Genomic DNA, 114,804 nt, shown 5'->3' with positions numbered 1-114,804 from the left:
GTCGCCCGCCGTGAGCATCAGGGCGCCGCGAGTGACGAAAAGCGTGGAAAGCAGCGCCTTCACATCTGCAATACGCGTGGCTCTAATGACGGGATCGTCTGTCAGTCCCTCAAAACCATTGTTCCAGGAATGGTTGTCATTGTGGCCGTCGCGATTGCTCTCGCCGTTTTTCTCATTGTGCTTATGTTCGTGGCTGACGAGATCGTACAGGGTGAAACCGTCATGGGCAGCGAGAAAATTGACGCTGCGGGTGTTCTGGCGGCCATGGCGGGAAAAGATCGGCGAGGAACCGGAAAGCGCATCGGCCAGCGCCCCGGTCGTGCCGGCGTCCTCGCGCCAGAACCGGCGCATGTCATCGCGGGCGCGATCGTTCCATTCGAGGAAGCTTTCCGGAAAATTGCCGAGCTGGTAACCGCCGGGGCCGATATCCCACGGTTCGGCGATTAGCAGGCGGTCATAAAGCGCCGGGTCCGAATGCATGGCCGAGAGCGTTTCGCTTGCCATTTCGAAGCCATTGGCCGTTCGTCCGAGCACTGGGGCCAGATCAAAGCGGAAACCGTCCACGCCGGCACTCAGAACGAAATGTCTGAGAGAATCGATGATGAGCTGGCGGATATAGGGATGGTCGCAGGCGACCGTGTTGCCGGTGCCGGTATCGTTGACCAGAACCCCCGGTTTGCCCGGCGGGTGACGAAAGGCGGTGAGATTATCGAGCCCGCGCAGCGACAGAACCGATCCTTCAATATCGCTTTCACCCGTGTGGTTGAAGACCAGATCGAGAATGACGCCGATGCCCTGCGCATGCAGCGCTGCAACCGTCTCGCGCAGTTCCCGCACGCCACCGGGACAGAGTCGCGGATCAAGCGCCATGAAGCCGACGGGATTATAGCCCCAGGCATTGGAAAGGCCGAGAGGCGGCAGGTGACGCTCGTCGATCCACGCGGTAATCGGCATCAGCTCCACCGCGTCGACGCCGATTTTTTTCAGGTGGGCGAGGATGGCGGGATGGGCGAGCGCGGCGACGGTGCCCCGGATGTCTTCCGGCACCTCGGGATGCAGCTGTGAAAAGGACTTCACGGAAAGTTCGTAAATCAGCCCACCTTCGGTGAAAAGCGGGGGTTGGCGCTTGAGCGGCTCATGGCTGGCAAGAATTGCCTTGGGCACGATGTGGCCCGTTTCCTGACCAAAGGCAAAAAGGGCTGGATCATGCCGGAAGGAACGGTCTATCTCCGTGGCATAGGGGTCGAGCAGCAACTTTGCGGGATCGAACCACAGGCCATGTTCGGGCGAATAAATACCGTGAGCGCGAAAGCCGTAACGCGTACCCGGACCAGCGTCGGAGACGATCAATCCGTGAATGTCGCCTTCGCCGCGCACCATTGGCAGGCGCGCCATCTCTTTTTCCCCGGCCGTATCGAAAAGACAAAGATCGATCTGGGAGGCGTGCCGGGAATAGACCGTGAATTCCGTTCCGTTTTCCGTCTGCAGCGCGCCTTTGGGGAAAACGGAAGGTGTCTGCATTATCTGTCTCCGCTAGATAATATCTCTTCTGAAAGGTATCGGCAGAATAGGAGGGTTGGAAACCCTCCTCCGCCATCCTCGAGCAAGCCCGAGGATGACGCCGAGCAGAGTGGCGGACGTGTCACTCCAACGAGTTGCTTTGTGAACTCATCGTATTGTGCCCGGCGCTCTCAGGAGAAAGCAGCGCCGCAGCCAGCTTACGTGATAACGCTCGGCGCGCTTCGTCCCGTATGGGCCTTGATGCCGGCGATCGTATCGGCAACGGCAATCAGGTCGGCGAGCGCTTCCTGCGTTTCGATGCCGTGACGCGCCGCGTCCGGCTCGTAACGCTCGACATAGAGACGAAGTGTGGCGCCCGCCGTACCGGTGCCGGAAAGGCGCAGCACGATGCGCGAACCGCCTTCGAACAGGATGCGGATACCCTGGTTCTTGCTGACGGACTGATCGACCGGATCGTGATAGGCAAAATCATCTGCCGCGGCGACCTTCAGATTGCCGTAGCTGGTGCCGGGAAGCGTCGCGAGCTTTTCGCGCAGGGTCGCCACCAGCGTGTTGGCGGCGTCCGAATCCACTTCCTCATAGTCGTGGCGGGAGTAATAATTGCGGCCATATTCGGCCCAGTGCTTGGTGACGATGTCCTTCACGCTTTCCTTGCGGGCGGCGACGATGTTCAGCCAGTAGAGCACAGCCCAGAGACCATCTTTCTCGCGTACATGATTGGAGCCTGTGCCGAAGCTTTCTTCGCCGCAGATCGTCACCCTGCCGGCATCCATGAGGTTGCCGAAGAACTTCCAGCCGGTTGGAGTCTCGTACATGCCAAGGCCGAGCTTTTCGGCGACACGGTCAGCTGCCGCACTTGTCGGCATGGAACGGGCGATGCCGGAAATGCCTGCCGCGTAACCGGGCGCCAGTCTGGCATTGGCGGCGATGATCGCCAGGCTGTCTGATGGCGTGACGAACATGCCCTTGCCGACGACCATGTTGCGGTCGCCGTCGCCATCGGAAGCAGCGCCGAAATCGGGGCCTTCCGGGCTCATGACATCGTCATAAAGCTCCTTGGCGTGGACAAGATTAGGGTCGGGGTGATGGCCGCCGAAGTCCGGGAGCGGTGTAGCATTGCGGACCGAGCCCTTCGGAGCGCCAAGCCGCTTTTCGATGATCTCAACGGCATAAGGGCCTGTGACGGCGCTCATGGAATCGACCACGACCTTGAAGCCGCCGGCGATGAGGGCACGGATGGCATCGAAATCGAACAGCTCTTCCATCAGGGCGGCATAATCGGCGACCGGATCGATCACCTCGACCGTCAGATCGTCCACCTTGAAGCTGCCCACCTTGTCGAGGTCGATATCGGCGGCGTCTGAAATTTTGTAGCTGTCGATGACCTTGGAACGGGCGTAGATCGCGTCGGTGATCTTTTCCGGGGCGGGACCGCCATTGCCGATATTGTATTTGATGCCGAAATCTTCGGTGGGGCCGCCGGGATTGTGGCTAGCGGAGAGCACGATACCGCCGAAGGCCTTGTATTTGCGGATGATGTTGGATGCGGCCGGCGTGGAAAGAATGCCGCCCTGACCGACCAGAACCTTGCCAAAGCCGGCAGCGGCGGCCATCTTGATTGCCTTCTGGATGACTTCGCGGTTGTAGTAACGGCCATCGCCGCCGATCACCAGCGTCTGGCCTTCAAAGCCCTCAAGCGCGTCGAAGATCGACTGGATGAAGTTCTCGGCGTAATTTTCCTGGGCGAAGACGGGCACCTTCTTGCGCAGGCCTGAAGTGCCCGGCTTCTGGTCCTGATAGGGCTTCGTCTGAACAGTCTTGATCATTGGTTCAATGGCCTTTCGAAATAAGCTGGCTGTAAAGCGCGGCGTAAAGGCCGGCGCTCTTTTCCCAGGAAACATCGGATTTCATCCCGAGTTTCTGCATTTGTGTCCATAGTTTCGGGTCGTGATAATAACGGATGGTCCGGCGGATCGCCTGTTTGAGTCCATCAAGCGTGACGGGGGAAAATTGCACACCGGTCGCCGACTTGTTGGCGATGGCGGCATGGTTGGCGTCGATCACCGTGTCTGCAAGGCCGCCGGTGCGAGCGACGACCGGAATGCAGCCGTAACGCAACGCATAAAGCTGGGTGAGGCCGCAGGGTTCGAAGCGCGAGGGGATGATGATCGCGTCGCAGCCCGCCTGCATGAGATGTGACAGGGGTTCGTTGTAACCGATGGCAACGCCGACGCGACCATGGTGGCGGGATGCTGCCGCCAGGAGCGCACCTTCCAGCGCCACATCGCCCGCGCCCAGCACCACCAGGCGGCCGCCGAGGGAAACGATCTCGTCCACGGCTTCGGCCATGAGGTCGATGCCCTTCTGCCAGGTGAGGCGGGAGATGACGCAGAACAGCGGGCTGTCATCGTCATCGATGCGAAAATGTTCGGCGACAGACTTCTTGTTCAGGGCCCGGTTTCTGAGATTGGCGGCGGAATAATTGTCATGGATCAGATGATCCGTTGCCGGGTTCCAGACGTCCGCGTCGATGCCGTTGACGATGCCGTGCAGCACATGGGCTCGGCTGCCGATAACGCCGTGCAGGCCCATGCCGAATTGCGGGGTGAGGATTTCCTCGGCATAGGAGGGACTGACGGTGCTGAGCGCCGTCGCCGTCTGCAGCCCGCCCTTGAGGAAACTCACATCGTTATAATATTCCACGCCCTCCATGCCGAAAGCATGGGCTGGTAGCCCAAGCTTGCTGAAGATGTTGGCACCGAACTGCCCCTGGAAGGCAATGTTGTGAATGGTGAGCAGGCTCGGAATTTCAGGCGTTTCGGCATAACGCATGTAGACTGGCGCCATGGCAGCCTGCCAGTCATGAGCGTGCAGGAGATCCGGCCGCCAGTCGGGAAATTCGCCGGCTGCAATGCGGGCCGCCGCCAGCGAAAGCGCCGCAAAGCGCTTCCAGTTGTCGGGATAATCCTTGCCCGTCTGGTCGAGATAGGGCCCGCCGGAGCGCTCGTAATAAGCGGGCGAATCGAGGATGAGGAGATCCAGTCCCTCGTGCCGGCCTTCGAGCAGATCGGCCTTTTCGCCCAGCAGGTCGGTGAATTCGTAACATTTCACCGCGTTCGTCACGGCAGCTTTCACCGCCGGATACCCGGGTATCAGCGTGCGCGTCTTGACGCCATAGGCTTCGAGCGCGATGGGGAGCGCGCCGGCAACATCGGCGAGCCCTCCGGTCTTGATCAGGGGGTAGATTTCGGATGAAACCGAAAGGACATTCATCGGCGCTACAGGTCCAGCTTGTCGATCATCGATTGGGTGATAAGGCAGATGCCGTTTTCGGTACGGCGGAAACGTTTGGCATCCAGTTCTGGGTCTTCTCCTACAATCAGTCCTTCCGGAATGACCACGCCATGGTCGATGACGACATTGCTGAGCTGGGCATGACGCCCGATCTTCACACTCGGCAGTACTACGGCATTCTCAAGGCGGGAGTATGAATTGGCGCGCACGCCTGTGAACAGAAGGCTGCGGTTGAGCGACGCACCCGAAATGATGCAGTCACCGGAAACGACCGAAGACACGGCCGAACCACGGCGGTTCTCGTCGTCATGGACGAATTTTGCCGGCGGTGTGATTTCCGCATAGGTCCAGATCGGCCAGGATTTGTCGTAGATATCGAGGTCAGGCACCACATCCGTCAGGTCGATATTGGCCTGCCAGTAGGCGTCGATGGTGCCGACGTCCCGCCAGTAGGGGCCATGCTCGAAATCCGAACGCACGCAGGAGTCTGCGAAGCGGTGGGCGACGGCTTTGCCGTGTTTCACGATATAGGGGATGATGTCCTTGCCGAAATCGCGGCTGGAGGTGGGGTCTGCGGCGTCGCGGCGCAGCGCTTCCATCAGGAATTTCGTGTGGAAGACGTAGATGCCCATGGAGGCGAGCGCAAAACCCTCATTGCCGGGAATGCCGGGCGGATCGGCTGGCTTTTCAATGAAATCGATGATCTCGTCTTTTTCATTCACATGCATGACGCCGAAGCCGGTTGCTTCCATACGCGGCACTTCAAGGCAGCCGATCGTCACATCCGCACCGGAATCGACATGCTGCTGCAGCATGTATTCGTAGTCCATTTTATAGATATGGTCGCCGGCGAGGATGACCATGTATTCCGGCCCATAGGGCTCGATAATGTCGATGTTCTGGTAAACCGCGTCTGCCGTACCCTCATACCATTGCGTTTCGGAAACGCGCTGGGAGGCGGGCAGGATGTCGAAGCTCTCATTACGTTCGGGGCGGAAGAAGTCCCAGCCGCGCTGCAGGTGCCGAATGAGGGAGTGCGCCTTGTATTGCGTGGCGACGCCGATGCGGCGAATGCCGGAATTAAGCGCGTTGGAGAGCGCAAAATCGATGATGCGCGCCTTGCCGCCGAAATAAACGGCGGGTTTTGCCCGGCGGTCCGTCAGTTCCTTCAGGCGGCTGCCTCTGCCGCCCGCGAGGACATAGGCCATTGCATCACGCGCCAAAGGCTGAACTCTTTTTTCCGACATGGTGTCCTCCCTCTCTGTCTGTCAGTTTTCCGGTTCGAGCATGATCGTGGCGAGCGGCGGCAGGACGAGCATCGCCCCGATATCGCCGCCGGCATCGACCGCCTGAACGCGTCCGCCATTTCCCTTGCCGCTGCCGCCATAAATTTCGGCATCGGTGTTGAGAATCTCCCTCCACCGCCCCGCCTGGGGCAGCGGCACATAATAGTTTTCCCGATAGACCGGGGTGAGGTTGCAGATGACCGCGACCGGCTTTTCGCCGGGCGCCGTGCGCAGCCAGGCGAAGACGGAATTCTCGTGATCATCGACCACAAGCCAGCGGAAGCCGTCGGGTTCGCAGTCCCGGGCATGCAGGGCGGCTTTGGATCGGTAGGTGAGGTTGAGATCACGCACGAGGCGGCGCATGCCCTCATGCATCGGATATTGGCGCAGGTTCCAGTCGAGCGCGCCCTTTTCGCTCCATTCGCTCCACTGCGCAAATTCCTGACCCATGAACAGCAGCTTCTTGCCGGGATAACCCCACATGAAGCCGTAATAGGAGCGGAGATTGGCGAATTTCTGCCAGTCATCGCCGGACATTTTGGCGATCAGCGACCCCTTGCCATGCACGACCTCGTCGTGGGACAGCGGCAGCACGAAATTTTCAGTGAAGGCGTAAAGCAGGCCGAAGGTCAGTTCCTGATGATGGAACTTGCGATGCACAGGCTCCCGCGAGAAATAACTCAGCGTGTCGTGCATGAAGCCCATATTCCACTTGAAACCGAAACCGAGGCCACCCTCATGAACGGGCTGCGACACTTTCGGCCAGGAGGTGGATTCCTCGGCAATCGTCATGACGCCCGGATGGGTGCCATAAACGAGGGAATTCATCTTCTGCAGGAAGCGCACGGATTCGAGATTTTCACGCCCGCCATATTCGTTCGGGATCCACTCGCCTTCCTTGCGGGAATAATCGAGATAGAGCATCGAGGCGACCGCATCGACGCGCAGGCCGTCGAGATGGAATTTTTCAGCCCAGTAAAGCGCGTTGTTGATGAGGTAGGACATGACCTCGACGCGGCCGAAATTATAGATCGCCGTGTTCCAGTCGGGATGGAAACCCTGACGCGGATCGGCGTGCTCATAGAGTGCGGTGCCATCGAACCAGCGAAGTCCATGTTCGTCGGTCGGAAAATGGGCGGGAACCCAGTCCAGCAAAACGCCGATGCCAACCTTGTGTGCGCCATTGACGAAGCGGGCAAACCCTTCGGGATCGCCAAAACGTGCGCTTGGGGCGTAGAGACCCGTCGTCTGATAACCCCAGGAAGGGTCATAGGGATGTTCCGTAATCGGCAGGAACTCGATATGGGTGAAGCCCATATCCGTACAATAGGGAATGAGCTGGGCGGCGAGCTCGTCCCAACTTAGGAAGGTGCCGTCCTCACGACGCTGCCAGGAGCCGGCATGTACTTCATAGATGCTGATCGGCTGGCGGCGCTGGTCCACCTGCGCCCAATGCTCCCTATGGGCCTGATCTTCCCATTTTTGCGTCAGTTCGGACGTAGTGACGGAAGCGTTCTTCGGCCGCAACTCTGCGCGGCGGGCATAGGGGTCGGCCTTCAGCGGCAGCAGCTCGCCGTTTGCACCGAGAATCTCGAATTTGTAGGCGCAGCCGGCATAGACGTCGGGCGCGAAGATTTCCCAGATGCCCGTATCCTTGCGGAAACGCATCACATGCCGGCGGCCGTCCCAATTGTTGAAATCGCCGACGACGGAAACGCGCCGCGCATTCGGCGCCCAGACGGCGAAGTGAAAACCTTCAACGCCTTCGAGCTTCAGCGGGTGCGCGCCCATCTTGTCGAACAGCCGCAGATGCGATCCTTCCCGGACGAAATAATCATCCATGGGGCCGAGAACCGGGCCGAAGCTGTAGGGGTCTGTCACCGCCCATTCGGCATCGTCGCGGCAGGCGCGGTAACGCACCGGCTGGCGTTTCGAAATATCGATCGGGCCTTCAAAAAAGCCGTCCGGGTCCAGCTGCTTCAATTCGCCCACGAAATTTCCGTCCAGCGTCAGGACGGAAACCTCCTCGGCACCCGGAATGAAACAGCGGGCAGAAAACCCTTCCGGCGTTTCGTGAACGCCGAGAAGGGCAAAGGGATTGGAATGCAAACCGCTCTTGATCGCCTCGATTTCAGCCTTCGTGATGTCGCCAGTCTTTTTCTCGTCGGCCGAATTGAGCGGTTTTTTCATCAGGCTCTCCAGATCTCGGTGGCATATTGGCGGATTGTCCTGTCGGACGAGAACCAGCCCATGCGCGCCGTATTGCGCACTGTTTTGGCGTACCAGCTATCCGGATTACTCCAGATCGCATCTACTTCTCGCTGCGCACCGGCATAGGCGTCGAAATCGGCGGCAACCATGAACCAGTCGCTGTTGTAAATACCGTCGATCAGGCCGGCGAATCGTGAGCGGTCATCCGGCGAGAAGACGCCTGATGCGATGGACGAAAGGGCCTGCGACAGTTCCGACGATCCTTCGATGATCGCGCGGGGATTGTGACCCTCTGCACGGGCTCTGGCCACCTCATCGGCCGTCATGCCAAAAATGACGATGTTGTCTTCACCGACATGATCGCGCATTTCAACGTTGGCGCCATCGAGCGTGCCGATGGTCAGTGCGCCGTTGAGGGCGAATTTCATGTTGCCGGTGCCGGAGGCTTCCATGCCAGCCGTCGAGATCTGTTCGGAGAGATCGGCGGCGGGTACCATGATTTCCGCGAGCGAGACGTTATAGTTCGGAACAAATACCACTTTCAGAAGCCCGCGCACGGCCGGATCGTTGTTGATGACCCGGGCAATATCGTTGGCAAGCTTAATGATCAGCTTCGCGTTGTGGTAACTCGGCGCCGCTTTGCCTGCAAAGAACTTAACGCGCGGAACCCAATCCAGTTCCGGGTGAGAACGAATCTGGTCGTAAAGCGCGACGGTTTCCACGAGGTTCAGAAGCTGGCGCTTATATTCATGGATACGTTTGATCTGGATGTCGAACATGGCCGACGGATCGACGCGAATGCCCATGCGCTGCGCCACCGTATTGGCAAGGCGCACCTTGTTCAGACGCTTCACCTCGGCGAATTTCTCGCGGAACGCGGCATCGTCGGCGAAACGGTCGAGCGCTGTCAGCTTTTCCGCATCATCGAGGAAATCGTCGCCGATCGTTTCGCGAAGCAGGCTGGTGAGGCCGGGATTGCACTGCATCAGCCAGCGGCGCGGTGTGATGCCGTTGGTCTTGTTGTTGATACGGTCAGGATAGAGGCCGTGGAGATCGGCAAAGACCGTCTCCTTCATCAGCTCGGTATGGAGGGCAGAAACGCCGTTGATCGAATGAGAGCCGATGAAAGCGAGATTGCCCATGCGCACGCGGCGCTCGCCGCCTTCATCGATGAGCGAGATGGAGCGGATCTGCTGATCCGCCATCTTCTTTTCCTTGCGGGCAAAGAGCAGCGTATTTGCGTTGATGGCGTAGACGATCTGCATGTGCCGGGGCAGAAGACGTTCGAGCAGCGGCACGGGCCAGCTTTCCAGCGCCTCCGGCAGCAGCGTGTGATTGGTGTAGGAGAAGGTACCCTGGGTGATCTTCCAGGCCTCATCAAATTCCAGCCCGTGCACATCGCATAGAAGACGCATCATCTCCGCAATGGATATGGCCGGATGTGTATCGTTTAGCTGGATCGAGACCTTTTCCGGCAGCGAAGTAAAATCCGGATATTGCTGCAGATGGCGGCGCAGAATGTCCTGCAAGGAGGCGGAGGAGAAGAAGAATTCCTGCCGCAGGCGCAGTTCCTGACCGGCAGGCGTCGCGTCAGCAGGATAAAGAACCCGCGTCAGGCTCTCCGCCTTGTTGCTTTCACGCAGCGCGCCGATGTGGTCGCCAGCGTTGAAGGCAGCCAGCAGAATTGGATCGATCGGCTGTGCCGACCAAAGGCGGAGCGTATTGACGCGGGTGCCGCGCCAGCCGACGACCGGCGTGTCATAGGCCATGGCGATGACGCGTTCGGCCGGTTTCCAGACGAAACGCTGCGGATCTTCATAACCGCCGATTGTCTCCACCGATCCGCCGAAGCCGATTTCATAGGAGCTTTCGCGGCGTTCGAATTCCCAGGGGTTACCGTGGGCAAGCCATGTTTCCGGCAGTTCCACCTGCCATCCGTCAGCCATCTGCTGGCGGAAGAGGCCATGCACGTAACGGATGCCATAGCCATAGGCGGGGATATCAACGGTCGCCATGGATTCCATGAAACAGGCGGCGAGACGGCCAAGGCCGCCGTTGCCAAGGGCTGCGTCCGGCTCCAGCCCGGCGATGACGTCAAGATCGACGCCGAGCGATGACAGCGCGTCGCGGATTTCATGCATCAGGCCGATATTGGAGATGGCGTCGCGCATCAGGCGGCCGATCAGGAATTCGAGCGACAGGTAATAAACGCGCTTGGAATTGTTGGCATAGGCCTTGCGGGTGGATTCCATCCACTTGTCGATGATGCGGTCGCGTACGACGAGAATGGTTGCGGTCAGCCAGTCATGCGGCTTGGCAACCTTGACGTCCTTGCCGATACGGTAGGTGAGGCGTTCGATGATTTCCGACGCCATGATTTCCGGGTTGGAACTGCGCGGCGCGGGACGGGGGAGATCGGCGGCGTTGAGATTATTGATCATTGGTCGGTCAGCACCTTGGTGGGAGGAGAGGGTCTGATGAGGTCGATCCGTGTTGCCTTTGCTGATGCCAGTTTATGCATCGATATGGAGGTGTGGCAACAGCAATTTTTTCGGAAAGTTGAACGGCTTAGGGTGATGAAAAATAAGAATTTTTACTCTGCGTTCCGAGGATCGCCGAAGGTATTGCCGGCCCATTACGGGTCGTTCCTGAACGGGTTTGCACGGTCGTCGCGATGGTGGGCAACGTGCAAGAAAGGGAGAGGCTGCAACACTTCTAAATGGTTCACCGGTCCTGAAATCTGTTTCGCTCTAATATTCCGTTTTGCGCGTCGAGCCGAAAATCGTGCTTATTCCGATCCGACGCCATGGACCACACACTAGCCTTCGCGGCTGCAAAAATTCAATGAAAATAAACGAGGCATCGCGGCAGCCGCACCGGTCGACGGAAGCGACGCCGCGAAACCGGGAAAATGCGGCCAGCAAAGCCGGGATTACGGAAGGAAAAAAGCCTGTGTCGTCATTTTTCCGGCGCGGATCGTCACGCTGGAATTTGGTGGAACGGCGCACCAGGGAGCACAATCGAAGGAAAAGGGTTCCGAACTCAACGCAATGCCTTCGTCCAGACCGCGCCAGTAAAGTGTCGGCGGCTTGTCATCGCTTGACCAGCGGAAGGCGTGAACGCAATCACCATCCATCAGAACGGCGCTGAATCGCAATGCGGAAGAGACACCTGCCGCCATCATCTTTTCCTGGCAAAGCCGCAGCGCGGTAGAGATGGCATTGACCGGGTCCACCTCAAGGCCATGGCCGGCGGCAATCAAGAAGATCGCTTCGCTATCGCCCGTGCCGCGTCGGGATGCATAGATGTCATCGGGGATAAGGGAATCGATATCGCGCCTGATCTGCTCATAGCCACCGATCTGGCCGTTATGCATGAAAAGGTATTTCCCATGCGCAAAGGGGTGGCAATTGGCGCGCGAGACTTCGCCCGACGTTGCAGATCGCACATGCGCCATGAACATGCCCGACCGAAGCTGGTGGCAAAGTGCCGCGAGGTTGGCGTCTGACCAGGCCGGCCGCGTGTCGCGAAAGACGCCGGGCGTTCCGCGTTCGCCATACCAGCCAAGGCCGCAACCATCACCATTGACGACGGTCTTGGCTTCCCTTGCTGCCATGGACTGGCTGACCAGCGAGGCTTCCGGCTCGATCAGCAGGCTGTCGAGCCAGACCGGTTTACCGGAATAAGCAAAGAGGCGGCACATTCATGCAGCTCTGTCGAATGCCTTGTCTCCGAGCGCAAAGCCGACGGCGGCCTTCGCGTGAATGGCGGTCGAATCGTAACCCGGCAGCGGCAGGGCGTCGGGATCGATCAGCAGGGAAATTTCGGTGCAACCGAGAATGACGGAATCAACGCCGAGTGCGCGGGCCTTCTCGATGACCGCAAGATAGCGGTCACGCGAGCAGGACTTGATCTCGCCCTGGCACAATTCACCGAAGATGATGTCGTGGATGGCGGCCCTGTCTTCGGCATCCGGCACGACCACGTCGACGCCGTGGCGGCGCATCCGGTCCGTGTAGAAACCGTGTTCCATCGTGTAGCGGGTGGCGAGCAGCAGCGGCTTGCGGCGTCCATCCGTTTTCAGGGCGGCTGCGGTCTCGTCGATGATGTCAATCAGCGCCACGCCGGACATTTTCGCAACGGTATCGGCAACGAGATGCATGGTATTGGTGCAGATCAGTACACAATCGGCGCCGGCATTGGCAAGGCGCGCGCCTGCTGCACCCAGAAGCGCGCCGGCCTCATCCCAGCGGTCTGCCTTCTGAAGGGCGACGACCTCGGAAAAATCGAGCGAATGCATGACGATATCGGCCGAGACCAGGCCGCCGCGGCTGTCGCGAACCGCCTCGTTGATCATGCGGTAATAGGTTGCGGTGGATTCCCAGCTCATGCCGCCGATCAGGCCGATCCGTTTCATAATAGTTCCCTTTTCAACTTTGATTGAAATAAGAATGCCATCGTCGCAACGAAAACGGCATGCGTTTTTGCGCAGTTTTCGTGGCCTAGATGCAAACTCGGCGCGCTTTCTGTCCTGATGTCGCAAATTTATTGCGCGCTTGCATTAACCCGTGCATTGTTCACTGATGATTGATGACCGTGACCGCCGAATCCTTGCGATTCTCCAGGAAAATGCCGAAACCCCGCTCGCCGATATCGCAGAGGAAGTTTCCCTGTCGCTATCGGCCTGTTCGCGCCGCATCACGCGGCTACGAACGGAAGGTTATGTGACAGGCACCATGGCGCTGCTCGACCGGCGGAAGATCAATCTTCCGACCACGGTTTTCCTGCTGGTAAGAACGGGCCTTCATGCGGAGGACTGGCTGGACCGGTTCCATGCCGCAGTCAGCACCATCCCTGAAATCGTCGAGGTTCACCGGCTCACCGGCAATTTTGATTATATTCTGAAGCTCGTCCTGCCGAATGTCGAATATTACGACACGGTCTACAAACAGATTCTGCGCCGCGTGCAGCTTTACGACATGTCCGCCTATATCTCCATGGAGACGGTGAAACTGTCGTCTTCGCTGCCGACGACGCATATCTGAGGGCTATCGAACCGTGATCAGCGTGCTGCCTTGAAACGGACGCCAAAGCGGAAGCTTCGCGTCTCGCCCGGTTGCAGCGTAATTGCATCCGCGAGTTCCGCCTGGTTGAAGGCGTTGGTCGGCGTTTCCACGGGTTCGAGCGCGATGGAGCGCCGCCTGTCGCGTGCGAGCGTATCCCCGGTAAAGACATGCATGTGCCCACGCTCCTGCCAGACCGTCAGGCTTGAACCGTCATGCGGGTTTTCGAGCCTCGTCTCGTAAAGCCCGTTCGCGGAAGCAATCAGATCGGTGAAACAGGCATCGACCACATGCCCGGCCAGCGGGGTATGGAGAAAAAGGGTGTCGTTCCGTTTGACTAACCCGCCCTGTGGGTTTCGCAGGGGGATGAGATACTCGTTTGTTTCAATTGCTGTTCGCGAAGGCAGGGTGAGGAGAAGGTCGTCGATAGACGTGGTGCCGGGCAGGCGGAAATAGGGATGCCAGCCGGCGGCGAAGGGCAGGGGCCGGTCGTCGCGGTTGATGCCGCGTATGTCGATGGTAACGTCATGGCCGACGAAGCGATATTCCACTTCGATGGCGAGACGGTAAGGGTAACCGCTGAAATCCGCAGGCGATATTTCGGCACGGAAGATGAGAGTATGAGCGCCGTTTTCCTCCGATGACTGGGCGAGGACGAAGGGCAGGGCTCTGGCAAATCCGTGGAAGACGAGGGCTTCATGGGCAAGCACCGGCTCAATGCGGTGCGTCTGCCCGGCAAAACTAAACCGACCATCCGGGATGCGGTTGGAGAAGGGCGCGAGAATGCCATTCCTCACGCCATTTTGGGACTGCATTTCGGCGGGCGTCGAATATCCGTCGACAAGATTTTCGCCTCCGCTGCCATCGGCAGAGACCGGCCGCCAGCTCAGAAGCGTCGCCCCTTGATAAGCGATTTCGGCAATGAAACCGGTTCCGGAAACGGTCAGACTGGCAATTCCCGTGCCTGTCGCGGAGGTGGTCATCGGGAAATTGTCCTTTGCATACATGCGTCTGCTGTCATCGGGGCCACTGCCGTGCCGATTCGCCTGATCATCTTCGCTGAAGGACAATTTCGCAATGGCTCGCAGGGACTATATCAACAGGCTCCTGCCATCCCCTGTCTGCCGGTCAATCAGTCAGGAAAGCTTCGCTTTGCGCCGCTGAAAAACTCCATAAGCGCTGCCTGGTCCTCTCCACCGAGCCCTGCTGCCGTGAGCATCCGGTGCACCTCGGCGCAAACAGCCGTCAGCGGCATGGCCGTGTTGGTGCGTCGGGCGAGATCCTGCGCGCCGTTCAGGTCCTTCACCATATTGTCGATCCGGCCGGTGCGGCGGTAATCCCTGGCCACGTAACGCGGCATGTACTCCTGCAGGATGACGCTGTCGGCGCGGCCGCCCCTCAGTGCCTGCGGAATTTTTGCGGCATCGACGCCGGCGTCCAGCGCCAGTTGCGTCGCTTCCGCTACAGCAAGGAAGTTCAGACCGCACAGAACCTGGTTGATGAGTTTCGTGGTCTGCCCTGCGCCGCAGGGTCCCATATGGGTGTAATTGCTGGCCACATGTCGCAGCACGCGATGCGCATCGGCCACATCCTTTTCGCTGCCCCCCGCCATAAGCGTCAGTTGGCCGACAAGCGCCTTGGGCGCGCCGCCCGAAAGCGGGCTGTCCACCCAGCGCAGGCCCTTTTCGGTGGCATCGGCTGCCAGTTCCTTTGTGGCTTCCGGATCGATGGAAGACATGTCGATGATGAGCGTGCCGGGCTTCGCCCCCGCCGCGACGCCATCCTTGCCGAAGACGGCGATGCGAACGATTTTGGGCGAATTGAGGCTGAGAATGACCACATCGGAAATCGACGCTGCTTCCGCCGCTGTGCTCGCGCTCTGCGCGCCGAGGCTCGTCAGTGCCGCCACCTTTTCCGCATCCAGATCGAAAACCGTCAGCTGACTGCCGGTCTCTATGAGCCGTGTCCCGATCGCCCCGCCCATGGCGCCTGCGCCGATCAGTGCAACTTTGTTCTTCTCGGTCATGGTGATCACGGCCTCCTCCCAAAGCGTCGTGGTGTCGTCGTTCAAGCCCGGATGGCGGTGCAGCCGGCCATCGGGGCCTGGGGTGTCAAAGCGAAGCGGTAATGCCGCCGTCGACGTAGAGAATGTGGCCGTTCACGAAGGATGAGGCATCGGACGACAGGAAAATGCAGGCGCCGACGAGCTCTTCGACCTTGCCCCAGCGACCGGCCGGCGTGCGCTTTTCAAGCCATGCCGAAAAGGTCTCGTCCGCAACAAGGGCGGCGTTGAGCGGGGTGTCGAAATAACCGGGCGCAATGGCGTTACACTGCAGTCCATATTTGGCCCAGTCCGTCGCCATGCCTTTTGTCAGGTTGCCAACGGCACCCTTGGTGGCGGTGTAGGGGGCGATGCCGGGGCGGGCAAGGGCGGTCTGCACGCTGGCAATGTTGATGATCTTGCCACGGCCGCGGCCGATCATGTGGCGCGCGGCAGCCTGCCCGGCGTGAAACACCGAGGCGACGTTGGTTTGCAGCAGGCGCTCGAAGGCATCCGCCGGAAAATCCTCCAGCGGCGTTCGGTGTTGCATACCGGCATTGTTGACGAGGATATCGATGGCGCCGACCTCCGCTTCGAAACGGTCGATCGCCTCGCGCACCGCGCCGTGATCGGTAGCATCGAAGGCAAGCGTTCTGGCACCCTTGATGCTGGCTGCCGCCGCCTTCAGCTTCACCTCATCGCGCCCGTTCAGCACCACTTCCGCCCCTGCTTCCGCCAGCCCGTGCGCCAGCGCCAACCCGATGCCCTGGGACGAACCCGTGATCAGGGCGCGGCGGCCGGAAAGATCGAACAAATTAAGGCCCACTGTTTCCTCCAGTCTCTCGACATTGCATTCTTGAAAGTATATGTTACCGATAACATTCATCCGTTTGAGGGCGGATGTCAAGGCTGATGCGCCCGCTTTCGGTACGTATCGGGCGGGTGGCGAACTGACAAGGTGCATCGAGGCGCATCTTGCGGCAGCAATGGGATGAAGAATTTTATGCGCCATAATGGCGCGCGCTTGAACGGGAGTTGTCATGAAAGCGATTATCGCCCACGGGGCAAAGGATGTGCGCATCGAAGACCGGCCGGAGGAAAAGCCGGGACCGGGTGAGGTGCGGCTCCGTCTGGCCAGGGGCGGAATCTGCGGCAGTGATCTGCACTATTACAATCATGGCGGTTTCGGCGCCGTGCGGCTGCGTGAACCGATGGTGCTGGGCCATGAGGTCTCCGCCGTCATTGAGGAACTGGGCGAAGGCGTCGATGGGCTGAAGATCGGCGGTCTGGTTGCGGTTTCGCCATCCCGCCCGTGCCGAACCTGCCGCTTCTGCCAGGAAGGCCTGCACAACCAGTGCCTGAACATGCGGTTTTATGGCAGCGCCATGCCTTTCCCGCATATTCAGGGCGCCTTCCGCGAGGTCCTGGTGGCCGATGCCCTGCAATGCGTGCCGGCCGATGGCCTGAGCGCCGGTGAGGCCGCCATGGCGGAACCGCTGGCGGTAACGCTGCACGCCACCCGCCGCGCCGGTGATATGCTGGGAAAACGTGTGCTGGTCACGGGCTGCGGCCCGATCGGTATCCTCTCCATTCTGGCCGCGCGCCGCGCCGGTGCAGCTGAGATCGTCGCCACCGATCTTTCCGATTTCACGCTTGGCAAGGCGCGTGAGGCGGGTGCGGATCGCGTCATCAATAGCAAGGACGAGCCCGACGCGCTTGCCGCCTACGGTGCGAACAAGGGAACCTTCGATATTCTCTATGAATGCTCAGGCGCCGCCGTGGCGCTTGCCGGCGGTATCGCGGCGCTTCGCCCGCGCGGCATCATTGTCCAGCTTGGCCTTGGCGGCGATATGAGCTTGCCGATGATGGCGATCACCGCCAAGGAACTCGATCTGCGCGGTTCCTTCCGCTTCCATGAGGAATTCGCAACCGGCGTTGAATTGATGCAAAAGGGCCTGATTGATGTCAAACCTTTCATCACCCAGACCGTTGATCTCGCCGATGCCATCTCGGCCTTCGAATTCGCTTCCGACCGCAGCCGCGCCATGAAGGTTCAGATCGCTTTTTCGTAAGCAAGGTTTCTACGCGCGAATACGCCGACGTTTCGATTGGCGGCGGGTCATCTTGCCGCCCATTTTTTCGGCGGGTTCTTGGCCGTGGCGACTCGTAAAGATGTTATCGATATCATCGACTGCTTCGGGGACTTCATTCCGGCCTTGAGCCGGAATCCAGCCGACACGCGTCTGCGCGACGAGAGAGGCCTTGCGGCCCGAGGACTTGGGCTGGCTGGATTCCGGCTCAAGGCCGGAATGACGGAGGGAAAGTGACGGACGCCAGCAAATGCTCCAGCCTGTCATACCCCCCAACGCGACTGCCGCATATTTTGCCCGGACTGCACCCAGGACCGTCTATACCAGCGTCGTCTCTGCCCATTTGCACATTTTGACGCAGGTCAAAAAGGTGATTTGCCGCCAGTCGTTTTTTGCGTTATCGAAATTTCAGAAATTACTGAAAATTCAGAAAGAAGAGAAATGTCTTCCAATCTCTCCCCGCTCGTTCAGTCCTTCGTGCTGCATTTCGGTGAGATGGGCAGCCGCTGGGGCATCAACCGCACTGTCGGCCAAGTCTATGCTCTGCTTTACATATCGCCACAGCCGCTCTGCGCGGACGATATTGTGGAGGCGCTCGGCATTTCGCGGTCCAACGTGTCGATGAGCCTCAAGGAACTGCAAGCCTGGAATCTGGCAATCCTCAAGCACTTCCCCGGAGACAGGCGTGATTTTTTTACGACGCCTGAGGATGTCTGGCACATCCTGCGAACGCTTGCTGAGGAGCGCAAGAAACGCGAAATCGATCCGACCCTCAGCGTGCTTCGGGAAATCCTGATGGAAACGCCGGAAAACGAAGATGAGCGTCATGCGCAGAGGCGTATCGATGAGATGAAGACGCTGATCGAGCAGCTGACGGGTTGGTATGACGATGTGAAAAGGCTGGAGACGGAACGGCTGGCTTCTCTTCTGGCGCTCGGCTCCAAAGTCACCAAGCTTCTGGAGGCCAAGGACAAGATCGTTTCCCTTGGTCGGCCCCGCGTCGCGAAAAAGGACGGCTAAGGCGATCATGACCATGTCAGCCCAGACCCCTCCCTTGGCCGTCAGCCGCGATGACGGCTGTTCCGCGCCGGTTGCACTGTCGCTCGGTGCGCGGCGGGTCTTTTCCATTCCTGGCGGCAAGCCCCTCGCCGATAAAGCGGCCACCCCGCAAAAAATGCACGCACCGGCGGCGGCAAGGTCGGCTTCCCTGCTGCATGTTCTCGTTTCGCTGTTCTGGTTGCCACAGGCGGGTCTGCTTGCCTTTTCCGTCGGAAAAATTGCAGATGGTGCACCAATGATGGCGCTCATGCCGCCGGCTGCCGCCATTTTTCTTCTCGGTGTCCTCAAGGCCCTTCTGGAAAAAACCGCAGCGCGCATGTCATTCCGTATGGCGCGGGCGGCTCTTTCGCAGCGGCGGCTGGAAGCGCTCCACGCCCTCGCCAGGGTCTCCCCGCTCGACCTCTCGCGAACGGCTTCCGGTGAGGTGGCAGCTGTCGTCGCCGAAACGTCGGAGGCACTGGTGCCCTATCTTTCCCGTTTTCAGCCGGCAAGGATGAAGGCAACGATCGTTCCCGTGGCATATGCCCTCGTCATCCTTCCGTTCAGCTGGATCGCGGCGCTGGTGCTTTTGCTTGCCATGCCGACCATTCCGCTGTTCATGGCTTTGATTGGCTGGCAGGCCAAGGCCGCCAGTGAAAAGCAGCTTGCCGAGGCCGGCAATATGAACGCCTTCCTGCTCGACCGGCTGCGCGGGCTGGAAACGATTCGGGCGCTGGAAGCGGTCGATCTAACGGCCACACGCCTGAGCGCCGATGCGCAGAATCTCAAGAAGAGAACGATGGCGGTGCTCAGGATCGCCTTTCTCTCATCGGCAGTGCTTGAGCTTTTCGCGGCGCTCGGCGTCGCCATGACGGCCGTTTACATCGGTTTCCATCTGCTCGGCTTTCTCGATTTCGGCGCGTGGGGTCAGAAACTGACGCTTGCCGAAGGTCTTTTCATCTTGCTTCTCGCGCCGGCATTTTTCGAGCCTCTGCGGGAATTGTCCGCCGTCTGGCACGACCGGGCGGCCGGCGAGGCTGCGCTCGGCGCGCTCGACAATCTGGCGAAGGGTGGGTCGGCTATTGCAGGCACGGGCAAGGACGCGCCGGACGTGACAGCTGCGACGCCGGCAACCGTGGATTTGCATGACCTGACCTTCGCCTATCCCGGTGCATCGCCCGTGCTTCGAAATTTCGATTTCAATGTCCGGGCGGGTGAAACAGTGGCACTTCTCGGGCCCTCCGGTTGCGGCAAATCCACGGTGCTCTCCCTTATTGCCGGGCTCGCCAAAGCACAGGGCGGCACGATAAAAATCGGCGGCACCGTACTCGAAGATGAGACGGCGGACATACTGCGCAAATCCATCGGGTGGATTGGCCAGAAGCCGTTTTTCACAGCCGGCTCGCTTGAGGCGAACATTCGCTTCGGCCGGGCCGGCGTCACGCGGAGCATGGTTGACATGGCGCTTGAAAGCACCGGCCTCGATCAATTGTCGTCTTCCCGCGGGCATCTGCCGGTGGGAGATGGCGGCCATGGCATTTCCGGCGGTGAAGCGGTGCGGCTCGCCATTGCCCGTGCCTTCGCCGACCCCGCCGCACGGCTCATTCTGGCCGATGAGCCGACAGCGCATCTCGACCGCGAGACGGCCGAACTCGTTACGGAAAACCTGCTGCAACTGGCAAAGGGAAGGACGTTGATCGTCGCGACCCACGATCCGGTGCTGGCCGCGCGCATGGACAGGGTCGTGGATATGGCGGCGGTGAGATCGGGAGATCCCTCATGATGTCGCGCTTCGCCATATTGAAACCCGTTATCGCCCTCTTCTGGTCGGCACGGAGCGGCATGTTGCTGGCCGGTGCGGTTCTGGCGGCGACTACAGTGCTGGCAGGCATCGGTCTGCTTGGCATATCCGGCTGGTTTATCACGGCCACCGCCATTGCCGGCCTGCTTCCGGCGACAGCTTATGCTTTCGACGTTTTTGCACCTTCAGCCGCCATTCGCCTTCTCGCGCTGGCCCGCACCGCCGCGCGGTATGGTGAGCGCATGACGACCCACGAGGCCACGCTTTCCATCCTCGTGGCACTTCGGGAAAAGCTGTTTCGCGGTTTTGCCGCGCCGCAGGCGGCGAAAAATCTCCAGGCAAGGCCGGCGCGCCTTTTGAACCGGCTGACAGCGGATATCGATGCGCTGGATTCACTCTACCTGCGTGTGCTGCTTCCCGCGGCCGTCGCGGCCCTTGCGGCGATCGCAACGGGCATCGGGCTTGCTTTCATTGATCCGCTTGCCGGTCTTCTGGCTGCATTGTTTCTTGTCGCTTCCGGCCTCGGTATTGCGGTGCGTGCAGCTTTGCGGGCGGAGAAATTCTCGCGCCGCAGGGCGGTCGGTCTGGAGGCGCTACGCGCTCGCGCGGCGGATCTTGTCGGCGGGCAGGCGGAACTGCTCGTGGCCGGCCGGCTTGCCTCACAGGTCGAGGCGGTGAAACGGGCCGATGATTATCTGCTCGATTGTGATGAAGCTTTGAACCGCATCGAGACGAATGCCGGGTTTTCCTTCGGCGTTGCAACGGCGGTACTTTTGAGCGCGACGCTTCTCGGCGTGGCCTGGCTGGCGGAGCAGGAAAAGCTCGGTGCGCCCGCCGCGGCGCTTGGCCTGCTGGTCTGTCTGGCGGCGCTGGAGCCGTTCACGGCGCTGCGCCGTGGGGCGATGGAACTGGGACGAACGCTTTTTTCCGCACGCCGCATTGCACCACGGCTCGCGCCTGCAGCTGCGTTGCACTGTCCGCCCCTGCCGGCTGGCGGCATTGCGGCCAAGCTTCAGGGCGTGCGCCTCGAACGTGAAGGCAACGTAGTGCTGACGGGTATCGAGCTTGAGATCTGCGCCGGAGAAAGGCTTGCGATCGTCGGTCCAAGCGGCGCGGGCAAGACAAGCCTCATCCAGCTGCTGGCGGGCGAATTGCAGCCATCGGCAGGCACGGTCAGCGCGCTGCCGTCCAGCCCTATGACACAGAGAAGCCAGCTCTTCCGCGACAGCATCGCCGACAATCTAAGGCTGGCAAATCCTGCCGCGACCGAGAGCCAGTTGTGGGACGTCCTCACGGCGGCGGGCCTTGCCGAACACGTCAAGGCCATGCCGGGCCGACTGGAGGCGAGGCTTGGCGAAGCGGGACAGGGGCTTTCCGGCGGCCAGTCGCGCCGGCTTGCGCTGGCCCGCTTCCTGCTCACCGACAAGCCCCTCTGGCTTCTCGACGAGGTGACGGAAGGGCTGGACGGCGAGACCGCCCGCGACGTGCTTGCCCGCCTGTTTGCCTCGGCGGAGGGCAGGACCGTCGTGGTCATCACCCATAATCGCCGCGAGGCGGAATTCGCAGACCGCATCGTCGTGCTGAAAGAGGGGCGTCAATTTGATGAATGTCAAAGCGGCACTCCGGAATACGGCGTAGTGCTGAACACATTGCGCCCGGACTGAGATTTTTTTGAGAGCCGGCGTCGTCTTACAAATGGAAGGCCGGCCTTCCGGAAAAGGTGGATAAGACCATGGAACTCGACATAGTGGCGCTGTCGCGCCTGCAATTTGCGGTGACGGCTCTCTATCACTTTCTGTTCGTTCCCCTGACGATCGGACTGTCGGTGGTGATCGCCATCATGGAAACGGTCTATGTCATGACCGGCCGCACAATCTGGCGGCAGATGACGAAATTCTGGGGCACCCTGTTCGGTATCAATTTCGTTCTGGGCGTCTCCACGGGCATCGTCATGGAATTCCAGTTCGGTATGAACTGGAGTTACTACAGCCATTATGTCGGCGATATCTTCGGTGCGCCGTTGGCGATCGAGGGCATGATGGCCTTCTTCCTGGAAGCCACCTTCGTCGGTCTGTTCTTTTTCGGCTGGGATAAACTGTCGAAGCTCGGCCATCTCGTCGCGACATGGTGTGTGGCGCTCGGCTCCAATTTCTCAGCGCTTTGGATATTGATCGCCAATGGCTGGATGCAGAACCCCACGGGCTCCGCCTTCAATCCCCAGACCATGCGCATGGAAGTAACTGACTTCTTTGAAGTCCTGTTCAACCCGGTGGCGCAGGCGAAGTTCGTTCACACGGTTTCCGCCGGTTATGTCACGGCATCCATCTTCGTGCTCGGCGTTTCCGCCTGGTATGTGCTGAAAGGCCGCCATGTCGATCTTGCCAAACGCTCGATGACGGTAGCTGCCTCATTCGGCCTGGCGTCCGCGCTGTCCGTCGTCGTGCTGGGTGATGAAAGCGGTTATCTTTCGACCGAACACCAGAAGATGAAGCTCGCCTCCATCGAAGCCATGTGGGAGACGGAGCCTGCGCCGGCCCCGTTCACCGCCATCGGCTTTCCGGATCAGGAATCGCGCGAGACACATTTTGCCGTGAAGATCCCGTGGGTCATGGGCCTCATCGGCACGCGCTCGCTCGATACGGAAATTCCCGGTATCAACGATCTCGTGGAGCAGGCCAAAACCCGCATCCGCGACGGCATCAAGGCCTATGATGCCCTGATGCAGATTCGCGCCACCGGCAAGGGCGCCGAATTGCCGGAAGAGGTGCGCGGCACCTTCGCGGAACTCGGCCATGAGCTCGGTTACGCCCTGCTGCTGAAACGCTACGTGGACGATCCTCGTCAGGCGAGCGAAGAGCAGATCGCCAAGGCGGCGGCGGATACCATCCCGCATGTGCCGACGCTCTTCTGGTCGTTCCGCATCATGGTTGGTCTCGGCATGTTCTTCATCCTTCTGACCGCGACCTTCTTCTATCTTTCGGCCCGCCGCCGGCTGGATCATTACCCGTTGCTGCTGAAGGTGGCCGTATTCGCCATTCCGCTGCCCTGGATCGCGGCGGAAATGGGCTGGGTCGTGGCCGAGTTCGGCCGCCAGCCATGGATCATCGAGGGCGTGTTGCCGACCGCAGCCGCGGTCTCCAGTCTCAGCGCGTCCACGGTCCTCATCACGCTCCTGTGCTTCATCGCCATCTACACGGTGCTGTTCATCGTCGAGATGGGCCTGATGTTGAAAGCGATCCGCAAGGGCCCCGATCCGGACCATCAGCCGGAAGCGCCGCTCGTTCCTGAAAAACTCGTCGCTGCGGAGTAAACGATCATGATATTGCACCAACTCATCGACTACGAAATCCTCCGCATCATCTGGTGGCTGCTGCTTGGCGTGGTGCTGATCGGTTTTGCCGTGACCGGCGGTTTCGATCTCGGCACCGGCGCGCTGTTGCCCTTCGTGGCGAAAACGGATGTGGAGCGGCGTGTCGTCATCAATTCCATCGGCCCGGTCTGGGAGGGTAATCAGGTCTGGCTCATCCTCGGTGGCGGAGCGATCTTCGCGGCCTGGCCGCCGCTTTATGCGGTGTCATTCTCGGGGTTCTATCTGGCGATGTTCGCCACCCTGTTTGCACTGATCCTGCGGCCGGTCGGTTTCAAATATCGGTCCAAGCGCGAGAGTACCGCATGGCGCACCGGCTGGGACTGGGCGCTCTTCATCGGCGGCTTCGTACCTTCGCTTATCTTCGGCGTGGCGATCGGCAACGTACTGCAGGGTGTTCCCTTCCACCTCAATGACGATCTCAGGATTTTCTATGACGGGACGACGCTGTTTGAACTTCTGAACCCCTACGCCATTCTCTGCGGGCTTGTATCCGTCGCCATGCTGGTCATGCATGGCGCCGCATGGCTGGTACTGAAAACGGATGGTCCGGTGGCGGCCCGCGCCCGCAGTTTCGGCTCCGTCGCCGCACCTGCCACCACCGTTCTCTTCGCGCTTGGCGGCGTTCTTCTGTGGCTTGGTATCGATGGTTATCGCTTCACCTCGGAAGTCGTGACCGATGGACCGTCCAATCCCTTGTCAAAGACGGTGGAGATTGCAACCGGGGTCTGGTTCTCCAATTATGCAGCGCATCCATGGATGATGCTGGCGCCGGCCCTCGGCCTTGTTTTTCCGCTCGTCGCATTGCTGTTGTTGACGCTGCGCCGGGAGGTGATGGCGCTGCTTGCCAGTTCGCTCGCAATCTTCGGCATCATCTCGACGGTGGGGCTCACGATGTTTCCTTTCATCCTTCCGTCTTCGGTCGATCCGAAATCGAGCCTGACGGTATGGGACGCGTCCTCCAGCCATATGACGCTGTTCATCATGCTGGTCGTCGCCCTCATCTTCATCCCGATCATCGTCGCTTACACCTCGTGGGTCTATCGGGTGCTGTGGGGCAAGGTGGATGAAAAGGCGATCCGCGATGACAGCGGTCATGCTTATTGATCAAGAAAGAAGGAGATCGAACATGTGGTACTTCGCCTGGCTGCTCGGCCTGCCTCTCGCCGCCATCTTCGCCGTCATGAATGCGATGTGGTATGAGTTGATGGAAGAAAACGCGAAAAAGGCCGAAGCCAAGCTGGATAGATAGCGGCTCGATGTGCGCGACACGAAAGGGACGGCATCCAAACCGGATGCCGCCCCTTTTTTAATGCCGGTGCCCGCTAGGCGCTGCTTCAGTGGATAGCAATACCGCGCTTGTCCGCTTCTTCCTTGATAATGTCTTCGACGATGGTTCGCTTCAGACCCGGATCTCCCAAAAGGTAATCGTCGGCGATTTCGAAGATCGATTTCGGGTTCTCCGTTCCCTGCAGGGTGTCGAGATCGCGACCGATCTGCTCCCTCAAGCTGGAATAGTCGTCCATGGCGGCCTCCGTTTATCGGTTCAGTCCAGAAGTTCGGCCGGAACCTTGCCGCCGTTTTCGGAAAGTTTCTTGATGACGGCCTTGTGCAGCCAGATGTTCATGGTGGCCGAATCCGAGGTATCGCCGGTGTAACCGAGTTCGCTGGCGAGTTCCTTTCGGGCGGTCAGGCTGCTGTCGAGGTCGAGGGCCTTGAGAAGGTCGACGATGGAGTGCTTCCAGTCCAGCTTCTGGCCGTTTTTCTTAACCGCCGCATCAAGGATGGACGCTACATCGACGTTGCCGGTAGAAGCCGGTGCCGCCGTTGTCGGTGCAGGTGACGCCGGTGCGGCAGGGGCTGCTGCAGTTGTGCTGGCAGTGCCCGTCGGCGTGCCGGCCGGAGCCGAAGTCTGTGGGGCGGCTTCCGCCTTGCCGAAAATGGCGTTCTTGATCTTGTCGAAAAAGCTCATTCTGTCCTCCCCTTAGCGGCGAAATGCACGCCCGACGGCAATAAGAATGCAGGCGCCGATGAAACCGGCAATGAGATAGCCAATCCAGCCGCCAAGCGAAACGCCCACCAGTCCCAGAAGAAAATTGGCGACGATGGCACCGACAATGCCAAGGATAATGTTCATGAAAACACCCATATTGCTTTTCATGAACTGTTCGGCGAGCCAACCAGCTACGCCGCCAATGATGATTGCTGCAATCCAGCCAACTTGTGCGTCTTCCATAACAGGCCTTTCCTTTCTAAGAGAGGTCAAAAGGCATATGGACCCGCTTTGTGCGCACGTCCCCCCGCCTTGAATCGACCCCAGGCGGGATAATAACGATGGCGCGGAAAATTTGTTCCGTGTCGCGTGGGCTTCAATTTTTGCTCTCGAAATCCAGTCCGATATCCAGAACCGGCGCGCTGTGGGTCAGCCAGCCGATGGAGATGAGGTCGACGCCCGTGGCGGCGATGGCCGCAGCCGTCTGTGGAGTGATGCGCCCGGACGCTTCGGTAATGGCACGACCGGCGACGATTTTCACCGCTTCGCGCAGCTGTTCAGGCGTCATATTGTCGAGAAGAACCGCATCGACACCTTCATCCATCGCCTCGCGCAACTGTGAAAGCGTGTCCACCTCGACTTCTATCTTGACGAGATGGCCGACACCCTTTTTTGCACGGCGGATCGCGTCACGCACGCTGCCCGCCACGGCGATGTGGTTGTCCTTGATGAGAACAGCGTCATAGAGTGCAAAACGGTGGTTCATGCCGCCGCCGGCGCGCACGGCGTATTTTTCCAGTGCCCGGAGGCCTGGTGTGGTCTTGCGGGTGCAAGCGACCGAGGCATTGGTCCCGGCGATGGCCGCGACGATCTTAGCCGTGACGGAGGCGATGCCCGACAGGTGGCCGAGGAAATTCAAAGCCGTACGCTCCGCCGTCAAAAGCCCGCGTGAAGGCCCCCTGATCGTTGCGACGGTGTCGCCTGGTGCGACGGAAGCTCCATCCTGCACGTTCCGCTCTATCGTGATGGCGGGGTCCACGAGCTGGAAGGCCAGTTCCGCAGCATCAAGCCCGGCGACGACACCCTCTTCGCGTGCCGCCATGACGACGACCGACCGGTGATCGGCGGGAATGACGGCGGTAGAAGTGACGTCGCCAGCAAGGCCCAGGTCTTCCAGAAGGGCGTTACGGACCAGCGGTTCGATGATGAGGCGGGGCAGGGGGGCAAGGGTCATGTCAGGCGGTCCGTGCGAAGCTGGAAGAGGAGGGGCTGGTCGAGGAAAGGGCATGGGCAAGGTCAATCACCTCTGCCATGCTCAGGCGACGCCTCGTCGCCGTCGCATCCTTCCCAGGAAAATCATCGCGGAAATGCGCTCCGCGCGATTCCGTCCGCAAGGCGGCAAAAACGGCGATCGCCAGACCCACGAGGGCGGGATCGGATGCCGGGCCCTTTGCCTCCACGAGCGGCAGTAAATCCCGGATCGCCTCGGTTAGACCCGCCGCATGTCTGACGATACCGAGATGTCGGGATATGATGGCGCGGACGGTGGCGGGATCGGCGGCAGGATGGTCCACCGTGCGGGTTGCAGAAGCGGTGGTACTCGGCCGTGCGAACGAGGGCTGGGTGGCGATATCCTGTGCCGCACGCATACCCATTGCGGCAGCTTCCAGCAGGGAATTGCTGGCCAGCCGGTTGGCGCCGTGAAGCCCCGTGCAGGCGGCCTCGCCGGCGACCCACAGGCCCGGCACCGAACTTCGCCCTCTGCCGTCCGTGGCAATGCCGCCCATATGATAGTGCACGGCAGGGCGGACGGGGACCAGTTCACGGGCCGGATCTATTCCAGCCTCCCGGCAGAGCAGGTCGATTGCAGGAAACCGGGCGGAAAAGCCGGAGCCAAGGGCCTTGCGGGCGTCAAGAAACACCCTGCCGCCGCGCAGGATTTCACGATCTATCGCGCGTGCGACGACGTCGCGGGAGGCGAGTTCCGCGCCGGGAACAGGGGCCATGAACCTTTCACCGCTTTCGTTGAGGAGAAGTGCGCCTTCGCCCCGCACCGCCTCGCTGACCAGCGCCAGCGGCCGCCGCGCTGAAGACAGTGCCGTCGGATGGAACTGTACGAATTCCATGTCGGCAAGGATTGCGCCGGCGCGGGCGGCCAGCATGATGCCCTGTCCGAAATTGCCGGAAGGATTGGTCGTGGCCTCGTAGAGGCCGCCGAGGCCGCCGGTGGCGAGAACCACCCGCGTTGCCGGCAGAACGAAGCCGCCTTTCGGTCCGGCGCAGGCGAGGCCAGCGATCGCGCCGTCCTGTGTCAGCAGCCGGCGCACTTCGGTGCCTTCAAGAACCGTGATCGACGGTGTGCGCAGAACGGCGGCGGCGAGAGCCCTGACGATGGCCGCGCCCGAACCGTCGCCCTCGGCGTGCAGGATGCGCCTTCGGCTGTGGGCGGCCTCCAGCCCGAAGACGGGCCTGCCATTGGCGTCCCGGTCGAAGCGCACCCCGGCCTGCTCCAGCGCCTCGATGACAGCAGGGGCGGCGGAAACGATATCGGCGGCCATTTCCGCATCGCAGAGACCGTCTCCCGCGGCGAGCGTATCGGCAAGATGCAGCGCGACGCTGTCATCGGGACCGAGGCTTGCGGCAATGCCGCCCTGCGCCCAGGCGCTCGACGTTTCGCCGCCAAGCGCACCACGTGTCAGAAGCAGCACGGGCTGCGGCGCAAGTGTCAGCGCCGCCATCAGGCCGGCAATGCCGCTGCCGACGATGGCCGTCCAGTCCTGCTGCGGCAAGCGCTCGCTCATACTTCCAGCATCCTTTCCACCGCGCGACGGGCGGCGGCGGCGATGGCCGGATCGACAGTCACTTCGTGGCGGTTTTCCTCAAGGGCTGTGCGGATATTTCCGAGCGTGATGCGTTTCATGTGCGGGCAGAGATTGCACGGGCGGATAAATTCGACGTCCGGGTGATGCACGGCGACATTGTCGCTCATCGAGCACTCCGTCAGAAGCACCACGCGGGCGGGGCGCTCACGACCGACATAGTCGGACATCACGGCGGTAGAGCCGGAAAAATCCGCGGCCTCGACAACCTCAGGCGGACATTCGGGATGCGCCAGTACGATCACGCCGGGATGGCTTTCCCGCAGCTCCCTGATGTCATCGGCGGTGAAAAGCTCGTGCACTTCGCAATGGCCGCGCCAGGCGATCAGTTCGACATTGGTTTCCATGGCCACGTTCTTCGCCAGATATTCATCCGGCAGCATCAAGACGCGCGGCACGCCGAGCGATTCCACCACCTGGCGGGCATTACCCGACGTGCAGCAGATATCGGACGCAGCCTTCACTGCGGCGGACGTGTTCACATAGGTCACAACAGGCACGCCGGGATAGGCCTTTCTCAGGAGGGCGATATCCTCCGGCGTGATGGAATCGGCAAGCGAACAGCCGGCAGCCATATCAGGAATGAGCACGGTTTTTCCCGGATTGAGCAGCTTCGCCGTCTCGGCCATGAAATGCACGCCGGCGAGAACGATGACATCCGCCTCCACCTCCATCGCCTTGCGGGCAAGGGCAAGGCTGTCGCCGACGATATCGGCGACACCGTGGAATATTTCAGGTGTCTGGTAATTATGGGCGAGGATGACGGCATTACGCTTGCGCTTCAACTCAAGGATCGCCTCCACATCGTCCTGGAAACCCATCCATTCGGCCTTGGGAATGACGCGGGCGACGCGGTCGTAAAGGCTTGCGGCGGAAATCTGCTCGTTCACGATGCTCTCCCATTTATGCTCGTTTTGAGTATATCTAGAACGAAGAGATATTCTCATTATGAGCATATGTCAATTGCGGGAGAGCGGCAGTTTCGTTCCGGAAAGGGCGCGTTCATCGAGGACGGTCTGGCGGAAGCGGAAAAGCTTTGCCGGTCGTCCGCCGGTTTCCGTAGCCATGTCGCCGGTTTCTTCCACCAGTTGCTGCTGTTCGATCAGCCGGCGAAAATTCTGCTTGTGCAGCGTCAGCCCGGCCAACGCTTCGACGGCACGCTGCAATTGCAGCAGCGTGAAGGTATCGGCCATCAGTTCGAATACCACCGGCCGGTATTTGATTTTGGCCCTCAACCGGGCAATTCCGGTGGCGAGGATGCGGCGGTGATCGGCGAACATCGGCCTTCCGAAATTGATCCGGGGTTCGGCCTGCGCTTCCTCAACCAGCCCCGCCTCATACAGCAGCTCATAGCGCTGAAGGGTGAGTTCCTCGTTCCAGCCGCCGCCGTCGAGGCCGAAGGTAAAATCGGCCCGCAAGTGGCGCTGGTTTTTACAAGATGGGTCGGAATCCGCCCATGCCCGCAGCTTCTCGATGATGCTGGCGAGAACCGCGGGGCGTCCTTGGCGATGGTCTTCCCACGGGAAGTAATCGTACCACCCGTGCCAGAAAGGACGTTTGCCGTCCATCGCCTCCTGTTCGCGGACAAGTCCCAGATAGCCGATGGAGATGGTTCTGCCGCCCGGAATATCGTTGTTTCGGTCGCGATCGGCGAAGGTGTAGAGCTGCTCGAGATAACCGACGGGATGATGCGTCTGCTCGTGAATCCATTCCCGCAAGCCGCTTTGAAGCGTCCTGTGACCGAATTCGAAGGGTCCCGAAGGAAGCGCCGCCCCCGCCCGAACGGTCATCACGCGCGGTTCATCTCCGGTAATGGCGGTGACGACGGCAATGAGTTCGGCATGGGCAAGCCCGATGGTCACGGCGGCTCCTGTGATCTGTGGCGGCAAGGTCAACCTTCTTTGGCACAGGAAGATCGCTTCGCCAACATGGCGGCCGAAATGGCCTGTCGATAAGCGACCGGCCAAAAAAGATACTATATCAGACAAAAGAATGAATTCTTGTGGTTAGCCGTTTATCGTCCATTATGGTAGAGACCCGCCACAAGCATCTCAGACTGTTGAAGGCCGATGTTGAAGAACATATCTCTCGAAGAGACACTTGTGGGTTACTACACCTGGAACATTGGGCAAAATCTGGTTTATCTGGATGCCGTGGCCGCGCGCCTGCGGGAGGTTCGTCCGGAAAAGGCCGCCCGCGGTATCCCGGTAGAGGATTTTATTGCACAAATCGAAAGCGGCTCCCGGGCGCGTGTGGCTGAAGCGGTCTATAATTCGCTGACGAACGGCGTGTTTTACGATCAGGAATATCGTATCCAGCTCACCTCTGGTGGTTTTCGCTGGCTGCGGACAACAGGACGCGTGATCCTCGACAGCGATCGGCTTCCGATTATGGCCATGGGCACGGTCAGGGATATCAGCGCAGGCAAGCTTCTATTGATGTGATGGGCGGCCGTGGCCTCTCGCAAGGGGACGTCAGGCCGATTTTATTTTGTTCATTTTTTTGATGTTGCGGTGACATGGTCCGGCAGGTCGCAATTTTGCTGTTTCAGATCGCCCTGGTCATAGGCGTCGCCATAGCCGGCATGCGTATTGCCTCGCTCGTCAATGGCGAGACTGCCTCCGCCTTGGCAGGACTTGCGGCCAACACCGAACAGCTGTGGACCACCTCGCCCGTACGGGTTGACCCCACCCGGCAGGAATACGAGCGCGTTCCGACCCCGCCGGATCCCTTCCCGCTGAAGATGCATGCCGACCAGCGCCTTCGCGTCATCTCCAGCAGCCGCTTCACCTTCAAAAACGAGGAGTTCCGCCTCGCAGGCGTGGAGGAGGTGGAGAGAAACCGTGTCTGCACCACCCCGGACGGCCGCCGTTATGCCTGCGGCCTCAATGCCTTCAAAGCGCTGGAGAACCGTTTGCGCGGCAGATATATCGAATGTCGCGTGGTGGGGGAGAGCGGCGCGCTCCGTTCTCTGGAATGCCGTATCAACGGACAGGATGTGCGGGCGTTATTGCGATAGATGGCCGCGTGAGGTGGGACTGAAGGTCGCACAATTCAGATTTTACTGACGTGATGAATTTTATCTTGGGAAATTTGGTGGAGCTAAGCGGGATCGAACCGCTGACCTCTTGCATGCCATGCAAGCGCTCTCCCAGCTGAGCTATAGCCCCATAAGGGTTCCGGCATTTCTTCCGGTTCCGGGAACCGAAGCGGTTGTTGTTCCGTTCGGTGGCGGCTTACTACTGCGGCTTTCCGACGAGTGCAAGCATAAAAAACGGCCCGGCGTCATTTTTTTGTCGTCGGGCCGAATTATCAAATAAAATCAAGCTTCTTCGTCGTCGCCCGATACGCCGATGATGCCGGACATGTCGTCGTCGTCATCTTCGTCGTCGGTTTCCAGGAAGGTGTCGTCGTCGTCGTCGATTTCAACGTCATCGTCGTCACCGAGATCAGGGATATCGTCGCCGCTGTTGTCGCCGTCGGCATCTTCCAGCGACACGAGTTCGACTTCCGTGTTTTCGGTATCGACTTCCGCTACATCCTCTTCTTCAGCCTGCTCGAGCTTTGCCTGAGCTGTGCTTTCCTCGAAGAAGGAGAGCGGCCAGGACTTGCCGGTGTAAGGAGAAACGACCGGATCGCGGTTCAGATCGTAGAACTTCTTGCCGGTATCGGGGTCTGTGCGCTTGGTACCAAGTTCCGCTTTTGCCACTGTCTAAGCCTCAAATTGTCGAATGAGTTTCGGTGTGTACGCCGTAAAACCGGCATAGACGGTAAAATTTATAGCCGGTCCCCTTAATCGTTGCGCTCTTTCGTGTCAAAGACAAACTTCGGGTGCCTCCTGCCTTGGCGCAACCCCTGTTCGGGAATGCTGATATAAATCGTAAGGCGTGTCGCACTCTATTATATGAATAACAGATGCACAGGCGGAAAGCTTAATGACCTTCACGATCGCCATAGACGGGCCGGCTGCGGCGGGCAAGGGAACCCTGTCGCGAAAGATCGCGGAAGCCTACGGTTTTCATCATCTCGATACCGGGCTGACCTACAGGGCGACAGCGAGGGCGCTCCTGGACGCGGGCCTGCCGCTGGATGACGAGGCCGTGGCGGAGAGGGTCGCCCTGGAGGTCGATCTTGCGGGGCTCGACCGCTCCGTCCTGTCCCGGCACGATATTGGCGAAGCCGCGTCGAGGATTGCGGTGATGACGCCGGTGAGGCGGGCGCTCGTGATGGCGCAGCAGCGTTTTGCCTTGAGGGAGCCGGGTACGGTTCTCGATGGCCGCGATATCGGCACGGTAGTATGCCCGGATGCGCCAGTGAAGCTATATGTCACCGCCTCTGCCGACGTGCGGGCGCGCCGGCGCTACGATGAGATTCTGGCCAATGGCGGCACCGCGGATTATGATGCCATTTTCGCCGAGGTGAAAAAACGCGACGAGCGCGACATGGCCCGCGCCGACAGTCCGCTGAAGCCGGCGGAAGACGCACACTTGCTAGATACGTCGGAAATGAGTATAGAGGCGGCGTTTCAGGCCGCGCGCACGATCATCGACGCCGCTCTGAAGAGATAGGTTTTTCGCGGAACGGCTTCCTGCCGTCTGCGTTTAGTCAGGAATTGCCCGAAGACATGTCCTTGCGCCGGAAAGCCTTTTGAAAAGGCGGGCATGGGGTCGGGTATCAACAACACTAGCCCACCGGCGCTTTTGTATTCGCCATTGCGCGGATGCAATCAGGAGATTTCATGTCAGTATCTACCCCCACGCGCGAAGATTTCGCAGCGCTTCTCGAAGAATCCTTTGCCTCCAACGATCTTGCCGAAGGCTATGTTGCCAAGGGTATCGTAACGGCAATCGAGAAGGACGTTGCCATCGTCGACGTCGGCCTCAAGGTTGAAGGCCGCGTACCGTTGAAGGAATTCGGCGCGAAGTCCAAGGACGGCACGCTGAAGGTCGGCGACGAAGTCGAAGTTTACGTCGAGCGCATTGAAAACGCTCTCGGCGAAGCCGTTCTGTCGCGCGAGAAGGCTCGCCGCGAAGAAAGCTGGGTCAAGCTCGAAGCCAAGTTCGAAGCTGGTGAGCGCGTCGAAGGCGTCATCTTCAACCAGGTCAAGGGTGGTTTCACCGTCGATCTGGATGGCGCTGTTGCGTTCCTGCCGCGTTCGCAGGTCGACATTCGTCCGATCCGCGACGTTACCCCGCTGATGCACAACCCGCAGCCCTTCGAAATCCTCAAGATGGACAAGCGTCGCGGCAACATCGTTGTTTCGCGTCGTACGGTTCTCGAAGAGTCGCGTGCCGAGCAGCGTTCTGAAATCGTTCAGAACCTCGAAGAAGGCCAGGTTGTTGACGGCGTCGTCAAGAACATCACCGATTACGGTGCGTTCGTTGACCTCGGCGGCATCGACGGTCTGCTGCACGTCACCGACATGGCATGGCGCCGCGTCAACCATCCTTCGGAAATCCTCAACATTGGCCAGCAGGTCAAGGTTCAGATCATCCGCATCAACCAGGAAACCCACCGTATCTCGCTCGGCATGAAGCAGCTCGAGTCGGATCCGTGGGATGGCATCTCCGCCAAGTACCCGGTTGGCAAGAAGATCTCCGGTACGGTCACGAACATCACCGACTACGGTGCATTCGTTGAACTGGAGCCGGGCATCGAAGGCCTGATCCACATTTCCGAAATGTCCTGGACCAAGAAGAACGTACACCCCGGCAAGATCCTGTCCACGAGCCAGGAAGTTGACGTTGTCGTTCTCGAAGTCGATCCGTCCAAGCGCCGTATCTCGCTCGGTCTCAAGCAGACGCTTGAAAACCCGTGGCAGGCATTCGCTTACAGCCATCCGGCTGGCACGGAAGTCGAAGGCGAAGTCAAGAACAAGACCGAATTCGGCCTGTTCATTGGCCTCGAAGGCGATGTCGACGGCATGGTTCACCTGTCGGACCTCGACTGGAACCGTCCGGGCGAGCAGGTCATCGAAGAGTACAACAAGGGTGACGTCGTTAAGGCTGTCGTTCTCGACGTTGACGTTGAGAAGGAACGCATCTCGCTCGGCATCAAGCAGCTCGGCAAGGACGCTGTCGGCGAAGCCGCTTCTTCCGGCGACCTGCGCAAGAACGCAGTCGTTTCCGCTGAAGTCACCGCGGTCAACGATGGCGGTATCGAAGTGAAGCTCGTCAACCACGAAGACCTCACCTCGTTCATCCGTCGCGCTGATCTTTCCCGTGACCGTGACGAGCAGCGCCCTGAGCGCTTCTCCGTTGGCCAGGTTGTCGACGCCCGCGTCGTCAACTTCTCGAAGAAGGACCGCAAGGTCATGCTTTCGATCAAGGCTCTGGAAATCGCTGAAGAGAAGGAAGCCGTCGCACAGTTCGGTTCGTCCGACTCGGGCGCTTCGCTCGGCGACATCCTCGGCGCGGCTCTGAAGAACCGCGGCGAATAATCGTCTAGATCGTTGAAATGAAGAACCCGCCGGAATTTTCCGGCGGGTTTTTTCTTGGGCGATCGGCCAGCAGGCAATGTGGCGTTCAGAGGACGCCGCTCATCTTGAGGTAATAATTCTCCGCACTGTCGTCGGCGGCCGTCGCCGTCGGACGTTCCTGCGTGTCGATCCCGTCATTGGCGGCAACGCGCTCTTCCAGGCCGTCGTCATCGCCGGAATTTTCAGACTCCGCTCCGCTTTCGCTTTCCGCCTCATCGTCGGAAAAAGGCCCGCCGCCCCGGGGTGGCGCTTCTGATTCGTAATCATCATCGGCAGGGGGATAAGCGACGAGCGGCAGCGGCGTGCCGTCTTTTGCCAGAGCGGCGGCAATCAGCGATTGCGAGGCGGATTGCTCCATCATCGCCATTCTCGCTTCCGTGTCCAGCGGGAGTCGCGAAGAGTAGGGAGCTTCAGGCCGGTGAGCCACCGTCTCCGCTTCTTCCCCTGTTGGGTGGGCAGCGGACGTCATCAGCCCCGACTTTTCGGTTGGCTGATCCTCCGGCGATGGCGGCTCGATGCCCTGCGGCATGGCGGGGGGCTGCTGCGTCGTGCTTGCTCTCGCCGGCAGTTTGTCGGCCGTGGCGGCCAGCACAAGACTGGCCACGTTTTCTGCATCAGTTGCAGGCGGGCCGAAGATTGATGGTGAGGCGGTGCGGACGTCTTTCTGCTCGGTCTTCATCATCTCCCGATGCGGAAGGGCAGGGCGTGTTTCGCCGGTTTGCGCGCGAGGCGAATTGCCTGGACGGGTCTCTGCCGGCGCTTCTTTTGTCATGCTGCCCGTCTGCGGCTGAAGCGGACGCGTCGTGTTTTCCGTCCTGCCTTCCGGTTTTGTCGGCTGGTCTGGCAGGTCGGGCGCATCTACTGGCGCGGCGGAATGCCGGACGGCTCCTTCCGGTTGCGCGGTCAGCGCCGCGGGAGTTGCCTTCATTGCCGCACCGCTGAGGGCGAGTGGGCCGGTGAGCAGCGGCAACAGACGGCCGGTTGTCGTGGAGCCCGGCAATTGCGCTGCCGCGGGTGGATTGGAACGGAACTCCGCATTGGGGCTCGCGGCGGTCGGCTGCTGCCTGGGCTGGGCGGGCGCCGGACTGGCGGAATTATTCTGCTGATAGGAGGAGACCACCGCCCTCGCAGCCAGATCGGCCCCCCTGTAACGCGATAGTTCGATCAGCAGCGCAAGCCGCGCCGCATCCGGTCCCGTCGGCTGTTTCAGGATTTCCGCGAGCATCGAAAGGCTGAGACCCTGCAGTGCTTTGCCAATCTGCTGTTCCAGCGCAAGACGCTGCGCGGGCGGCAGGGCGCGTAAGGCTTCCGTCAGACGCCCGACATAGGTTTCGACGGCTTCGCCGTCCCGTCGCGGCAGGTTCATCAGCTTGCCGAGTGTTTCCGCCAAGACTGCGGTGCTCCGGGCCAGATGGAACTCGCCGGCGAGGGAGGCCACTGCAGCCCGTGAAAAAAGGCTGGCGCTCTGTTCGGGAAGGGCAGCGCTTGGTTGCGGCTGCACGACGCCTTTCGGCTGCGCGCGCTGCGCCGGCGCGAGCGAGGCTCCATAGGTGGCATCGGCTGCGGAAACTTTGGATACAGGCGGTAACATGCTGCGCTCCGTTTCTATCGGTGGCCGGCGCCGGCTGCGAAAGCGCCAATCCCCATTGGCTCTGTGATCCGCATCTGCCTCGAATGTTGAAAATCGCCACGCCGCTGGCATACAGGTGTCATCTCGCCCGCTCATGCGGGAGCGCCATGTGCACCATAGGCTCGAAGGCCGCTCTTTTCAGCGCACACAGAATCATCAAGCCGAATCCTCGCCTGCAGATATTAAGATTTGGCTAACCAAGTGATTGCGCACGGCCGGACCGGCTCAGGGCGAAACGCCTATGAACATGCGATAAAGCCCGTTGTCGTCCGAGTTGACGGAGGAGATACGATCGGGTTCGCTCACCGTGACTTCCAGCGCCTCCGGCGGCATGGCATCCAGCCAGCTCGCTTTCGGAAAGCTTCGCTCCGGCTGGATTTCTGCGGGCGCGATAGTCGCTTCTTCGCCAGCCAGTGGAATGATGGTGGCATCCTCCGGCGCGAGGGGCGGAGCCGCCATGGAAAGAAGGGCCTGGGCCGCGTTCGGTTCGGCATCGTGAATGGCGCCGCCTGACACGCCTGAGATATCGACCATGTCTGAACTCACATCATGTTTCGCTCACGTGACAGTTCCAGACGGCAATCATGCCGCCTTTTTCTTCAGCAATGCATAAAGGCCGTTTTCATCGACCGAAATCGGCAAGATGTCGGCTCCGGCAGCTTCGACAGCGGCCTGTGCATCAAGCAGCTTTTCCGCCTCGTTTTCCGCATCGGCCGGCGTGGTGGCCGCATCCGCTCCCTCAGGCTCGTTATCGCCTTCAGCAGGTGGGGCCTCTTCCGCCGGCGTCGCCGCGAGCACGGAAATCAGGGCGATTTCCGATGACATGTCGGCGGGGTCCTGGCCGGCTGCGCCATCCGCCTTCTCATCGGCGGAGGCGTCAATGTGCTCCTTCACGACGTCCTGAAGTTCCTGCACGTCCTCAAGCTTGCCCTGTGCGTCACGGGTCTGGATATCTTCTTCCCGTTCGGCTGCCACTTCCGCATCGTTGATTTCGCCAATGCGCTTTTCGCCACGTTCGGCCTGCAATTCTTCCTTAGACTTCGGATCTGCCACGTCTTCCAGACGCTGGATGACCTTCAGGGTCTCCCTCGTCATGAAGAGAGTGCCTTGTGCCTCGTCATTGAGCGCATCTTTTACCGCTCGCGCCTGATCTCCGTAAGGATTGGCGATGGCGGCGATCATCGCGCTGGCTGAGATGCCGAGCTCCTCGAGACCGGTCGATTCCTCCAGTTTACTGATGTTCATGGGCAAGGTCGCCCGCGCGGCCATGATGGCCTCCGACATCTGCGCGCCAAAATCCTCCTCCGTTCCGGTGAGGCCGGCACGCTCGGCGATGCGGGCGGCAAGCGCCGCCATGGGATCGGTTTTGGCGTTGACGCCGTTGTTCAGCACATCGACGACCTGCAACTGCGAAACACCGAAGGAGGCGAGGGAAATTGTGGTGGCTTTTCCCCGCGCATCGGTTTTTTCGAAACTCTGGGTCAGGGTCAGCGCATCCTGAAGCCTTTGTGCAAAGGAAAAATTGGATTCATCCACGTCCTGCGTGATGCCGAGGGCGGCGGAAAAGCGGGAAACAAGCGAGGCGAAGGCATCCGGGTCCGGCTTCATGGCACCGAAGAGATAAGCGCTTATCTTCTCATTGGCGACGCGCTGGCTTTCATCCGGCTGCGGGTTCGTTCTGACCGCATCATCCTTCTTGGTGCCGTTGGCCTTTTCCTGCTCCTCGCGCTGGCGTTCCTCGATGGATTCGACCATCGAGCGCATGAGGTCGCTCACTGCAATGCCCGCCGTCTGTTGTAGCGGAGTAATCATCTGGAAAGTCCCCGGCCGCCCAAAGTTACGGCCGAGAATAGGCAAGTCTGGTAAATCAGTGTTTAAACGAAGGCGAAAACGCTCAGCTATGGGCGAAAATGTCGGTTTCGTCCCAGCCGAGCAGGTCTAGCTTTGCACGGGTCGGTAAAAACGCGAAACAGGCATCGGCATGATCAAGGCGGCCGTCGCGAATGAGACGCGCCGTCAGCTTGTCGCGCAGCGCATGCAGATAAAGAACGTCGGAAGCGGCATATTCGAGCTGCGCCGGGGAAAGCGTTTGCGCTGCCCAGTCCGAAGATTGCTGCGCCTTGGAAATATCGACCTCAAGCATTTCCTTGAGGTTGTCCTTCAGCCCGTGCCGGTCCGTATAGGTGCGGGTCAGCCGTGAAGCGATCTTAGTGCAGAAGACAGGCGTGGTCGTCACACCGAACGTATGAAAAAGCACGGCGATATCGAAACGGCCATAGTGAAAGATCTTCTGGTGGGCGGGATCGGCAAGCATGCGCACGAGGTTCGGCGCTTCTTTCTGCCCAGCGGCGATGCGGATGATGTCTGCCGTGCCGTCGCCCGGCGAAAGCTGGACGACGCAGAGGCGGTCGCGACGCGGCACCAGACCCAGCGTTTCCGTATCGATGGCGATGGCGCCGGTATAGCGCGCGGCATCTTCGGCGGAAATATCGCCTTCGTGATAACGGATGGGTGCTGCCATGTCCTGCTCCAGAAATTCCAGTCTACTGCTCCGGCTATAACGGAAAGACCAGCGGGACGATACCGTTTTATCGGTCGGTCCGCCGCGCCACGCCGCACGCCCTTGGCACTTGCCTTTGCGAAAGTCCCCGGGTTAGGGTCGGAAATCTTTTCCTGACAAATTGCATGAATTCCCAATGACAAAGAAAATCTATCTCGCCGGACCGGAAGTGTTCCTCCCGAATGCGCGCGAAATGCTCGACCTCAAGGCAGCACTGGCGCGGGAGGCCGGCTTCATCCCGCTTTCGCCGGGCGATCTGCAGATCCCGCCGGCGGATACCAGGATCGGTCATGGCTGCAACATCAATGAAGTCGACGAAGGAATGATGCTTGAAGCGGATGCCGTGATTGCCAATCTCACACCGTTTCGCGGCATCGCCGCCGACACGGGAACGAGCTACGAGCTGGGCTTCATGTGCGCGCTGGGCAAGCCGGTGTTCGCCTACACCAATGTCGCGGCCAATCACTTCAGCCGCATCAAGGCGCATTACGGCAATGTCGTCACCGTGGATGAAACAGGGCGGTATCGCGGACCGGACGGGTTGTCGATCGAGAATTTCGACATGGTCGACAATCTCATGCTGCACGGCGGGATTTTGCGGCGGGGCGGCAACGTTATTGTCGGCGACGTTTCCGATGAGGACTTGTATACGGATCTCGCCGCCTACCGGCGTTGCCTTGCAGCGGCGGCGGAAAAACTACTGACACCGATTGACCCTGAAAAAACGAATAGAGTGGAGGCATCATCATGAGCGGAACCATCCTCATCACCGGCGCGACGTCGGGCTTCGGAGAGGCTACGGCCCGACGCTTCATCAGAGAAGGCTGGAAGGTCATCGGCACGGGCCGTCGGGCGGAACGACTGCAGGCACTGGCGGCCGAACTCGGATCGGCTTTCTACGGCGCCGCCTTCGACATCACCGATGAGGACGCGGCCGAAAAAGCGCTCGCCGCCTTGCCGGAGGGCTTCCGAGACATCGATGTCCTCGTCAACAATGCCGGTCTGGCACTGGGCACGGCCCCCGCGCCGCAGGTGCCGCTAAAGGACTGGCAGACCATGGTGAACACCAACATCACCGGTCTGCTGAACATCACCCACCATCTCCTGCCGACACTGATCGACCGTAAAGGTATCGTCGTCAACCTTTCGTCTGTTGCTGCGCATTATCCCTATACGGGCGGCAATGTATACGGCGGCACCAAAGCCTTCCTGCGGCAGTTTTCGCTTGGTCTGCGCTCCGATCTGCACGGCAAGGGCGTCAGGGTAACCTCAATCGAACCGGGCATGTGCGAAACGGAATTTACGCTGGTGCGCACTGGGGGCAATCGGGAAGCTTCGGACAATCTCTACAAGGGCGTCAATCCGATCACGGCCGATGATATCGCCAACACCATCTATTGGGTCGCCTCGCAGCCCAAACATATCAACATCAACAGTCTTGAGCTCATGCCAGTCAACCAGTCCTTCGCCGGTTTCCAGGTCTACCGTGAGAGCTGACGTCCCGCGGTAGGGTAGGTTGTGCCGAAAAACCGGGCAGTCATTCCGGAGCTATGCAGAAATGCAATGCTGCATTGCGAGACTTGCTCTGTTAAAAATCACAGATACCGCTATATTCAAATCATCGAAGCGACGCACTCCTCCTCCCAGCGTCGCTCGATGTGGATCGGTGGTACTCCTCCTCCCAATCACCGATCAAGTTTGAAGCCTGCCGCACCTCCTCCCGCGGCAGGCTTTTTCCTTTTCTGGGCTCTTTTTTACGTGGTGGATCGGCGTCCGTTTCCCGGCTGCACGCGACGCGTGGATAAGGGGCCGGTTTCTCCCTTGGATTTCCGGGGGATTTTTGATTTCCGCGTCAAGGCAACGACTCCTGAAATCAGGCTCGCGTCGATCACGATTTCGTTATGTCTAGATAAATATGCACAGTTTTGTGGCGGTGCGTCCTCCCGCCCCATTGCTTAGCCTTCCCCCTGTGGTTAAGCATGGGCAAAAGAACGCTTGGGAGGTGCCGGCACGCCAGTGTCCGTGCGCCCGAAGGCGGCGGGGAGAGAATGGCAGACTTTCAAGAGGCGCTGAAGCAGTTTCAGCCGATCGCGGTTTCATCGATCGCTGAAGACGAGCTCAGGTTGCGGTTGCGTGGCCTGCAGGCGCGAATGACCCAGCAGAACATCAAGGCGGTCTGGCTCGACGCTTCGTCGTCGCTGACTTATTATACCGGTCTGTCGCTTGGCCTTTCCGAGCGTATTCACGGTGCTCTGGTGCCGGCCGAGGGCGAGCCGATCTATATAAGCCCGACCTTCGAGGAACCGAAACTCCAGACCCTGATCCGTATCCCCGGCGCAGTCGCCACCTGGGAAGAGGATGAAAGCCCGTTCGACCTGATGGCAAGGCGTATCGGTGCGCTGGCCTGTGCAGGTCACTTCGTCGCCATCGATCCCGCCACGCCCTTTGTTTTCGCATCCGCGCTCATGCAGCGTCTGGAAGGCCGCATCATTTCCGCTCAGCCCTTGATCGTCGCCCAGCGGCAGGTCAAGTCTGCAGCGGAGATCGCCCTCATTCAGACCGCGATGGACGCGAGCTATAATGTGCAGAAGGCCGTGTTCGAAGGCCTGCGTCCCGGCATCTCCACCACGGAAGTCGCGGATTTCGTTAATGCCGCCCATATTGCCCTTGGCATGAAGCCGCTTTTTGTGGCGGTGCAGTTCGGCGAGGCGACGGCCTATCCGCATGGCGTGCCCCATGCGCAGACGCTGAACCAGGGCGACATGGTACTGGTCGACCTCGGTGGTATTCTTCATGGCTATCGTTCCGATATCACCCGTACCTATGTCTTTGGCAAGCCAACGGAACGGCAGCGTTTTATCTGGAATGCCGAACGTGACGCACAGGCCGCGGCCTTCGCTGCCGCCCGCGTTGGCGCCGCCTGTTTCGAGGTGGACAAGGCCGCCCGGGACAGTCTGAAGGCGGCCGGATTTGGTCCGGATTATCAGCTTCCCGGTCTGCCGCACCGCACGGGTCACGGGCTTGGGCTGGATATTCACGAAGAACCCTATATCGTTGCAGGAAATGCCACGGCGCTTGAGCCCGGCATGTGTTTTTCCATCGAGCCGATGCTGTGCGTTTATGGGGAATGCGGCGTTCGTCTCGAAGATATCGCTTACATGACGGAGGCAGGGCCGCGCTGGTTCTGCCCACCGGAAACGAACCTCGACCGGTTGTTTCAGCCGGTCGCCGGGTAATTGGTCGGGAGGCAAAGACCGAACGGCGAGACGGGCATCCCCGTGCCGCCGCTGACCAGAAGAGGTAGGCCCCTGGAGGGGGCCGCAGGAACTCAGAAAAAGAGGGAAAGGACCATCAGATGAAAATGCTGACCCGCAGTTTGCTTATCGCTTCTGCACTTGCGATGACTTCCGCCATGCCAGCCATGGCGAAGACCTTCGTTTACTGCTCCGAGGCATCGCCGGAAGGCTTTGATCCGTCGCCTTACACCGCCGGCGGCACCTTCGACGCTTCCGCGCATCCGGTCTACAACCGTCTGACGGAGTTCAAAAAGGGCACGACAGAAGTAGAGCCGGGCCTTGCGGAAAAGTGGGACGTTTCCAAGGATGGTCTCGAGTACACTTTCCACCTGCGCAAGGGCGTCAAGTGGCACTCCAACGACAAGTTCACGCCGAGCCGCGAATTCAACGCTGACGACGTGATCTTCAGCTACAACCGCCAAGGCGACGCGAAGAACCCGTGGAACCAGTATATCGCAGGCATCACCTACGAATATTACAACTCCATGGAAATGCCGTCCCTGATCAAGGAAATCGTCAAGGTCGACGATTATACGGTCAAGTTCGTGCTGACCCGCCCGGAAGCGCCGTTCCTCGCCAACATCGCCATGCCTTTCGCCTCCATCGTGTCGAAGGAATATGCCGATACGCTTGAGAAGGCCGGCACCAAGGAAGACTTCAACAACCTGCCGATCGGCACCGGTCCGTTCAAGTTCGTCGCCTATCAGAAGGACGCGGTCATCCGCTTCCAGAAGAACGCCGACTACTGGGGTGAAGCCCCGAAGATCGACGACCTGATCTTCGCGATCACGCCTGACGCCGCGGTTCGCCTGCAGAAGCTGAAGGCTGGCGAATGCCACCTGATGCCATACCCCGCTCCGGCTGATCTCGCGACCATCCGCGCCGACAAGAACCTCAAGCTCGATGAACAGCCGGGCCTGAACGTCGCTTACTTCGCCTACAACACGACCGTTGCACCTTTCGACAAGCCTGAAGTCCGCAAGGCGCTGAACATGGCGATGAACAAGCAGGCGATCATCGACGCCGTGTTCCAGGGTGCAGGCCAGGTTGCCAAGAACCCGATCCCGCCGACAATGTGGTCCTACAACGACAGCATCAAGGACGATGCTTACGATCCGGAAGCTGCCAAGAAGGCTCTCGAAGCCGCTGGCGTCAAGGATCTGTCGATGAAGATCTGGGCGATGCCGGTGCAGCGTCCTTACATGCCGAACGCCCGTCGTACCGCCGAGCTGATCCAGTCGGATTTTGCTAAGGTCGGCGTCAAGGCCGAGATCGTCTCCTTCGAGTGGGGTGAATATCTCAAGAAGTCCACCGAAACGAAGCGCGACGGTGCCGTCATCCTCGGCTGGACCGGCGACAACGGTGACCCGGACAACTTCCTTAGCGTTCTCCTGTCCTGCGCCGCAACCGGTGAAGGCGGTGCGAACCGTGCACAGTGGTGCAACAAGGAGTTCTCGGACCTCTTGGCCAAGGCAAAGCAGACCACCGACGTTGCCGAGCGCACCAAGCTTTATGAGCAGGCACAGGTGATCTTCAAGGAACAGGCTCCGTGGGCGACGCTTGCGCACTCCACGCAGTTCGTTCCCATGTCCGCCAAGGTTTCCGGCTTCACCATGAGCCCGCTTGGCGACTTCACCTTCGAAAACGTCGACATCGCGGAGTAATCCCCGAACAACCGGACGCGCGGAAGAACCCTGTTCTTCCGCGCGTCTTTTCAGGAAAAAGCCATGATCCGGTTCATTCTCGGCAAACTTCTCTATCTCGTTCCGACCTTCCTCGGGATCACCATCGTTGCCTTCGCCTTCGTGCGCGTCCTGCCGGGCGATCCCGTGCTGCTGATGGCGGGCGAGCGTGGCATTTCGCCCGAACGGCATGCGCAGCTTGCCGAACAGCTCGGCTTTGCCCAGCCCGTGTGGCAGCAATATCTTCATTTCCTGGGACGGCTGCTTCAGGGCGATCTCGGTAATTCGCTGGTCACCAAGAAGCCGGTTCTCACCGAGTTCCTGTCGCTCTTTCCCGCGACGGTCGAGCTTGGTCTCGTCGCCATCATCATCGCAACGCTCATCGGCGTGCCGGTCGGTGTCATCGCCGCCATCAGACGTGGTTCCTGGTTCGACCAGATTTCCATGACGACGGCTCTGGTCGGTTTTTCCATGCCGATCTTCTGGTGGGGGCTGCTGCTCATCATCATGTTCTCCGGTATCCTGCAATGGACGCCGGTTTCGGGCCGCATCTCGCTGATGTATTTCTTCCCCTCCGTCACCGGTTTCATGCTGATCGACAGCCTGATTTCGGGACAGAAGGGCGCCTTCGCCTCGGCCTTTTCGCATCTCATCCTGCCCTCCGTGGTGCTTGCCACCATTCCGCTTGCCGTCATTGCGCGCCAGACGCGCTCGGCCATGCTGGAGGTTCTGGGCGAGGATTATGTGCGCACGGCCCGCGCCAAGGGCATGTCGCCTTCCCGTGTCGTCGGCATTCATGCGCTGCGCAACGCCATGATCCCCGTCATCACCACCATCGGTCTGCAGATCGGCGTGCTGATGGCTGGCGCCATCCTGACCGAAACCATCTTTTCCTGGCCGGGTATCGGCAAGTGGATGATTGATTCCATCTCGCGCCGCGACTATCCGGTCGTGCAGAGCGGCCTGCTGTTGATTGCGGGTCTGGTGATGATCGTCAACCTGCTCGTCGACCTGACCTACGGCCTCATCAATCCAAGGATCCGTCACAAATGAGCGATGTGACCACAGCTCCGGTCGTCAGGCTTTCTGACGCCGCCATCCGCCGCCGGATGATCGCCGATTTCTGGTTCTATTTCCGTCAGAACCGTGGTGCCGTCATCGGCCTTGCCGTGTTTATTCTCCTCGTGCTGGTCGCGGTTTTTGCGCCGCTCATCGCACCGCATGATCCAACCCAGCAATATCGTGATGCGCTGCTGGTGCCGCCGGTCTGGCAGGAAGGCGGCCGTGCCGGCTTCTTCTTCGGCACCGACGCCGTCGGGCGTGACATGTTGTCCCGTCTGATATACGGCGCGCAATATTCGCTGTTCATCGGCATCGTTGTCGTTTCCATCGCGCTCATTGGCGGCATTGTCATCGGTCTCATCGCAGGCTTCTTCGGCGGCTGGGTCGATACCGTCATCATGCGTGTGATGGACGTCATCCTGGCGTTCCCATCGCTGCTTCTGGCGCTGGTGCTGGTCGCGATCCTTGGGCCGGGGCTCACCAACGCGATGATCGCCATTGCCATCGTCTATCAGCCGCATTTTGCGCGTCTGACGCGAGCGGCGGTGATGAGCGAGCTTCGGCGTGAATATGTCACGGCCGCGCGCGTGGCCGGTGCCGGCAATCTCCGGCTGATGTTCAAGACCATCCTGCCGAACTGCCTTGCACCACTGATCGTACAGGCAACGCTTTCGTTCTCGTCTGCGGTTCTCGATGCGGCCGCACTCGGCTTCCTCGGCATGGGCGCTCAGCCGCCTGCCTCCGAATGGGGCACGATGCTGGCGGAAGCGCGTGAGTTCATTCTACGCGCCTGGTGGGTTGTTACCCTTCCCGGCCTGACGATCCTGATCTCGGTGCTTGCCATCAACCTGATGGGTGACGGGCTGCGTGATGCGCTCGATCCCAAACTGAAGCGGAGCTGAGATATGAGCCTGCTGAAAATCAAGAACCTGACGGTGAAATTCGCCACCGCCACCGGTGCCTTCACCGCCGTCGACGGCATTGATGTGTCCGTGGACAAACACGAAGTGCTGGCCATCGTCGGTGAATCCGGTTCGGGCAAATCGGTATCGATGCTCGCCGTCATGGGCCTGCTACCCGATACGGCGACGATTACCGCCGATGAGATGGTCTTTGACGGCATCAATCTGCTGGCCATGTCGCCGCAGGAGCGCCGCAAGCTGATCGGCCGTGAGATCACCATGATCTTCCAAGAGCCGGTCGCCTCGCTTAATCCGTCCTTCACGGTCGGTTTCCAGATCGAGGAAGTGCTTCGCCTCAATCTCGGCATGAGCGGCGCTGCCGCCCGCGCCCGCGCGCTGGAGCTATTCCGTGCTGTCGGTATTCCCGATCCGGAATCCAAGCTCAAAGCCTATCCGCACCAGATGTCGGGCGGGCAGTGCCAGCGCGTGATGATCGCGATTGCGATCGCCTCCAAGCCGCGTCTCCTGATCGCCGACGAGCCGACGACTGCGCTCGACGTGACGATACAGAAGCAGATTCTCGACCTGCTGATGAAGCTGCAGGAAGAATATGGCATGGCGCTGATCCTCATCACCCACGATATGGGCGTGGTTGCCGAGACCGCCGATCGTGTCGTCGTGCAATATAAGGGCCGCAAGATGGAGGAGGCGGATGTGCTGAGCCTCTTCGAAGCCCCGCAGCATCCCTACACCAAGGCATTGCTTTCGGCCCTGCCGGAAAATGCCACCGGCGACCGTCTGCCCACCGTCTCCGATTTCTTCGGCAAGGAGGGCGTTCGATGAGTATCGTGGTTGAAGGCAAGGGCATTACCCGCGACTATCACGTTCCCGGCGGCCTGTTCGGCGGTGCGAGGATGGTGCAGGCCCTGAAGGGCATCGATTTCGCCGTCGAGCGCGGCAAGACGCTCGCTATTGTCGGTGAATCCGGCTCGGGCAAGTCGACGCTGGCTCGCATCATTGCCCTCATCGATCCGGCTTCCGGCGGTGAATTGAAGATCGATGGCCAGCCGGTCGATATCGCCAGGCGCCGTCCCGGCACGGAAATGCGCTCCAAGGTGCAGATGGTGTTCCAGAACCCCTATGGCAGCCTCAATCCGCGCCAGAAGGTGGGTGACGTGCTGATGGAACCACTCATCATCAACACGAAAATTCCTGCTTCCGAGCGCCGCGAGCGGGCTGAAGCCATGCTGGTCAAGGTCGGCCTTGGTCCTGAGCATTTCAACCGTTATCCGCACATGTTCTCCGGCGGCCAGCGCCAGCGCATCGCCATTGCGCGTGCACTGATGCTGAACCCGGCGCTGCTGGTGCTGGACGAGCCGGTCTCGGCACTCGATCTTTCGGTGCAGGCACAGGTCTTGAACCTGCTGCGCGATCTGCAGGAGGAATTCGAACTGACCTATGTCTTCGTCAGCCACGATCTTTCCGTTGTACGTTACATTGCTGATGACGTGATGGTCATTTCCAAGGGCGAGGCGGTGGAGCAGGGCACGCGCGAGGAACTTTTCGCCGATCCGAAGCACCCCTATACCCGTCAGCTCTTCGCCGCGACCCCGATCACGGATGTCGATGCCATTCGCGCCCGCGTGGAGCGCCGCAAGGCGGCGAGACAGGCGGCGACAGCCTGACGGTTGACGAAAGGTTGGGAGCAGGCCGGATTTCCGGCCTGTTCTTTTTTCAGGACTTCAGGAAACGCCCAATTGCCGCCAGGGCGCCCTGCTCGCGAATGTTGCGATAGGCGGCTTTCAGGGCTAGGACAAAGGTTTCGTTGGCGGGCAGGTCGCTGCCAAAGGTGCGTTTGAAAGCGAGGAAGCGGTCGACCACCGCATCCGGAGCCATCGCCAGTTGATCCGGCGCATCCCACTCCCTGAAGGCGGGGTCGAGAATGGTGATCGGCTGCCCCTTTTCATCTTCCTCTGCGCAGGACCTGATCCACAGCGCGACGGCAAAAATGACCGCTCCGCACTCAGCCTTTTCCGCCAGCAGTTCTCGTAGTGGTGAAAGTATCCGCAGCGGCACTTTCTGCGACGCATCGGAGGCGATCTGCATGGTCTTGTGCTGCAATGAGGGATTGGCGAAACGCTGCCGCAGGCCGGCTGCGAATTCAGAACCATTGACGGCAGGATCCAGCGTCCGTCCGACCTCACGCCAATAGACGTCGATGAAGTCGCGCACGGTCTTTTCAGCCCAGGCATCGGCCACCGTCGCAAGGCCGGCAATCTGGCCGATGGCCGCGATGGCGCTGTGGGAGCCGTTCAGCATCCTCAGCTTCATATGCTCGTAAGGTTCGACATCATCGACGAATTCCACGCCTGATTTCTCAAGCGCCGGCCTGCCATGGGGAAAACGGTCTTCGATGACGAAACGGAAATAAGGTTCCGCAACGACCGGCCATGCATCGCTGAGGCCGAGTGTGGCCGAAATCGCATCCCGGTCCGCATCCGTGGTGGCGGGAACGATACGGTCCACCATCGAGCAGGGGCAGGCAATATTGGCTTCGATGAAGGAGGCCAGTTCCTGATCCGCAAGGCTCGCGAATTCCAGCAGCAGCTTTCGCAGCATGTGGCCGTTGGCGGGCAGGTTGTCGCAGGACAGCAGCGTCAGCGGCAGGGAGCCTTCGGCACGTCTGCGCCGGGTCGCTGCAAGGATGAAGCCGAAGATCGAGCGCGGCCGCTCCGGGTTTTCGAGATCGTGGACGATATCGGGATGGTCGCGCAGCAGGCTGCGGGAGGCGAGATTGGTCAGGTAACCCTTCTCCGTCACGGTAAGGGCCGCGATGAGAACGCGGGGGTCGGCCATCCGCTCCACCAGTCGCTCCGGGTTTTCCCGGGCGACGACGGTTTCAAGAATCGAGCCGACGATGCGCAGGCGCTCGCTTTGGCCATCGCGAAGGCAGAAGGTGTAGAGATTATCTTGCGGTTCGATGGCGTCGCGGGTGTCCGGGCTGCGCAGCGATGCGGCGACGATGCCCCATCCTGTTTCGCCGCGATTGAGGCAATCGTCGATGAAAACCGCCTGATGCGCCCGGTGAAAGGCGCCGACGCCGAGATGCACGATGCCGGGCGTGATTTTCATGCGCTCATAGGCAGGGGTCGTGACCGTGTGCGGCAGGCGGGGCAGGGTTCTAGCGGAAAGCCGGTCCATCATCAGCACAAAATCCCCCTGTGGAATGAGATGGTTTCGGCTCGCGCTGATCGAATTGCGACCCCGGGGTTTTCGCGCATGCAGTCCTCCACTTGTCTTTTAAATGATCAGGCGCCGGCCTCTTTGAGCAATCGGACCTGACGCAGCGTGTTCTGGCGGCTGCGCTCCAGGTGCCGCCACAGCGCATCGATGATCTGGGCCTTGCTGCCGGCGGCAATGGCATCGGCAATATTCTGGTGCTCCTCGACCGAGCGGGCGTAATCACCGAGGATCGAGACGAAGACCGTGTGGGTCTGGTCTAGAATGCGCTCATGCGAACCGGAAATGACCGGAATGCGCGCCGCTGCGACCAGGGTCGCGTGGAAACTGCGGTCGTAAAAAAGCGCTTTCGACAATTCATCCAGCGTCGAGCCTTTGGCGAAGGCGCGGTGTTTGTCGAGGCTTTCCAGCAGTGCCACGTGCAGCGTTCCGTCCAGCTGCCCGGCATCGAAGGCCACTTCCACCGCACCTTTTTCAAGCAGCATCCTGGCCGCGTATAGTTCCTCCACATCCTCGACCGTGAAGTCGCGCACCACCATCCCGCGCCGGGACGAATTGACCACCAGCCCATCCGCCTCGAGTTTCAGGCAGGCTTCCTTGACCGGCGTCGGGCTGATGCCGAGATCGGCGGCAAGTTCATTTGGCAGCAGACGTTCGCCGCCGCGCAATTTGCCGCTGACGATGCGTGCGCGCAGTTCCCGGTGCGCCTGTTCGGCGAGCGTGACTTTGACGAGTGTGTTCATGCCCACATCATCGCCCAGCTTTGCTAAGCAGGCAATGATCGAATATTAAAAATAAAAAATTTTTTATTTTACAAAATCCGTTTTTCCGTTACCTCTATCTGCCATCGGAAGCCGGCTGCCGGAGGAGGGCGGTTCGGCAATCCCCTGACGGTTTGACTCCTGCAACCATTGGATGCGGGAGATGACGCGATTTCACCCGCCCGGTCGGCAAAGCGTGTCTCAGAAAGGGACTTCCGCCTTTCCTCCCCAGAAGCGTTCAAGCATCGAGGAATGACCGATCATGAAAATTACCGCCGTCGAACCCTTCATCCTGCACCTGCCGCTGACATCGGACTCCATTTCCGATTCCACCCACAGCATCACCCATTGGGGTGTTGTCGGCGCAAAGATCACCACCTGTGACGGCCTCGAGGGCTATGGTTTCACCGGCACCCATGCGCATCTGGCGTCGGACAGGCTGATCACATCCTGCATCAGCGATTGTTACGCGCCCTTGCTCGTCGGCGAGGATGCGTCGGAGCATTCACGGCTTTGGATGAAGCTCGCCCGTTATCCCTCGCTCCAATGGGTCGGCAGGGCCGGCATCACCCATCTGGCGTTAGCTGCGATCGATGTGGCTCTCTGGGACCTGAAAGCGAAAAAGGCAGGCGTGCCGCTGTGGCACTATCTCGGCGGCGCACGCACGGCGGCAGTGGAAGCTTATAATACCGATATCGGCTGGCTTTCCTTCTCGTTGGACGATTTGCTTGCAGGCAGCTCAAGGGCGGTGGAGGAAGACGGTTTCACCCGGTTGAAGATCAAGGTCGGGCATGACGACCCGAATATCGATATCGCCCGGCTTGCTGCCGTCCGCAAACGCGTCGGCTCATCCATCCGCATCGCCATCGATGGCAACGGCAAATGGGATTTGCCCACATGCCAGCGCTTCTGTGCGGCAGCGAGGGATCTGGACATCTACTGGTTCGAGGAGCCGCTGTGGTATGACGATGTGACAAGCCATGCCCGACTGGCGCGCAATACCACTATCCCGATTGCGCTCGGCGAGCAGCTTTATACGGTGGATGCGTTCCGTTCCTTCATCGATGCCGGCGCCGTCGCTTATGTCCAGCCGGATGTAACACGGCTTGGCGGCGTCACCGAATATATCCAGGTTGCCGATCTGGCACTCGCCCATCGCCTGCCTGTCGTGCCGCATGCCGGCGAGATGAGCCAGGTGCATGTGCATCTAAGCTACTGGCATCCGGCGTCGACCATTCTCGAATATATTCCGTGGATCAAGGATCATTTCGAAGAACCGATCCAGGTGCAGGATGGTGTCTACAAACGGCCTGAGCAGCCGGGTGCGAGCACGACACCACTGGCGGAAAGCTTCGTGCGTTACGGCAAGGCGCTGAACTAGAGCAGCGGTATACAGCCCGGATTTTAACGGAGGGAAAGCACGTCCTCCGTCATGCCGGACTAGATCCGGCATACAGCCACGGCGCGTCTACGCCGTGACAAGACTCTTTCGCGATCAGAGACTTGATCGCGCTGGACCCCGGATCAAGTCCGGGGTGACGGCGTGTGGGTGATACGATTTTTCCAGATTTAGCGCCAGCCAAGCGCCGGCGCTACCTGCTTCAGGATGGTCTCGATCACATGGGCGTTGTAATCGACGCCCAACTGGTTCGGCACGGTCAGCAGCAGCGTGTCAGCTTCGGCGATGGCTTCGTCGGCCTTCAGCTGTTCGATCAGCTTTTCCGGTTCGGCGGCATAGCTGCGTCCGAAGATCGCACGCGTCTTGTCGTCGATATAGCCGATCTTGTCGTCGCCTTCGTTGCCGTAACCGAAATAGGCGCGGTCGCGATCATTGACGAGCGCGAATATGCTGCGGCTGACGGAGACGCGCGGTTCGCGGGCATGTCCGGCCTCCTTCCAGGCTTCCCGGAAGGTGCGGATCTGCTGCGCCTGCTGGACGTGGAAAGGCTCACCGGTTTCGTCGGTCTTCAGCGTGGAGCTTTGCAGGTTCATGCCCAGCTTTGCCGCCCACACTGCCGTTGCATTGGAGCTCGAGCCCCACCAGATGCGCTCGCGCAAGCCTTCGGAATGCGGCTCCAGCCGCAGAAGACCCGGCGGGTTGGGGAACATCGGCCGCGGGTTCGGCTCGGCAAAGCCTTCGCCCTTCAAAAGCTCGAGGAAGACCTCGGTGTGCTGACGCGCCATATCTTCTTCGCTCTGGCCCTCGGCCGGGCGATAACCGAAATAACGCCAGCCATCGATGACCTGCTCCGGCGAGCCGCGGCTGATGCCGAGCTGCAGGCGACCACCGGCGATGAGGTCGGCCGAACCGGCGTCCTCCACCATGTAGAACGGGTTTTCGTAACGCATATCGATGACGCCGGTGCCGATCTCGATCTTTTTCGTGCGGGCGCCGACGGCGGCCAGAAGCGGGAAGGGCGAGGCCAGCTGACGGGCGAAATGGTGCACACGGAAATAGGCGCCGTCAGCCCCCAGTTCTTCCGCGGCCACGGCGAGGTCTATCGACTGCAGCAGCGTATCGGCCGCCGAGCGGGTCTGCGACTGGGGGGAGGGCGTCCAGTGGCCGAAGGATAGGAATCCGATCTTTTTCATAATGACCTTCCAGATTTGGAGGATGTCCGCTAGTGCAGCGACATCGTTGTTGTCCCTCATATAAGCAACGGCGCAGATCCTCCAACCTGCGAGACGAAGACAGGGTGTCGCCGAAATGTGAACGATCGCGACTTCAGACCATGAGGCCGCGCTTGAGAATAAAGAGCTTTTCGTGGGCGCGCGCGGTGGTGAGGATGAAATCCATCAAGGAGCGCACCCGTGGCACATTGGCAAAGTCCTGATGGCTGGTGAGCCAGTAACCTCGCCGCAGCTCGACCTCACCCGGAAGCACCATCTGCAAATCCGGAAAGCGCGCGGCGATGAAATTCGGCAGGATGCAAAGCCCTCGGCCACCAAGCGTGGCGGTCAGTTGCGCAAAAATGCTCGAAGACTGGAAATTTGGCCGCAGGCCCGGAAGCACATCGCGCATGTAATCGAGGCCGGGTGAAAAGATCAGATCCTGCACGTAGCCGATGAAGAAGTGGTCGAGCAGGTCTTCCCGCTTCGTGATTTTCGGCTGTCCGGCGAGATAGGACCGTGAGGCGTAAATATGCAGCGTGTAATCGATGATCTGTTCATTGATATAGGGACCGGCCTTCGGCGGATCGAGCGTGACAGCCACATCCGCCTCCTTTCGGGAAAGCGCCATGATCTGCTGGATCGTCACCATTTCCACCATGATGTGGGGATGGGTGGCGGCGAAGTCCTTCAGCCTCTCGACGAAGAAAAAATTGGAAAAACCTTCAGGAGCGCTCAGGCGCACAACGCCGCGCAGCAGGCTGCCGCTTTCGGAAATATCCGATTGCAGCCGTTCAGCCTCTGCCTCTATGCGCTCGACGGTATCGACCAGTCGCCGCCCCACCGTCGTCAGCTCATAACCGCGCGGGTTCCGCTCGAAGAGCTTGGTTTTAAGCGAAAATTCCAGCCGGTCGATATGACGGGAGACGGTGGCGTGGCTGGTGCGCAGGCTTCTGGCGGCGGATGAGAGCTGGCCGGTGCGGGCCACGGCCAGGAAATATTGCAGGTCGTCCCAGGTGAAAGGGGTGGCCATAATTGTCTCCCATCAAGAGTTCTGTTCAAAAATGAACAGTTCCTGTTCGCAATTTGATGATGACACGCTCTTGTGTCAACGGCCGAATTCGAGAAGTCTACGCTCAGGATGCGCCGCTTTGAGGAGGGCGGTGCGGCCATTCATGTGCAGGGTTTCGGTTCACCGCTGCACAGACAATCTGAGGCTCGCAATCATCTCTGGGAGGAGAAGTCATGCGCAAGAGTATCGTTTTATCCACGGCCATGGCACTGGCCGCCGGCACCGCCGCTTATGCCGCCGAGATTTCGGACGGCAAGGTCAAGATCGGTATCCTGAACGACCAGTCCGGCGTTTACGCCAATTTCGGCGGCAAATACTCCTATGAAGCCGCGAAGATGGCGGTTGAGGATTTTGGCGGCAAGGTGCTCGGTGCGCCCGTGGAAGTGGTAACGGCTGACCACCAGAACAAGGCGGATGTCGCCTCCAACATTGCCCGCCAATGGTACGACACCGAACAGGTCGATTCGATCATGGAACTGACCTCGTCGTCTGTCGGCCTTGCCGTGCAGGCACTCTCGAAGGACAAGAAGAAGATCACCGTCAACACCGGTGCTGCCACCACCGAGCTGACCGGCAAGCAGTGCAGCCCTTATGGTTTTCATTGGGCCTATGACACCTATTCGCTGGCTGTCGGCACCGGTGGCGCACTCGTCAAACAGGGCGGCGACAGCTGGTTCTTCCTGACAGCCGACTATGCCTTCGGTTATTCGCTGGAAGAAAATACGTCCAATTTCGTCAAGGCAAATGGCGGCAAGGTGCTGGGCTCCGTACGCCATCCGCTCGCCACCACCGACTATTCGTCCTTCCTGCTGCAGGCTCAGTCTTCGGGCGCGAAGGTTATCGGTCTTGCCAATGCCGGTCTCGACACCTCCAACGCCATCAAACAGGCTGCGGAATTCGGTATCGTTGCAGGTGGCCAGCGCCTTGCAGCGCTTCTCTTCACGCTTGCAGAAGTCCATGGCCTCGGCCTTGAGGCAGCTCAAGGGCTGACACTGACGGAAGGTTTTTATTGGGACCGCGACGATGAATCGCGCAAGTTTGGTGAGCGCTTCAAGGAACGCACCGGGGCCATGCCGAACATGGTTCACACCGGCACCTATTCCGCTGTCTTGCATTATCTGAAGGCGATCGAAAAGGCCGGCACCGACGATGCAGACGCCGTCGCCAAGGCCATGAAGGAAATGCCTGTCAACGACGTCTTCGCCAAGGACGGCCATGTGGCCGCCAATGGTCGGATGATCCACGACATGTACCTCATGGAAGTGAAGAAGCCTGACGAAAGCAAGCAGCCCTGGGATTATTACAAGGTTCTCGCCACCATCCCCGGCAAGGAATCCTTCATGGACCCCGCAAAGAGCGGTTGCCCGCTGGTGACGCAATAAAAGACTGACGCAATAAAGGGGAAAGTTTCATGACGATCGCTCCCGCCCCCGCCGGGCAGGCAGAACCTCGCGTCGTTCTTTCGGCGCGTGGTCTCACCAAGACCTTCGGCGCATTCGCAGCCGTGAAAAACGTCGATCTCGACGTGCATCACGCCCGCGTCCATGCGCTGATCGGCCCAAACGGCGCCGGCAAGACAACGGTTTTCAACCTGTTGACCAAGTTTCTCCAGCCGACAGGCGGGGCGATCACCTTCATGGGAACGGATATAACAAAGACGCCACCGGACAAGGTGGCGCGTCTCGGCCTCGTCAGGTCTTTCCAGATATCGGCGGTGTTTCCGCATCTGACGGTTCTGGAAAACGTGCGGGTGGCATTGCAGCGGCCCAACAGCCTTGCAACGCAGTTCTGGCTGCCGCTCTCTTCGCTGGACAGGCTGAATGCCCGCGCCGAGGAGCTGATCTCCATGGTGGGCCTCACGCGGGAAAAACACGCGCTTGCGGCCGATCTGTCTTACGGCCGCAAGCGGGTTCTCGAAATCGCGACTACGCTGGCGCTTGATCCCAAAGTTCTGCTGCTGGACGAGCCGATGGCGGGCATGGGTGGAGAAGATGTCTCGCATGTGGCCGAGCTTATTCGTGAGGTGGCAAAGACCCGCGCGGTGTTGATGGTCGAACATAATCTGAAGGTCGTGGCCGATATCTGCCATCACGTTAGTGTTCTGCAGCGTGGAGAAATTCTGGCTGAGGGCGATTATGCCACGGTTTCTGCCGATCCGCGCGTGCGCACGGCCTATATGGGCACGGAGGAGGCTTGATATGGCGGCGATGCTCGAAGTCTCCAACCTGAAATCCTGGTATGGCGAAAGCCAGGCGCTGCACGGCGTCGATCTGACGGTCGGCGAGGGCGAAACCATCACCATTCTCGGCCGCAATGGCGTGGGCAAGACCACGACGTTGCGAACCATCATGGGCATCATCCGCAACCGCAAGGGCGTCATCAAGCTCGGCGGCAAGGATCTTATGCCGGTGCCGCTGCATCGTACGGCGAAATACGGCCTCGGTTTCGTACCGGAGGAGCGCGGCATCTTCGCGACCCTGAGTGTTGAGGAAAACCTGAAGCTGCCGCCCGTCGTCGCGTCCGGCGGCATGACGCTCGATGAAATCTACGAGCTGTTTCCCAATCTTTACGAACGCCGCACCAGCTCCGGCACGAAGCTCTCCGGCGGCGAGCAGCAGATGCTGGCCATGGCGCGCATCCTGCGCACCGGCGTCAAGGTGCTGCTGCTGGATGAGCCGACCGAAGGGCTTGCCCCCGTCATCGTACAGCGCATTGGAGAGGTTTTGCAGAAGCTGAAGAGCCGCGGCATGACCGTGGTTCTGGTGGAGCAGAATTTCCGGTTTGCGAGCCGTATCGCCGATCGCTTCTACCTCATGGACCACGGCCAGATGGTCGGCGATTTTCCGGTGGGGGAGCTTTCCGCCCGCATGGGCGAGCTTAACAAGGTGCTGGGGGTTTAACCATGACGATGATCTTCGGCGTTCCAATTCAGGCGCTCCTCGGGCAATTGCTGGTCGGCCTTATCAACGGCTCATTCTATGCGCTGCTGTCACTTGGGCTTGCTGTCATCTTCGGGCTGCTGCGCGTCATCAATTTTGCCCATGGCGCGCAATATATGCTCGGCGCTTTCGTCGCCTTTCTCGGCCTGCAATATTTCGGCATCAATTTCTGGGTGGCGCTCATCGTCACGCCGCTCGTTGTCGCGCTGTTTGGGGCGATCATCGAACGTTTCCTTCTGTCGCGGCTTTATGATCTCGATCCACTCTATGGTCTGCTCTTCACGTTCGGCCTGGCGCTGGTGGTGGAAGGCACGTTCCGGTGGCTTTACGGCGCGGCGGGCCAACCCTATTCGGTGCCGCGCGAACTCGCAGGCGGCACCAATCTCGGCTTCATGTTCCTGCCGAACTACCGCGCCTTCGTCGTCGTGATCTCGCTGATTGTGTGCATCGCCACCTGGGCCTTGATCGAAAAGACGCGTCTTGGCTCCTATCTGCGCGCCGCGACGGAAAACCCGACCCTTGTGCAGGCTTTCGGCATCAATGTGCCTGTTCTGTTGACGCTCACCTACGCGCTCGGCGCCGGCCTTGCGGGTTTCACCGGCGTTCTCGCCGCCCCCATCTATCAGGTCTCGCCGCTGATGGGCACAAACCTCATCATCGTCGTCTTTGCGGTGGTGGTCGTCGGCGGCATGGGCTCGATCATGGGCGCCATCGTCACCGGCTACATGCTCGGTATCGCCGAGGGCCTCACCAAGGTGTTCTACCCTGAGGCCTCCAATATCGTCATCTTCGTCATCATGGCCTTTGTGCTGCTCATCCGCCCCGCCGGACTTTTCGGAAAGGACGCCTGATATGTCCAAAGCCACCCATAGCCCGACAGCCGGCGCAATGCCGCGGACGGAAGTATCGACGACGGCAGCAACCATCAAGACGGTGCTCATTCTGGCCGGGCTTGCCATTCTCATCGCCGCGCCGATGTTCGTTTATCCGATCTTCCTGATGAAGCTTCTCTGCTTTGCGCTCTTTGCCTGCGCCTTCAATCTGCTGATCGGTTATACCGGGCTGCTTTCCTTCGGCCATGCGGCATTCTTTGGCGGCGCTGCCTATTTCACCGCCTATTCGGTGAAGGAATGGGGTGTCACACCGGAAATCGGCCTTGTCATCGGCATGGCGGGGGCAGCTCTTCTCGGCCTCGTCATCGGCTTTTTCGCCATTCGCCGCCAGGGCATCTATTTCGCCATGATCACGCTCGCCTTGTCGCAGATGTTCTATTTCTTCTGCCTGCAAGCGCCGTTCACTCATGGAGAGGACGGCCTGCAGGGCGTGCCGCGCGGCCATCTCTTCGGTATTCTCGATCTCAATGGTCCGCTCAATATCTATTACACGGTGCTTGCCGCCTTCGTGTTGGCGCTGCTGGTCATCTGGCGTTTCGTCAATTCGCCGTTCGGCATGATCCTGAAGTCGATCCGTGAAAACGAGCAACGCGCCATTTCGCTCGGTTATAGCGTGCAGCGCTACAAGCTCGGCGCCTTCGTCATGTCGGCGGCGCTCGCCGGGCTTGCTGGCGGGCTGAAGGCGCTGGTGTTCCAATTCGCGACGCTGACCGACGTGACATGGCAGATGTCCGGTGAAGTGATCCTGATGACGCTGCTCGGCGGCATCGGCACCATGATCGGCCCGATTTTCGGCGCGGGCCTTGTCGTGACCCTGCAGAACTATCTCGCGACCTCGGACTTCCCGGTCACCATCATCACCGGCCTCGTCTTCATGGCCTGCGTTCTGGTGTTCCGTCGCGGTCTGATCGGTGAATTTTATGCTTCCCGGCTGGGGCGGAAACTCGGCTTTCAGCACCGCAGCTAGCCAATTTGAAAAACCTGAAAAGCCTCCCCGCGTTCGGGACGACGCGGCAAGGATGGCGTGTGGAGAAGAGAATGGGCGAATATGACTATATCGTCATCGGAGCGGGGAGCGCCGGATGCGTTCTCGCCAACCGCCTTTCGAAAGACCCGAACAACCGCGTGCTGCTTCTGGAAGCGGGCGGCAACGACAACTACCACTGGATCCATATTCCGGTCGGTTATCTCTATTGCATCAACAATCCACGCACGGACTGGTGTTTCAAGACGGCGGAAGAGCCTGGCCTGAATGGACGCGCGCTGATCTATCCGCGCGGCAAGGTGCTGGGCGGCTGCTCCTCCATCAACGGCATGATCTACATGCGCGGGCAGGCGCGGGACTATGACGTCTGGCGGCAGCTTGGCTGCGAAGGCTGGGGCTGGAACGACATCCTGCCCTATTTCCTGAAGTCTGAAGATTTTTATCGCGGCAAGAGTGACCTGCATTCCAGCGGGGGCGAGTGGCGTGTGGAAAAGGCCCGCGTGCGCTGGGATGTGCTTGATGCCTTCCAGAAGGCGGCAGGAGAAGCGGGTATTCCCGCGACTGACGATTTCAACCGCGGAGACAATGAAGGGGCCGGTTATTTCGATGTCAACCAGCGGGCGGGCTGGCGCTGGAACACGGCGAAAGCATTCCTGAAACCGGTGCTTGGCCGCAAGAACCTCACCGTTTTGACCAAGGCCCATGTCAAACGGCTCATCATCGAAGAAGACCGGGTGACGGGTGTCGAATTCCATCATGACGGCGTCCTGAAAAAAATGCGGGCGCGGCGCGAAACCGTGCTGTCCGCCGGCGCAATCGGCTCGCCGCATGTTCTGGAGCTTTCCGGGGTCGGCCGTGGGGATGTGTTGCAGGCTGCCGGTATCGATACGGTGGCGGAGGTCCAGGGTGTGGGCGAGAACCTGCAGGACCATCTGCAGCTGCGCATGGTCTACAAGGTCTCCGGTGTTCTGACGCTCAATGAGCGGGCCTCGTCGCTCTTCGGCAAGGCGCGGATCGGCCTGGAATATGCGCTGACGCGCTCCGGGCCGATGTCCATGGCGCCGAGCCAGCTCGGTGTCTTCACCCGCTCTTCGCCGGAAAAGGAAACCGCTGATCTGGAATATCATGTGCAGCCGGTTTCGCTCGACAAGTTCGGGGATCCGGTTCACACTTTTCCCGCCATAACGGCAAGCGTCTGCAATCTGCGGCCGGAAAGCCGTGGCTCAGTGCATGTGAAAGGACCGGATTTCGCCATGCAACCGGAAATCCGCCCGAACTATCTTTCCACCGAAGGCGACCGGAAGGTGGCCATAGATGCCATGCGGCTGACGCGCCGCATCGTCGCCCAGCCGGCCTTTTCCCGCTTCAGGCCGGAGGAATACCGGCCCGGCCCCGCCTTTGAAAACGACAATGATCTTGCCAAGGCGGCAGGTGATATCGGCACCACCATCTTCCACCCTGTCGGCACGCTGCGCATGGGGTCGGATATGGAAAGTGTCGTTGATGCGCGCCTGAAGTTCCGCCGGCTCGCCGGGCTGCGCGTCGCCGATGCCTCGGTGATGCCGCGCATTACATCCGGAAATACCAATTCGCCGACGATCATGATTGCCGAAAAGGCCGCCGACATGATCCTTGCGGATAATCGCTGAAAGGAACCTACCGATGAAGACCATCGCTTTTCTGGGGCTGGGACATATGGGCCTGCCGATGGCCGCCAATCTCGTCAAGGCGGGATATGCCGTCAGGGGATACGATCTTGCCGAAGCCTGCCGTGCAGCGGCAAAGGAGGCGGGCATTCCGGTTGCCGCGAATTCTGCCGAAGCAGTCAACGCGGCTGATGTGGTCGTCACCATGCTGCCCAAGGGCGAACATGTCGTTTCGGCCTATGACGATCTGACTAGTAAAATCTCTGCCGGAACGCTCCTTATCGACTGCTCGACCGTGGATATGGCAAGCGCATTGAAGGCGCATGAACTGGCCGCTTCCGCCGGCTGCTCTTCGGTCGACGCCCCCGTTTCCGGCGGCACGGGCGGTGCGGCCGCCGGCACCCTGACCTTCATGTGCGGTGGTGAGGCGGAGGCTTTTTCGGCGGCGAAGCCGCTGCTGGAAGCCATGGGCAAAAAGATCGTGCATTGCGGCAAGGGCGGCAACGGGCAGGCGGCCAAGATCTGCAACAACATGATCCTCGGCATTTCCATGATCGCGGTTTCCGAGGCTTTTGTGCTCGGCGAAAAACTCGGGCTTTCGCACCAGGCGCTGTTCGATGTCGCCTCCACATCTTCCGGGCAATGCTGGTCGCTCACCACTTATTGCCCGGTGCCGGGTCCGGTGCCGACATCACCCGCCAACAAGGATTACCAGCCCGGATTTGCCGCAGCCTTGATGCTCAAGGACCTGAAGCTTTCTCAGGAGGCGGCCAATGGTGCTGACGCCTCCACACCGCTCGGTGCTGCTGCGGCAGCGCTTTATGAGAGCTTCGTTGACGACGGGCAGGGCGGGCGTGATTTTTCCGCCATCGTTGAGATGCTGCGCGGGAGCAGAGCATGACAGCAGCCGCGCCATCTGACATTCTGTGGGTGCCGCCGGAAGAGAGGGTGAAGCGCTCGGCGCTCTTCGCCTTCGCGACAAGAACCGCAAAGATACACGGGCAGGCCGCCGATGATTATGCCGGCCTGCTGCGCTGGTCCATCGACGCGCCAGAAGAGTTTTACATCGGGCTGTGGGACGAGCTCGGCATTATCGGCACGCGCGGCGATGTCGCGTTCAAGCCGGGCGCGACGATGCGGGAGGCCGAATTTTATCCGGGCGCGCGGTTGAATTACGCCGAAAACCTGCTGCGCGATACCGATGAGCGGTTGGCCATCATCGCCCATCGCGACGATGGTACGCGGCGAGAGATAAGCCGAAAGGCGCTTTATGACGAAGTGTCGCGCATGGTGCAGGCGCTCGTTCATGCTGGCGTGCGGGAAGGTGACCGCGTCGGCGCGATCGTCACCCATGATATCGAGGCGATCGTGGGATATCTGGCGGTAAGCGCAATCGGTGCCATCTGGTCGTCCTGCTCTCCGGATTTCGGCCCGGCAGGTGCCTCGGATCGCCTTTCCCAAATCGATCCCAAGGTTCTCATCGCCGTGCCGGAATATGGTTATGCCGGTAAACGCATCGACGTCGGCCCGACCATCCGCGCCGTGGCGGAAAGTGCGGCCCCTGAAAAGATCGTTCTGATCGGTGAAACCGTTCCCGAAAGCCTTACTGATCTCGGCTGCGTCACGCTTGCGGCTTTCGTTGCGCCTTATGCGGCGGGCGAGATTGTCTTCAACCGTCTGCCCGTCAAGGCGCCGCTGGTGATCCTTTATTCCTCCGGCACGACAGGCAAGCCGAAATGCATCACCCATTCCGGCGGCGGCCTGCTTCTTCAGCACATGAAGGAGCTGAAACTGCAATGCGATATCAAGGAGGGTGAGCGCTTTTTCTATTTCACCACCTGCGGCTGGATGATGTGGAACTGGCAGGTCTCCGGTCTCGCGCTCGGTACCACCCTCGTCACCTATGATGGCAATCCCGGCTATCCGACGCCCGGCCGGCTGATCGATCTCATCGACGCCGAAGGGATCGCCACGTTCGGCACGTCTGCGAAATTTATCGATGCATGCCTGAAGGCGGGACTGAAACCGCGGGAAAGCCATGATCTTTCATCGCTGCGAACAATTCTCTCCACTGGTTCGCCGCTCATCCCGCAATCCTTCGATTATATCTATCGCGACTGGAAGGCGGATGTGCATCTCGCCTCCATTTCCGGCGGCACTGACATCTGCGCCTGTTTCCTCGGCGGCAATCCCCTACAGCCGGTTCATCGCGGTGAATTGCAGGGCGCGATGCTCGGCATGGATATCGATACGCTTGACGATGAGGGCCGTTCCGTTCGCGGCGTCCCCGGTGAACTCGTCTGCCGGAATGCGCATCTGTCCATGCCGGTGAAATTCTGGGGCGATGAGGATGGTTCGCGCTATCAGGCCGCCTACTTCGATCGTTTCCCCGGCGTCTGGGCGCATGGCGATTTCGCCGAACTGCGGCCCTCCGGCGGTTATGTGATCCATGGACGCTCGGACACGACGCTTAATCCAGGTGGGGTGCGCATCGGGACTGCGGAAATCTACCGGCAGGTGGAAACCGTGCCCGAAGTAGAGGAGGCCATTGCCGTTGGGCAGGATATCGACGGGGACCAGCGGGTCATCCTCTTCCTGCGCATGAAGGGTGGTGCTGCCTTGACGGAAGAGCTGGAAAAGACCATCCGCAGCCGCATCCGTTCGGGGGCGACGCCGCGGCATGTGCCGGCAAGGATCATTGCTGTCAGCGCTATCCCACGCACACGCTCCGGCAAGATTTCCGAAATCGCGGTGCGCGACACCATCCATGGTCGGCCGGTGAAGAATGCCGATGCGCTCGCCAATCCCGAAGCGCTCGAACTTTTCCGCAACCTGCCGCAGCTGAAGGACTAGGCCCATGGAGGATCAACCGAAAACCGTGCTTGTCACCGGTTCCACCAGCGGCATCGGACTTGCCATCGCCAGGCGTTTCGCCGAGGCGGGCTATCTGGTCGCTGTGCATGGCATAGAAACGGTGGAGGAGGCGACGCAGGCGCTGGAGGCTGTAGGGAAAGTGGCGCGGCAAAGGCCGGCCTATTTCTCCGCCAACCTCGCGAACTATGAAGAAAGCGCGCATCTGCCTGAAAAGGTCATTGCGGAATTCGGCCATGTCGATGTCCTCGTCAACAATGCCGGCATTCAGAAGGTCGCGCCGATCGATGAGTTCGACTTCGCGGATTTTTCCCGCATCGTTGCCATTTCTCTCGACAGCGCCTTTCACACCATCCGCGCTGCTTTGCCGGGCATGAAGGAAAGAGGCTGGGGCCGCATCGTCAACATCGCTTCCGCGCATGGTTTGCGCGCGTCTCCCTTCAAGGCGCCCTATGTGGCAACCAAACATGCGGTGGTGGGACTTACGAAAAGCGTTGCGCTGGAGGTTGCCGAACTCGGCATCACCTGTAACGCCATCTGCCCCGGCTATGTCTGGACCCCGCTTGTGGCCGCACAGGTCGCGGATCAGGCGAGGGTACACGGCATGAGTGAGGAAGATGTGGTGAAAAAGGTGATGCTTGCGCCGCAGCCGACAAGACGCTTCATCCAGCCGGAGGAAATCGCCGAAATGGCACTTTATCTCGCTGGCGATATGGCCCGTTCCATCACCGGCACCACCATTTCCATCGATGGCGGCTGGACCGCGAAATAACCGAGAGGCCCGGACGCCCTCTTCCGGTAAGAGCCAGATTGCGCCATGTCGAATGCGCCGGCCCCTCGCGGGAACAAAACCTCTCCCTGTGGATTAGATTGACAGAGTTTAGGGAGTGAAAGACATGGCCAGAGAAAATACCAGCTATCTCGACGGTCGGGATGCTCCGAAAAAGGAGACGGCCACACGGGCACGGCAAGGATCGACAGGACGTCCGGTTCTTGTCATTCTGATCGTCAGCGTGTTGTTAGCGCTGGTGGTCTGGGCTGTCGTGGAATACGCGGTTTTCGAACCGGACGAGAACCTGCCGCAAAATCCGCAGACGGAGAACGCCCCCGTCCCGCAGCAGCCCTCGGGTTCGGAAAGCTTCGACAACAATCCCGCGAACGGCCGTGCTTCGCCGCCGGCTTCAACGGAGCGAAACCCTTCCCCGCAGGACTCCACGGGGGCGCCGCAGAACCCGTGACGCAGATGCCATGATTTTTCGTGGCGTTTGAATGGAACCATATTGCTCCCGATTTCATTTCACACAAAGTGACAGGAATCGGGGGTTTCATTCATGGCAGTCACCGTCACTGCAGTTTTTCTCACGCTCATCGGCCTTGCGCTGTTCGGTTTCGGCTCCCAGCTTGTGATGCTTGGGGGCAGTTTTTATTATGTGCTTTCCGGACTGGCCTTTCTGTTGACGGCCGTTCTGCTCTTCAAGCGCAATCGCGCAGCACTTCACGTCTATGCCGTGTTCATTGTCGCAACACTTGCGTGGGCCGTCTGGGAAGTCGGTTTTGACTGGTGGCAGCTTGGCCCGCGCGGCGGTTTTATTATTGTGATAGGCCTCTGGCTCCTGGTGCCCTGGGTGAGGAAGCCACTCGGTTTTGCAAGCCCGACGGGGCTAAGCTATGGGCCGAATGCATGGCCGCTGGCGCTTTCCGTTCTCGCTTCCATCGCCGTTGCCGGATATTCGATGGCACAGGACCCGCATGATCAGCCAGGGTCCTTGCCGCAGGAAACGGCGTCCGCGACGCCGGCCTATGGCGGCAACGTGCCTGATGGTGACTGGCATCAATATGGCCGCACGCCCTATGGGCAGCGTTATTCGCCGCTGACCCAGGTCAATGTCGACAATGTTTCGCAATTGAAGGAGGCGTGGCGTTACCAGACCGGCGACGTGAAGCTGCCGGACGATGTGGGCGAAACCACCTATCAGGTGACGCCGCTCAAGATCGGCAATACGCTTTTCATCTGCACGCCGCATAATTGGGCCATCGCCATCGATGCCGCGACAGGCAAGGAAAAATGGAAATACGATCCGAATGTCGGCCTCAATCCGGATCGCCAGCACCAGACGTGCCGCGGCGTGTCCTATTATGCCGAACCGGGTGCCGCGCCGGGAACGGCCTGCGCCGAGCGGGTCTATCTGCCCACGTCGGATGCACGGTTGATCGCGCTCGATGCCGCCACCGGCCAGGTTTGCACCTCCTTTGCCGATCAGGGTGTGCTGCATCTCGAGCAGGGCATGAAATATAATCCCGCCGGCTATTATTATTCGACATCGCCGCCCGTGATTGCTGCGGGCAAGATCATCATCGGCGGCGCGGTGAATGACAATTACTCCACGCAGGAACAGTCCGGCGTGATCCGCGCTTTCGATGTGAACAGCGGTGCGCTCATCTGGAACTGGGATTCCGGGAACCCGCAAAAGACCGAGCCGATTGCGGCCGGTGAGACCTACACGACCAACTCGCCGAACAGCTGGTCCGTCTTCAGTTATGACGAAGGCCTCGGGCTCGTTTATGTCCCGCTCGGTAATCAGGTTCCGGACCAGCTCGGCATGGGCCGCAGCGAGAATGTGGAGAAATATTCTTCCTCCATCGTCGCGCTCGATATCAATACGGGCAAGGATCGCTGGGTGCGCCAGACGGTTCATCACGATCTCTGGGACATGGATGTGCCGGCCCAGCCGGTGTTGCTCGACATAACCAAGGATGGTCAGACCGTTCCTGCGCTCGTCGGGCCAACGAAGCAGGGGGATATCTACGTTCTTGACCGGCGCACCGGCGAGCCGCTTCTGCCGATCACGGAGGAGCCAGCCCCGGGCGGTGCGATCCCCGAGGACTTCACCTCGCCGACGCAGCCGACAACGGCCCTCTCGTTCAAGCCGGAGCCATTGCAGGAAAAGGACATGTGGGGCGTCTCCATGTTCGACCAGCTCGCCTGCCGCATCCGCTTCCACCAGCTGAACTACAAAGGCCGCTACACCCCGCCGTCACTGACCGGCTCGATCATCTATCCCGGCAATTTCGGCACCTTCAACTGGGGCAGTGTGGCTGTGGATCCTGAAAGGCAGGTCATGTTCGGTATGCCGACCTATCTCGCCTTCACCTCCCAGCTCGTCCCGCGCGATCAGATTCCGCCCAAGGGTCAGGACGAAAAGGGCAGCGAGCAGGGTCTGAACCGTAATGACGGTGCGCCCTATGGCGTTTTCATGGGACCGTTCCTCGGCCCGCTGCAGATTCCCTGCCAGGCGCCGCCGTGGGGTTATGTCGCCGGCGCGGACCTGCGCACCGGGGATGTGGCCTACAAGCACAAGAACGGGACGGTCTATGACATGACCCCGCTGCCGCTCCCCTTCAAGGTGGGCGTGCCGGGAATTGGCGGACCGATGATCACCAAGGGCGGCGTAGCCTTCCTGGGTGCCGCAGTGGATAATTATCTGCGGGCCTATGACCTCACCACCGGCAAGCAGCTCTGGGAAGCGCGCCTGCCCGCTGGCGGTCAGGCAACGCCGATGACCTATGCACTGGAAAACGGCAAGCAATATGTGGTGATGGTTGCGGGCGGTCACGGTTCCGTCGGGACCAAACCGGGCGACTACGTCATCGCCTACACCCTGCCGTAACCTTCAGGCTACGACGACAAAAAAAAACCGGAATGGCTGACCATTCCGGTTTTTCTTTGAGCCGATGCGGATGGCGTCAGGCGGCCTTCTTCTCGGCCGCGGCGTTCACCGAAGTCTTGGCAAGCGCGGTCAGCGCGTCGTCGGTCTTCGACTCTTCCTTAAGAGTGGCATCGAGCAGCGATACCGCCTTGGTATGGCCGAGCTTTTCCGCCCAGGCCTTCAGCGTGCCGTAGCGGGCGATTTCATAGTGTTCGACCGCCTGGGCGGATGAGACGAGACCGGCGTCGAGGGCGGCGGTGCCCTTGAAATCCTCCATGATTTCCTCGCCCTCGGCGATAATGCCCTGGATGGCTTCGCAGGTCTTGCCCTGGGCGCGCTTGCCAATGATCTCGAATACTTCCTGCAGGCGCTCTACGTGGCCCTGCGTTTCTTCCTTGTGCTTTTCGAAAGCCTGCTTCAGCTTCGGGTCGGTCGCCGCCCGCGCCATTTTCGGCAGGGCTTTCAGGATCTGCCTTTCGGCGTAGTAGATGTCCTTCAGCGTGTCGTAAAACAGGTCGTCGAGTTTCTTCTCGGCCATTGGTCCTTCTCCCATGAAGTGGAAATGCACGATGTGCGCTCATGCGCACGGGAAACAAACTTTCAGCTGCTCCTATGGTTCCGGTTCGGTTGTACGCAACGTTTATATTGCTGTGCGGAACCATCGCGCCTTTTCGAACTTAGTGTGGAGAAATTTCCGGGAGGAGACGCGACAGTGCCCCAAAGCCTTGCAGAAGAATTTTCCATGAATATTTCCATTCCGTTCGAGGTGCTGGTGGTGCGCGTGTTCGGCGCGGTCATCCTGTGCGGCCTGATCGGTCTGGAGCGCGAATTCCACAAAAACACCGCTGGTCTGCGCACCAATATGCTCATCGGCCTTGCCGCCGTCACTTTCTGCGTCATCACCATCCATATGATGGAAACGATGGCGGAAGGGCATGAGGCAGCCCGGCTCGATCCCATCCGACTGGTGGAAGCCGTAACCGCCGGTATCGCCTTTCTCGCCGCAGGTGTGGTCGTTTACACCAAGGGCGACGTCAAGGGGCTGACGACGGGCGCAAGCATGTGGCTTTCGGCGGCGATCGGCCTCTCGGCCGGTCTCGGCATGTGGCCGCTCGCTCTGCTCGCCGCAGCAATGGGCATCGTCGTATTGTGGACGCTTCGCCGTATCCAGGTGGTAACCGGTATCAAGGATGAATGAACGGCATCAGCGGAAGTTAAAAAGATCGGCGTCGGGGTCGGTACCGCCATTGATGGCGGCGGCCACGATTTCGGCGGCGATCTGGCTGAAAGTGATGCCGTTGCCGCCGAACCCCATCACCGCATAGACATTCTTCATGCCCGGAACGAGGCCGATCAGCGGCAGGCCCGTGGTGGTCGTACCAAAGGCTCCCGCCCAGCGATAATCGGGTTCACCGATATCCACGCCCAGCAGTTTTTCAATCTTGCGGCGGATCGTTCGTGTCTTGCCCGCCAGCTTGCTCTTCGACTGATAGGAGACAGGATTTTCCTCGTCCTCGCCGCCGGCAATCACTCGTCCCTCACGGTCGGTTCGCAGATAGAGATAGGGGTCTGCCGCCTCCCATACGATGTGGCTTTGCAGCCAGTCCGGCAGATCCAGCCCTTTTCTGCTGGCCAGCGCCCAGGTGGAAATGATCCGGTGCGTCGGGCTTTCAAGGGCTTTCAAGAACTCATACCCGGTGCAAAATACGATGTTGCCGGCGGAGAGGATTTTCCCGTTGGCAGTGGCGACGATTACTTCGTCGCCAACGTTTCTGAGATCGGTGATTTCCAGAGGAGCGACGATTTCCGCTCCAGCGCTCGCGGTATGGCGCAGCAGACCCGCTGTCAACTGGGCGGGATTGGCGGAGGCCGATATGTCGCTGACGATGGCGGCGGTCCGTTCCAACCCATAATGCTCTCTCAGTTGCGCGGCGCCGAGAAACTCAGCCTCGATGCCGGCTTCTGCGCGGGCATCCGCCTCTGCCTTCAGAGCGCGCGAACCCATGTCGTCACCGGCGAGGTACAGTGCCTGTTTTCGTCTCATGCCGCAGGAAATATTGAGCGAGGTGACGATTTCCTCCAGACGAAGAACCGCGCGCGCCGAGCGCTGCCAAGCCCTGTCTGCGGCCTCCCTGCCGATCATCGTCCGGAGTTTCGTCAGCGGCGTGTCGATCTCGTGCTGTATCATTGCGGTGCTCGCCATGCTGCTGCCTTTGACGGGTTCGCGTCGGTCAACGATCAGCATGGATCGTCCCGGGCGATGCAGCGAGTGGGCCACCAGCGCGCCGCTGATACCGGTCCCGACAACGATTGTGTCGTAGTGGTTGTCTTTCGGCGTCTTGCCGCTTCTGACACCGATCCGCGGCGTATCGGCCCAGAGCGGGGTTGACTCCCTGAGGTCGCGTTCCTTCGTCAGGTCTGATGCGGTCATGAAATGGTCCTGAAAACTGTCACGGTTCGGTATAGCCGGCGACGTTGATGATAAGCCTCCCGCCTGCGGGATCGTTGCGGAAGAAAAGCGTTCCGCTGTCGCGCGATTCCGAGGCAACGTAATCGAATGTCACGTCCGCGCTTTCCTGCGTGCCGCCGTCCTGCTGCAGATCTCCGCGCACCTGCACCTGCGCCGCCGTCGTCATGGAGAGATTGCGGATATCGAATTTCACCCGATATTGCCCCGGCTCACCGTTAACGTCTGTCACGGCGATCTCGAAGCGGGCGTCGTCCGGTTCGTAGCGATAGATGTCGTATAGGATCCAGCCGAGCATGGCGGCGACGAGCAGGGTGCAGATGGCGCCCGTGACCCATTCGATCCAGTGCGGATCGGAACTTTCCGTGTGTTTTCCATCCTTGGAGATTGTCATGATGTCCTCACAGGATCAGCCGGGCCGAGGCGGCGCCGATCGAGGCGGGAACGCCGAGAATGACTGCGGCATTCAATATCTGCGACAGGGAGGTGTGGTCGAGGCGTTCGAAAGTCCAGAGCGTGTAGATGCTGATGCCGATGGCGATGACGTAGCCCGGCAGGGTGAAGCGGATGAAGGATTGCCACCATTTCTGTCCCTCGTGGAGCCGATGCGAGCCCTTGAAATGAAGCGCGTAGACGAAACCATGCATGATGGCGATCGACAGCAGGCACAGGGCGAGAATGTGATAGGGGGTCACCTTATAGGCGATGAGGATCATTTCTTCCGTCGGCGCGACGTTGAGGTTCAGAAAGAGCGCACCCACCACCATCATGAAAAGCTCGTGCAGATATCCGGTCTCGCCCGAATATTCGCCTTTCTCTTCATCCTGCTCATCGGAATGCTGTCCAAGCTGGCTGCGGCCAAGCAGGGCGCCTATGCTCGCGGGAACGGATTGTAACGCAACCTTTGTGACGATGTTGGAGGCGGTGATCTGGTCGTTGAGGACACCGAACAGCAGAAGTGCGGCCGCGCTCACCGCGACGCCCAGCCCGTAGGCGGTTATTGCGTCTCGCGCCGCCTGGCTCCAGGAGTGAATATTCTCGAACCCGATCCGACGGGCGAGAAGTAGGAGGAGCGGCAGGTTGAGGACGCAAAGCAGCAGGAGCCGCCATGGGCTGATGTAAAGGCCCAGAAACCACATCTCCATGGTCATCAGCATGGGCAGGGCAAACAGCAATGCGCCCGCCGTTCCTCGCGCCAGACCTGTCAGAAACTGTCTGACCTCGTCGTCGCCTTCACCGTCCCCATCGATTGTCGCCGCCATGCCATCCCCCGTGTGAAGAGATAACGCAATGGCGTTTTTCCGGTTCCGCGGGATTATTTCGCGGGGTCGATGAGGGCTATGCCGAAGTCACTGATATAGCTGCGTCGCAGTTCTGCGGGTGTTTCGCGGATAACCACCTCCAGTGTCGGTCGTACCACGCCTTTCAGAAAGTGCCCGCCCCTGGTCGAGCCATCGGCAAAGCCCAGAACGACATGCAGGTGCGGGTTCGGCGTATCGTTTTCGTCAAGGGTAATATCGCCGAGCAGGCTCAGGGCCTCGCTCTGTTCCGTCACGGGTATTTCTTTGTATTCTCGCGATAAAAGGTCGAAAAACGCAAGCGTCGCGGTGGAGAAGGCACCGATCGCCGTCACCGACGCCGCGTTGATGTTTTCGGTCGGCGCAAAGCGGCGGATCGCGTCGAATGCCTCTTCTTCCGGCTCGATCACGAGAATGAAGGTACGTTCGGCGGCGCTCGCCAGCAATCTGCTTTTCATGACTTCCTCCCAAAAAAAGTGCCGCCGGAAGCCGGCGGCACAAAGGAATGCGGAGCTTATCAGGCGGCACGGCGCTCGTGGCGACCTTCCTCCACCTCTTCGACGATCTTGGCCACAAAGGCATCAAGGTCATCGGGGCTGCGGGAGGTGATGATCCCCTTGTCGGTAACCACCTTTTCATCCTTCCAGTTGGCGCCGGCGTTTTTCAGGTCGGTCTTGATCGACCAATAGGATGTGGCGTCACGGCCACGAAGGGCGTCGGCTTCGACCAGAAGCCAGGGCGCGTGGCAGATGGCCGCTACCACCTTGCCGGATTTCAGAAAATCGCGGACCACCCGCATGGCGTCTTCGTCATGGCGCAGCACGTCCGGATTGATCTGGCCGCCGGGAAGCACCAGCGCATCGAAATCATCCGGGCGAACGCTTTTCGCGAGGAGATCGACGGCAATACTGTCGCCCCAGTCCTTTTCATCCCAGCTTTTGATCTCTCCTTCCTTGATAGAGGCGATCTTTACATCCGCGCCTTTGGCCTTGAGCTGATCGTAGGGCACCCTGAGCTCCGAGCGTTCATAGCCGTCGGTTGCCAGGATAAGGATTTTTGCGGCGTTAATAGCAGTCATATCTGTCTCCTTTGGGTTCAATCTTCCTTGTCCGAATTCACGGAGGGGAGGAAAAATTCCACGTCCTTGCGGCGTTCCGCGTCGAGCGGTTCGATGTGCGTCTGCCAGAATGTCTCGGCTGCAGCTGGTTCGTGCTCCCATTGGCGCACAAATGTCTTGTTGTCGTCGATCATCACCTGACGCGTGCCGCCGAGCCGCAGATATTCTTCCGCAAGTTTGCGCGTTTCGGTTTTTTCCATGTCGCGGCTCCTAGTGTGTGGAATCGGGAACGGAGGGACGCCGGATGGGTAAGAAGCTCGACTGCCGTTTCGTTGGCCACCGGGAGAAAACGGAAAAACCCCGATGTTCTTCAGCGCCATCATGTCCGTTTGACACGGCGGCCCTCCTGCCAGAACAACGTGAGCTTTCCGGTATGGTTCCGCAGTTTTTTGACGGCGCATGCGTGCTGCGGCCCAATAAATCGCGCGCAATTTTTGCCGGAACAAACGGGCCGCTTGTGCTGTTCTACTTCTGATGCAGGGGAGGCAGCATGGTAGCCAGACACAGCGACGGCAAGGATGAAAATACGGGCTTCTGGACGATCGGGTTTGGCAATTCGCCGGTTATCGGCACGGCCATCCATGACGGCCACCGCATACGGCCCGATATAGCAGGGCTGATGGCGCTTTCGGGCGACCAACGCCTGAGAGAGGAAGATCCGTTCACTGGCGACATGATTGCGGGATTGACCAACCGCATCATTGTGCACCACTCACGTTTCGAAATCGACCTCAACCGCGCCGCCGATCAGGCCATCTATCTGAAGCCGGAACAATCCTGGGGGCTTGAGGTATGGAAACAGGAGCCTGCGCCGGCAGCGGTCCGGCAATCTCTGGATTTCCACGCGGATTATTACGCGATGCTGGAAAATACGCTGGCCGCGCTCGAACGGCGGCACGGCGCTTTTGTCGTGCTCGACGTGCACACCTACAACCATCGCCGGCAGGGTCCGGCTGCGCCGCCGACCACGCCTGCGGAAGCACCCGATATCAATATCGGCACCTTTTCCATGGACCGCAGCCGCTGGAACGATATCGTCAGCGCCGTCGGTCATCATTTCGCTTCAGCGACCATTGCCGGACGCCGTCTTGATGTCCGCGAGAACGTGGCGTTTCAGGGCAAGGGGGAACAGACCCGTTTCATCCACGAGCGTTTCGCGGAAAACGGCTGTGCCATCGCTATCGAGTTCAAGAAATTCTTTATGGACGAATGGACAGGAAAGCCGGACAGGCGCGTAGTGTCGGAAATACGGGACATGATCACGGCACTTCAGCCCGTTGTCGAGGAATGTCTGAGGTCGCGGCGATGAATGTTTCTGCCGCCCGTGATGTCCCTTCTCCCACTGCCGAGCTGGTGGATGACGTGACATCCTGCCTCCAGGCAGGCAAGGCAATACGTCGCGATATCGGCAAAGACGGCCGGCTTCATATCGACCGGCCACTACCTTTCCTGTGCCTGCATCTGACCGGCGGCACGAAAGATCTTGCCGCGCGCGACATTGCCGCCGCTCACGCTTCCTATCTCATTGCTTCGACCGTTCAGGAGGCCGCGCCGTTGATCGAGGCCGTGGGTACGGCCATGCGGGAGCGTTTCGGCGCCTTCATCGTGCTCGATATCGGTGAGTTGGAGCACGACATCCTGCTTGCCGACGATTCACCCTTCTTACCGCATTATGAGGTCTCCGTCTCGGCGACAGCCGAACCGGAAACACAAAAGGCCCGTCGGGTATTCATCAAGGCTGTGTGTGACGCCGAGGTGCGGTTTCGTACACCGCGCATCACCCGGCCCGAGCCGGAAGGCGACCCGATCCTCCGGTTTCAGAATGCAGGACTGGACTTTCCCTGTATCAGTGTTCGTTTCGCGCCGATCTATAGACAGCCGGAATCCGGTGCCGATTATCCGGGCCTGCGCGAGACGATGATCGCCGATCTTTTCGACGCGGGCCTGCAAGCCTTCTCGTCATTCTCTGCAGGGATGGACGCGCTCAAGGTGACCAGCCACAGGGCGCTCGGCCGCAAGGCCTTCGTCGATGCGGTCAGGCGCGCAGACAGGTCCATCGACGATATCGTATCGTCCTTCGATTTCCTTCTCTCCGTCACGCCAATCAATGCCCGCCGGGCCTTCGAGGAATTTCGGGACGGCAGCTTCCAGTTCGCGCCGCGTCTTCTCTACCGGCCGTTGGGCGTCGATGTCGAGGAGCAGAAGCGAAAGCTCTATTCGGTGGTTTTCGATCATCTGGAAGATCCGGTGCTTTACCATCTCTATCGGGAGAAACAGCAGGAGATCGATCTGCAACTGACGATGCTGGCCAATCTGCACCGGCGCACTTTCACGGATTTTTCCCGCGCCCTCTATGGCGCCGTCGAACCTGCGCTGCTGACGCTGGCGCTGCGGGTGCTGGAGGATTGTCCCCGCCGTGAGGAGGGCGGCGAAATCGCGATGGTAGATTGTTACGCCGTCGCACGGAAGTCGCGCGAGATGGTCGAGTCCTACTTGGCCGAGGAGCCGGGCTTCAAGGCACGGGTGGAAATCCGCGACGACCTGCCGCCGGGTCTGATGGTGACGGGCGAGAAACTTCTGATTTCCCGGCACACCGTTATGGAACAGCGCCGTGTCGAAGCGCTCCTGTCGCATGAGATCGGCGTGCATCTCCTCACCTATTTCAATGGGTCGTTTCAGGGGCTCAGGCTCTTTCGCACCGGCCTCTCCGGCTATGAGGGCGTGCAGGAAGGGCTGGCGGTGCTCGCGGAGCATCTGGCTGGCGGAATGACGCGCGAGCGCCTGCGGCTGATTGCGGCCCGCGTCGTCGGCTGTGCCGCCATGCTGGATGGCGCCAGCTTTGTGGAGACGTTCCGGCTCATGACCCGCGACCATGGTTTTGATGAGGCTGGCGCCTTCAACATGACGTTGCGCATCTATCGCGGCGGCGGCCTCTCGAAGGACGCGATCTATTTGCGCGGGCTGGCGGAGGTGCTGGACCATCTGCGCAAGGGCGGTGCGCTCGATCCGTTCTGGATGGGCAAGATCGCCGCCCAGCATTTCCCGGTCATGCAGGAGCTTGCCCTGCGCGGCCTTTTGCGCCCGCCAGGCGTCAGGCCCGCATTCCTGCTGCCGGCCAGGGCCAACGAGCGTCTGGAAAAAATCCGGGCGGGAATATCCATTGCCGAACTCGCGACATTATAGGAGGGGCTTCATGCGTATCGCATTTTTCGTCAATTCGATTGAAACCGAGGGGCCGAATTTTGCAACCGGCCTGCTGGCCATGGCGGCGCTCAATCGCGGCCATGAGGTTATCTATCTGACGCCGGGTGACTTTACCCTGCGTTCGGATGACAGCCTGACGATCCATGCCACGGTGCTGCCGAAGGCGAAATACAAGAAATCCGAAGCGTTTCATGCTGCTCTTCAGGACAAGACGCTGGAACGGCGGACCATGGATGTCGAGGAGGTCGATGCTCTGATGCTGCGCAACGATCCCTCGCTCGACCAGACCACACGGCCCTGGGCGGTCCATGCCGGCATCCTGTTCGGTCGGCTCGCCGAACAGCGCGGTGTCGTCGTACTGAACGATCCCGAAGGTCTGGCGCTGGCGCAGAACAAGCTCTATTTCCAGAGCTTTCCCGAAATCGTCCGCCCGACCACGATTATTTCGCGCAATGTGGATGAAATCCGAGCCTTCGCCGATGCCCATCCAAAAGGCGTCATCGTCAAGCCGCTGCAGGGCTCCGGCGGCAAGAACGTCTTCAAGATCGGCTCCAGCAAGGAAACCAATCTCAACCAGATTTTCGAAGCCGTCAGCCTCGAGGGTTATCTGATCGCGCAGGCCTATCTGCCGGCTGCTAAGGACGGCGATATCCGCTTCTTCATGATGAATGGCCGGCCGCTGATGCGCGACGGCAAATATGCCGCCCTTCGCCGTGTGCCTGCAAAAGGCGATCTGCGTTCCAACATCCACGCCCGCGGTACGGCGGAGGCCGTGAAGGTGACAGACGACATCGTGGCGCTTGCCGAAATGGTGCGGCCGAAGCTGGTGGAGGACGGCATGTTCCTTGTCGGACTTGATATCGTCGGTGACAAGATACTGGAGGTGAACGTGTTTTCGCCGGGCGGACTTTCCAATATCCGCGACCTCACGGATATGGATTTCAGCGACACGATCATAGAGGCAGTGGAAACCAAGATCGCCATGCAGAGCGCGTCCGGCGGCACCATCTCCAATCGCCTGCTGGCAACGCTGTAGTTATTCCTGCAGCGAGGAGGATTGCATCTGCCGATACCAGGCGACGAGGGCCTTGATGCCCTCTTCGACCGACGTCTGAGGCACGTAGCCGGTAAGGGCTCTCAAAAGATCGGGCGAGGCGAAAGTGCGGGGAACGTCACCCTGCTGCATCGGCAGCATGTTGCGGACCGCCGGTTTCCCAACCGCTTTTTCGACCGTCTCGACGAAATGCATCAATTCCACCGGCTGGCCGCCGCCAATATTGACCACGCGGAACGGTGCATGGTGGGAGAGCGTGTCGGTGACGCCTTCTTGTGTGACGCGGTTTTCCTCGGAAGGGATGACCGCGCTCAGTCGGACGATGCCCTCCACCAGGTCGTCGATATAGGTGAAGTCGCGGCTCATTTTGCCTTGACCGTAGATATCGATCGGGCGGCCGTTCGAGATGGCGTCGACGAATTTGATCGGTGCCATGTCCGGCCGCCCCCAAGGACCGTAGACTGTAAAGAAACGAAAGGCGGTGGTGGGCAGCTTGTGCAGATGGGCATAACTGTGCGCCATCAGTTCCATCGACTTCTTGGTGGCGGCGTAAAGCGTCATCGGCTCATCGGCCTTGTCGCTTTCCGCAAACGGGATTTTCTCATTGGCGCCGTAGATGGAGGAGGTCGATGCCAGCATCAGGTGCTTGACATCAAGGCTTCTGGCAAGCTCCAGCATGTTGAACGAGCCAAGGAGATTGGAATCGACATAGGCGCGGGGATTTTCAAGGCTGTAACGCACACCCGCCTGGGCGGCGAGATGAATGATGATTTCAGGCTCGGCGGCGTCGGCCGCGCGATTCAGCGCATCCTTATCCTCGAGCATGCCGATCTCCGCCCGGAAGCCGTTGGAGCGGGAAAGAATGGCGTGACGCTTTTCCTTGAGGCTGACATCGTAATATTTCGTCATGCCGTCGAAGCCGGTGACGAAATGACCAGCATCGAGCAGACGCTTGGCGACGTAAAAGCCGATAAAGCCTGCTGTGCCGGTGACCAGATAACGCATGATGATTTCCCGAATCCATTGGTGCGTCTGCGGTTAAACCGAAACGCAGAAAACCTTTTGATGAAACTGCGATGGCGGCGCCTTCAAGCGTCGTTATCCGACCCGCCTTCCTGCGGGCGACCGACGGCGGCATAGATGAAGCCATGGGCGGCGACTTCGTCGGTGCGGTAAATATTGCGTAAATCCACCAGCACCGGGCTTTTCATGATCGCCTTGAGGCGCGGCAGGTCGAGGGCGCGGAACTGGTTCCACTCCGTCACGATGACCACCGCGTCGGCGCCTTCCGCAGCCTCATAAGGCCCGGTTGCGTAATCGATGTCTTCCATCAGATGGCGGGCATTCGCCATGCCTTCCGGATCGTAACCCACCACCTTCGCGCCGCCATCCTGCAGGGTCTGGATGATGGCGATCGCCGGGCTGTCGCGCATGTCGTCGGTATTCGGCTTGAAGGTGAGGCCGAGCACGGCGATCTTCTTGCCGCGCACGTCACCACCCACGGCGTTGATGACCTTGCGGCCCATGGCGCGCTTGCGGTTGTCGTTGATGGCGATGGTGGTTTCGATCAGCCGCACCGGCGCATCATAATCCTGCGCGGTCTTGGCGAGCGCCAGCGTATCCTTCGGAAAACAGGAGCCGCCATAACCGGGGCCGGCATGCAGGAATTTCGGGCCGATACGGCCATCGAGGCCAATACCGCGCGAGACATCCTGCACATTGGCGCCAACCTTTTCGCACAGATCGGCCATTTCGTTGATGAAGGTGATCTTCATGGCCAGAAAGGCGTTGGCGGCGTATTTGATGAGTTCGGAAGCGCGTCTTGTGGTGAAGAGCAGCGGCGACTGGTTGAGATAGAGCGGACGGTAAACCTCGGTCATGACCGGCCGGGCACGTTCATCCGACAGGCCGACGACGATACGGTCCGGCCGCTTGAAATCCTCTATCGCCGCACCTTCGCGCAGAAATTCCGGGTTGGAAACCACGGCGAAATCGGCCGAGGGGTTTTCCTCATGGATAATTCGTTCCACTTCGTCGCCGGTGCCGACGGGAACGGTGGATTTGGTGACGATTACGGTAAAACCATCCAGCGCATGGGCAATTTCCTTTGCCGCTGCATAGACATAACCGAGATCGGCATGGCCGTCCCCGCGCCGTGAAGGCGTGCCGACCGCGATGAAGACCACGTCGGCCTTGGCAACGGCGGCGGAGAGATCGGTGGTGAAGCTCAACCGCCCGGCTTTGGCATTGTTGGCGACGATGGTCTCCAGACCCGGCTCGAAGATCGGGATATGGCCATTTTTCAAGGCTTCGATCTTTTCCGGCATCTTGTCGACGCAAACCACGTCATGGCCGAAATCTGCAAAACACGCGCCGGACACAAGGCCGACATAACCCGAACCGATCATCACAATCCGCATTCTTTTTCCTTTCGGTTAGCGAGGCCATGGTAACGCAGCAATATCAGCCGGGGAAATCATCGGGTGAAAATCGCAGGATAATATTTAGCCGCCTTCATGCCCGCCGCCAAGCGCCGCGATCAACACCGGCTAACGTCTTTCCATGACGGGGATGTGATGGCGGTGACGGGACAAATTTGCCGCACCTTGCAGCCATTTGCACTGGTCGCGTTCAATCGGATCATTTTACGATTTTTCCGGCTTGCACTCATAGGTAGCCGGGTCTAGCCATAGGGAGAGGATCAAAATCTGCCAGACTGTCTGTCCCCCGGAGTGGGGGCGTCCGGGCCGCGTTCCACGCGGCTGGGAGAAGCTTTGCGTTGCGGTCGATTTTCGGGGACGTTTAAATGCAAAAGGGTTTTCTGCTCGGTCTGTTCGCCTACGCGACCTTTTCCATGGGCGATGCCACCATCAAGTCGCTTGGATCGCAGATCAGCGTTTTCGAAATCGGCTTTTTCAGCATCCTGTTCTCCGGCATCTTCATCTTCTTCAGCAAACCGCGCGAGGAAAGGTGGCGTGAGTTCTGGCGCATGAGCCGGCCGTTCGCGGTGCACGGTCGCGCCATTTCCGGCCTGTTCGCGGGTATTTTCGGTATCTATGCCTTCACCACCATTCCGCTGGCGGAAGCCTATGCGCTGATCTTCCTGTCACCGCTCTTCGTAACCGTCCTTTCCGCCGTCGTGCTGAAGGAGAATATCGGCCCATGGCGCTGGGCTGCGGTTCTGGCGGGCATCGTGGGCGTTATCCTTGTCGTGCGGCCAGGTTTCAAGACGCTGGAACTTGGGCATATCGCCGCAATCGGCGTCGCCTTCCTGGCGGCCATGACCATCGTGCTTTTGCGCTCGCTTGCGGGCAAGGAAAAGCGCACCTCGATCATGGGTGTGCTGCTGGTCTACGGCCTCACCTTCAACGGCATTGCCTCCATTCCCGATTTTGTCATGCCCAACCTGCACCAGCTGCTGGCCTTTGCCTTTATCGGGCTTTGCACGGCGACGGGGCAGATCACGCTTCTGGTGGCAACCCGCATTGCACCGGCAAGCCAGATAGCCCCTTCGCATTATTCGCAAATCCTCTGGGCAGTCGCGATGGGCATGGTCTTCTTCCACGAATATCCTGACGCCATTGCGGTACTCGGGCTTGCCGTCATCGCCGCATCCGGGCTGCTGACAATGATCCGCGAAAAGGTCAGGCTCGGCACGGTGCGCTGGAACCCGTTTTTCCGCAATCGCCTCTAATGCGCACAGCTATAACGGCTTGCCGACCTGATCCAGCAGCCAGGCCTGAAAGGCACGGGCGAGCGCGTTGTCCTGCCGCCCTTCCGGCAGGGCGACATAATAGCTCTTGTCGGTCTGCAACGGCATATCGAAAACGATTTCGAGGCGGCCGGAGGAAAGTTCGGCCTCGATGAGGTATTTCGGCAGAAGGGCGAAACCGATACCGCTCGCGGCGGCTTCGATGATCATGGAGAACTGGTCGAAACGGCTGCCCTGATAGGCATTTTCGGCCATCACCCCGTTCATTTCCAGCCACTCCGTCCACAGTTTCGGGCGCGTGGTGACGTGCAGCAATGGCTGCCGCGTCAGGTCTTCAGGCCGCGTCACCGCCGCATGGCGCAGCAGGGCAGGGCTGGCGACGGGTACGATCACCTCATCGCACAGGAATGTGCAGGTGCCATGTGCCCAGACCGGCTGGCCGTAGTGAATGGCCAGATCGAAGCCCTCCTCGTCGAAATCGAAGGGATGGGAGCGCGAGCCGATTGTGATCGTCATATCCGGGTTGGCGTCGATGAAGCGGTGCAGGCGCGGCATCAGCCAGCGGCTGCCGAAGGTCGGCAGCGTCGCGACGGACAGCGATGCATGCGATGTTCCCGCCGAAACCGCACGCACCATCAGCTGCTCGGATTGCTGCAACAGGCGCCGCACATCGGGCAGGAATTTGCGCCCCGCCTCTGAAAGGACCACCCGTCTGCGGATACGCTCGAAAAGCTGCATCCCCGTCTGCGCTTCGAGTTCGCCGATCTGTCGGCTGACAGCGCTCTGCGTGAGGTTGAGTTCTTCGGCAGCGCGGGTAAAATTGCCATGCCGTGCGGCGCATTCGAACGCCTGCAGGGTGACGATGTCAGGGACCAGTCTTCTACGCGGATCCATTCCATTCTCGCATCAACTTACCCGATTTCCTCATTGGAAAAGGGTCATAATGCCCATATATGATTACGGGAAAGAATGGAACGGGGTTTTGCCAAGTTTGACGGAGCGAGTTCCCAGAACATATAACGAATTCCGGGGAAAGAAGAGCGACGGGAGTTGAAAGCGCCGTATCAAGGCGGCCTTCCTCCCTCTCAGCCAAAAGGACAATTGATATGGATGCAACCACGAAGCTCGACGTGAAACAGGAAGCCGCCGCCCTGCTCGAGAGGATGGGCGTTGCCCGCGATCTCTACACTGGTGGCGACATGGCCTCTTTCAGCCCGGTGACAGGCGAGCGAATTGCAAGTCTGAAGACCGTTTCGGTCGAGGGCGTAGCGGCCGTGATCGACAGGGCGGACGCTGCCTTCAAGGCATGGCGTAATGTTCCCGCGCCGCGCCGTGGTGAGCTGATCCGGCTGCTTGGCGAAGAACTGCGCGCTTTCAAGGCCGATCTCGGCCGTCTCGTATCGCTGGAAGCGGGCAAAATCCCGTCCGAAGGTCTCGGCGAAGTGCAGGAGATGATCGATATCTGCGATTTCGCGGTCGGTCTTTCCCGCCAGCTTTATGGCCTCACCATCGCCACCGAACGCCCCGGCCACCGGATGATGGAAACCTGGCATCCGCTCGGCGTCGTCGGCGTCATCTCCGCCTTCAACTTCCCCGTCGCCGTCTGGTCGTGGAATGCCGCACTTGCCCTCGTCTGCGGTAATTCGGTCGTCTGGAAGCCGTCCGAAAAGACGCCGCTGACGGCGCTTGCCGTTCAGGGCATTTTCGAACGCGCTGCCGCCCGCTTCGGCGACGCGCCGGAAGGTCTGTCCCAACTGCTGATCGGCGATCGCGCGGTCGGCGAGGCATTGGTGGATAATCCCAAGGTGCCGCTGGTTTCGGCCACCGGCTCCACCCGCATGGGCCGTGATGTCGGGCCGCGTCTGGCGAAACGCTTCGCCCGTGCCATTCTTGAACTCGGTGGCAACAATGCCGGCATCGTCTGCCCCTCCGCCGATCTCGATATGGCGTTGCGCGCCATCGCCTTCGGTGCGATGGGCACGGCCGGCCAGCGCTGCACCACGCTTCGCCGCCTTTTCGTGCATGACAGCGTTTATGATGAACTCGTGCCACGCCTGAAAAAGGCCTATGCTTCCGTCTCCGTCGGCAACCCGCTGGAAACCTCCGCACTCGTAGGCCCGCTGGTCGACAAGGCGGCATTCGAGGCCATGCAGAAAGCCCTCGAAGCGGCCAAGGCGGCTGGCGGCGTGGTGAATGGGGGCGGGCGCGTGGATACGGGTGCGGCAGATGCCTATTATGTGAAACCGGCGCTGGTCGAAATGCCGAAGCAGGTTGGCCCCGTTCTGGAAGAGACTTTCGCCCCGATCCTGTACGTCATGAAGTACAGCGATCTCGATCAGGCGATTGAAGCGCACAACGCCGTCGCAGCCGGTCTTTCGTCGTCGATTTTCACCCGCGACATACAGGAATCGGAACGTTTCCTGTCGTCGGAAGGCTCCGATTGCGGTATCGCCAACGTCAATATCGGCACGTCGGGTGCGGAAATCGGCGGTGCCTTCGGCGGTGAGAAGGAAACTGGCGGCGGCCGTGAATCCGGTTCGGATGCGTGGAAGGCGTATATGCGCCGCGCCACCAACACGATCAACTACTCCAAGGCGCTACCGCTGGCGCAGGGGGTTTCCTTCGATATCGAGTAATCGACTTTTCGATCGCGTTGTCGGAAGAGAAATTGATCCATCATGCCGGTGCGGCTTCCTCCGCGCCGGCATTTCTGTTCGATGGGTCTGACAAGGGCCTCCGCGATGATTTGCGGAAAACATGTGGTTGCGCGAAATTTTATTCCCGCAACATTGCCGATATTGAATTATCGTCTCTCTATCGTTTTAATGGAAAACCATAGCATTGCTCCATATCGTGATCCGGCCAGAGGGGCTGGTGATAAGGAGATGAAATGCCAGCCATCACCCGACGCGCGCTTTCCGCCAGCCTTTTTGCCGTCGCCGCATTCTCCGTCCTGCCGCTGCAGGCAGGGGCGGCGGAAGAGTTGAAGATCGGTTATCAGAAAACCGGACTGCCTGTTATCGCCCGCCAGCAGGGTGTCATCGAAAAGGCGCTTGAAGCCAAGGGCGTGAAGGTTTCATGGGTCGAATTCACCGCAGGCCCGCCGCTGGTGGAAGCCCTGAATGTCGGCTCCATCAATGTCGGCTGGACGGGTGATGCGCCGCCGATCTTCGGCCAGGCAGCGGGTTCGGCCATCGTTTATGTGGCGGCGCTTCCCTCGAACGGTAAGGGCGAGGCGATCTTCACCAAACCCGAAAGCGGCATCAAGTCGGTTGCCGATCTGAAGGGCAAGAAGGTTGGCGTCGGCAAAGGCACCAGTGCACATAACCTGCTCGTTGCGGCTCTGGAAAAGAATGGCCTGAAATTCAGCGATATCGAGGTGACCTATCTCAGTCCTGCTGATGCCGCGGCAGCCTTCGCTAGCGACAAGATCGACGCCTGGGCCGTCTGGGATCCTTTCTATGCGATTGCCGAAACCCGATACAAGCCGGTGACGCTGGCCCGCACCAGCGATGTGCTTGCTGTAAGCACCTATTTCCTCGCCAATCGCGACTACGCCAAATCGCATGGCGACACCATCAACACGACGATCGATGCGCTCGGTGAGGCTGCGAAGTGGTCCGCCGCCAATCGCGACAAGGTCGCTGCGGCGCTGCATGAGGTGACGGGCGTGCCGCTGGAGGCACAGACGCTTGCCGCGAACCGTTCGGAATTCGGCATTACCAAGATCGATGACAAGATCATCGCCAGCCAGCAGGAAACGGCGGATCGCTTTTATCGTCTCGGCCTGATCCCGAAACAGATCAGCATCAAGGATGCCGTCTGGTCGGGCGCCACCAACTGAGCCGGAGGGACATGCCGTGAGCAGCAGTAAGCGCATCGAGTTCGGCGGCATCATCGGCTGGCTGCTTCCCGCACTCATCCTTGCAGGATGGGAGGTGGCGGCGCGCGCGGGGGTGATTTCCGCCAATGTGCTGCCCGCCCCCTCCGCAGTCGCCGAAGCCTTCTGGCGGCTTCTGCTCTCGGGGGAGCTCCTCGCCAATATCGGTGTCAGTTCCGCCCGCGCACTCGTCGGTTTCGCCATCGGCGGCTCCATCGGCTTCATCTTCGGGCTGGCGAACGGTCTGTCGAAGTTCTCCCGCAGTTTCACCGATACGACGCTGCAGATGGTCCGCAACATTCCGCATCTGGCGCTCATTCCGCTCGTCATCCTGTGGTTCGGCATCGATGAGGAAGCGAAGCTCTTTCTGGTCGCGCTCGGCGTATTTTTCCCGATCTACATCAACACGCTGCTCGGCATCCAGGGCGTCGATCCGCAACTGGTGGAAATGGGCCGTACCTACGGCATGTCGCCCTTCACGCTGTTCCGGCGGGTCATTTTACCCGGTGCACTGCCCGCCATTTTCACCGGATTGCGTTATGCGCTGGGCATCATGTGGCTGACACTGATCGTGGCGGAAACCATTTCCTCCTCGTCGGGCCTTGGCTACATGGCCATGCAGGCGCGCGAGTTCCTGCTGATCGACGTCGTCGTGCTGTCGATCCTTATCTATGCGCTTCTCGGCAAGCTGGCCGACAGTTTTGCCCGCTTCCTCGAAAGCATCTTCCTGCAATGGCATCCAGCCTTCAAGAAAGTCTGAGGTAACCCATGTCGACCGGTAATGTGACGACGTTGAGACGCCCTGATGCCCAGCCATCCCCGCCGCCAGGAGCGGAGGCAAAGATCGAACCCGGCCCGAAATCGACCGAAGCTAAGGTTGCCTTCAGCTTCCGCAACGTCACGAAGAGCTTCGGCGACAAGCCGGTTCTGCGTGGCATTGATCTCGATGTGCGGGAAGGCGAGTTTCTGGCCATTATCGGCAAAAGCGGCTGTGGCAAGAGTACGCTTTTGCGTATTCTGGCCGGCCTCGACACGCCGACGACCGGAACCGTCTCTAAGGATGCCTCAAGCCGCACCCGCATGATGTTTCAGGAGCCGCGTCTTCTGCCGTGGGAGCGTATCGCGAATAACGTTTCCGTGGGGTTGACCGGCATCGCCAGGGGCGAGGCGGCGCAGGAACAGGCGCTTGCCATCCTTGATGAGGTGGGCCTGAGGGACCGGGCGGGTGAGTGGCCCTATGTGCTTTCCGGCGGCCAGAAGCAGCGTGTTGCGCTGGCGCGGGCGCTCGTCGCCCATCCGCAGATCCTGGCGCTGGATGAGCCGCTCGGCGCGCTCGACGCGCTCACGCGCATCGAAATGCAGCTTTTGCTGGAGCGCATCTGGCGCAAGCAGAAATTCACCGCCGTGCTCGTCACGCATGATGTTTCCGAGGCCGTGGCGCTCGCCGATCGCATCGTCGTCATCGATGAGGGCCGCATCGCACTCGACCTCGATGTGAAGCTGCCACGTCCGCGCCGCCATGGCACGGCGGAGTTTGCGAGACTGGAAGAGCAGGTTCTGAACCAGCTCTTCGGCCGGGGAGAGGTTACAGGGTAATAATGGGTGTCGCGGCAGGGCCAAGACCCTGCCGCCCCATGTTTTAGCCAATGCTCATCAGGCTGGCATTGCCGCCAGCGGCGGTGGTGTTGACGCTGACGGAGACCTCTTCCACCAGCCAGTCCAGCGTATAGGGCTGGCTTTCCCCGGAAAGCGCTTCCGTGGTAGCGGCCTGAACGAGAACCAGCGGACCGGAAAGAGCCGAGATTTTCCTGTTGATCTCAATCACACGCTCCGCATCGCCTTCAACCAGCGCACCGGCAAAGGGGCCTGACTTTGCCCAGTCATCCGCCCAGACGATGCGTGAGGTGACGGTTGCCGGCAAGCCATAGATCGACTTTTCAAGCCCCGACGCGTTGTCAATGACAACCGCATTTCCAGTCGCAAGCGCTGCCGCGAGCTGGCGGTAAAGCCCCTGTTCGGTTGCCGGGACCAGCAAAACCTTTCCGCGCGGATGCAGCGCATAGACATTTCTCTCACCGACAGGGCCTGCCAGTTCTGTCTCGAAGCCAAGGCCGGAAAGCGCCGCGGCCTGCCTTGCGGCTTCCGCTGCGACCGTCTCACCGTTTTCGTCAAGCCAGCGTGCGAGATCGACGGCGGCCTGATCCTGCTGGCTGGCGATGCGGTCGATCTTCGGGGCGGTCTGCGTCATGCGGCCGAGATAGAGCGGCCCGCCCGCCTTGGGACCGGTGCCGGAAAGGCCGCGCCCGCCGAAGGGCTGCACGCCAACCACCGCGCCGATGATGTTGCGGTTCACATAAAGATTGCCAGCCGCGACGCGCGACAGAACGTGCTGGATCGTATCGTCGAGGCGGGTATGCAGGCCGAAGGTCAGGCCATAGCCGGTAGCGTTGATCTCGTCGATCAGCCGGTCGAGATTGTCGCGCTTGAAGCGGATGACGTGCAGCACCGGACCAAAAACTTCGCGTTTCAGATCCGCAAGGGACTTCATCTCGATGATGGTCGGCGGCACGAACGTGCCCTTGCCGGTTTCGCCCGCAAGTGTGATCTGCTCGATGCGGTGACCGAGCGAACGCATGTCCTCGATGTGTTTTTCGATGATTCCCTTGGCCTCGGCGGTGATGACCGGGCCGACATCAACCGAGAGTCGATCGGTGCGGCCGATGCGCAGCTCATGCAGCGCGCCTTTCAGCATGGTCAGTGTGCGGTCCGCAACATCTTCCTGCAGGCAGAGAATGCGCAGCGCCGAGCAGCGCTGACCGGCACTGTCGAAGGCGGAAGCAATGACATCGGCGACGACCTGTTCGGCAAGAGCAGAGGAATCGACGATCATGGCGTTCTGGCCGCCGGTTTCGGCAATCAGCGGCACCGGCTGGCCATTGGCGAGAACCCGGCCGGCAAGCTGGCCCTGAATGAGCCGCGCCACTTCCGTCGAGCCCGTAAACATCACGCCGGCTGTAAGGGGTGAGCCAACAAGTGCGGCACCCGTCTTGCCGTCGCCCGGCAGAAGCTGCACAGCGTCTTGCGGAACGCCCGCCTCATGCAGCAGGCGCACGCCCTGGGCGGCGATAAGCGGCGTTTCTTCGGCGGGCTTTGCCAGAACCGGATTGCCGGCAACCAGCGCCGCCGTCACCTGACCGATGAAGATGGCGAGCGGGAAGTTCCACGGGCTGATGCAGACGACCGGGCCGAGCGGCGTTTCGCCGGCCGTGAAATTCCTGCGCGCTTCCGCTGCGTAATAACGTAGGAAGTCGATGGCCTCGCGCACCTCGGCAATGGCGTTCGGCATGGATTTTCCCGCCTCGCGCATGACAAGGCCGAGCAGATCGGGCATTTCGGCCTGCATGGCGTCGGCGGCGCGCTCCAGGCAGGCGGCGCGCTCTTCCACAGGGGTGGACGGCCAGTTCGAGGACGCCGCGCGCTGCATGGCCGCTTCCACATCAGCTTCAGTCGGTTCGGTGACGTATCCGACGATATCATTGTGGTCGCCCGGGTTGAGAACCGGCCGCGTTGCGCCGCCCGCTTGCGGCGCGGCCGCTTTCCACTCGGCCGATGCCCCCGCCTTCAGGACCTTGTCGAGAGCAGCGAGTGTCGTTTCGCTGGAGAGATCCAGGCCGGCGGAATTTTTACGTTGCGGCCCGAACAGGTCGGCAGGGGCGGCGATGCGGTCGTGACGTGCGCCGGGAACGTTATGGGCCTTGACGACGGCGACCGGGTCTTCCAGCAGGGAATCCACCGGCACCGCGGGGTCGGCAATGCGGTTGACGAAAGAGGAGTTGGCACCGTTCTCCAGCAAGCGGCGGACGAGGTAGGCCAGCAACGTTTCATGGGTGCCGACCGGGGCGTAGAAGCGGCACGGCCGGTCGAGCTTCCTCTTGCCGACAACCTCGCTGTAAAGCGGTTCGCCCATGCCATGCAGGCACTGGAACTCGTAGTCGCCAAGTTTGAAGTCTGGACCGGCAAGATGATAGATCGTCGCCATGGACTGCGCATTATGGGTCGCAAATTGCGGGAATATCACATCGCGCGCGGCGAGCAGCTTGCGGGCGCAGGCAATGTAGGAGACATCGGTGTGCACCTTGCGGGTAAAGACCGGGAAGTCTTCCAGCCCCTCCACCTGCGCGCGCTTGATTTCGGCGTCCCAGTAGGCGCCCTTGACAAGACGCACCATGATGCGGCGGTTCGAACGGCGGGCAAGGTCGATAATGTAATCCAGAACGAACGGGCAGCGGCGGCCATAGGCCTGCACCACGAAACCGAGGCCGTTCCATCCGGCAAGGTCCTTGTCCAGCGCCAGTTCTTCCAGAAGATCAAGCGACAATTCCAGCCGGTCCGCTTCTTCAGCGTCGATATTCAGGCCGATATCGTATTTTTTGCTAAGCAGCATCAGTGATCTCACGCGGGGCAGAAGCTCTGCCATGACGCGTTCGGCCTGCGCGCGCGCATAACGTGGGTGCAGCGCTGAAAGCTTGATGGAAATGCCCGGACCGCCATAGATACCGCGCCCGGCAGAGGCCTTGCCGATGGCGTGGATGGCGTTTTCATAATCCTTGTAATAACGCTCCGCATCCTTTGCGGTGGTCGCGGCTTCGCCCAGCATGTCGTAGGAGTACTGAAAGCCCTGTTCTTCCAGCGGCCTGGAACGCTTGATCGCTTCCCCAATCGTCTCGCCGGTCACGAACTGCTCGCCCATCATGCGCATCGCCATATCGACGCCGCGGCGGATGACGGGTTCGCCAGCCCGGGCGATCAACTTGGTCAGCGCCGCCGAGAGGCCGCTATCGTTCACCGTCGAGGTAAGCTTGCCGGTGATGACGAGACCCCAGGTGGCCGCATTGACGAAGAGCGAGCGGCCGCCGCCAATATGGGATTTCCAGTCGCCGCGAGCGATCTTGTCGCGGATCAGCGCATCGCGGGTGGCAGTGTCGGGGATGCGCAGCAGTGCCTCGGCGAGGCACATCAAGGCAACACCCTCGTGGCTGGAGAGCGAATATTCCTGGACCAGCCCTTCGACGCCGGTGCCCTTGGTCTTGGCGCGCAATGCTTCGATCAGTTTGCGAGCGGTCTCGCGAATGGCTTTCGCCTGTTCTGCCGTCATCGTCGCCGCCTCGATCAACGGCGCCATGCATTCTTCTTCGGTACGGCGATAGGCGGCAGTGATCGCCTTGCGCAGCAGGGTCTGCTCACGCACCGGCGGCGCAAAATTCTGGAAAATACCACTCGTCACTACACCGGCGTTGCTTGCACCATCGGCCATTCTGAAAATCCTGAAAACGCTGTTGAAGACAGACTGCCGGCGGCAGCGTGTCCTCAGCCCGCCGCTCGTCATCCTTACGCTCACAATATCATTGCCGCGAAAATTGCTATGGCCTTATTTTTAGCATAAAACAGGCAATACGAACTTTTATTGTCCCAATTTGGCGTGAAAATGAATGGCAAATAGTCAGAAAACAGACGGTTTGGATGACTTCGACCTCAAGATTCTCGAGGCGCTCAGCGAGGATGGGCGCATGTCCGTGCTGCAGCTGTCGAAAAAGGTAGGTCTTTCCAAGACACCCTGCCAGACGCGGCTGAAGCGACTGGTGGATGAGGGCTATATTCTCGGCTTCCGCGCCATGCTCAATCCGCAGAAACTCGGCGTCGACCATATCGCCTTTGCCGAGGTCAAGCTGTCCGACACACGGGAAAAGGCACTGGAGGAGTTCAACACTGCGGTACGCAAGATCAAGGAAGTAGAAGAGTGCCACATGATCGCCGGCGCCTTCGATTATCTCCTGAAGGTCCGCACCAGCGACATACGCAAATACAGAAGAGTATTGGGCGAAAAAATCTCGAGCCTGCCGTCTGTCGCTAACACGTCGACCTTTGTGGTCATGCAGTCCGTCAAGGAAACCGGCATCTAAAAAGAAGACGAAAAAACGGGCAGACTCGCGTCTGCCCGTTCGTTACCTTCTGCGTCCAGTCCTCTCAGCGCGCCGTTGCAGCGGCGGTGACGGCTGTCATCTGCGCGTCGGGACCGAACTCGTTTTCATTCTCGATGCCCAGCAGTTCCTGCAGTCGCAACCTTGCACGGCTGACGCGGCTCTTGATCGTGCCCACAGGGCATCCGCAGATTTCCGCCGCCTCTTCATAGGCGAAGCCGGAAGCGCCAATCAGCAGTATGGCTTCACGCTGGTCGTCGGGCAATTTCGCGAGCGCTGCGCGGAAATCCTGAAGGTCCACCGAGCCATGCTGTTCCGGTGGGACCGACATGCGGGACGTATAGACACCATCCGTGTCCTGCACCTCGCGGCCGGATTTGCGGATCTGGCTGTAAAACTCGTTGCGCAGAATCGTTACCAGCCAGGCGCGCATATTGGTGCCGGGTTGATAACTGTCCTGTTTCGCCCAGGCCTTCATGATCGTGTCCTGCACGAGGTCGTCGGCCCGGTCCCTCGAACGGATCAGCGAAATTGCGAAGGCGCGAAGGTTGGGCAGTGCTGCCAGCATCTCGCGCTTGAAGTTGTATTCTGTCTGCTCCGGCTCTTTCGCCATCATTCCTCCAAAGCCTTGATTTTGGCTCTGCTTTCCGCTTCATCGAGTTTTTCGAGAAGGTCGAGGAATTTGTCAGGGATGCCTTCGTCTTGAACGGCATCATAAAGCTCCCTGAGCTTACGGGAAATCACCGCCCGCCCTGAGTGCGGGACCTGGGGGGCGGCCGGATTATCCGGCTGATCTTGGTCCGATTGAAATATGCTCATAACGTCCGGTATTCCTTTTTTGTCATGGCAAAGAATGCACGGCGAAAAAAATAGTTCCGGTGGTTCGGAACTTTTTTTGCGATGTGCACGTTGCTATCTTGGGTTTGCGTTGCAGACCGCATGAAAGGGGAGAATTCCATGTCAGTTTCTACACGCATCGCACCGCACCTGCCATATCTGCGCAGGTTCGCGCGTGCCGTTTGCGGCTCACAATCAACGGGCGATGCCTATGTTGCGGCTACACTCGAAGCGCTGATCGCCGACATCAGCATCTTTCCGCAGACAAGCAGCGATCGTGTTTCGCTCTATCAATTGTTCGTATCGATCTTTAGTTCCGTCACGATCAATATTAAGGCCGACGAAAACCTGTCTGGATGGGAAAAACGCGCTTCCGCCAATTTGTCCGCCGTGCCGCCACTTGCCCGCCAGGCTTTCCTCCTGACAACCGTCGAGGAGTTCTCGCCGTCGGAGACGGCGGAGGTTCTGCGGGTATCCGAAGACCAGGTTGGTAAGCTCATCGACGAGGCAGCGTCTGAAATCGCCCGACAGGTGGCGACCGATATCATGATCATCGAGGATGAACCGCTGATCGCCATGGATATCGAACAGATGGTCACCGATCTCGGCCATCGTGTGACGGGCATCGCCCGCACGCACACGGAAGCGCTCGATCTTTTCCATCGTACCCAGCCGAAGATGATCCTGGCCGACATCCAGCTCGCCGACGGCAGCTCCGGTCTCGATGCGATGAAGGACATCCTTCAGATGACCACCCTTCCAGTAATCTTCATCACGGCTTTCCCGGAGCGTCTTTTGACGGGTGAACGGCCCGAGCCGACATTCCTCGTAACGAAGCCCTTCAACCCGGACATGGTGAAAGCACTCATCAGCCAGGCCCTGTTTTTCAACGAAAGCTCGCGCGTAGCGGCGTGAGATTTTGCCGAAACCGCACGCTGACCGGGAACCTCTGTGGTGCCCGGGCGTTGGCGGTTACGGTCGTGGGGCTGCCCCGCGACTTTCTGCAAGGAGATGAATTTGCATCGGCTGGCGTGGCATAACGCGGAGAGGGACGAAAGCGAACTTCACGATTCGCTCGTCCTTGCCTTGCTCGATTCGGGTGAGACAGTCATGCTCCAGGACCGCAACCGTGACTACATATTCGTGGCCAATCTTCCGGATGTCTGGAAGCTGCCGGCTGAATCCCCTCCAACTGATGAAAATCTGTTCGGGAAGGATTTGTCCGGGCGGTTGGCCGAGCTCAAGAAAGACATGGGCGCGGCGGGCAGTCGCGGCATGCTGGAAGTGGGAGCGGGCAATGATCGAGTCTTCCAGTTCCACGTGCACTCAACTTTGAATCAGATGAACCAGATGGTGATGAAAACCACCATCCGGGAAGTGACGGCGGAACGGCGACGCGAGCAACTTCTGCGTTCGTTGCTGCGCGAAGTCAGTCACCGTTCCAAGAATTTGCTGGCGATCATCCAGAGCCTTGCGGGCCAGACGGCCCGTTTCAGTCTCACCAAGGACGATTTCCTGCGCAAATTCCGGGGGCGCCTGCATGCGCTTGCCCAAAGCCAGGATCTCATCACCGATTCCGATTGGCGGGGGGCACGTATATTCGAGCTGCTGCGCCAGCAATTCGATCTCTATGTGCCTGAATATCCGAACCTCATCCATATGGAAGGCGAGAACCTGCTGCTCAATCCGAACGGCGCGCTCTATATCGGGCTCGCCTTTCACGAACTTGTTGTCAACACTGTCAGCCACAGTGGCAATCTCGCCTATCACCCGCCAATATCCCTGCAATGCCGGCAGGAGGGGGAGTTCTATATAGTCGAATGGAACGAGCCGATGACGCCGTCGAAGGAACCCGTGGAGGCAAGGCGCGGCAGTTTTGGCAGCGTCGTGCTGGAAAAGGTGGTTCCCTCCGCTCTGGGAGGAAGTGCCGAATATGAGCTTACTCCGGAGCGCATTGTTTATCGGTTGAAATTCCCCTCGGGCGACGTCGCAGATATGTAAGAGACGCACGCGGCCGGACGGCCGTCTCGGCCGCCTTTCACTACAGAAGACATTAAAAAAGCACGGCTCAGAGAGAGCCGTGCTATTTCAAAGACGGGTTTTCAGGGGCGAAACCCGTTTATACTGGGCCAAGCTTCAGGCGGGGACGGGGGAATTGCTTGGCCTGCATTAAAAACACACTTGGCGAGATTCGGTTCCAGCAAAATGTATATTTTTTGCGGCTCACGAATTATAGTCACTTTTGCGGGTCCGATTAGTTAGTGGGAGCCCGCCTGATCGGATCGTTTGGGCGTGAAGTAACGCATCGGCGCCTCCAGCGCCCATTCGAAACCGCTTTCACGATATTCCGTTGTCACATTCCCCCCGAAAGCGCCTTCCGCGTGCCTCTTGATGACCGTAGTCCCGAAACCCTTGCGGCTGGGCTCCTGCGCCGGGGGGCCACCCGTTTCGGTCCATACAAGATGAAGCATCTGCCGCCCGTCTTTTTCAACCGGTTTCCAACGGACAGTAATTTTGCCTGAGGGAGCGGACAAAGCGCCGTATTTTATGGAATTTGTGGTAAGCTCATGCACGACGAGGCCAAAATTCTGCGCGGCCTCGGGCGAGAGCATGAAATCGTCTCCCGCCAGAACAAAACGCTCTGCCACCGTGCCAAAAACATCGAGGTGGGTCTCGATCAGTTTCCGGATTGGCAAGCCCTGCCACTGAACTTCCGCCAAGGCCCGGATCGACATGCCGAGGCCGCGCAGGCGATGGTCCACCTCTTTCTGGAATTCCGGAATGCTTTTATTCTCGCGGCCCAGTTGCCGTATCATCGCCTGAACAAGCGTGAGAATGTTCTTGGAGCGGTGCACCAGCTCATGCAGCAGCAATTGCAGCCTTTCTTCTGACTGGCTTCTGTCGAAGGAGGCGTTTGAAAGCGCGATGGCCACCTGATTGGCCTCTTTTATCTTGGTGTCCACCGGCGCGACGATCTCACCTTCACCAATGCGCTCGGCCATGAGGGTCAGGTCGCGGATCGAGCTGCGCAATTGCCGCCCCACCAGATAGGCGCCTCCTATAGCAATCAAAACGAGTACCAGGCTGCCGATCATCATCTGCCGCCAGGTATCGACCAGCGCAGCCTGACTTGCGGCAAGCGGCCCCCACATGACGGTTTTCCACTGCCAGCCAGGCAATTGCGCATAGGCGTAAAGATTGCCCTTGCCGTCGAAAAAATTGCCGCTGAAGGCCTGCATTTCGGAGAGTATGGCCGGGGTGACGAACGGTTTGCCAATCGCCGCCTCGTCAGGAGCGGTGGATACAACGACACGATTGGTGCCGTCGATGATAGCGACCGCCCAGTTTCGCGGCAGGTTCTCGGTGGAGATGAGCCGGCTCAGGTCACTGGCATTCTGCGTCAGGATGAGGGCGTCTCCGGCAGACCCGAGTTCCGGATCGAGCGGCATGGTAACGTTGAACACCCATTCCTTGCTGGTTGAGCCGAAAAAAATGTTCGATACCGTTATACGGCGGGATTCTATCGCTTTGGCGAGATCGGCCTCGGCCGGCACCTTGCCGAGAGGCTTGCCGAAGGGCACACGGGTGTTGAGATGCTGCTGGCCATCCTTGGTGGCAAGAATGGCATAAAGACCCTCCCGTTTCAGGCTGTCTGCTACGCGTCCCTGAAAGGCGGCGAGATTGCCGCTCTCGAGTTCGGGAAATTGCGACAGCAGATTAAGCGAGGTGGCGATTTCCTGCAGACGGCGATCGATGTTGCGGCTGACGACCCGTACATCCTCGATCGTCTCGCGCTGCAGGTCGTCGCGTTTTTCCGCTTCCAGGCGGAGCATCAAGTAGCCGACGAAAAGGATCAGCGGCAAAGTGATAACGGTCGCCATCACCACCAGATAGGTGCCGATGGAGGCGGTCGGGAAAAAATTCGCGCTACGCCGACGCAAAGCCGAGATCATGTTCTTCAGTCTGTTGCCGGGTCGAGGCATATAAAAACTCCGGCATTTATCCCTTTGTTACGACATGGATAATACCGCGCCATACCCCATTGGCAATGGCTGATTTCTTACCTTTGGTTGTTGTGGTTCACGACATCTCCCAAAGCCGTGATTGAAAAAATCGGAACTATTTGGACAACCATGCCGTTTGCCAGTCGAACCGGTCGAAGAGCGGAAAAATGTTTCCGCCGGCCAGTTGAGAACGATGAAAGGAAGGTACGAAATGGCAAAGAAACTTACGATCCTCGTCACCGCCGCCCTCATGGGCACGACGGCTTTCGCGCCGCTTGCCATCGCTCAGGGCACGACGCAGCCCGCGCCGGCAAATCCCAGCGCACAGACTGAACCGGCGACGCCGCCAGCGACGCCCATGGCTCCTGCAGCACCCTCGGCCAATGACAGCGCAGCCACGACCACCGGCGGAGCCTATCTGACGGAGCAGGGCGAAACGCAAATCAGCGCCAACGACTATATCGGCAAGTCTGTCTATACAGCGGCCGATGAGAGCATCGGCAATGTGACGAACCTCATCATGGAACAGGACGGGGGTCTGGTTGCAGCGGTGATCGGTGTTGGCGGCTTCCTGGGTATCGGCGCCAAGGACGTGGCCGTTCCTATGGACAAGGTGACGATGACGCGCAACGCGCAAGACGGCACCATTCGCCTGACGACGACCGAAACCGCGGAAACGCTGAAGGCAGCGCCGGAATTCAAGACGCTGGAGCAGAAGACCAGCGAGCAGAACGCGGCAACCCCGGCGGCACCCGACAGCACCACCACTTCGGCGACAAAGCCGTAAATCCCATACCTGGGAGGCAGGAGCGGGAACAGGCGCCATCCGCCGTCCCGCGGGAGACACCGGCCATCGGCCGGTGTCTTTTTGGTTTATTCACCCGCGTTCCGCGACGAATGCCATGCCCAGGCGGATTTGATGATATCGGAAAGAGAATAGCGCGGTTCCCAGCCCAGAACCTCTTTCGCCTTTTCGTTATTTGCCACCAGTGTTGTCGAATCGCCATCCCGACGCCCGGCATATTCGACGGGGAAGGGCCGACCGGAGACTTCCGAAATCGCTGCCAGCAATTCTTTGACCGTGGTGCCCGTGCCGGTGCCGAGGTTGAGTTCCACGGTTTCCCCGCCCGCCAGCAGATAATCCACTGCACGCACATGGGCGTCGGCGAGATCGAGAATGTGGATGTAGTCGCGCACGCAGGTTCCATCGCGCGTGTCGTAATCCGTGCCGAATACCTTGAAACCCTGACGCCGGCCGAGTGCGGCCTCGATGGCCAGCGGGATCGCATGGGTTTCCGGTTTGTGCCATTCGCCGATGCGGCCTTCGAAATCAGCTCCTGCGGCATTGAAGTAGCGCAGCATTACCGAGCGTAGCCCCTTATAGGCGCTGTAATCCTTCAGCGCCTGCTCGACCACCCATTTGGTGCGGCCATAGGGGTTGATCGGCGCCTGCCGGTGCGTTTCGTCGATCGGGACCTGTTCCGGCAGACCATAGGTGGCGCAGGTGGAGGAGAATACGAAGGCATTGACACCGGCATCGATGGCGGACGAAAGCAGGTTGAGCGAGCCGATGACGTTGTTGTCATAGAAAGCCACGGGCTGCTTGACCGATTCACCGACCTCGATCAGTGCCGCGAAATGCAGAACCGCCTCCGGCCGGTGTTTGGCGAAGACTTCGTCCAGCCGCGCCCGGTCGCGAATATCGCCCTGTTCGAAAGGCCCCCAGCGGACGAATTCCTCATGCCCGTTGGAGAGATTGTCAAAAACGACGGGTTCATACCCTCTTTCAGAGAGGAGAAGGCACGTGTGCGAACCGATATAGCCGGCACCACCGACGACAAGGACTTTCTTCTTCATCAATTGCCTTTCAAAAAATTACGGATACGCCGAGACTGTATGTTACTTTGTTTAAATAAGGGCGGCGTGACGCAGTGCGCCATCAACCAATCTATCCTTCGCGGGTAACATAAAAAAAACCGCGCATCCATGGGCCGGATGCGCGGTTGGTGTCGCTGGCGAGCCAAGAAGTTACTTGGTCTTTTTTGTACCTGCTCTCGTGGCGAGAAACCCGGCTGCGACGGCGACGGCAAGTGTCGCATAGGGGCGCGCCTGTATCGCGAGTGAAAGCAACGACTGAAGAGCAAGCGGCGCCGCCGTGAGCGGCGCTGCGGCAGCGAGCGGCGTGACCGGCCTTGTTGCATAGACCCTTGGACGCTTCAGGATGGCGAGTGCCACAAGCATGATAACTCCAAGCAGAAACGCGGATCCGGCGACGACCAGCGCTGCAGGGCCTGCGCCGACGTGCCGGGCGAGGTAAATCGATCCGGCTACAACCGCCGCCACGAAGGCTATCAGGAAAAATATTCCCGCCAGCACCGATAATATGATGACAGAGCGCAGTCGTCTCGTGACGACACGCCCTTCACGCTGGGTCTCCCCCAGATAGACCAGCAATGCCTCAAGCATGAGCTTATCGACGTGTCAGGAGGGCAAGAACGAAACCGACGCCGACCGCAATGCCGAGCGACTGGAGCGGGTTTCGCTGGACCTGGTCCGTCAGATTGTCATTCAGCGTTGAAATCTCGTTGCGCACGGTATCCGCCATGTCGCTCGATGCGGAGATGGCATCGTCCGCAACACGCGCGGCCTGAGCTTTCAGCTCATGCGAAGCACCGACGCCAAGCGCCTTCACGCTCTTGGCAAGATTTGCCAGATCTTCGCGAAGCTGGGCGAGCTGCGCGGCCACATCGGCTGCATCACCGCTTTCGAGGGATTGCTGGATCTTGTCATTAACGCTGCTACGCACGCTTGCCATGAGTGAAGTCCTTCTTGAACATCGTTGATGGAGATGGCGACATGTCCATGACTGACGCCGCTTGACTTTCATTACGGCGGCAGAAACTACCCGCCTGTCCGTGATTGAAACGCAGCGACACCGACTTGGTTCCGCAACGTCATGTCTTTTCTTCGTCCCGCTCGATGCGCCTCATTTTTAAGGAATTAGTCCCCGGACATTTGTTTTCCTGTAACAAGCATCATATAAGGCCCATCATCCAAGACCGACCTTGACTTCAATCAATATGTGAAACGAGATGCTGCAGACGCCATATTACCTCATCGACAAGACAAAACTTCTTCGCAACATGGAGAAGATTGCCTATGTGCGGGAAAAATCCGGTGCCAAGGCGCTGTTGGCGTTGAAATGCTTCGCCACCTGGTCGGTGTTCGACTTCATGTCGCAATATATGGATGGCACCACTTCCTCCTCGCTTTATGAAGTCCGTCTTGGCCGCGAGAAATTCGGCGGTGAAACCCATGCCTACTCCGTTGCCTATGCCGATTACGAGATCGACGAGGTGATTGCGAATGCCGACAAGATTATCTTCAATTCCATCGGCCAGCTGGAGCGCTTTGCCGACAAGGCATCCGGCATCACGCGCGGTCTGCGCCTCAATCCGCAGGTCAGTTCATCGAGCTTCGATCTTGCAGATCCCGCACGTCCGTTCAGCCGCCTTGGCGAATGGGATGTCGCCAAGGTCGACAAGGTCATGGATTGCATTTCCGGTTTCATGATCCACAATAACTGCGAAAACAGCGATTTTGCCCTGTTCGACCGCATGCTGACGCAGATCGAGGAAAAATTCGGATCGCTGCTGTCGCGTGCCGAATGGGTCAGCCTCGGCGGCGGCATTCATTTCACTGGCGACGATTACCCGCTCGACCAGTTCTGCGACCGTCTGCGTGCCTTCTCAGAAAAATACGGTGTGCAGGTGTATCTCGAGCCGGGCGAAGCCTCGATCACGAAGAGCACGACGCTCGAAGTGACGGTTCTCGACACGCTGTTCAACGGCAAGAACCTCGCTATCGTCGACAGCTCCATCGAAGCGCACATGCTCGATCTTCTGATCTATCGTGAGAGCGCCAAGGTATCGCCGAACGAGGGCGAACATCCCTATATGGTTTGCGGCAAGTCCTGCCTCGCCGGCGATATTTTCGGCGATTTCCGTTTCGACAACGAGCTGAAAGTGGGTGACCGCATCTCCTTCCAGGACGCAGCCGGTTACACCATGGTCAAGAAAAACTGGTTCAACGGCGTGAAGATGCCGACGATCGCCATCAAGGAACTCGACGGCTCGGTTCGCGCCGTCCGTGAATTCGACTTTGCCGATTTCGAGCAAAGCCTGTCTTAAACCCTGTTTCAACATCCAACGAAGCTCATCCCTGCGGGGAAAAGGAGGCATCACCTGAAATGAAGAAGAACGTTCTGATCATCGGCGCCGGTGGCGTAGCACAGGTCGTGGCGCATAAATGCGCCCAGAACAGCGATGTATTGGGAGACATTCATATTGCGTCACGGACTTTGGAAAAGTGCCGCAAGATTGTCGAGTCCGTACGCGAAAAGAAGAGCCTCAAGACAGATGTGAAACTTGAGGCCCATGCGCTTGACGCGATGGATATCGAGGCGACGAAAGCCTTGATCAACAAGACCGGCGTACAGATCGTCATCAATGTCGGTTCGGCTTTCGTCAACATGTCCGTTCTTCGTGCCTGCATGGACACGGGTGTTGCCTATATGGATACGGCGATCCACGAGGATCCCACCAAGATCTGCGAGACGCCGCCGTGGTATGGAAACTACGAGTGGAAGCGTGCTGAAGAATGCAAGGAGAAGGGCATTACTGCCATTCTCGGTGTCGGTTTTGACCCGGGTGTCGTCAACGCCTATGCGCGTCTTGCCAAGGATGAGTATTTCGACAAGGTCACCTCGGTCGATATCGTCGACATCAATGCCGGCAGCCATGGCCGCTGGTTCTCCACCAACTTCGATCCGGAAATCAACTTCCGTGAGTTCACCGGGGTCGTCTATTCCTGGCAGAATGGCCAGTGGCAGACCAACCAGATGTTCGAAGTCGGCCAGGAATTCGATCTGCCTGTCGTCGGCAAGCAGAAGGCCTATATGACCGGCCATGACGAAGTGCATTCGCTGTCCAAGAACATGGACGGCGCCGATGTCCGCTTCTGGATGGGGTTCGGCGATCACTATATCAATGTCTTCACCGTGCTGAAGAACCTCGGGCTGCTCTCCGAAAAGCCGGTCAAGACGGCTGAAGGTCTGGAAGTCGTGCCGCTGAAGGTGGTCAAGGCCGTGCTGCCCGATCCGTCTTCGCTGGCGCCCGATTATGTCGGCAAGACCTGCATTGGTGATATCGTCAAGGGTATCAAGGACGGCAAGGAACGCGAAGTCTTCATCTACAACGTGGCTGACCATAAGGAAGCCTATGAAGAAGTCGGCTCGCAGGGCATTTCCTACACAGCTGGCGTTCCGCCGGTTGCTGCCGCCATGTTGATAGCGACAGGCGAATGGGATGTGAAGCAGATGGCAAACGTTGAAGAACTGCCACCGAAGCCGTTCCTGAACCTTCTGAACAAGATCGGTCTTCCGAACCGCATCAAGGACGAAAACGGCGACCGCGCGCTGGAATTCTGAGCACAGGCGTTTTGAGAATTGAGACAAAATAAAAGCCCCGCGAGAGCGGGGCTTTTTGTTGAATCTGTCGACCTGAATCGATTGCAAAGTTTTCGCATCCCCACTCCGTCACCCCGGACTTGATCCGGGGTCTAGCGCGATCAAGTCTTTGATCGCAAAAGGGTCTTCTCACGACGCAGACGCGTCGTGGCTGGATGCCGGATCAGGTCCGGCATGACGGAGGAGGTCGTCGACCGGCTTGAGTCCCACAAAAAGGGACTCATTTTCTTGCAAGAGCTAAAAACGAAGGGCGTCCTCAGCCCTTTGTCGGCTTTGGCCCACGCTTTTCGAATGGCTTGTCCTTCTTGCCATCATATTTCGGCTTGTCGCCAAAGGGCTTTTTCTTTTTCCAGGGCTTGTCTTCGCCCTTGCGATCATCGCGGGGGGCGCTCGCGTTGTCGGACTTGCTGAACTTCCGCTGGGCCTTGGCCGGCCGCGTGTCTTCGCGGAAGCCGCCAGTCATCTCGGGTTTGCCCTCAAGCGCCTTGAGGCGAATGCCCTTTTCCAGTGTCATGTCCTTGCCGATGGCGGAAGTGAAACGGTCGACGGCATCGGCTGCCAGTTCCACGAAGGTCTCCGTTTGCTGCATGCGGATGGCGCCGATATCCTGGCGGGTGATCTTGCCGAAACGGCACAGCATCGGGATAAGCCAGCGCGGCTCGGCGCTCTGCTTGCGGCCAACGGACAGCGAGAACCAGGCGCTGTCGGAGAAGTCGGACCTGTCGCGGCGCGGAGCGTTGTTTTCGACCGTTTCGAAACTGTCGCGGCGCGGCTTGCGGGTGTTATCAAGCGCGACTTCAAAAATGTCTTCCGGTGCCGAACGTCCCGCATGATAAAGGCGCACGAAGGCCGCGGCGACTTTTTCCGCGCCATGCTGTTCCAGCAGCTTGGTCACGAAATCGCGTTCGTCATCCGCCACTGCTTCGCTGAGCGTAGGATCGGCCAGAAGCCGGGCGCCGTCGCGCTCGACGATCTCTTCAACGGAGGGTGGGTGTACCCATGCGGCACTGACCTTGGCGCCTTCGAGCAGGCGCTCGGCCTTGCGGCGCTGGCTGACCGGTACCACGATGGCGCTGACGCCCTTCTGACCGGCGCGGCCGGTGCGGCCCGAGCGGTGCAGAAGTGTTTCGGAATTGGTCGGCAGGTCGGCATGGATGACGAGTTCGAGGCCGGGCAGGTCGATGCCGCGGGCGGCAACGTCTGTCGCCACGCAAACGCGGGCGCGGCCGTCACGCATGGCCTGCAGGGCATGTGTACGCTCGTTCTGCGTCAGTTCGCCGGAGAGAGCCACGACGGAGAAGCCACGATTGTTCAGGCGGGCCGTCAGGTGGTTCACCGCGGCGCGGGTGGAGCAGAACACGATGGCGTTGCGGGCTTCGTAAAAGCGCAGCGCATTGATGATGGCGTTCTCGCGATCGGAAGGCGAAACCAGAAGCGCGCGATATTCGATATCCACATGCTGCTTCTGTTCGGAAGCGGTGGCGATGCGCACGGCGTTCTTCTGGTAGCTTTCGGCCAGCTTGGCGATGCTGCGCGGCACGGTGGCCGAGAACATCAGCGTGCGGCGATCTTCGGGCGATTCCTCCAGAATGAATTCCAGATCTTCACGGAAGCCGAGGTCGAGCATTTCGTCGGCTTCGTCGAGCACGACAGCGCGGATCGATGAGAGATCGAGTGCATTGCGCTTGATGTGGTCGCAGAGACGGCCGGGCGTGCCGACGACGATATGAGCACCGCGCTCCAGCGCCCGGCGCTCATTGCGGATATCCATGCCGCCGACGCAGGAGGCGATGGAGACACCGGCAAATTCGTAAAGCCATTCTAGCTCGCGCTTGACCTGCATGGCCAGTTCGCGTGTGGGGGCGATGGCAAGCGCCAGAGGGGCAGCGGCCTGGCCGAAACGGGTGTTGTCACGCAGCAGCGTGGTCGCAAGCGCGATGCCGAAGGCAACGGTCTTGCCGGAACCGGTCTGCGCGGAAACCAGCGCGTCCTTGTCGGCAAGTTCCGGCGCAAGCATGGCCTGCTGCACGGGGGTCAAATCTTTATAGCCGCGTTTTTCCAACGCCTGCGCGATCGCCGGGGCGATACCCTGGGTGTCTGTCATCTACCGTCTTTCGGATATGAAGCTGCCCGCATCCGCCCGAAACCAATAGATCCTAAAGTCTCCGGGGCAGCCGATACAGGCCATTTCGGCCAGCTGGCCGGTTGCATTGCCGCGCTCATACTGCGAATGGGCCGATTTGTACAGTGCACGGCGGTACGCTCTTTTGCGGGTGCTTTATCCCGCCGGCGCGTCAGTCCGCCATTGTTGCATGTTCACGCTCCCGAAAAAGGCGTACCGCATGGTTCATAAACGGCATTGCGTGGCCCCCGCCTTTTCGCTAAGAGACCCGCAACTTGAGGCTCTTTGTCAGGAAGAGCCGACTGGGTTTGTTCTTGTCCGTCCGTCTTGTGAAAGAGCCGGCGGGAAAATGGGATGGTACTGGTCAAGGCTATGGCTCGCATTGTCATGAAATTCGGCGGCACGTCCGTCGCGAACCTCGAACGCATTCACAATGTCGCCCGGCATGTGAAACGCGAAGTGGATGCCGGCCATGAAGTGGCCGTGGTCGTTTCCGCCATGTCCGGTAAAACCAACGAACTGGTTGACTGGGTGCAGAACGCAGCAAAGATTACGGGGAGCAATGCCGCCTCCTTTTATGATGCGCGCGAATATGACGCGGTTGTCGCATCCGGCGAGCAGGTGACGTCAGGTCTTCTGGCGATCACGCTGCAATCCATGGGCATCAATGCGCGCTCCTGGCAGGGCTGGCAGATCCCGATCCGCACCGATAATGCGCATGGCGCCGCCCGCATTCTCGAGATTGACGGTTCCGATATCGTCAAGCGCATGGGCGAGGGCCAGGTTGCCGTTGTTGCCGGCTTCCAGGGCATCGGTCCCGATAACCGCATTGCAACGCTTGGCCGCGGCGGCTCCGACACCTCGGCCGTTGCCATTGCCGCTGCCGTGAAGGCGGATCGTTGCGACATCTATACGGATGTCGATGGCGTCTACACGACCGATCCGCGCATCGAGCCCAAGGCTCGCCGCATGAAAAAGATCGCCTTCGAGGAAATGCTCGAAATGGCGTCGCTCGGTGCCAAGGTCCTGCAGGTCCGCTCGGTCGAGCTTGCCATGGTACACAAGGTGCGCACCTTCGTTCGCTCCAGTTTCGAGGATCCCGATGCGCCGGGCATGGGCGACCTCATCAACCCGCCCGGTACTTTGATTTGTGACGAGGATGAAATCGTGGAACAGGAAGTCGTAACCGGCATCGCCTATGCCAAGGATGAAGCACAGATCTCGCTGCGCCGCGTGGCCGACCGTCCGGGCGTCTCCGCCGCGATCTTCGGGCCTCTGGCGGAAGCGCACATCAATGTCGACATGATCGTGCAGAACATTTCCGAAGACGGTTCGCGCACCGACATGACCTTTACTGTTCCTTCGGGCGACGTTGCCAAGGCGCTTAAGGTTCTCGATGACAACAAGGCCCAGATCGGCTTCGACGTTGCCCAGAACGAAACCGGCCTCGCCAAGGTTTCGGTTATCGGCATTGGCATGCGCAGCCACGCGGGCGTTGCCGCCAGCGCGTTCAAGGCACTGGCCGAGAAGAACATCAACATCAAGGCGATCACCACGTCGGAGATCAAGATTTCGATCCTGATCGATGGCGCCTATGCCGAACTTGCGGTTCGCACTTTGCATTCTGCTTACGGCCTCGATAAGAGCTAAGCCGAGACATCGGTTCCCGATGCTCCGATTCTTCGGAGTTGCGTTCTTCCGATGTGGCGTTTCATGAAAGCGTGTCCCTTGCGGGACGCGCTTCTCGCGCTATAAATTTTTAAATGACGTTTTGATTCCCGAATATTATGACATTCGGATCGGAAGCGTCGGGGAGCAAACGCGATGAGAGACCTTTCCGCAGGTCCGCGCGTCCTGCTCAAGCGGCTGCGCGAAATGATGGCGGAGCACCTTGAACCGCAGGACCGCCTTGACCAGATCGTCCGTCAGATCGCCGGCAACATGGTGGCGGAGGTTTGCTCGGTCTATGTGCTGCGTTCCGACAGCGTGCTTGAGCTTTATGCGACGGAAGGTCTCAACAAGGATGCCGTGCATCTTGCGCAGCTGAAAATGGGGCAGGGTCTTGTCGGCACCATTGCCGCTTCCGCCCAACCGCTCAATCTTTCCGATGCGCAGGCGCATCCCGCATTCCGCTATCTTCCTGAAACCGGTGAGGAAATTTATCATTCCTTCCTCGGCGTGCCAATTTTGCGCTCCGGTCGCACTCTTGGCGTTCTTGTGGTCCAGAACAAGGCCAGCCGAACGTACCGGGAGGATGAAATTGAAGCGCTCGAGACAACCGCGATGCTTATCGCTGAAATAGTGGCGAGCGGCGAGTTGAAGAAGATCACACGCCCCGGTGTCGAGCTGGACCTGACGCGTGCCGTCTCCATCGACGGCGACGCCTATGGCGAAGGCATCGGTCTTGGCCATGTGGTGCTGCACGATCCGCGCATTGTCGTTACCAACCTGCTGAACGAAGATGCGGATACGGAAATCCGTCGCCTTGCCGATGCTATCGGCTCGCTGCGGCTCTCCATCGATGACATGCTGCAGCGCCGTGACGTACCGACCGAAGGCGAGCACCGCGAGGTTCTCGAGACCTACCGCATGTTCGCCCACGATCAGGGCTGGGTGCGACGCATGGAAGAAGCGATCCGCAACGGCCTGACGGCGGAAGCGGCGGTCGAAAAGGTGCAGAGCGATACCAAGGCGCGTATGATGCGTCTCACCGATCCTTATCTGCGCGAACGCATGCATGATTTCGACGATCTCGCCAACCGGCTGCTTCGGCAGCTCATCGGTTTTGGCGGTCGTGGTCCGGAGCAGGATTTCCCGCTCGATGCCATCGTGCTGGCCCGCGCCATGGGGGCGGCCGAACTCCTGGATTATCCGCGCGAAAAACTGCGTGGTCTGGTGCTGGAAGATGGCGCGGTGACCAGCCATGTCGTCATCGTGGCCCGCGCCATGGGCATTCCGGTTATCGGGCAGGCGACGGGCATTGTCGCGCTTGCCGAAAACAACGATCCCATCATCATCGATGGCGATGACGGCCAGGTGCATTTGCGTCCGATGTCGGATCTGCAACGCGCCTATGAGGAAAAAGTGCGTCTGCGTGCCCGCCGGCAGGAGCAGTTCCGCGCACTTCGCAATGTCGAACCGATCACCAAAGATGGCCAGAAGGTCAACCTCAAGATGAATGCTGGTCTTTTGGTGGATCTGCCGCAGCTGGATGAATCGGGTGCCGATGGCATTGGACTGTTCCGTACCGAGCTGCAATTCATGATCGCTTCCAACATGCCGAAGGGTGAGGAACAGGAGGCCTTCTACCGCTCCGTCCTGCGGCAGGCGAAGGGCAAGAGCGTTACCTTCCGCACGCTCGATATTGGCGGCGACAAGGTCGTTTCATATATGCGCGGCCAGGAGGAGGAAAATCCGGCGCTTGGCTGGCGGGCGATTCGCCTGTCGCTCGACCGGCCGGGGCTGATGCGCACGCAGATGCGCGCGCTTCTGCGCGCTGCTTCCGGTGCCGAACTGCGCATGATGTTGCCGATGGTGACGGAAGTGTCCGAAATCCGCGCTGCACGCGACCTGCTGCAGAAGGAGGTACAGCATCTTTCGAAATTCAGCCATGCGCTGCCGAAAAAGCTGCAGTTCGGCGCCATGCTGGAGGTGCCGGCGCTGATGTGGCAGCTCGATGAGCTGATGCAGGAGGTGGATTTCGTCTCCGTGGGTTCGAATGATCTCTTCCAGTTCTCGATGGCTGTGGATCGCGGCAACGCCCGTGTTTCGGATCGCTTCGACAATCTCGGCAAGCCGTTCCTGCGCATGCTTCGCGATATCGTGCGGGCGGGCGAAAGGCATCAGACTTCGGTTACGCTGTGCGGTGAAATGGCGAGCAAGCCACTTTCGGCAATGGCTCTTATCGGACTTGGATTCCGTTCGATTTCCATGTCGCCGACGGCGATCGGCCCCGTGAAGGCCATGCTGCTCGGGCTCGATGCCGCAAGTCTTGCCGAAGAGTTGAATGCGGCGCTGGATGATCATAATTCGCTGGAAAGCGCGCGCGAGGTGTTGTTACGCTTTGCGGCGACGCATTCCATTCCCATTTAAAAAGAACTGTTTCATAATTGGAGTGACTGGTGGCGAAGCTTCCCGTCGAAAAAATGCGCGAGTTGGAAAGACGTTTCGGCGAGATCGAAGCGCGTATGTCGGCCGGGCCTGCTGCGGATGTCTATGTGAAGCTCGCTTCGGAATATTCCGAGCTCGAGCCGGTGGTGAAGAAAATTCGCGAATACGAGAAGGCGATCTCTGAGGCCGCCGATCTCGAAGCGCTGCTTGCCGACAAGACGACCGACAAGGATATGCGCGAACTGGCGGAAATGGAGCTTCCGGAGATCGAGAGCCGTATCGAAGAGCTCGAGAAGGACATGCAGGTCCTGCTGCTGCCGAAGGATGCTGCGGACGAAAAAAGTGCGATCCTCGAAATACGCGCCGGGACCGGCGGTTCCGAGGCGGCACTGTTTGCCGGCGATCTGTTCCGCATGTATGAGCGTTTTGCTGCTTCCAAGGGCTGGAAGGTGGAAGTGCTCTCTGCAAGCGAGGGTGAAGCCGGCGGTTATAAGGAAATCATCGCCACGATCAGTGGGCGAGGGGTGTTCTCCAAGCTGAAATTCGAGTCCGGCGTTCACCGGGTGCAGCGCGTGCCGGAAACGGAAGCAAGCGGCCGCATCCACACGTCTGCGGCCACCGTCGCGGTGCTACCGGAAGCGGAAGAAATCGATATCGAAATCCGCCCGGAAGATATCCGCATCGATACGATGCGTGCGTCGGGCGCCGGCGGCCAGCACGTCAACACCACCGATTCCGCCGTTCGCATCACCCATTTGCCGACAGGGCTGATCGTGACGAGCTCGGAGAAATCGCAGCATCAGAACCGCGCCAAAGCCATGCAGGTTCTTCGTTCACGACTTTACGATATTGAGCGCCAGAAGGTGGACAGTGAACGTTCGGCCGACCGCAAGAGCCAGGTGGGCTCTGGCGACCGCTCCGAGCGCATCCGCACCTATAATTTTCCTCAGGGCCGTGTCACCGATCACCGTATCAATCTCACGCTCTACAAGCTGGACCGGATGATCGAAGGCGAGATTGATGAGCTCGTGGATGCGCTGATCGCCGATTATCAGGCGGGGCAGCTGGCGCAACTCGGCGAGCAGCATTGAGCGCGCCGGCCGGGGCCACTGTCGCAAGTGAACTTGCCGCGGCCCGCAAGCGGCTGCGGGCGGCGGGGATCGCCGATCCACTTCTCGATGCGCGTCTCCTGATTGCCGAAGTCGTCGGTTTTTCGTTGACCGACTTCGTGATGAAGCCGGACCGGTCGCTCACGACCGAGGAGCAAGCCCGAATTGATGCGATGATCGAAAGACGCGCCGCCGGCGAGCCTGTTCACCGCATCCTGGGCCATCGGGAGTTTCATGGCCTGGATCTTCTTTTGTCGAGGGAAACGCTCGAGCCGCGCCCTGATACGGAGGTTCTGGTAGACACGCTGCTGCCTGCCTTGAAGGCTGCCGTTTCAGCCAGGGGCAGCGCGCGTATTCTCGATCTGGGCACAGGCACGGGGGCGATCTGTCTCGCGCTTTTGAAGGAATGCCCGGAGGCGACCGGTGTTGGCAGCGATATCTCCGCCGACGCGCTGGAGACAGCCTCGAGAAACGCATTCCGAAATGATCTCGGCGGTCGTTTCGAACCCGTGCAAAGCGACTGGTTCGAAAAAATCTCTGGCCGCTTTGACATAATTGTGTCGAATCCGCCTTATATAAGAAGCGATATCGTCGCAACGCTTGACCGAGAGGTTCGTCATCATGATCCTCTGGCGGCGCTGGATGGAGGTCAGGACGGCCTTGCACCGTACCGCCTCATCGCTGCCGAAGCAGGCCGCTTTCTTGTGGAAAACGGGATTGTCGGTGTGGAGATCGGTTTCGATCAAAGGCTTGATGTTTCCGCTATATTTTCTTCCCACGGCTTCTCTCTTCTGGACGCCGTCAAGGATTATGGCGGTAATGATAGAGTTTTGACCTTCCGGAGATAGTTGACGGCGATATGTCTGCGGAATTTTTTGCAAGGATATTTTGCACAGCAAAAGAAAAGGCTTGGATTTCCGCGGGAAGCGGGATAGTTTGCGGCCACATGCCGGGTGGCTGAGGACGAACTGAGATTCGTCAGGGTATGGGTCAGTCCCGAAGCGGGTTCTTTAAAGAGCCCTGAAAGGCTGGGCGTTTCCGGCATGTGAATCAGTAAACTTTGTTCGCAGACGGCTCGGTGCAGCATTTGCGCGACCGGTCGTCTTACGCGAGGTCTTGTCCGGAGGTATCTCGGCAGGGCGCGTGATGGAGCAATTTCAGGAAAAATTTCCAGCGGTTTTCCGCCCGGAATTGCATGAAAACAACCAGATTATCAGCAAAACAGAATTCAGGTGAGCAATTGATGAGGCCAGGACAGCAAAACAAGCGCGGCCGGGGGCGTGGAAACAACAACAATAATAATGGTGGCGGTAACAACAACTTCAACCGCAAGGGCGGTAACCCGCTGACCAGGACTTATGACAGTTCCGGCCCCGATGTTAAAATCCGTGGCACAGCCCAGCACATAGCGGAAAAATACGCGGCTCTGGCGCGCGACGCACAGAGTTCCGGCGACCGCGTGATGGCTGAAAACTATCTGCAGCACGCTGAACATTATAACCGCATCATCGCGTCGGCTCAGGCGCAGATGCAGGAACGCTTCCAGCGCGACGACCGCGGCGAGTATAACGCCGCCGACGCCGACGAGATGGATGTGAACGATGGTGACGAAGGCGCCATTGCACCGCAGCATCAGGCCGAACAGGCCGAGCGCGCGCAGCAGCCCGAACGCCAGGAGCGCGCCGAACGGAACGAGCAGCGCCAGGAGCGCCGTGAACGTCCCGACCGCCGTGAGCGGCAGGAGCGTCAGCCACGCCAGCAGGTGAGCACAGACCAGCAGCCTCCGGTTTATGACGCCAGTCAGGCGCCGCAGCCCGTCATCGAGGGTACGCCGATGGAGGTGGCCGTCGAAGAGGAACAGCAGCAGGCGGAAGCTCCAGCCGAACGCGCACCGAAGACGCGCCGGGCGACCGGTCCGCGCCAGCGCCGTCCACGTCGCACTGCGGCTGCCGAAGGTGCCGAAGGTGAAGATGCAGGAGCCGGTGAAGGGGCCGCTCCCGCCACGCTTGAAAACGCCGCGGAATAAACAGCGAAGGCAGACATGCCCCAGACTGAAAAACTCCGGCTCGCCGGAGTTTTTTTATTTTGGCGCGCCAAGCTCTATGACTGCGCGCGCCGGCATGGCTAGCAGGGTGAAGCTGACGCCCGTCAACTTCCTGGGAAAATTTCTCGACGGCCGGATTTCTTCCCCTTTAAACCGATGAAAATGCCTCCCATATTCGAGCAGGATGGAAGGTTGCCGACACTGCTGGCGACCGACCATCGAGAGGCGGCGATCGTGAAATCCTTAAACACGGCTGTCGTAGCGGGGCTTGCCTTTTGAGGGAGCCCCAACCCTAACACCCGGAGCCGTGCCGAAAGCGGGCGGGCCGGTCTATGGAGGTTCGACTATGAATATTGAAAAATACTCCGAGCGCGTTCGCGGTTTTCTGCAATCGGCGCAGACCTTTGCGCTGGCCGAAAACCATCAGCAGTTTTCGCCCGAGCATGTTCTCAAGGTGCTGCTCGATGACGAGCAGGGTATGGCGGCATCGCTGATCGAGCGGGCTGGCGGCGACGCGAAAGAAGCGCGTCTTGCCAATGATGCCGCACTGGCAAAATTACCGAAGGTATCCGGTGGCAATGGCGGCCTTTCGCTGACGGCTCCCCTTGCAAAGGTGTTTTCCACCGCCGAAGACCTGGCCAAAAAGGCTGGCGATAGTTTCGTGACCGTCGAGCGTCTTCTGCAGGCGCTTGCGATTGAAAGCTCTGCTTCCACTTCGGCTTCCCTGAAGAAGGCCGGCGTGACGGCGCAGGCGCTCAATCAGGTCATCAATGATATCCGCAAGGGCCGCACGGCTGACAGCGCCAATGCCGAACAGGGCTTTGACGCGCTGAAGAAGTTCGCGCGCGACCTGACGGAAGAGGCCCGCGAAGGCAAGCTGGACCCTGTTATTGGCCGCGACGATGAAATTCGCCGTACCATTCAGGTGCTGTCTCGCCGTACAAAGAACAATCCCGTGCTGATCGGTGAACCTGGCGTCGGTAAGACGGCGATTGCCGAAGGCCTCGCCCTGCGCATCGTCAATGGCGATGTGCCCGAAAGCCTCAAAGACAAGAAGCTGATGGCGCTCGATATGGGCGCGCTGATCGCAGGTGCGAAATATCGCGGTGAGTTCGAAGAGCGCCTGAAGGCTGTCCTCAACGAGGTGCAGTCTGAAAATGGCGGCATCATCCTCTTCATCGACGAAATGCATACACTGGTCGGCGCCGGTAAGGCGGATGGGGCGATGGATGCCTCCAATCTGCTGAAGCCCGCGCTTGCCCGCGGTGAGCTGCACTGCGTTGGCGCCACCACGCTCGACGAATATCGCAAGCATGTGGAGAAGGATCCGGCCCTTGCCCGCCGTTTCCAGCCCGTGCTGGTGGATGAACCGACCGTTGAGGACACGATCTCGATCCTGCGCGGGTTGAAGGAAAAATACGAACAGCACCACAAGGTCCGTATCTCGGATTCGGCCCTGGTTGCGGCTGCGACGCTTTCCAATCGCTATATCACCGACCGTTTCCTGCCGGATAAGGCAATCGACCTGATGGACGAAGCCGCGTCGCGTCTTCGCATGCAGGTGGATTCCAAGCCGGAAGAACTGGACGAACTGGATCGCCGCATCATCCAGCTCAAGATCGAGCGCGAAGCCCTGAAGCAGGAGACGGACCAGTCTTCTGTCGACCGGCTCAAGAAGCTCGAGGGTGAACTGGCGGATACGGAAGAGAAGGCCGATGCGCTGACGGCCCGCTGGCAGGCGGAAAAGCAGAAGCTCGGCCACGCCGCCGATCTCAAGAAACGGCTGGACGAAGCCCGCAACGAACTGGCGATCGCGCAGCGCAACGGTCAGTTCCAGCGCGCCGGTGAATTGACCTACGGCATCATTCCGGGGATCGAAAAGGAACTGGCTGCGGCGGAAGCGCGGGACAGCAGCGGTGCCGGCTCGATGGTTCAGGAAGTGGTGACGGCGGACAACATCGCGCATGTCGTTTCCCGCTGGACCGGCATTCCGGTTGACAAGATGCTCGAAGGCCAGCGCGAAAAGCTGTTGCGCATGGAAGACGAACTTGCCAAGTCCGTTGTCGGGCAGGGTGAGGCCGTTCAGGCCGTGTCCAAGGCGGTTCGCCGTTCGCGTGCCGGCCTGCAGGATCCCAACCGGCCGATCGGTTCGTTCATCTTCCTCGGCCCGACGGGCGTGGGCAAGACCGAGCTGACCAAGTCGCTGGCCCGCTTCCTGTTCGACGACGAAACCGCGATGGTTCGCCTCGACATGTCGGAATATATGGAGAAACACTCCGTTGCCCGGCTCATCGGTGCGCCTCCCGGCTATGTCGGTTACGAGGAGGGCGGGGCGCTCACGGAAGCGGTTCGCCGCCGGCCTTATCAGGTCGTGCTGTTCGACGAGATCGAAAAAGCGCATCCGGATGTCTTCAACGTCCTGCTGCAGGTGCTGGATGATGGCCGCCTGACGGATGGCCAGGGCCGCACCGTCGATTTCAAGAACACCATCATCATCATGACCTCGAACCTCGGTTCGGAATTCATGACGCAGATGGGTGACAATGACGACGTGGATTCGGTTCGCGAACTGGTGATGGAGCGTGTCCGGTCGCATTTCCGGCCGGAGTTCCTCAATCGTATCGATGATATCATCCTCTTCCATCGCCTGCGGCGGGACGAGATGGGTGCCATCGTGGAAATCCAGTTGAAGCGGCTCGTTTCGCTGCTGGGAGATCGCAAGATTTCGCTCGAACTGGATGAGGATGCCCGTAACTGGCTTGCCAACAAAGGCTACGATCCCGCCTATGGCGCTCGTCCGCTGAAGCGGGTGATCCAGAAGGCGGTTCAGGACAGGCTTGCGGAAATGATCCTTGGCGGGGAAATCCCCGATGGTTCGCGGGTGAAGGTGACCTCTGGAACCGACCGGCTGCTGTTCAAGGTCAAGCCGCCAAAAGCCGAGGCCGACACTGAGGCCGCCGACGCTGCATAAAAAAAGGGCTCCGGAAACGGGGCCCTTTTCCTATAAGCGGACCCTGTTGATCTGAAATCCGCTGCCGATCAGCGGCTTGCCACCTGATTGGACTTTTCTTCGATATTCAGCAGATTGTCGATGCGTTTTCTCTCGTCGGAGAAACGCGCCAGCGCCTCGCCGGAAAGCGACTTGCCGCCCGGCAGACGCACCTTCATCGCGTCCACCTTGGTGCCGTTGACGATCAGCTCGTAGTGCAGATGCGCGCCGGTCGAAAGACCGGTCGACCCCACATAGCCGATGACCTGACCCTGCCGGACCTTTGCCCCCTCGGTGACCCCCTTGGCGATCGCGCTCTGGTGGTTATAGGAAGAGACATAGCCATTGGCATGGCGGATCAGGGTCTGGTTGCCGTAACCGGAAGCCCATCCGGCCTTCTCGACAGTGCCGTTACCCGTTGCGATAATCGGCGTGCCCCGGGCGGCGGCCCAGTCTGTTCCCGTATGCATGCGGCTGAATTTCAGCACGGGATGGCGGCGCATCCCGAAACCGGAGGTCATGCGGCCGTTTGGAACCGGGTTGCGCAACAGGAACTGCCGGATGCTTTTGCCGTTTTCATCGAAATAATCGATGCTGTTGTCTTCCGGATTCTGGAACCGGTAAAAGCGTGTCTCGTTGTCGCCGAACTTGGCATTGACATAGAGCAGCTCCGACTTGTCCGTCGCCTTGCCATCCGCATCTTCCACGGAGAAGAAGGCTTCGAGCGTGTCCGCGGGCTTGAGCTGCGCCTGGAAATCGACGCTGCTGGCCAGAAGCTTGATCAACTGCGAGACCATGCCCTGGTTCATGCCGTAAGCAAGCGCGGCGCGGTACACCCCGTCATAGACGCTTGGCAGATCGCGCCCCGCCGCAGGTGCGGGTGTGCTGTCAAAGGCGGTCGCCACCGCGTCCAGTTTCGGTGGTTCGCTGGCCTTGATGAAGCGCTTGCGGTCATCGACGGCCATGGTGACCATGTGGCGGCCCTTGCGGTAAAGGCTCACGCGCACGATATCGCTTTTCTCGTCTTCCTGAAGGATGCCGACGCGCAGCACATCGCCGCTTTCCACATTGTTCGACTGGATTTGCGGTGCCAGCAGGCCGGCAATCTCCGAAGACTGTGCCTTCGAATAACCTGCGCCGAAAAGCGCGGCCTCGATGGTTTCGGTCTGGCGGGCAGGGATCACGTCATCGGCATATTCCTTGACGGGAACGGAGGCCGATTGTGGTGTCGAGACCGACATGTTCTGTTCGACGACGCGGGCGGCCAGGCCGGCGGTGATGTCGACGTCGCCTTCGTCATTATCGAAACGGCGTGGATCGATGTAATAAAGCGCGGCAAGCTGTTCGTTGCCGTCCGTCAGGATCGAGCCGTTGGAACGCACGGCTTCCTCCACCTCATCGAAGCTCAGCGAGCCGGCGAAGGGGAATTTGGAATGCTGCACGGGAAAGGCAACGGTCTTCAGGCTGACTTCGGATTCGACCTCGGAACCGTAAATCGTTCCCGTCCTGCTCGGTGCAGGTGCCGACGCGTCCTTGTCGTCATTGCTGGCGAAGATATTAAGGGGATCGAAGGCTGGATAGTCGTCCTGCTTGGCGTAATTTGCCGCAAGCGGAATTTTCACGTGGGAGAATGGCACCTTTCGGACCACTTCCTTGTCGCCTTCGTTGATGACCGTCGAGACTTCCATGATCGAGCGGTCGGACGGTCGCGCGGCAATATTCGGTGCCACGAGGCGCGTGCCGCGACGGGCTGCCTCCGTCACGTTGTTGCCCATATCCGCCTTGGCGAAGGCTTCGGCGGGGATGGCAAGCTGCTGACGTCCGTCGAGAGCGGCGAACAGGGCCACACCCATCAATATGGAAGAGGTAATACCAGTGAGGAACGTGCCGGAAAGCCATCGAAGCGAAATTTCGCGGCGATCGGGTGCACGTCGCCCTTCCGCCAGAATTGGCGGTTCCGTGCCTAGCGACCGGATCACGTTGCGATCCGCAGTCATACTGGCTGTGCCCCGTCGGTCATGCGCTCTCCAGAAACTTCAGGCGAAGATGTGCAACTTTCAAAGCCGCGAGTCAAATCCATCGACACCATGGCTAAAGGTTTGCAGCGCGCTTTATAGGATATGCGCAGGCATGCCCCATGTTAACGCTTCGTTGACAAACCAATTAGTGAGGAACCGGGCCAAAAGAAGGCACGCCCCGGTTCTTGCGGGCCTTCGGGATCTTCTCCTGTGCAAAATCGCTGCGTTTAACAGGGGCCCGTCGGCCGGCATTCCCAGGAAACCGAAATAACATATTAAATTCAGATGCTTGTCGAATTTTCTGAGTTTTTCGAATTTGGCCTGTTGACTTGTTCGGTGGGGTTCTCTTATAAGTCCGCTCACTGAACGAGGGCGGCGGCGCTGCTGGCGACGAAGTCTTTCGTTCTAAATAAATC

At 59.8% G+C, this 114,804-nt stretch carries 101 protein-coding genes and 1 tRNA gene (1 of these 102 only partly in view); 54 read left to right on the top strand and 48 right to left on the bottom strand.

All coding sequences use genetic code 11. The features are described 5' to 3' along the window. From glgX to FHW77_RS20940, 8 genes are all read right to left on the bottom strand, one after another. Positions 1-1,521: the 5' portion of a glycogen debranching protein GlgX gene (gene glgX, locus FHW77_RS20975; protein ID WP_044459462.1), read on the bottom strand. The gene continues 435 nt to the left of window position 1, outside the view; the window shows 1,521 of its 1,956 coding nt (coding positions 1-1,521); its start codon is at positions 1,519-1,521; its stop codon lies off the left edge, out of view. A gap of 197 nt (positions 1,522-1,718) precedes the next feature. Then, entirely contained in the window at positions 1,719-3,347 is a 1,629-nt protein-coding gene (locus FHW77_RS20970; protein WP_006698100.1) for an alpha-D-glucose phosphate-specific phosphoglucomutase, read from the bottom strand. Between the two features lie 4 nt (positions 3,348-3,351). After that, positions 3,352-4,794, bottom strand: coding sequence for a glycogen synthase GlgA (glgA, locus tag FHW77_RS20965; RefSeq protein ID WP_044459461.1), 1,443 nt, complete (start codon positions 4,792-4,794; stop codon positions 3,352-3,354). Positions 4,795-4,799: 5 nt separating this feature from the next. After that, positions 4,800-6,062: a glucose-1-phosphate adenylyltransferase gene (gene glgC, locus FHW77_RS20960; RefSeq protein WP_004437759.1), complete on the bottom strand. Its 1,263-nt coding sequence runs from the start codon at positions 6,060-6,062 to the stop codon at positions 4,800-4,802. A 21-nt stretch (positions 6,063-6,083) separates the two neighbouring features. Next, positions 6,084-8,291, bottom strand: a complete 2,208-nt coding sequence (gene glgB, locus FHW77_RS20955; protein ID WP_004437762.1) for a 1,4-alpha-glucan branching protein GlgB — start codon at positions 8,289-8,291, stop codon at positions 6,084-6,086. Beyond that, positions 8,291-10,753 carry a glycogen/starch/alpha-glucan phosphorylase gene (locus FHW77_RS20950; RefSeq protein ID WP_022563443.1) on the bottom strand — a complete coding sequence of 821 codons (2,463 nt, stop codon included), beginning with the start codon at positions 10,751-10,753 and terminating at the stop codon, positions 8,291-8,293. Before FHW77_RS20950 ends, glgB begins: the two co-directional genes overlap by 1 nt. Positions 10,754-11,244: 491 nt before the next feature. Beyond that, positions 11,245-12,015 (bottom strand): class II glutamine amidotransferase, encoded by a 771-nt coding sequence (locus tag FHW77_RS20945; RefSeq protein WP_044459460.1) that lies wholly within the window; start codon positions 12,013-12,015, stop codon positions 11,245-11,247. Then, positions 12,016-12,729 (bottom strand): aspartate/glutamate racemase family protein, encoded by a 714-nt coding sequence (locus tag FHW77_RS20940; protein WP_006698095.1) that lies wholly within the window; start codon positions 12,727-12,729, stop codon positions 12,016-12,018. 166 nt (positions 12,730-12,895) lie between these two features. On the opposite strand from FHW77_RS20940, the gene FHW77_RS20935 reads away from it, so the two are divergent. After that, complete coding sequence (locus tag FHW77_RS20935) at positions 12,896-13,357, top strand: Lrp/AsnC family transcriptional regulator (protein ID WP_003508584.1); 462 nt, start codon at positions 12,896-12,898, stop codon at positions 13,355-13,357. A 17-nt stretch (positions 13,358-13,374) separates the two neighbouring features. Here the strand turns inward: FHW77_RS20935 and FHW77_RS20930 are convergent, their stop codons facing one another. From FHW77_RS20930 to FHW77_RS20920, 3 genes are all read right to left on the bottom strand, one after another. After that, the gene (locus FHW77_RS20930; protein ID WP_111814156.1) at positions 13,375-14,358 is read right to left on the bottom strand and encodes an aldose 1-epimerase; all 984 of its coding nucleotides are present in this window, start codon (positions 14,356-14,358) and stop codon (positions 13,375-13,377) included. A 149-nt stretch (positions 14,359-14,507) separates the two neighbouring features. Next, a complete protein-coding gene (locus FHW77_RS20925; RefSeq protein ID WP_044459602.1) occupies positions 14,508-15,401 on the bottom strand; it encodes an NAD(P)-dependent oxidoreductase in 894 nt (297 codons plus the stop codon). Between the two features lie 85 nt (positions 15,402-15,486). Continuing rightward, positions 15,487-16,242: an SDR family oxidoreductase gene (locus FHW77_RS20920; protein WP_044459459.1), complete on the bottom strand. Its 756-nt coding sequence runs from the start codon at positions 16,240-16,242 to the stop codon at positions 15,487-15,489. 214 nt (positions 16,243-16,456) lie between these two features. Between FHW77_RS20920 and FHW77_RS20915 the strand changes: the two genes are divergently transcribed. The 7 genes from FHW77_RS20915 to cydX all read left to right on the top strand — a co-directional run bounded on the left by FHW77_RS20915 (position 16,457) and on the right by cydX (position 24,964). After that, positions 16,457-17,488: an L-idonate 5-dehydrogenase gene (locus FHW77_RS20915; RefSeq protein ID WP_044459458.1), complete on the top strand. Its 1,032-nt coding sequence runs from the start codon at positions 16,457-16,459 to the stop codon at positions 17,486-17,488. 459 nt (positions 17,489-17,947) lie between these two features. After that, a complete protein-coding gene (locus tag FHW77_RS20910) occupies positions 17,948-18,526 on the top strand; it encodes a GbsR/MarR family transcriptional regulator (protein WP_004437788.1) in 579 nt (192 codons plus the stop codon). Positions 18,527-18,539: 13 nt separating this feature from the next. Further along, positions 18,540-20,327, top strand: a complete 1,788-nt coding sequence (cydD, locus tag FHW77_RS20905; protein WP_044459601.1) for a thiol reductant ABC exporter subunit CydD — start codon at positions 18,540-18,542, stop codon at positions 20,325-20,327. Continuing rightward, the gene (locus FHW77_RS20900; RefSeq protein ID WP_044459456.1) at positions 20,324-22,009 is read left to right on the top strand and encodes an amino acid ABC transporter ATP-binding/permease protein; all 1,686 of its coding nucleotides are present in this window, start codon (positions 20,324-20,326) and stop codon (positions 22,007-22,009) included. Before cydD ends, FHW77_RS20900 begins: the two co-directional genes overlap by 4 nt. 68 nt (positions 22,010-22,077) lie before the next feature. Continuing rightward, the gene (locus FHW77_RS20895; RefSeq protein WP_006698090.1) at positions 22,078-23,655 is read left to right on the top strand and encodes a cytochrome ubiquinol oxidase subunit I; all 1,578 of its coding nucleotides are present in this window, start codon (positions 22,078-22,080) and stop codon (positions 23,653-23,655) included. Between the two features lie 6 nt (positions 23,656-23,661). Next, positions 23,662-24,819: a cytochrome d ubiquinol oxidase subunit II gene (cydB, locus tag FHW77_RS20890; RefSeq protein WP_044459455.1), complete on the top strand. Its 1,158-nt coding sequence runs from the start codon at positions 23,662-23,664 to the stop codon at positions 24,817-24,819. Positions 24,820-24,841: 22 nt separating this feature from the next. After that, positions 24,842-24,964, top strand: a complete 123-nt coding sequence (gene cydX, locus FHW77_RS20885) for a cytochrome bd-I oxidase subunit CydX (RefSeq protein WP_006698088.1) — start codon at positions 24,842-24,844, stop codon at positions 24,962-24,964. A gap of 85 nt (positions 24,965-25,049) precedes the next feature. On the opposite strand, the gene FHW77_RS20880 is transcribed toward cydX, so the two are convergent. From FHW77_RS20880 to FHW77_RS20850, 7 genes are all read right to left on the bottom strand, one after another. Next, a complete protein-coding gene (locus tag FHW77_RS20880; protein ID WP_004437805.1) occupies positions 25,050-25,238 on the bottom strand; it encodes a hypothetical protein in 189 nt (62 codons plus the stop codon). 20 nt (positions 25,239-25,258) lie between these two features. Beyond that, positions 25,259-25,684: a DUF3597 domain-containing protein gene (locus FHW77_RS20875; protein WP_004437809.1), complete on the bottom strand. Its 426-nt coding sequence runs from the start codon at positions 25,682-25,684 to the stop codon at positions 25,259-25,261. A gap of 12 nt (positions 25,685-25,696) precedes the next feature. Further along, positions 25,697-25,948: a GlsB/YeaQ/YmgE family stress response membrane protein gene (locus FHW77_RS20870; protein ID WP_004437812.1), complete on the bottom strand. Its 252-nt coding sequence runs from the start codon at positions 25,946-25,948 to the stop codon at positions 25,697-25,699. A gap of 133 nt (positions 25,949-26,081) precedes the next feature. Continuing rightward, positions 26,082-26,939, bottom strand: a complete 858-nt coding sequence (nadC, locus tag FHW77_RS20865; RefSeq protein ID WP_044459454.1) for a carboxylating nicotinate-nucleotide diphosphorylase — start codon at positions 26,937-26,939, stop codon at positions 26,082-26,084. A gap of 1 nt (position 26,940) precedes the next feature. Continuing rightward, positions 26,941-28,506, bottom strand: coding sequence for an L-aspartate oxidase (locus tag FHW77_RS20860; protein WP_044459453.1), 1,566 nt, complete (start codon positions 28,504-28,506; stop codon positions 26,941-26,943). After that, positions 28,503-29,474, bottom strand: a complete 972-nt coding sequence (gene nadA, locus FHW77_RS20855) for a quinolinate synthase NadA (RefSeq protein ID WP_044459452.1) — start codon at positions 29,472-29,474, stop codon at positions 28,503-28,505. The genes FHW77_RS20860 and nadA overlap by 4 nt, the downstream gene beginning before the upstream one ends. Positions 29,475-29,543: 69 nt before the next feature. Next, entirely contained in the window at positions 29,544-30,446 is a 903-nt protein-coding gene (locus tag FHW77_RS20850; RefSeq protein ID WP_042935995.1) for an NUDIX hydrolase, read from the bottom strand. 207 nt (positions 30,447-30,653) lie between these two features. Between FHW77_RS20850 and FHW77_RS20845 the strand changes: the two genes are divergently transcribed. Together FHW77_RS20845 and FHW77_RS20840 are read left to right on the top strand one after the other, a co-directional pair. Then, complete coding sequence (locus FHW77_RS20845; RefSeq protein WP_006698082.1) at positions 30,654-31,028, top strand: PAS domain-containing protein; 375 nt, start codon at positions 30,654-30,656, stop codon at positions 31,026-31,028. 74 nt (positions 31,029-31,102) lie between these two features. Next, on the top strand, positions 31,103-31,603 hold the full coding sequence (locus tag FHW77_RS20840; RefSeq protein ID WP_044459451.1) for a hypothetical protein: 501 nt from the start codon (positions 31,103-31,105) through the stop codon (positions 31,601-31,603). Positions 31,604-31,678: 75 nt separating this feature from the next. Here the strand turns inward: FHW77_RS20840 and FHW77_RS20835 are convergent. After that, positions 31,679-31,754 (bottom strand) — tRNA-Ala (locus tag FHW77_RS20835). Between the two features lie 152 nt (positions 31,755-31,906). Continuing rightward, a complete protein-coding gene (locus tag FHW77_RS20830; protein WP_004437826.1) occupies positions 31,907-32,293 on the bottom strand; it encodes a TIGR02300 family protein in 387 nt (128 codons plus the stop codon). Between the two features lie 226 nt (positions 32,294-32,519). On the opposite strand from FHW77_RS20830, the gene cmk reads away from it, so the two are divergent. Next, a complete protein-coding gene (cmk, locus tag FHW77_RS20825) occupies positions 32,520-33,152 on the top strand; it encodes a (d)CMP kinase (protein WP_182590681.1) in 633 nt (210 codons plus the stop codon). A 170-nt stretch (positions 33,153-33,322) separates the two neighbouring features. Then, a complete protein-coding gene (rpsA, locus tag FHW77_RS20820; RefSeq protein WP_004437832.1) occupies positions 33,323-35,023 on the top strand; it encodes a 30S ribosomal protein S1 in 1,701 nt (566 codons plus the stop codon). Positions 35,024-35,108: 85 nt separating this feature from the next. On the opposite strand, the gene FHW77_RS20815 is transcribed toward rpsA, so the two are convergent. The 4 genes from FHW77_RS20815 to FHW77_RS20800 all read right to left on the bottom strand — a co-directional run bounded on the left by FHW77_RS20815 (position 35,109) and on the right by FHW77_RS20800 (position 39,213). After that, a complete protein-coding gene (locus FHW77_RS20815; RefSeq protein WP_182590680.1) occupies positions 35,109-36,653 on the bottom strand; it encodes a hypothetical protein in 1,545 nt (514 codons plus the stop codon). A gap of 264 nt (positions 36,654-36,917) precedes the next feature. Further along, positions 36,918-37,226 carry a hypothetical protein gene (locus FHW77_RS20810; protein ID WP_004437838.1) on the bottom strand — a complete coding sequence of 103 codons (309 nt, stop codon included), beginning with the start codon at positions 37,224-37,226 and terminating at the stop codon, positions 36,918-36,920. 48 nt (positions 37,227-37,274) lie between these two features. Then, positions 37,275-38,504, bottom strand: coding sequence for a hypothetical protein (locus tag FHW77_RS20805; RefSeq protein WP_182590679.1), 1,230 nt, complete (start codon positions 38,502-38,504; stop codon positions 37,275-37,277). Positions 38,505-38,586: 82 nt separating this feature from the next. Further along, the gene (locus FHW77_RS20800; RefSeq protein WP_006698074.1) at positions 38,587-39,213 is read right to left on the bottom strand and encodes a ribonuclease D; all 627 of its coding nucleotides are present in this window, start codon (positions 39,211-39,213) and stop codon (positions 38,587-38,589) included. 175 nt (positions 39,214-39,388) lie between these two features. On the opposite strand from FHW77_RS20800, the gene FHW77_RS20795 reads away from it, so the two are divergent. The 8 genes from FHW77_RS20795 to FHW77_RS20760 all read left to right on the top strand — a co-directional run bounded on the left by FHW77_RS20795 (position 39,389) and on the right by FHW77_RS20760 (position 47,879). Next, positions 39,389-40,003 carry a nucleoside 2-deoxyribosyltransferase gene (locus FHW77_RS20795; RefSeq protein WP_037090633.1) on the top strand — a complete coding sequence of 205 codons (615 nt, stop codon included), beginning with the start codon at positions 39,389-39,391 and terminating at the stop codon, positions 40,001-40,003. Beyond that, positions 40,000-40,749 (top strand): SDR family oxidoreductase, encoded by a 750-nt coding sequence (locus FHW77_RS20790; RefSeq protein ID WP_108081691.1) that lies wholly within the window; start codon positions 40,000-40,002, stop codon positions 40,747-40,749. The genes FHW77_RS20795 and FHW77_RS20790 overlap by 4 nt, the downstream gene beginning before the upstream one ends. A gap of 551 nt (positions 40,750-41,300) precedes the next feature. Then, positions 41,301-42,488, top strand: a complete 1,188-nt coding sequence (locus FHW77_RS20785) for a M24 family metallopeptidase (protein WP_108081690.1) — start codon at positions 41,301-41,303, stop codon at positions 42,486-42,488. Positions 42,489-42,607: 119 nt separating this feature from the next. After that, positions 42,608-44,212, top strand: coding sequence for an ABC transporter substrate-binding protein (locus tag FHW77_RS20780; RefSeq protein WP_004437852.1), 1,605 nt, complete (start codon positions 42,608-42,610; stop codon positions 44,210-44,212). A gap of 63 nt (positions 44,213-44,275) precedes the next feature. Beyond that, positions 44,276-45,283, top strand: a complete 1,008-nt coding sequence (locus FHW77_RS20775; RefSeq protein WP_004437854.1) for an ABC transporter permease subunit — start codon at positions 44,276-44,278, stop codon at positions 45,281-45,283. Continuing rightward, positions 45,280-46,194, top strand: coding sequence for an ABC transporter permease subunit (locus FHW77_RS20770; RefSeq protein ID WP_004437857.1), 915 nt, complete (start codon positions 45,280-45,282; stop codon positions 46,192-46,194). Before FHW77_RS20775 ends, FHW77_RS20770 begins: the two co-directional genes overlap by 4 nt. Before the next feature lie 3 nt (positions 46,195-46,197). Next, the gene (locus FHW77_RS20765) at positions 46,198-47,037 is read left to right on the top strand and encodes an ABC transporter ATP-binding protein (RefSeq protein ID WP_022563464.1); all 840 of its coding nucleotides are present in this window, start codon (positions 46,198-46,200) and stop codon (positions 47,035-47,037) included. Continuing rightward, entirely contained in the window at positions 47,034-47,879 is an 846-nt protein-coding gene (locus tag FHW77_RS20760) for an ATP-binding cassette domain-containing protein (protein WP_004437861.1), read from the top strand. Before FHW77_RS20765 ends, FHW77_RS20760 begins: the two co-directional genes overlap by 4 nt. A 49-nt stretch (positions 47,880-47,928) precedes the next feature. Here FHW77_RS20760 and FHW77_RS20755 read toward each other — a convergent pair whose 3' ends face one another. Together FHW77_RS20755 and FHW77_RS20750 are read right to left on the bottom strand one after the other, a co-directional pair. Beyond that, complete coding sequence (locus FHW77_RS20755) at positions 47,929-49,398, bottom strand: mannitol dehydrogenase family protein (protein ID WP_108081689.1); 1,470 nt, start codon at positions 49,396-49,398, stop codon at positions 47,929-47,931. Between the two features lie 104 nt (positions 49,399-49,502). After that, positions 49,503-50,177, bottom strand: a complete 675-nt coding sequence (locus FHW77_RS20750) for a GntR family transcriptional regulator (RefSeq protein WP_108081688.1) — start codon at positions 50,175-50,177, stop codon at positions 49,503-49,505. Between the two features lie 280 nt (positions 50,178-50,457). On the opposite strand from FHW77_RS20750, the gene FHW77_RS20745 reads away from it, so the two are divergent. Then, positions 50,458-51,576, top strand: coding sequence for a mandelate racemase/muconate lactonizing enzyme family protein (locus tag FHW77_RS20745; protein ID WP_108081687.1), 1,119 nt, complete (start codon positions 50,458-50,460; stop codon positions 51,574-51,576). Positions 51,577-51,764: 188 nt separating this feature from the next. Here the strand turns inward: FHW77_RS20745 and FHW77_RS20740 are convergent, their stop codons facing one another. Continuing rightward, complete coding sequence (locus tag FHW77_RS20740) at positions 51,765-52,787, bottom strand: LLM class flavin-dependent oxidoreductase (RefSeq protein ID WP_044459600.1); 1,023 nt, start codon at positions 52,785-52,787, stop codon at positions 51,765-51,767. A gap of 133 nt (positions 52,788-52,920) precedes the next feature. Further along, the gene (locus FHW77_RS20735; RefSeq protein WP_006698065.1) at positions 52,921-53,838 is read right to left on the bottom strand and encodes a LysR family transcriptional regulator; all 918 of its coding nucleotides are present in this window, start codon (positions 53,836-53,838) and stop codon (positions 52,921-52,923) included. A 212-nt stretch (positions 53,839-54,050) separates the two neighbouring features. Here FHW77_RS20735 and FHW77_RS20730 point away from each other — a divergent pair, with 212 nt between their 5' ends. From FHW77_RS20730 to FHW77_RS20680, 11 genes are all read left to right on the top strand, one after another. After that, positions 54,051-55,259 (top strand): ABC transporter substrate-binding protein, encoded by a 1,209-nt coding sequence (locus FHW77_RS20730; RefSeq protein WP_182590678.1) that lies wholly within the window; start codon positions 54,051-54,053, stop codon positions 55,257-55,259. 29 nt (positions 55,260-55,288) lie between these two features. Continuing rightward, a complete protein-coding gene (locus FHW77_RS20725) occupies positions 55,289-56,074 on the top strand; it encodes an ABC transporter ATP-binding protein (protein ID WP_108081686.1) in 786 nt (261 codons plus the stop codon). Between the two features lies 1 nt (position 56,075). Next, the gene (locus FHW77_RS20720) at positions 56,076-56,777 is read left to right on the top strand and encodes an ABC transporter ATP-binding protein (RefSeq protein ID WP_060942198.1); all 702 of its coding nucleotides are present in this window, start codon (positions 56,076-56,078) and stop codon (positions 56,775-56,777) included. A 2-nt stretch (positions 56,778-56,779) separates the two neighbouring features. Continuing rightward, positions 56,780-57,667: a branched-chain amino acid ABC transporter permease gene (locus FHW77_RS20715; protein ID WP_004437878.1), complete on the top strand. Its 888-nt coding sequence runs from the start codon at positions 56,780-56,782 to the stop codon at positions 57,665-57,667. Between the two features lies 1 nt (position 57,668). Continuing rightward, complete coding sequence (locus FHW77_RS20710) at positions 57,669-58,676, top strand: branched-chain amino acid ABC transporter permease (protein ID WP_006698062.1); 1,008 nt, start codon at positions 57,669-57,671, stop codon at positions 58,674-58,676. Positions 58,677-58,747: 71 nt separating this feature from the next. Continuing rightward, positions 58,748-60,343: a GMC family oxidoreductase gene (locus tag FHW77_RS20705; protein ID WP_108081684.1), complete on the top strand. Its 1,596-nt coding sequence runs from the start codon at positions 58,748-58,750 to the stop codon at positions 60,341-60,343. Between the two features lie 13 nt (positions 60,344-60,356). Then, on the top strand, positions 60,357-61,241 hold the full coding sequence (mmsB, locus tag FHW77_RS20700) for a 3-hydroxyisobutyrate dehydrogenase (RefSeq protein ID WP_182590677.1): 885 nt from the start codon (positions 60,357-60,359) through the stop codon (positions 61,239-61,241). Continuing rightward, entirely contained in the window at positions 61,238-63,193 is a 1,956-nt protein-coding gene (locus FHW77_RS20695; RefSeq protein WP_182590676.1) for an acetoacetate--CoA ligase, read from the top strand. Before mmsB ends, FHW77_RS20695 begins: the two co-directional genes overlap by 4 nt. Positions 63,194-63,197: 4 nt before the next feature. Further along, positions 63,198-63,983: a 3-hydroxybutyrate dehydrogenase gene (locus FHW77_RS20690; protein ID WP_004437889.1), complete on the top strand. Its 786-nt coding sequence runs from the start codon at positions 63,198-63,200 to the stop codon at positions 63,981-63,983. Positions 63,984-64,107: 124 nt separating this feature from the next. Continuing rightward, a complete protein-coding gene (locus FHW77_RS20685; RefSeq protein WP_022563475.1) occupies positions 64,108-64,449 on the top strand; it encodes a hypothetical protein in 342 nt (113 codons plus the stop codon). 93 nt (positions 64,450-64,542) lie between these two features. Then, positions 64,543-66,879 carry a glucose/quinate/shikimate family membrane-bound PQQ-dependent dehydrogenase gene (locus FHW77_RS20680; RefSeq protein WP_044459434.1) on the top strand — a complete coding sequence of 779 codons (2,337 nt, stop codon included), beginning with the start codon at positions 64,543-64,545 and terminating at the stop codon, positions 66,877-66,879. A gap of 76 nt (positions 66,880-66,955) precedes the next feature. On the opposite strand, the gene FHW77_RS20675 is transcribed toward FHW77_RS20680, so the two are convergent. Beyond that, the gene (locus FHW77_RS20675; protein ID WP_004437899.1) at positions 66,956-67,456 is read right to left on the bottom strand and encodes a YciE/YciF ferroxidase family protein; all 501 of its coding nucleotides are present in this window, start codon (positions 67,454-67,456) and stop codon (positions 66,956-66,958) included. A 174-nt stretch (positions 67,457-67,630) separates the two neighbouring features. On the opposite strand from FHW77_RS20675, the gene FHW77_RS20670 reads away from it, so the two are divergent. After that, on the top strand, positions 67,631-68,116 hold the full coding sequence (locus FHW77_RS20670; protein ID WP_108081681.1) for an MgtC/SapB family protein: 486 nt from the start codon (positions 67,631-67,633) through the stop codon (positions 68,114-68,116). A gap of 6 nt (positions 68,117-68,122) precedes the next feature. On the opposite strand, the gene FHW77_RS20665 is transcribed toward FHW77_RS20670, so the two are convergent. From FHW77_RS20665 to FHW77_RS20640, 6 genes are read right to left on the bottom strand one after another with little or no spacing between them, the layout of a single operon-like run. Next, positions 68,123-69,349 carry an NAD(P)/FAD-dependent oxidoreductase gene (locus FHW77_RS20665; protein WP_112765937.1) on the bottom strand — a complete coding sequence of 409 codons (1,227 nt, stop codon included), beginning with the start codon at positions 69,347-69,349 and terminating at the stop codon, positions 68,123-68,125. 19 nt (positions 69,350-69,368) lie between these two features. Next, positions 69,369-69,779 carry a TIGR02588 family protein gene (locus tag FHW77_RS20660; protein ID WP_004437907.1) on the bottom strand — a complete coding sequence of 137 codons (411 nt, stop codon included), beginning with the start codon at positions 69,777-69,779 and terminating at the stop codon, positions 69,369-69,371. 7 nt (positions 69,780-69,786) lie between these two features. After that, a complete protein-coding gene (locus FHW77_RS20655) occupies positions 69,787-70,647 on the bottom strand; it encodes a TIGR02587 family membrane protein (RefSeq protein WP_108081678.1) in 861 nt (286 codons plus the stop codon). A 53-nt stretch (positions 70,648-70,700) separates the two neighbouring features. Then, complete coding sequence (locus FHW77_RS20650; protein WP_182590675.1) at positions 70,701-71,141, bottom strand: PPC domain-containing DNA-binding protein; 441 nt, start codon at positions 71,139-71,141, stop codon at positions 70,701-70,703. A 59-nt stretch (positions 71,142-71,200) separates the two neighbouring features. Beyond that, entirely contained in the window at positions 71,201-71,761 is a 561-nt protein-coding gene (locus tag FHW77_RS20645; protein ID WP_004437914.1) for a DJ-1/PfpI/YhbO family deglycase/protease, read from the bottom strand. 17 nt (positions 71,762-71,778) lie between these two features. After that, entirely contained in the window at positions 71,779-72,000 is a 222-nt protein-coding gene (locus FHW77_RS20640) for a hypothetical protein (protein WP_004437916.1), read from the bottom strand. A gap of 44 nt (positions 72,001-72,044) precedes the next feature. Between FHW77_RS20640 and FHW77_RS20635 the strand changes: the two genes are divergently transcribed. The 4 genes from FHW77_RS20635 to FHW77_RS20620 are packed head-to-tail and all read left to right on the top strand — an operon-like array spanning position 72,045 to position 76,040. Then, positions 72,045-72,275, top strand: coding sequence for a hypothetical protein (locus FHW77_RS20635; protein WP_108081676.1), 231 nt, complete (start codon positions 72,045-72,047; stop codon positions 72,273-72,275). A gap of 15 nt (positions 72,276-72,290) precedes the next feature. Next, positions 72,291-73,109 (top strand): N-formylglutamate amidohydrolase, encoded by an 819-nt coding sequence (locus FHW77_RS20630; protein ID WP_108081675.1) that lies wholly within the window; start codon positions 72,291-72,293, stop codon positions 73,107-73,109. Then, positions 73,106-74,983, top strand: a complete 1,878-nt coding sequence (locus FHW77_RS20625) for a flavohemoglobin expression-modulating QEGLA motif protein (RefSeq protein ID WP_072495045.1) — start codon at positions 73,106-73,108, stop codon at positions 74,981-74,983. Before FHW77_RS20630 ends, FHW77_RS20625 begins: the two co-directional genes overlap by 4 nt. A 10-nt stretch (positions 74,984-74,993) precedes the next feature. Beyond that, on the top strand, positions 74,994-76,040 hold the full coding sequence (locus tag FHW77_RS20620) for a glutathione synthase (protein WP_004437928.1): 1,047 nt from the start codon (positions 74,994-74,996) through the stop codon (positions 76,038-76,040). Here FHW77_RS20620 and FHW77_RS20615 read toward each other — a convergent pair whose 3' ends face one another. Both FHW77_RS20615 and FHW77_RS20610 read right to left on the bottom strand, forming a co-directional pair. Further along, entirely contained in the window at positions 76,041-77,063 is a 1,023-nt protein-coding gene (locus tag FHW77_RS20615; RefSeq protein WP_108081674.1) for an NAD-dependent epimerase, read from the bottom strand. 83 nt (positions 77,064-77,146) lie between these two features. Beyond that, entirely contained in the window at positions 77,147-78,478 is a 1,332-nt protein-coding gene (locus tag FHW77_RS20610; RefSeq protein ID WP_072495047.1) for a UDP-glucose dehydrogenase family protein, read from the bottom strand. Positions 78,479-78,864: 386 nt separating this feature from the next. On the opposite strand from FHW77_RS20610, the gene FHW77_RS20605 reads away from it, so the two are divergent. Next, entirely contained in the window at positions 78,865-79,752 is an 888-nt protein-coding gene (locus tag FHW77_RS20605) for a DMT family transporter (protein WP_044459426.1), read from the top strand. A 9-nt stretch (positions 79,753-79,761) separates the two neighbouring features. On the opposite strand, the gene FHW77_RS20600 is transcribed toward FHW77_RS20605, so the two are convergent. Beyond that, the gene (locus FHW77_RS20600; RefSeq protein WP_006698048.1) at positions 79,762-80,664 is read right to left on the bottom strand and encodes a LysR family transcriptional regulator; all 903 of its coding nucleotides are present in this window, start codon (positions 80,662-80,664) and stop codon (positions 79,762-79,764) included. 212 nt (positions 80,665-80,876) lie between these two features. Here FHW77_RS20600 and amaB point away from each other — a divergent pair, with 212 nt between their 5' ends. From amaB to FHW77_RS20580, 4 genes are all read left to right on the top strand, one after another. Next, positions 80,877-82,406: an L-piperidine-6-carboxylate dehydrogenase gene (gene amaB, locus FHW77_RS20595; protein ID WP_112765935.1), complete on the top strand. Its 1,530-nt coding sequence runs from the start codon at positions 80,877-80,879 to the stop codon at positions 82,404-82,406. Positions 82,407-82,660: 254 nt separating this feature from the next. Then, positions 82,661-83,614, top strand: a complete 954-nt coding sequence (locus FHW77_RS20590; protein ID WP_022563488.1) for an aliphatic sulfonate ABC transporter substrate-binding protein — start codon at positions 82,661-82,663, stop codon at positions 83,612-83,614. A gap of 16 nt (positions 83,615-83,630) precedes the next feature. Further along, positions 83,631-84,410: an ABC transporter permease subunit gene (locus tag FHW77_RS20585; RefSeq protein WP_100911370.1), complete on the top strand. Its 780-nt coding sequence runs from the start codon at positions 83,631-83,633 to the stop codon at positions 84,408-84,410. Between the two features lie 8 nt (positions 84,411-84,418). Next, positions 84,419-85,246 carry an ABC transporter ATP-binding protein gene (locus tag FHW77_RS20580; RefSeq protein ID WP_100911371.1) on the top strand — a complete coding sequence of 276 codons (828 nt, stop codon included), beginning with the start codon at positions 84,419-84,421 and terminating at the stop codon, positions 85,244-85,246. A 43-nt stretch (positions 85,247-85,289) separates the two neighbouring features. On the opposite strand, the gene putA is transcribed toward FHW77_RS20580, so the two are convergent. Beyond that, the gene (gene putA, locus FHW77_RS20575) at positions 85,290-88,964 is read right to left on the bottom strand and encodes a trifunctional transcriptional regulator/proline dehydrogenase/L-glutamate gamma-semialdehyde dehydrogenase (RefSeq protein WP_100911372.1); all 3,675 of its coding nucleotides are present in this window, start codon (positions 88,962-88,964) and stop codon (positions 85,290-85,292) included. Between the two features lie 175 nt (positions 88,965-89,139). Between putA and FHW77_RS20570 the strand changes: the two genes are divergently transcribed. Beyond that, positions 89,140-89,610 carry an Lrp/AsnC family transcriptional regulator gene (locus tag FHW77_RS20570; protein ID WP_004437958.1) on the top strand — a complete coding sequence of 157 codons (471 nt, stop codon included), beginning with the start codon at positions 89,140-89,142 and terminating at the stop codon, positions 89,608-89,610. Between the two features lie 64 nt (positions 89,611-89,674). Here the strand turns inward: FHW77_RS20570 and FHW77_RS20565 are convergent, their stop codons facing one another. After that, entirely contained in the window at positions 89,675-90,241 is a 567-nt protein-coding gene (locus FHW77_RS20565; protein ID WP_004437960.1) for a sigma-70 family RNA polymerase sigma factor, read from the bottom strand. Then, positions 90,241-90,447 carry a NepR family anti-sigma factor gene (locus FHW77_RS20560; RefSeq protein WP_004437962.1) on the bottom strand — a complete coding sequence of 69 codons (207 nt, stop codon included), beginning with the start codon at positions 90,445-90,447 and terminating at the stop codon, positions 90,241-90,243. The genes FHW77_RS20565 and FHW77_RS20560 overlap by 1 nt, the downstream gene beginning before the upstream one ends. A 138-nt stretch (positions 90,448-90,585) precedes the next feature. Here FHW77_RS20560 and FHW77_RS20555 point away from each other — a divergent pair, with 138 nt between their 5' ends. Together FHW77_RS20555 and FHW77_RS20550 are read left to right on the top strand one after the other, a co-directional pair. Beyond that, positions 90,586-91,380, top strand: a complete 795-nt coding sequence (locus FHW77_RS20555; RefSeq protein WP_004437964.1) for a response regulator — start codon at positions 90,586-90,588, stop codon at positions 91,378-91,380. Between the two features lie 96 nt (positions 91,381-91,476). After that, entirely contained in the window at positions 91,477-92,466 is a 990-nt protein-coding gene (locus tag FHW77_RS20550; RefSeq protein ID WP_034500236.1) for a sensor histidine kinase, read from the top strand. 257 nt (positions 92,467-92,723) lie between these two features. Here FHW77_RS20550 and FHW77_RS20545 read toward each other — a convergent pair whose 3' ends face one another. Continuing rightward, positions 92,724-94,448, bottom strand: coding sequence for a sensor histidine kinase (locus FHW77_RS20545; protein ID WP_100911373.1), 1,725 nt, complete (start codon positions 94,446-94,448; stop codon positions 92,724-92,726). 232 nt (positions 94,449-94,680) lie between these two features. On the opposite strand from FHW77_RS20545, the gene FHW77_RS20540 reads away from it, so the two are divergent. Then, positions 94,681-95,256 (top strand): PRC-barrel domain-containing protein, encoded by a 576-nt coding sequence (locus FHW77_RS20540; RefSeq protein ID WP_004437975.1) that lies wholly within the window; start codon positions 94,681-94,683, stop codon positions 95,254-95,256. Positions 95,257-95,342: 86 nt separating this feature from the next. On the opposite strand, the gene galE is transcribed toward FHW77_RS20540, so the two are convergent. From galE to FHW77_RS20525, 3 genes are all read right to left on the bottom strand, one after another. Continuing rightward, positions 95,343-96,326, bottom strand: a complete 984-nt coding sequence (gene galE, locus FHW77_RS20535; protein ID WP_100911374.1) for a UDP-glucose 4-epimerase GalE — start codon at positions 96,324-96,326, stop codon at positions 95,343-95,345. 171 nt (positions 96,327-96,497) lie between these two features. Beyond that, positions 96,498-96,935 (bottom strand): hypothetical protein, encoded by a 438-nt coding sequence (locus FHW77_RS20530; RefSeq protein WP_004437980.1) that lies wholly within the window; start codon positions 96,933-96,935, stop codon positions 96,498-96,500. Positions 96,936-96,939: 4 nt separating this feature from the next. Next, complete coding sequence (locus FHW77_RS20525; protein ID WP_004437983.1) at positions 96,940-97,284, bottom strand: ElaB/YgaM/YqjD family protein; 345 nt, start codon at positions 97,282-97,284, stop codon at positions 96,940-96,942. A 277-nt stretch (positions 97,285-97,561) separates the two neighbouring features. Here FHW77_RS20525 and nspC point away from each other — a divergent pair, with 277 nt between their 5' ends. Together nspC and FHW77_RS20515 are read left to right on the top strand one after the other, a co-directional pair. Continuing rightward, a complete protein-coding gene (nspC, locus tag FHW77_RS20520) occupies positions 97,562-98,659 on the top strand; it encodes a carboxynorspermidine decarboxylase (RefSeq protein WP_100911375.1) in 1,098 nt (365 codons plus the stop codon). 59 nt (positions 98,660-98,718) lie between these two features. After that, positions 98,719-99,957 carry a saccharopine dehydrogenase family protein gene (locus FHW77_RS20515; RefSeq protein WP_004437987.1) on the top strand — a complete coding sequence of 413 codons (1,239 nt, stop codon included), beginning with the start codon at positions 98,719-98,721 and terminating at the stop codon, positions 99,955-99,957. A gap of 295 nt (positions 99,958-100,252) precedes the next feature. Here FHW77_RS20515 and FHW77_RS20510 read toward each other — a convergent pair whose 3' ends face one another. Beyond that, on the bottom strand, positions 100,253-102,100 hold the full coding sequence (locus FHW77_RS20510; protein WP_100911376.1) for a DEAD/DEAH box helicase: 1,848 nt from the start codon (positions 102,098-102,100) through the stop codon (positions 100,253-100,255). 390 nt (positions 102,101-102,490) lie between these two features. On the opposite strand from FHW77_RS20510, the gene FHW77_RS20505 reads away from it, so the two are divergent. The 6 genes from FHW77_RS20505 (at position 102,491) to clpB (ending at position 112,352) form a co-directional block, all read left to right on the top strand. Then, entirely contained in the window at positions 102,491-103,768 is a 1,278-nt protein-coding gene (locus FHW77_RS20505; RefSeq protein WP_006698035.1) for an aspartate kinase, read from the top strand. Between the two features lie 174 nt (positions 103,769-103,942). Continuing rightward, positions 103,943-106,210: a phosphoenolpyruvate--protein phosphotransferase gene (gene ptsP, locus FHW77_RS20500; RefSeq protein ID WP_004437993.1), complete on the top strand. Its 2,268-nt coding sequence runs from the start codon at positions 103,943-103,945 to the stop codon at positions 106,208-106,210. 29 nt (positions 106,211-106,239) lie between these two features. Then, positions 106,240-107,319, top strand: coding sequence for a peptide chain release factor 1 (prfA, locus tag FHW77_RS20495; protein WP_004437995.1), 1,080 nt, complete (start codon positions 106,240-106,242; stop codon positions 107,317-107,319). After that, positions 107,316-108,185: a peptide chain release factor N(5)-glutamine methyltransferase gene (gene prmC / locus FHW77_RS20490; protein WP_100911377.1), complete on the top strand. Its 870-nt coding sequence runs from the start codon at positions 107,316-107,318 to the stop codon at positions 108,183-108,185. The genes prfA and prmC overlap by 4 nt, the downstream gene beginning before the upstream one ends. 395 nt (positions 108,186-108,580) lie before the next feature. Continuing rightward, complete coding sequence (locus FHW77_RS20485) at positions 108,581-109,363, top strand: DUF4167 domain-containing protein (RefSeq protein WP_100911378.1); 783 nt, start codon at positions 108,581-108,583, stop codon at positions 109,361-109,363. Between the two features lie 364 nt (positions 109,364-109,727). After that, the gene (clpB, locus tag FHW77_RS20480) at positions 109,728-112,352 is read left to right on the top strand and encodes an ATP-dependent chaperone ClpB (RefSeq protein WP_100911379.1); all 2,625 of its coding nucleotides are present in this window, start codon (positions 109,728-109,730) and stop codon (positions 112,350-112,352) included. Between the two features lie 68 nt (positions 112,353-112,420). Here clpB and FHW77_RS20475 read toward each other — a convergent pair whose 3' ends face one another. After that, a complete protein-coding gene (locus FHW77_RS20475; RefSeq protein ID WP_006698031.1) occupies positions 112,421-114,367 on the bottom strand; it encodes a M23 family metallopeptidase in 1,947 nt (648 codons plus the stop codon). 166 nt (positions 114,368-114,533) lie between these two features. Then, a partial coding sequence (locus FHW77_RS26590; RefSeq protein WP_209914595.1) for a hypothetical protein occupies positions 114,534-114,804 on the bottom strand: 271 nt, incomplete at its 5' end.

Origin of the sequence: Agrobacterium sp. RC10-4-1 (genome assembly GCF_014138475.1) — a bacterium.
Classification (GTDB): Bacteria; Pseudomonadota; Alphaproteobacteria; order Rhizobiales; family Rhizobiaceae; genus Agrobacterium; species Agrobacterium pusense.
The sequence above is the reverse complement of the archived record's forward strand: the minus strand, read 5'-3'. Positions and strand labels throughout refer to the sequence as shown.

What these genes read in the sequence shown, in the direction of transcription:
- FHW77_RS20970 (WP_006698100.1), bottom strand. Translation starts at nt 3,347, where the DNA reads ATGATCAAGACTGTTCAGACGAAGCCCTATCAGGACCAGAAGCCGGGC.
- glgA (WP_044459461.1), bottom strand. Translation starts at nt 4,794, where the DNA reads ATGAATGTCCTTTCGGTTTCATCCGAAATCTACCCCCTGATCAAGACC.
- glgC (WP_004437759.1), bottom strand. Translation starts at nt 6,062, where the DNA reads ATGTCGGAAAAAAGAGTTCAGCCTTTGGCGCGTGATGCAATGGCCTAT.
- glgB (WP_004437762.1), bottom strand. Translation starts at nt 8,291, where the DNA reads ATGAAAAAACCGCTCAATTCGGCCGACGAGAAAAAGACTGGCGACATC.
- FHW77_RS20950 (WP_022563443.1), bottom strand. Translation starts at nt 10,753, where the DNA reads ATGATCAATAATCTCAACGCCGCCGATCTCCCCCGTCCCGCGCCGCGC.
- FHW77_RS20945 (WP_044459460.1), bottom strand. Translation starts at nt 12,015, where the DNA reads ATGTGCCGCCTCTTTGCTTATTCCGGTAAACCGGTCTGGCTCGACAGC.
- FHW77_RS20940 (WP_006698095.1), bottom strand. Translation starts at nt 12,729, where the DNA reads ATGAAACGGATCGGCCTGATCGGCGGCATGAGCTGGGAATCCACCGCA.
- FHW77_RS20935 (WP_003508584.1), top strand. Translation starts at nt 12,896, where the DNA reads ATGATTGATGACCGTGACCGCCGAATCCTTGCGATTCTCCAGGAAAAT.
- FHW77_RS20930 (WP_111814156.1), bottom strand. Translation starts at nt 14,358, where the DNA reads ATGACCACCTCCGCGACAGGCACGGGAATTGCCAGTCTGACCGTTTCC.
- FHW77_RS20925 (WP_044459602.1), bottom strand. Translation starts at nt 15,401, where the DNA reads ATGACCGAGAAGAACAAAGTTGCACTGATCGGCGCAGGCGCCATGGGC.
- FHW77_RS20915 (WP_044459458.1), top strand. Translation starts at nt 16,457, where the DNA reads ATGAAAGCGATTATCGCCCACGGGGCAAAGGATGTGCGCATCGAAGAC.
- FHW77_RS20910 (WP_004437788.1), top strand. Translation starts at nt 17,948, where the DNA reads ATGTCTTCCAATCTCTCCCCGCTCGTTCAGTCCTTCGTGCTGCATTTC.
- cydD (WP_044459601.1), top strand. Translation starts at nt 18,540, where the DNA reads ATGTCAGCCCAGACCCCTCCCTTGGCCGTCAGCCGCGATGACGGCTGT.
- FHW77_RS20900 (WP_044459456.1), top strand. Translation starts at nt 20,324, where the DNA reads ATGATGTCGCGCTTCGCCATATTGAAACCCGTTATCGCCCTCTTCTGG.
- FHW77_RS20895 (WP_006698090.1), top strand. Translation starts at nt 22,078, where the DNA reads ATGGAACTCGACATAGTGGCGCTGTCGCGCCTGCAATTTGCGGTGACG.
- cydB (WP_044459455.1), top strand. Translation starts at nt 23,662, where the DNA reads ATGATATTGCACCAACTCATCGACTACGAAATCCTCCGCATCATCTGG.
- cydX (WP_006698088.1), top strand. Translation starts at nt 24,842, where the DNA reads ATGTGGTACTTCGCCTGGCTGCTCGGCCTGCCTCTCGCCGCCATCTTC.
- FHW77_RS20880 (WP_004437805.1), bottom strand. Translation starts at nt 25,238, where the DNA reads ATGGACGACTATTCCAGCTTGAGGGAGCAGATCGGTCGCGATCTCGAC.
- FHW77_RS20875 (WP_004437809.1), bottom strand. Translation starts at nt 25,684, where the DNA reads ATGAGCTTTTTCGACAAGATCAAGAACGCCATTTTCGGCAAGGCGGAA.
- FHW77_RS20870 (WP_004437812.1), bottom strand. Translation starts at nt 25,948, where the DNA reads ATGGAAGACGCACAAGTTGGCTGGATTGCAGCAATCATCATTGGCGGC.
- nadC (WP_044459454.1), bottom strand. Translation starts at nt 26,939, where the DNA reads ATGACCCTTGCCCCCCTGCCCCGCCTCATCATCGAACCGCTGGTCCGT.
- FHW77_RS20860 (WP_044459453.1), bottom strand. Translation starts at nt 28,506, where the DNA reads ATGAGCGAGCGCTTGCCGCAGCAGGACTGGACGGCCATCGTCGGCAGC.
- FHW77_RS20845 (WP_006698082.1), top strand. Translation starts at nt 30,654, where the DNA reads ATGTTGAAGAACATATCTCTCGAAGAGACACTTGTGGGTTACTACACC.
- FHW77_RS20840 (WP_044459451.1), top strand. Translation starts at nt 31,103, where the DNA reads ATGGTCCGGCAGGTCGCAATTTTGCTGTTTCAGATCGCCCTGGTCATA.
- cmk (WP_182590681.1), top strand. Translation starts at nt 32,520, where the DNA reads ATGACCTTCACGATCGCCATAGACGGGCCGGCTGCGGCGGGCAAGGGA.
- rpsA (WP_004437832.1), top strand. Translation starts at nt 33,323, where the DNA reads ATGTCAGTATCTACCCCCACGCGCGAAGATTTCGCAGCGCTTCTCGAA.
- FHW77_RS20815 (WP_182590680.1), bottom strand. Translation starts at nt 36,653, where the DNA reads ATGTTACCGCCTGTATCCAAAGTTTCCGCAGCCGATGCCACCTATGGA.
- FHW77_RS20810 (WP_004437838.1), bottom strand. Translation starts at nt 37,226, where the DNA reads ATGGTCGATATCTCAGGCGTGTCAGGCGGCGCCATTCACGATGCCGAA.
- FHW77_RS20805 (WP_182590679.1), bottom strand. Translation starts at nt 38,504, where the DNA reads ATGATTACTCCGCTACAACAGACGGCGGGCATTGCAGTGAGCGACCTC.
- FHW77_RS20800 (WP_006698074.1), bottom strand. Translation starts at nt 39,213, where the DNA reads ATGGCAGCACCCATCCGTTATCACGAAGGCGATATTTCCGCCGAAGAT.
- FHW77_RS20795 (WP_037090633.1), top strand. Translation starts at nt 39,389, where the DNA reads ATGACAAAGAAAATCTATCTCGCCGGACCGGAAGTGTTCCTCCCGAAT.
- FHW77_RS20790 (WP_108081691.1), top strand. Translation starts at nt 40,000, where the DNA reads ATGAGCGGAACCATCCTCATCACCGGCGCGACGTCGGGCTTCGGAGAG.
- FHW77_RS20785 (WP_108081690.1), top strand. Translation starts at nt 41,301, where the DNA reads ATGGCAGACTTTCAAGAGGCGCTGAAGCAGTTTCAGCCGATCGCGGTT.
- FHW77_RS20780 (WP_004437852.1), top strand. Translation starts at nt 42,608, where the DNA reads ATGAAAATGCTGACCCGCAGTTTGCTTATCGCTTCTGCACTTGCGATG.
- FHW77_RS20775 (WP_004437854.1), top strand. Translation starts at nt 44,276, where the DNA reads ATGATCCGGTTCATTCTCGGCAAACTTCTCTATCTCGTTCCGACCTTC.
- FHW77_RS20770 (WP_004437857.1), top strand. Translation starts at nt 45,280, where the DNA reads ATGAGCGATGTGACCACAGCTCCGGTCGTCAGGCTTTCTGACGCCGCC.
- FHW77_RS20765 (WP_022563464.1), top strand. Translation starts at nt 46,198, where the DNA reads ATGAGCCTGCTGAAAATCAAGAACCTGACGGTGAAATTCGCCACCGCC.
- FHW77_RS20760 (WP_004437861.1), top strand. Translation starts at nt 47,034, where the DNA reads ATGAGTATCGTGGTTGAAGGCAAGGGCATTACCCGCGACTATCACGTT.
- FHW77_RS20755 (WP_108081689.1), bottom strand. Translation starts at nt 49,398, where the DNA reads ATGATGGACCGGCTTTCCGCTAGAACCCTGCCCCGCCTGCCGCACACG.
- FHW77_RS20750 (WP_108081688.1), bottom strand. Translation starts at nt 50,177, where the DNA reads ATGAACACACTCGTCAAAGTCACGCTCGCCGAACAGGCGCACCGGGAA.
- FHW77_RS20745 (WP_108081687.1), top strand. Translation starts at nt 50,458, where the DNA reads ATGAAAATTACCGCCGTCGAACCCTTCATCCTGCACCTGCCGCTGACA.
- FHW77_RS20740 (WP_044459600.1), bottom strand. Translation starts at nt 52,787, where the DNA reads ATGAAAAAGATCGGATTCCTATCCTTCGGCCACTGGACGCCCTCCCCC.
- FHW77_RS20735 (WP_006698065.1), bottom strand. Translation starts at nt 53,838, where the DNA reads ATGGCCACCCCTTTCACCTGGGACGACCTGCAATATTTCCTGGCCGTG.
- FHW77_RS20730 (WP_182590678.1), top strand. Translation starts at nt 54,051, where the DNA reads ATGCGCAAGAGTATCGTTTTATCCACGGCCATGGCACTGGCCGCCGGC.
- FHW77_RS20725 (WP_108081686.1), top strand. Translation starts at nt 55,289, where the DNA reads ATGACGATCGCTCCCGCCCCCGCCGGGCAGGCAGAACCTCGCGTCGTT.
- FHW77_RS20720 (WP_060942198.1), top strand. Translation starts at nt 56,076, where the DNA reads ATGGCGGCGATGCTCGAAGTCTCCAACCTGAAATCCTGGTATGGCGAA.
- FHW77_RS20715 (WP_004437878.1), top strand. Translation starts at nt 56,780, where the DNA reads ATGACGATGATCTTCGGCGTTCCAATTCAGGCGCTCCTCGGGCAATTG.
- FHW77_RS20710 (WP_006698062.1), top strand. Translation starts at nt 57,669, where the DNA reads ATGTCCAAAGCCACCCATAGCCCGACAGCCGGCGCAATGCCGCGGACG.
- FHW77_RS20705 (WP_108081684.1), top strand. Translation starts at nt 58,748, where the DNA reads ATGGGCGAATATGACTATATCGTCATCGGAGCGGGGAGCGCCGGATGC.
- mmsB (WP_182590677.1), top strand. Translation starts at nt 60,357, where the DNA reads ATGAAGACCATCGCTTTTCTGGGGCTGGGACATATGGGCCTGCCGATG.
- FHW77_RS20695 (WP_182590676.1), top strand. Translation starts at nt 61,238, where the DNA reads ATGACAGCAGCCGCGCCATCTGACATTCTGTGGGTGCCGCCGGAAGAG.
- FHW77_RS20690 (WP_004437889.1), top strand. Translation starts at nt 63,198, where the DNA reads ATGGAGGATCAACCGAAAACCGTGCTTGTCACCGGTTCCACCAGCGGC.
- FHW77_RS20685 (WP_022563475.1), top strand. Translation starts at nt 64,108, where the DNA reads ATGGCCAGAGAAAATACCAGCTATCTCGACGGTCGGGATGCTCCGAAA.
- FHW77_RS20680 (WP_044459434.1), top strand. Translation starts at nt 64,543, where the DNA reads ATGGCAGTCACCGTCACTGCAGTTTTTCTCACGCTCATCGGCCTTGCG.
- FHW77_RS20675 (WP_004437899.1), bottom strand. Translation starts at nt 67,456, where the DNA reads ATGGCCGAGAAGAAACTCGACGACCTGTTTTACGACACGCTGAAGGAC.
- FHW77_RS20665 (WP_112765937.1), bottom strand. Translation starts at nt 69,349, where the DNA reads ATGACCGCATCAGACCTGACGAAGGAACGCGACCTCAGGGAGTCAACC.
- FHW77_RS20660 (WP_004437907.1), bottom strand. Translation starts at nt 69,779, where the DNA reads ATGACAATCTCCAAGGATGGAAAACACACGGAAAGTTCCGATCCGCAC.
- FHW77_RS20655 (WP_108081678.1), bottom strand. Translation starts at nt 70,647, where the DNA reads ATGGCGGCGACAATCGATGGGGACGGTGAAGGCGACGACGAGGTCAGA.
- FHW77_RS20650 (WP_182590675.1), bottom strand. Translation starts at nt 71,141, where the DNA reads ATGAAAAGCAGATTGCTGGCGAGCGCCGCCGAACGTACCTTCATTCTC.
- FHW77_RS20645 (WP_004437914.1), bottom strand. Translation starts at nt 71,761, where the DNA reads ATGACTGCTATTAACGCCGCAAAAATCCTTATCCTGGCAACCGACGGC.
- FHW77_RS20640 (WP_004437916.1), bottom strand. Translation starts at nt 72,000, where the DNA reads ATGGAAAAAACCGAAACGCGCAAACTTGCGGAAGAATATCTGCGGCTC.
- FHW77_RS20635 (WP_108081676.1), top strand. Translation starts at nt 72,045, where the DNA reads ATGGGTAAGAAGCTCGACTGCCGTTTCGTTGGCCACCGGGAGAAAACG.
- FHW77_RS20630 (WP_108081675.1), top strand. Translation starts at nt 72,291, where the DNA reads ATGGTAGCCAGACACAGCGACGGCAAGGATGAAAATACGGGCTTCTGG.
- FHW77_RS20625 (WP_072495045.1), top strand. Translation starts at nt 73,106, where the DNA reads ATGAATGTTTCTGCCGCCCGTGATGTCCCTTCTCCCACTGCCGAGCTG.
- FHW77_RS20620 (WP_004437928.1), top strand. Translation starts at nt 74,994, where the DNA reads ATGCGTATCGCATTTTTCGTCAATTCGATTGAAACCGAGGGGCCGAAT.
- FHW77_RS20615 (WP_108081674.1), bottom strand. Translation starts at nt 77,063, where the DNA reads ATGCGTTATCTGGTCACCGGCACAGCAGGCTTTATCGGCTTTTACGTC.
- FHW77_RS20610 (WP_072495047.1), bottom strand. Translation starts at nt 78,478, where the DNA reads ATGCGGATTGTGATGATCGGTTCGGGTTATGTCGGCCTTGTGTCCGGC.
- FHW77_RS20605 (WP_044459426.1), top strand. Translation starts at nt 78,865, where the DNA reads ATGCAAAAGGGTTTTCTGCTCGGTCTGTTCGCCTACGCGACCTTTTCC.
- FHW77_RS20600 (WP_006698048.1), bottom strand. Translation starts at nt 80,664, where the DNA reads ATGGATCCGCGTAGAAGACTGGTCCCTGACATCGTCACCCTGCAGGCG.
- amaB (WP_112765935.1), top strand. Translation starts at nt 80,877, where the DNA reads ATGGATGCAACCACGAAGCTCGACGTGAAACAGGAAGCCGCCGCCCTG.
- FHW77_RS20590 (WP_022563488.1), top strand. Translation starts at nt 82,661, where the DNA reads ATGCCAGCCATCACCCGACGCGCGCTTTCCGCCAGCCTTTTTGCCGTC.
- FHW77_RS20580 (WP_100911371.1), top strand. Translation starts at nt 84,419, where the DNA reads ATGTCGACCGGTAATGTGACGACGTTGAGACGCCCTGATGCCCAGCCA.
- putA (WP_100911372.1), bottom strand. Translation starts at nt 88,964, where the DNA reads ATGGCCGATGGTGCAAGCAACGCCGGTGTAGTGACGAGTGGTATTTTC.
- FHW77_RS20570 (WP_004437958.1), top strand. Translation starts at nt 89,140, where the DNA reads ATGGCAAATAGTCAGAAAACAGACGGTTTGGATGACTTCGACCTCAAG.
- FHW77_RS20565 (WP_004437960.1), bottom strand. Translation starts at nt 90,241, where the DNA reads ATGGCGAAAGAGCCGGAGCAGACAGAATACAACTTCAAGCGCGAGATG.
- FHW77_RS20560 (WP_004437962.1), bottom strand. Translation starts at nt 90,447, where the DNA reads ATGAGCATATTTCAATCGGACCAAGATCAGCCGGATAATCCGGCCGCC.
- FHW77_RS20555 (WP_004437964.1), top strand. Translation starts at nt 90,586, where the DNA reads ATGTCAGTTTCTACACGCATCGCACCGCACCTGCCATATCTGCGCAGG.
- FHW77_RS20550 (WP_034500236.1), top strand. Translation starts at nt 91,477, where the DNA reads ATGAATTTGCATCGGCTGGCGTGGCATAACGCGGAGAGGGACGAAAGC.
- FHW77_RS20545 (WP_100911373.1), bottom strand. Translation starts at nt 94,448, where the DNA reads ATGCCTCGACCCGGCAACAGACTGAAGAACATGATCTCGGCTTTGCGT.
- FHW77_RS20540 (WP_004437975.1), top strand. Translation starts at nt 94,681, where the DNA reads ATGGCAAAGAAACTTACGATCCTCGTCACCGCCGCCCTCATGGGCACG.
- galE (WP_100911374.1), bottom strand. Translation starts at nt 96,326, where the DNA reads ATGAAGAAGAAAGTCCTTGTCGTCGGTGGTGCCGGCTATATCGGTTCG.
- FHW77_RS20530 (WP_004437980.1), bottom strand. Translation starts at nt 96,935, where the DNA reads ATGCTTGAGGCATTGCTGGTCTATCTGGGGGAGACCCAGCGTGAAGGG.
- FHW77_RS20525 (WP_004437983.1), bottom strand. Translation starts at nt 97,284, where the DNA reads ATGGCAAGCGTGCGTAGCAGCGTTAATGACAAGATCCAGCAATCCCTC.
- nspC (WP_100911375.1), top strand. Translation starts at nt 97,562, where the DNA reads ATGCTGCAGACGCCATATTACCTCATCGACAAGACAAAACTTCTTCGC.
- FHW77_RS20515 (WP_004437987.1), top strand. Translation starts at nt 98,719, where the DNA reads ATGAAGAAGAACGTTCTGATCATCGGCGCCGGTGGCGTAGCACAGGTC.
- FHW77_RS20510 (WP_100911376.1), bottom strand. Translation starts at nt 102,100, where the DNA reads ATGACAGACACCCAGGGTATCGCCCCGGCGATCGCGCAGGCGTTGGAA.
- FHW77_RS20505 (WP_006698035.1), top strand. Translation starts at nt 102,491, where the DNA reads ATGGCTCGCATTGTCATGAAATTCGGCGGCACGTCCGTCGCGAACCTC.
- ptsP (WP_004437993.1), top strand. Translation starts at nt 103,943, where the DNA reads ATGAGAGACCTTTCCGCAGGTCCGCGCGTCCTGCTCAAGCGGCTGCGC.
- FHW77_RS20485 (WP_100911378.1), top strand. Translation starts at nt 108,581, where the DNA reads ATGAGGCCAGGACAGCAAAACAAGCGCGGCCGGGGGCGTGGAAACAAC.
- clpB (WP_100911379.1), top strand. Translation starts at nt 109,728, where the DNA reads ATGAATATTGAAAAATACTCCGAGCGCGTTCGCGGTTTTCTGCAATCG.
- FHW77_RS20475 (WP_006698031.1), bottom strand. Translation starts at nt 114,367, where the DNA reads ATGACTGCGGATCGCAACGTGATCCGGTCGCTAGGCACGGAACCGCCA.